General features: G+C 56.6%; 120 protein-coding genes and 1 tRNA gene (1 of these 121 only partly in view). 81 read left to right on the top strand and 40 right to left on the bottom strand.

The genetic code is table 11. The annotated features are described in order from the left end of the window. From AC2FLA_RS00005 to AC2FLA_RS00025, 5 genes are all read left to right on the top strand, one after another. Positions 1-225, top strand: a 225-nt coding sequence (locus tag AC2FLA_RS00005) for an NAD(P)(+) transhydrogenase (Re/Si-specific) subunit beta (RefSeq protein ID WP_496719540.1), incomplete at its 5' end; no start/stop codon positions are given. Positions 226-311: 86 nt separating this feature from the next. Continuing rightward, on the top strand, positions 312-668 hold the full coding sequence (locus AC2FLA_RS00010; protein WP_496719542.1) for a VOC family protein: 357 nt from the start codon (positions 312-314) through the stop codon (positions 666-668). A 107-nt stretch (positions 669-775) separates the two neighbouring features. Further along, positions 776-2053: a DUF3422 family protein gene (locus AC2FLA_RS00015; RefSeq protein ID WP_496719544.1), complete on the top strand. Its 1278-nt coding sequence runs from the start codon at positions 776-778 to the stop codon at positions 2051-2053. Between the two features lie 70 nt (positions 2054-2123). Further along, on the top strand, positions 2124-3266 hold the full coding sequence (locus AC2FLA_RS00020; RefSeq protein ID WP_282153989.1) for an MFS transporter: 1143 nt from the start codon (positions 2124-2126) through the stop codon (positions 3264-3266). Positions 3267-3325: 59 nt separating this feature from the next. After that, positions 3326-4489 carry a M20 aminoacylase family protein gene (locus AC2FLA_RS00025; RefSeq protein ID WP_496719546.1) on the top strand — a complete coding sequence of 388 codons (1164 nt, stop codon included), beginning with the start codon at positions 3326-3328 and terminating at the stop codon, positions 4487-4489. A gap of 81 nt (positions 4490-4570) precedes the next feature. Here the strand turns inward: AC2FLA_RS00025 and AC2FLA_RS00030 are convergent, their stop codons facing one another. Together AC2FLA_RS00030 and moaA are read right to left on the bottom strand one after the other, a co-directional pair. Then, on the bottom strand, positions 4571-5869 hold the full coding sequence (locus tag AC2FLA_RS00030; protein ID WP_496719548.1) for a 3-deoxy-D-manno-octulosonic acid transferase: 1299 nt from the start codon (positions 5867-5869) through the stop codon (positions 4571-4573). A 1-nt stretch (position 5870) separates the two neighbouring features. Beyond that, entirely contained in the window at positions 5871-6878 is a 1008-nt protein-coding gene (gene moaA / locus AC2FLA_RS00035) for a GTP 3',8-cyclase MoaA (protein WP_058274374.1), read from the bottom strand. Between the two features lie 90 nt (positions 6879-6968). Between moaA and AC2FLA_RS00040 the strand changes: the two genes are divergently transcribed. Beyond that, positions 6969-7385 (top strand): hypothetical protein, encoded by a 417-nt coding sequence (locus AC2FLA_RS00040; RefSeq protein ID WP_496719549.1) that lies wholly within the window; start codon positions 6969-6971, stop codon positions 7383-7385. Here the strand turns inward: AC2FLA_RS00040 and AC2FLA_RS00045 are convergent. Genes AC2FLA_RS00045 through glmU form a run of 4 tightly spaced genes read right to left on the bottom strand, consistent with a single transcriptional unit; the run spans position 7373 to position 11796 of the window. Continuing rightward, the gene (locus AC2FLA_RS00045) at positions 7373-8059 is read right to left on the bottom strand and encodes a DNA alkylation repair protein (protein ID WP_496719550.1); all 687 of its coding nucleotides are present in this window, start codon (positions 8057-8059) and stop codon (positions 7373-7375) included. The genes AC2FLA_RS00040 and AC2FLA_RS00045 overlap by 13 nt on opposite strands. Before the next feature lie 8 nt (positions 8060-8067). Then, positions 8068-8610, bottom strand: a complete 543-nt coding sequence (locus tag AC2FLA_RS00050) for a pyridoxamine 5'-phosphate oxidase family protein (RefSeq protein ID WP_496719552.1) — start codon at positions 8608-8610, stop codon at positions 8068-8070. A 3-nt stretch (positions 8611-8613) separates the two neighbouring features. Beyond that, positions 8614-10437, bottom strand: a complete 1824-nt coding sequence (gene glmS / locus AC2FLA_RS00055) for a glutamine--fructose-6-phosphate transaminase (isomerizing) (RefSeq protein ID WP_496719553.1) — start codon at positions 10435-10437, stop codon at positions 8614-8616. A gap of 12 nt (positions 10438-10449) precedes the next feature. Continuing rightward, positions 10450-11796: a bifunctional UDP-N-acetylglucosamine diphosphorylase/glucosamine-1-phosphate N-acetyltransferase GlmU gene (gene glmU, locus AC2FLA_RS00060; protein WP_496719555.1), complete on the bottom strand. Its 1347-nt coding sequence runs from the start codon at positions 11794-11796 to the stop codon at positions 10450-10452. Positions 11797-11929: 133 nt separating this feature from the next. On the opposite strand from glmU, the gene AC2FLA_RS00065 reads away from it, so the two are divergent. The 3 genes from AC2FLA_RS00065 to AC2FLA_RS00075 all read left to right on the top strand — a co-directional run bounded on the left by AC2FLA_RS00065 (position 11930) and on the right by AC2FLA_RS00075 (position 15151). Continuing rightward, positions 11930-12601 (top strand): HAD-IA family hydrolase, encoded by a 672-nt coding sequence (locus AC2FLA_RS00065; RefSeq protein WP_496719556.1) that lies wholly within the window; start codon positions 11930-11932, stop codon positions 12599-12601. Between the two features lie 39 nt (positions 12602-12640). Beyond that, a complete protein-coding gene (locus tag AC2FLA_RS00070; protein WP_496719558.1) occupies positions 12641-13831 on the top strand; it encodes a DegT/DnrJ/EryC1/StrS family aminotransferase in 1191 nt (396 codons plus the stop codon). Between the two features lie 156 nt (positions 13832-13987). After that, positions 13988-15151 (top strand): isovaleryl-CoA dehydrogenase, encoded by a 1164-nt coding sequence (locus tag AC2FLA_RS00075; RefSeq protein ID WP_282153997.1) that lies wholly within the window; start codon positions 13988-13990, stop codon positions 15149-15151. A gap of 54 nt (positions 15152-15205) precedes the next feature. Here AC2FLA_RS00075 and AC2FLA_RS00080 read toward each other — a convergent pair whose 3' ends face one another. Further along, positions 15206-15811 carry an OmpW/AlkL family protein gene (locus tag AC2FLA_RS00080; protein WP_109310444.1) on the bottom strand — a complete coding sequence of 202 codons (606 nt, stop codon included), beginning with the start codon at positions 15809-15811 and terminating at the stop codon, positions 15206-15208. 205 nt (positions 15812-16016) lie between these two features. Between AC2FLA_RS00080 and AC2FLA_RS00085 the strand changes: the two genes are divergently transcribed. From AC2FLA_RS00085 to AC2FLA_RS00245, 33 genes are all read left to right on the top strand, one after another. Then, a complete protein-coding gene (locus AC2FLA_RS00085) occupies positions 16017-17480 on the top strand; it encodes an AMP-binding protein (RefSeq protein ID WP_496720450.1) in 1464 nt (487 codons plus the stop codon). Next, complete coding sequence (locus AC2FLA_RS00090; protein ID WP_496719560.1) at positions 17470-18270, top strand: hypothetical protein; 801 nt, start codon at positions 17470-17472, stop codon at positions 18268-18270. The genes AC2FLA_RS00085 and AC2FLA_RS00090 overlap by 11 nt, the downstream gene beginning before the upstream one ends. Beyond that, positions 18267-19871, top strand: coding sequence for a carboxyl transferase domain-containing protein (locus AC2FLA_RS00095; protein ID WP_496719562.1), 1605 nt, complete (start codon positions 18267-18269; stop codon positions 19869-19871). Before AC2FLA_RS00090 ends, AC2FLA_RS00095 begins: the two co-directional genes overlap by 4 nt. 1 nt (position 19872) lies before the next feature. Continuing rightward, positions 19873-20298, top strand: a complete 426-nt coding sequence (locus tag AC2FLA_RS00100) for an ASCH domain-containing protein (RefSeq protein ID WP_496719564.1) — start codon at positions 19873-19875, stop codon at positions 20296-20298. Between the two features lie 3 nt (positions 20299-20301). Then, positions 20302-22230, top strand: a complete 1929-nt coding sequence (locus tag AC2FLA_RS00105) for an acetyl/propionyl/methylcrotonyl-CoA carboxylase subunit alpha (RefSeq protein WP_496719566.1) — start codon at positions 20302-20304, stop codon at positions 22228-22230. Between the two features lie 66 nt (positions 22231-22296). Further along, the gene (locus tag AC2FLA_RS00110; protein ID WP_496720452.1) at positions 22297-23151 is read left to right on the top strand and encodes a hydroxymethylglutaryl-CoA lyase; all 855 of its coding nucleotides are present in this window, start codon (positions 22297-22299) and stop codon (positions 23149-23151) included. A gap of 9 nt (positions 23152-23160) precedes the next feature. Further along, positions 23161-23949: a crotonase/enoyl-CoA hydratase family protein gene (locus tag AC2FLA_RS00115; RefSeq protein ID WP_496719568.1), complete on the top strand. Its 789-nt coding sequence runs from the start codon at positions 23161-23163 to the stop codon at positions 23947-23949. A gap of 188 nt (positions 23950-24137) precedes the next feature. Next, a complete protein-coding gene (locus AC2FLA_RS00120) occupies positions 24138-24503 on the top strand; it encodes an NADH-quinone oxidoreductase subunit A (protein ID WP_037307878.1) in 366 nt (121 codons plus the stop codon). After that, on the top strand, positions 24494-25027 hold the full coding sequence (locus tag AC2FLA_RS00125) for a NuoB/complex I 20 kDa subunit family protein (protein ID WP_037307875.1): 534 nt from the start codon (positions 24494-24496) through the stop codon (positions 25025-25027). Before AC2FLA_RS00120 ends, AC2FLA_RS00125 begins: the two co-directional genes overlap by 10 nt. Before the next feature lie 11 nt (positions 25028-25038). Next, the gene (locus AC2FLA_RS00130; RefSeq protein WP_496719571.1) at positions 25039-25644 is read left to right on the top strand and encodes an NADH-quinone oxidoreductase subunit C; all 606 of its coding nucleotides are present in this window, start codon (positions 25039-25041) and stop codon (positions 25642-25644) included. Beyond that, positions 25644-25817: a hypothetical protein gene (locus tag AC2FLA_RS00135; RefSeq protein ID WP_496719573.1), complete on the top strand. Its 174-nt coding sequence runs from the start codon at positions 25644-25646 to the stop codon at positions 25815-25817. The genes AC2FLA_RS00130 and AC2FLA_RS00135 overlap by 1 nt, the downstream gene beginning before the upstream one ends. A gap of 1 nt (position 25818) precedes the next feature. Continuing rightward, positions 25819-25950, top strand: coding sequence for a hypothetical protein (locus AC2FLA_RS00140; protein WP_255415356.1), 132 nt, complete (start codon positions 25819-25821; stop codon positions 25948-25950). Then, a complete protein-coding gene (locus AC2FLA_RS00145; protein WP_199520034.1) occupies positions 25950-27173 on the top strand; it encodes an NADH-quinone oxidoreductase subunit D in 1224 nt (407 codons plus the stop codon). Before AC2FLA_RS00140 ends, AC2FLA_RS00145 begins: the two co-directional genes overlap by 1 nt. Further along, complete coding sequence (locus AC2FLA_RS00150; RefSeq protein ID WP_496719575.1) at positions 27170-27646, top strand: hypothetical protein; 477 nt, start codon at positions 27170-27172, stop codon at positions 27644-27646. The genes AC2FLA_RS00145 and AC2FLA_RS00150 overlap by 4 nt, the downstream gene beginning before the upstream one ends. Further along, positions 27646-28752 carry an NADH-quinone oxidoreductase subunit NuoE gene (gene nuoE / locus AC2FLA_RS00155; RefSeq protein WP_496719576.1) on the top strand — a complete coding sequence of 369 codons (1107 nt, stop codon included), beginning with the start codon at positions 27646-27648 and terminating at the stop codon, positions 28750-28752. Before AC2FLA_RS00150 ends, nuoE begins: the two co-directional genes overlap by 1 nt. Before the next feature lie 34 nt (positions 28753-28786). Further along, positions 28787-29008, top strand: a complete 222-nt coding sequence (locus AC2FLA_RS00160) for a DUF5337 domain-containing protein (RefSeq protein ID WP_496719578.1) — start codon at positions 28787-28789, stop codon at positions 29006-29008. Between the two features lie 12 nt (positions 29009-29020). Beyond that, positions 29021-30319, top strand: a complete 1299-nt coding sequence (gene nuoF, locus AC2FLA_RS00165) for an NADH-quinone oxidoreductase subunit NuoF (RefSeq protein WP_496720454.1) — start codon at positions 29021-29023, stop codon at positions 30317-30319. A gap of 58 nt (positions 30320-30377) precedes the next feature. Further along, positions 30378-30794, top strand: coding sequence for an MAPEG family protein (locus AC2FLA_RS00170; RefSeq protein ID WP_496719580.1), 417 nt, complete (start codon positions 30378-30380; stop codon positions 30792-30794). 44 nt (positions 30795-30838) lie between these two features. Beyond that, complete coding sequence (locus AC2FLA_RS00175) at positions 30839-31183, top strand: hypothetical protein (protein ID WP_472724657.1); 345 nt, start codon at positions 30839-30841, stop codon at positions 31181-31183. Continuing rightward, complete coding sequence (locus AC2FLA_RS00180) at positions 31180-31686, top strand: DUF5333 domain-containing protein (protein ID WP_496719582.1); 507 nt, start codon at positions 31180-31182, stop codon at positions 31684-31686. Before AC2FLA_RS00175 ends, AC2FLA_RS00180 begins: the two co-directional genes overlap by 4 nt. A gap of 3 nt (positions 31687-31689) precedes the next feature. Continuing rightward, the gene (gene nuoG / locus AC2FLA_RS00185; protein ID WP_496719584.1) at positions 31690-33711 is read left to right on the top strand and encodes an NADH-quinone oxidoreductase subunit NuoG; all 2022 of its coding nucleotides are present in this window, start codon (positions 31690-31692) and stop codon (positions 33709-33711) included. Further along, on the top strand, positions 33708-33923 hold the full coding sequence (locus AC2FLA_RS00190; RefSeq protein ID WP_496719586.1) for a hypothetical protein: 216 nt from the start codon (positions 33708-33710) through the stop codon (positions 33921-33923). Before nuoG ends, AC2FLA_RS00190 begins: the two co-directional genes overlap by 4 nt. After that, positions 33916-34953, top strand: coding sequence for an NADH-quinone oxidoreductase subunit NuoH (nuoH, locus tag AC2FLA_RS00195; protein ID WP_496719588.1), 1038 nt, complete (start codon positions 33916-33918; stop codon positions 34951-34953). The genes AC2FLA_RS00190 and nuoH overlap by 8 nt, the downstream gene beginning before the upstream one ends. Position 34954: 1 nt before the next feature. Further along, on the top strand, positions 34955-35449 hold the full coding sequence (gene nuoI, locus AC2FLA_RS00200; protein ID WP_050602762.1) for an NADH-quinone oxidoreductase subunit NuoI: 495 nt from the start codon (positions 34955-34957) through the stop codon (positions 35447-35449). Between the two features lie 244 nt (positions 35450-35693). Next, positions 35694-36104, top strand: a complete 411-nt coding sequence (locus AC2FLA_RS00205; protein ID WP_496695810.1) for a carboxymuconolactone decarboxylase family protein — start codon at positions 35694-35696, stop codon at positions 36102-36104. Further along, complete coding sequence (locus AC2FLA_RS00210; protein ID WP_281994868.1) at positions 36101-36703, top strand: NADH-quinone oxidoreductase subunit J; 603 nt, start codon at positions 36101-36103, stop codon at positions 36701-36703. The genes AC2FLA_RS00205 and AC2FLA_RS00210 overlap by 4 nt, the downstream gene beginning before the upstream one ends. 4 nt (positions 36704-36707) lie before the next feature. Continuing rightward, a complete protein-coding gene (nuoK, locus tag AC2FLA_RS00215) occupies positions 36708-37013 on the top strand; it encodes an NADH-quinone oxidoreductase subunit NuoK (RefSeq protein ID WP_005984024.1) in 306 nt (101 codons plus the stop codon). A gap of 6 nt (positions 37014-37019) precedes the next feature. Further along, positions 37020-39173 (top strand): NADH-quinone oxidoreductase subunit L, encoded by a 2154-nt coding sequence (nuoL, locus tag AC2FLA_RS00220; RefSeq protein ID WP_282119190.1) that lies wholly within the window; start codon positions 37020-37022, stop codon positions 39171-39173. Then, positions 39173-40717 (top strand): NADH-quinone oxidoreductase subunit M, encoded by a 1545-nt coding sequence (locus tag AC2FLA_RS00225; RefSeq protein WP_282119191.1) that lies wholly within the window; start codon positions 39173-39175, stop codon positions 40715-40717. Before nuoL ends, AC2FLA_RS00225 begins: the two co-directional genes overlap by 1 nt. Before the next feature lie 15 nt (positions 40718-40732). Then, positions 40733-42175 (top strand): NADH-quinone oxidoreductase subunit NuoN, encoded by a 1443-nt coding sequence (gene nuoN, locus AC2FLA_RS00230; protein ID WP_058274407.1) that lies wholly within the window; start codon positions 40733-40735, stop codon positions 42173-42175. A gap of 54 nt (positions 42176-42229) precedes the next feature. Next, positions 42230-42979, top strand: a complete 750-nt coding sequence (locus tag AC2FLA_RS00235) for a biotin--[acetyl-CoA-carboxylase] ligase (RefSeq protein WP_496719592.1) — start codon at positions 42230-42232, stop codon at positions 42977-42979. A gap of 11 nt (positions 42980-42990) precedes the next feature. Continuing rightward, on the top strand, positions 42991-43770 hold the full coding sequence (locus tag AC2FLA_RS00240; RefSeq protein ID WP_058274409.1) for a type III pantothenate kinase: 780 nt from the start codon (positions 42991-42993) through the stop codon (positions 43768-43770). Next, positions 43767-45434, top strand: a complete 1668-nt coding sequence (locus AC2FLA_RS00245; protein ID WP_496719594.1) for a ribonuclease J — start codon at positions 43767-43769, stop codon at positions 45432-45434. Before AC2FLA_RS00240 ends, AC2FLA_RS00245 begins: the two co-directional genes overlap by 4 nt. Before the next feature lie 22 nt (positions 45435-45456). On the opposite strand, the gene AC2FLA_RS00250 is transcribed toward AC2FLA_RS00245, so the two are convergent. Next, complete coding sequence (locus AC2FLA_RS00250) at positions 45457-46158, bottom strand: NUDIX hydrolase (RefSeq protein WP_496719596.1); 702 nt, start codon at positions 46156-46158, stop codon at positions 45457-45459. Positions 46159-46183: 25 nt separating this feature from the next. Continuing rightward, positions 46184-46582, bottom strand: a complete 399-nt coding sequence (locus tag AC2FLA_RS00255) for a DUF983 domain-containing protein (protein ID WP_496719597.1) — start codon at positions 46580-46582, stop codon at positions 46184-46186. Between the two features lie 190 nt (positions 46583-46772). Between AC2FLA_RS00255 and AC2FLA_RS00260 the strand changes: the two genes are divergently transcribed. Genes AC2FLA_RS00260 through AC2FLA_RS00275 form a run of 4 tightly spaced genes read left to right on the top strand, consistent with a single transcriptional unit; the run spans position 46773 to position 48677 of the window. Beyond that, positions 46773-47240, top strand: coding sequence for an EF-hand domain-containing protein (locus tag AC2FLA_RS00260; protein WP_058279674.1), 468 nt, complete (start codon positions 46773-46775; stop codon positions 47238-47240). Between the two features lie 6 nt (positions 47241-47246). Further along, entirely contained in the window at positions 47247-47861 is a 615-nt protein-coding gene (locus AC2FLA_RS00265; RefSeq protein ID WP_496719598.1) for an RNA polymerase sigma factor, read from the top strand. Then, positions 47854-48207 carry a hypothetical protein gene (locus AC2FLA_RS00270; protein WP_109310457.1) on the top strand — a complete coding sequence of 118 codons (354 nt, stop codon included), beginning with the start codon at positions 47854-47856 and terminating at the stop codon, positions 48205-48207. Before AC2FLA_RS00265 ends, AC2FLA_RS00270 begins: the two co-directional genes overlap by 8 nt. Continuing rightward, positions 48204-48677: a periplasmic heavy metal sensor gene (locus AC2FLA_RS00275; protein WP_496719600.1), complete on the top strand. Its 474-nt coding sequence runs from the start codon at positions 48204-48206 to the stop codon at positions 48675-48677. The genes AC2FLA_RS00270 and AC2FLA_RS00275 overlap by 4 nt, the downstream gene beginning before the upstream one ends. Before the next feature lie 5 nt (positions 48678-48682). Here the strand turns inward: AC2FLA_RS00275 and AC2FLA_RS00280 are convergent, their stop codons facing one another. Then, entirely contained in the window at positions 48683-50071 is a 1389-nt protein-coding gene (locus AC2FLA_RS00280; RefSeq protein ID WP_496719602.1) for a diguanylate cyclase, read from the bottom strand. 87 nt (positions 50072-50158) lie between these two features. Here AC2FLA_RS00280 and AC2FLA_RS00285 point away from each other — a divergent pair, with 87 nt between their 5' ends. The 5 genes from AC2FLA_RS00285 (at position 50159) to AC2FLA_RS00305 (ending at position 54553) form a co-directional block, all read left to right on the top strand. Further along, on the top strand, positions 50159-50440 hold the full coding sequence (locus tag AC2FLA_RS00285; protein ID WP_496719604.1) for a DUF3572 domain-containing protein: 282 nt from the start codon (positions 50159-50161) through the stop codon (positions 50438-50440). A 25-nt stretch (positions 50441-50465) separates the two neighbouring features. Beyond that, positions 50466-51158, top strand: a complete 693-nt coding sequence (locus AC2FLA_RS00290; RefSeq protein ID WP_496719606.1) for an HAD family hydrolase — start codon at positions 50466-50468, stop codon at positions 51156-51158. A gap of 120 nt (positions 51159-51278) precedes the next feature. Further along, positions 51279-52838, top strand: a complete 1560-nt coding sequence (locus AC2FLA_RS00295; RefSeq protein WP_282119200.1) for a trimethylamine methyltransferase family protein — start codon at positions 51279-51281, stop codon at positions 52836-52838. Positions 52839-52958: 120 nt separating this feature from the next. After that, positions 52959-53546, top strand: a complete 588-nt coding sequence (locus tag AC2FLA_RS00300; protein ID WP_496719608.1) for a heme NO-binding domain-containing protein — start codon at positions 52959-52961, stop codon at positions 53544-53546. Beyond that, positions 53543-54553: a diguanylate cyclase domain-containing protein gene (locus AC2FLA_RS00305; protein WP_496719610.1), complete on the top strand. Its 1011-nt coding sequence runs from the start codon at positions 53543-53545 to the stop codon at positions 54551-54553. Before AC2FLA_RS00300 ends, AC2FLA_RS00305 begins: the two co-directional genes overlap by 4 nt. Before the next feature lie 31 nt (positions 54554-54584). Here AC2FLA_RS00305 and AC2FLA_RS00310 read toward each other — a convergent pair whose 3' ends face one another. From AC2FLA_RS00310 to AC2FLA_RS00345, 8 genes are all read right to left on the bottom strand, one after another. Further along, positions 54585-55283 carry a CbiX/SirB N-terminal domain-containing protein gene (locus AC2FLA_RS00310; RefSeq protein ID WP_496719612.1) on the bottom strand — a complete coding sequence of 233 codons (699 nt, stop codon included), beginning with the start codon at positions 55281-55283 and terminating at the stop codon, positions 54585-54587. Positions 55284-55353: 70 nt separating this feature from the next. Beyond that, positions 55354-56286 (bottom strand): AEC family transporter, encoded by a 933-nt coding sequence (locus AC2FLA_RS00315; protein ID WP_496719614.1) that lies wholly within the window; start codon positions 56284-56286, stop codon positions 55354-55356. A gap of 63 nt (positions 56287-56349) precedes the next feature. After that, a complete protein-coding gene (locus AC2FLA_RS00320) occupies positions 56350-57147 on the bottom strand; it encodes an MBL fold metallo-hydrolase (RefSeq protein ID WP_496719616.1) in 798 nt (265 codons plus the stop codon). Further along, positions 57144-57950: a TatD family hydrolase gene (locus tag AC2FLA_RS00325; RefSeq protein WP_496719618.1), complete on the bottom strand. Its 807-nt coding sequence runs from the start codon at positions 57948-57950 to the stop codon at positions 57144-57146. Before AC2FLA_RS00325 ends, AC2FLA_RS00320 begins: the two co-directional genes overlap by 4 nt. Continuing rightward, complete coding sequence (locus tag AC2FLA_RS00330) at positions 57947-59068, bottom strand: DNA polymerase III subunit delta' (RefSeq protein ID WP_496719620.1); 1122 nt, start codon at positions 59066-59068, stop codon at positions 57947-57949. Before AC2FLA_RS00330 ends, AC2FLA_RS00325 begins: the two co-directional genes overlap by 4 nt. A gap of 7 nt (positions 59069-59075) precedes the next feature. After that, positions 59076-59702: a dTMP kinase gene (gene tmk, locus AC2FLA_RS00335; protein WP_496719621.1), complete on the bottom strand. Its 627-nt coding sequence runs from the start codon at positions 59700-59702 to the stop codon at positions 59076-59078. Then, entirely contained in the window at positions 59699-60865 is a 1167-nt protein-coding gene (locus AC2FLA_RS00340; RefSeq protein ID WP_108861555.1) for a D-alanyl-D-alanine carboxypeptidase family protein, read from the bottom strand. Before AC2FLA_RS00340 ends, tmk begins: the two co-directional genes overlap by 4 nt. Before the next feature lie 17 nt (positions 60866-60882). Next, positions 60883-62220 (bottom strand): SPOR domain-containing protein, encoded by a 1338-nt coding sequence (locus tag AC2FLA_RS00345; protein WP_496719623.1) that lies wholly within the window; start codon positions 62218-62220, stop codon positions 60883-60885. A 202-nt stretch (positions 62221-62422) separates the two neighbouring features. Here AC2FLA_RS00345 and AC2FLA_RS00350 point away from each other — a divergent pair. After that, positions 62423-62512: transfer RNA gene (locus AC2FLA_RS00350), tRNA-Ser, on the top strand. A 375-nt stretch (positions 62513-62887) separates the two neighbouring features. On the opposite strand, the gene AC2FLA_RS00355 is transcribed toward AC2FLA_RS00350, so the two are convergent. The 5 genes from AC2FLA_RS00355 to AC2FLA_RS00375 form a co-directional block, all read right to left on the bottom strand. Next, complete coding sequence (locus tag AC2FLA_RS00355) at positions 62888-63490, bottom strand: hypothetical protein (RefSeq protein WP_496719625.1); 603 nt, start codon at positions 63488-63490, stop codon at positions 62888-62890. A 66-nt stretch (positions 63491-63556) separates the two neighbouring features. Continuing rightward, the gene (locus tag AC2FLA_RS00360) at positions 63557-64081 is read right to left on the bottom strand and encodes a recombinase family protein (RefSeq protein WP_496719627.1); all 525 of its coding nucleotides are present in this window, start codon (positions 64079-64081) and stop codon (positions 63557-63559) included. Next, positions 64021-64566 carry a recombinase family protein gene (locus tag AC2FLA_RS00365; protein WP_496719629.1) on the bottom strand — a complete coding sequence of 182 codons (546 nt, stop codon included), beginning with the start codon at positions 64564-64566 and terminating at the stop codon, positions 64021-64023. The genes AC2FLA_RS00360 and AC2FLA_RS00365 overlap by 61 nt, the downstream gene beginning before the upstream one ends. Beyond that, positions 64563-64979 (bottom strand): DUF2924 domain-containing protein, encoded by a 417-nt coding sequence (locus AC2FLA_RS00370; RefSeq protein ID WP_496719631.1) that lies wholly within the window; start codon positions 64977-64979, stop codon positions 64563-64565. Before AC2FLA_RS00370 ends, AC2FLA_RS00365 begins: the two co-directional genes overlap by 4 nt. Continuing rightward, positions 64976-65206, bottom strand: coding sequence for a DUF3489 domain-containing protein (locus tag AC2FLA_RS00375; RefSeq protein WP_496719633.1), 231 nt, complete (start codon positions 65204-65206; stop codon positions 64976-64978). The genes AC2FLA_RS00370 and AC2FLA_RS00375 overlap by 4 nt, the downstream gene beginning before the upstream one ends. A gap of 447 nt (positions 65207-65653) precedes the next feature. Between AC2FLA_RS00375 and AC2FLA_RS00380 the strand changes: the two genes are divergently transcribed. Genes AC2FLA_RS00380 through terL form a run of 4 tightly spaced genes read left to right on the top strand, consistent with a single transcriptional unit; the run spans position 65654 to position 68834 of the window. Further along, complete coding sequence (locus AC2FLA_RS00380; protein ID WP_496719634.1) at positions 65654-67048, top strand: site-specific DNA-methyltransferase; 1395 nt, start codon at positions 65654-65656, stop codon at positions 67046-67048. Continuing rightward, the gene (locus tag AC2FLA_RS00385) at positions 67041-67475 is read left to right on the top strand and encodes a DUF5681 domain-containing protein (protein ID WP_271950126.1); all 435 of its coding nucleotides are present in this window, start codon (positions 67041-67043) and stop codon (positions 67473-67475) included. The genes AC2FLA_RS00380 and AC2FLA_RS00385 overlap by 8 nt, the downstream gene beginning before the upstream one ends. Next, positions 67462-68487 carry a hypothetical protein gene (locus tag AC2FLA_RS00390; protein WP_496719636.1) on the top strand — a complete coding sequence of 342 codons (1026 nt, stop codon included), beginning with the start codon at positions 67462-67464 and terminating at the stop codon, positions 68485-68487. The genes AC2FLA_RS00385 and AC2FLA_RS00390 overlap by 14 nt, the downstream gene beginning before the upstream one ends. Continuing rightward, positions 68484-68834, top strand: coding sequence for a phage terminase large subunit (terL, locus tag AC2FLA_RS00395; RefSeq protein WP_496719638.1), 351 nt, complete (start codon positions 68484-68486; stop codon positions 68832-68834). Before AC2FLA_RS00390 ends, terL begins: the two co-directional genes overlap by 4 nt. A gap of 510 nt (positions 68835-69344) precedes the next feature. On the opposite strand, the gene AC2FLA_RS00400 is transcribed toward terL, so the two are convergent. The 6 genes from AC2FLA_RS00400 to AC2FLA_RS00425 are packed head-to-tail and all read right to left on the bottom strand — an operon-like array spanning position 69345 to position 75186. Continuing rightward, positions 69345-69998: a DUF3299 domain-containing protein gene (locus tag AC2FLA_RS00400; RefSeq protein WP_496719640.1), complete on the bottom strand. Its 654-nt coding sequence runs from the start codon at positions 69996-69998 to the stop codon at positions 69345-69347. A gap of 18 nt (positions 69999-70016) precedes the next feature. Beyond that, the gene (locus AC2FLA_RS00405; RefSeq protein WP_496719642.1) at positions 70017-71510 is read right to left on the bottom strand and encodes an ABC transporter permease; all 1494 of its coding nucleotides are present in this window, start codon (positions 71508-71510) and stop codon (positions 70017-70019) included. After that, positions 71510-72196, bottom strand: a complete 687-nt coding sequence (locus AC2FLA_RS00410; protein ID WP_496719643.1) for an ABC transporter ATP-binding protein — start codon at positions 72194-72196, stop codon at positions 71510-71512. The genes AC2FLA_RS00405 and AC2FLA_RS00410 overlap by 1 nt, the downstream gene beginning before the upstream one ends. Positions 72197-72225: 29 nt before the next feature. Continuing rightward, entirely contained in the window at positions 72226-73380 is a 1155-nt protein-coding gene (locus AC2FLA_RS00415) for an HlyD family secretion protein (protein WP_496719644.1), read from the bottom strand. Between the two features lie 38 nt (positions 73381-73418). Further along, positions 73419-74873, bottom strand: coding sequence for a guanitoxin biosynthesis MBL fold metallo-hydrolase GntH (gene gntH / locus AC2FLA_RS00420; RefSeq protein WP_109312726.1), 1455 nt, complete (start codon positions 74871-74873; stop codon positions 73419-73421). Positions 74874-74877: 4 nt separating this feature from the next. Next, positions 74878-75186 (bottom strand): hypothetical protein, encoded by a 309-nt coding sequence (locus tag AC2FLA_RS00425; protein WP_271950336.1) that lies wholly within the window; start codon positions 75184-75186, stop codon positions 74878-74880. A 144-nt stretch (positions 75187-75330) separates the two neighbouring features. Here AC2FLA_RS00425 and AC2FLA_RS00430 point away from each other — a divergent pair, with 144 nt between their 5' ends. From AC2FLA_RS00430 to AC2FLA_RS00440, 3 genes are all read left to right on the top strand, one after another. Beyond that, positions 75331-76656, top strand: coding sequence for a tetratricopeptide repeat protein (locus tag AC2FLA_RS00430; RefSeq protein ID WP_496719646.1), 1326 nt, complete (start codon positions 75331-75333; stop codon positions 76654-76656). 296 nt (positions 76657-76952) lie between these two features. After that, positions 76953-78572, top strand: coding sequence for a hypothetical protein (locus tag AC2FLA_RS00435; protein ID WP_496719648.1), 1620 nt, complete (start codon positions 76953-76955; stop codon positions 78570-78572). A 143-nt stretch (positions 78573-78715) separates the two neighbouring features. Beyond that, a complete protein-coding gene (locus AC2FLA_RS00440; RefSeq protein WP_496719650.1) occupies positions 78716-79423 on the top strand; it encodes an IS6 family transposase in 708 nt (235 codons plus the stop codon). 169 nt (positions 79424-79592) lie between these two features. Here AC2FLA_RS00440 and AC2FLA_RS00445 read toward each other — a convergent pair whose 3' ends face one another. Next, positions 79593-80273: a GntR family transcriptional regulator gene (locus tag AC2FLA_RS00445; RefSeq protein WP_113788851.1), complete on the bottom strand. Its 681-nt coding sequence runs from the start codon at positions 80271-80273 to the stop codon at positions 79593-79595. A gap of 340 nt (positions 80274-80613) precedes the next feature. Between AC2FLA_RS00445 and AC2FLA_RS00450 the strand changes: the two genes are divergently transcribed. The 7 genes from AC2FLA_RS00450 to uxuA all read left to right on the top strand — a co-directional run bounded on the left by AC2FLA_RS00450 (position 80614) and on the right by uxuA (position 86813). After that, entirely contained in the window at positions 80614-81597 is a 984-nt protein-coding gene (locus AC2FLA_RS00450; protein WP_496719652.1) for a TRAP transporter substrate-binding protein, read from the top strand. Between the two features lie 93 nt (positions 81598-81690). After that, positions 81691-82185: a TRAP transporter small permease gene (locus AC2FLA_RS00455; RefSeq protein WP_496719653.1), complete on the top strand. Its 495-nt coding sequence runs from the start codon at positions 81691-81693 to the stop codon at positions 82183-82185. Continuing rightward, the gene (locus AC2FLA_RS00460) at positions 82182-83492 is read left to right on the top strand and encodes a TRAP transporter large permease (protein WP_496719655.1); all 1311 of its coding nucleotides are present in this window, start codon (positions 82182-82184) and stop codon (positions 83490-83492) included. Before AC2FLA_RS00455 ends, AC2FLA_RS00460 begins: the two co-directional genes overlap by 4 nt. 96 nt (positions 83493-83588) lie before the next feature. Then, complete coding sequence (locus AC2FLA_RS00465) at positions 83589-84332, top strand: 3-oxoacyl-ACP reductase family protein (protein ID WP_496719657.1); 744 nt, start codon at positions 83589-83591, stop codon at positions 84330-84332. An 18-nt stretch (positions 84333-84350) separates the two neighbouring features. After that, positions 84351-84662 carry a cupin domain-containing protein gene (locus AC2FLA_RS00470; RefSeq protein ID WP_496719659.1) on the top strand — a complete coding sequence of 104 codons (312 nt, stop codon included), beginning with the start codon at positions 84351-84353 and terminating at the stop codon, positions 84660-84662. A gap of 5 nt (positions 84663-84667) precedes the next feature. Then, entirely contained in the window at positions 84668-85585 is a 918-nt protein-coding gene (locus AC2FLA_RS00475) for a sugar kinase (RefSeq protein WP_496719660.1), read from the top strand. A 31-nt stretch (positions 85586-85616) separates the two neighbouring features. After that, positions 85617-86813, top strand: a complete 1197-nt coding sequence (gene uxuA, locus AC2FLA_RS00480; RefSeq protein ID WP_496719662.1) for a mannonate dehydratase — start codon at positions 85617-85619, stop codon at positions 86811-86813. Positions 86814-87126: 313 nt separating this feature from the next. Here uxuA and yghX read toward each other — a convergent pair whose 3' ends face one another. From yghX to AC2FLA_RS00505, 5 genes are all read right to left on the bottom strand, one after another. Further along, positions 87127-88014, bottom strand: coding sequence for a YghX family hydrolase (gene yghX, locus AC2FLA_RS00485; RefSeq protein WP_496719664.1), 888 nt, complete (start codon positions 88012-88014; stop codon positions 87127-87129). A gap of 86 nt (positions 88015-88100) precedes the next feature. Further along, complete coding sequence (locus AC2FLA_RS00490) at positions 88101-89624, bottom strand: malonate--CoA ligase (protein ID WP_496719666.1); 1524 nt, start codon at positions 89622-89624, stop codon at positions 88101-88103. Next, a complete protein-coding gene (locus AC2FLA_RS00495) occupies positions 89621-90919 on the bottom strand; it encodes a malonyl-CoA decarboxylase (protein ID WP_496719668.1) in 1299 nt (432 codons plus the stop codon). Before AC2FLA_RS00495 ends, AC2FLA_RS00490 begins: the two co-directional genes overlap by 4 nt. A 1-nt stretch (position 90920) precedes the next feature. Beyond that, the gene (locus AC2FLA_RS00500; RefSeq protein ID WP_496719670.1) at positions 90921-91577 is read right to left on the bottom strand and encodes a GntR family transcriptional regulator; all 657 of its coding nucleotides are present in this window, start codon (positions 91575-91577) and stop codon (positions 90921-90923) included. 51 nt (positions 91578-91628) lie between these two features. Beyond that, positions 91629-92015, bottom strand: coding sequence for a YciI family protein (locus AC2FLA_RS00505; RefSeq protein WP_108862230.1), 387 nt, complete (start codon positions 92013-92015; stop codon positions 91629-91631). Positions 92016-92098: 83 nt separating this feature from the next. Here AC2FLA_RS00505 and AC2FLA_RS00510 point away from each other — a divergent pair, with 83 nt between their 5' ends. The 10 genes from AC2FLA_RS00510 (at position 92099) to AC2FLA_RS00555 (ending at position 100308) form a co-directional block, all read left to right on the top strand. Next, positions 92099-92983 carry a fumarylacetoacetate hydrolase family protein gene (locus AC2FLA_RS00510; protein ID WP_496719673.1) on the top strand — a complete coding sequence of 295 codons (885 nt, stop codon included), beginning with the start codon at positions 92099-92101 and terminating at the stop codon, positions 92981-92983. Further along, positions 92980-93645 (top strand): malonic semialdehyde reductase, encoded by a 666-nt coding sequence (locus AC2FLA_RS00515; protein WP_496719675.1) that lies wholly within the window; start codon positions 92980-92982, stop codon positions 93643-93645. The genes AC2FLA_RS00510 and AC2FLA_RS00515 overlap by 4 nt, the downstream gene beginning before the upstream one ends. A gap of 18 nt (positions 93646-93663) precedes the next feature. Next, positions 93664-94119, top strand: a complete 456-nt coding sequence (locus AC2FLA_RS00520; RefSeq protein ID WP_496720456.1) for an OsmC family protein — start codon at positions 93664-93666, stop codon at positions 94117-94119. Positions 94120-94152: 33 nt separating this feature from the next. Beyond that, entirely contained in the window at positions 94153-95226 is a 1074-nt protein-coding gene (locus AC2FLA_RS00525; RefSeq protein ID WP_282154300.1) for a C4-dicarboxylate TRAP transporter substrate-binding protein, read from the top strand. Positions 95227-95256: 30 nt separating this feature from the next. After that, positions 95257-95808: a TRAP transporter small permease subunit gene (locus AC2FLA_RS00530; RefSeq protein ID WP_496719677.1), complete on the top strand. Its 552-nt coding sequence runs from the start codon at positions 95257-95259 to the stop codon at positions 95806-95808. After that, entirely contained in the window at positions 95805-97109 is a 1305-nt protein-coding gene (locus tag AC2FLA_RS00535; RefSeq protein ID WP_496719679.1) for a TRAP transporter large permease, read from the top strand. Before AC2FLA_RS00530 ends, AC2FLA_RS00535 begins: the two co-directional genes overlap by 4 nt. A 10-nt stretch (positions 97110-97119) precedes the next feature. Next, positions 97120-97986, top strand: a complete 867-nt coding sequence (locus AC2FLA_RS00540; protein WP_496719681.1) for a dioxygenase family protein — start codon at positions 97120-97122, stop codon at positions 97984-97986. A gap of 20 nt (positions 97987-98006) precedes the next feature. Next, a complete protein-coding gene (locus AC2FLA_RS00545; protein ID WP_496719683.1) occupies positions 98007-98813 on the top strand; it encodes an amidohydrolase family protein in 807 nt (268 codons plus the stop codon). A 68-nt stretch (positions 98814-98881) separates the two neighbouring features. Further along, entirely contained in the window at positions 98882-99187 is a 306-nt protein-coding gene (locus AC2FLA_RS00550) for a hypothetical protein (RefSeq protein WP_496719684.1), read from the top strand. Continuing rightward, positions 99184-100308 carry a cytochrome-c peroxidase gene (locus tag AC2FLA_RS00555; RefSeq protein WP_496719686.1) on the top strand — a complete coding sequence of 375 codons (1125 nt, stop codon included), beginning with the start codon at positions 99184-99186 and terminating at the stop codon, positions 100306-100308. Before AC2FLA_RS00550 ends, AC2FLA_RS00555 begins: the two co-directional genes overlap by 4 nt. Before the next feature lie 186 nt (positions 100309-100494). Here AC2FLA_RS00555 and AC2FLA_RS00560 read toward each other — a convergent pair whose 3' ends face one another. Then, positions 100495-100872 carry an IclR family transcriptional regulator domain-containing protein gene (locus tag AC2FLA_RS00560; protein WP_496719688.1) on the bottom strand — a complete coding sequence of 126 codons (378 nt, stop codon included), beginning with the start codon at positions 100870-100872 and terminating at the stop codon, positions 100495-100497. Here AC2FLA_RS00560 and AC2FLA_RS00565 point away from each other — a divergent pair. The 3 genes from AC2FLA_RS00565 (at position 100871) to AC2FLA_RS00575 (ending at position 104022) form a co-directional block, all read left to right on the top strand. Continuing rightward, entirely contained in the window at positions 100871-101578 is a 708-nt protein-coding gene (locus tag AC2FLA_RS00565; protein WP_496719690.1) for an IS6 family transposase, read from the top strand. The genes AC2FLA_RS00560 and AC2FLA_RS00565 overlap by 2 nt on opposite strands. Before the next feature lie 73 nt (positions 101579-101651). Next, positions 101652-102194, top strand: a complete 543-nt coding sequence (locus AC2FLA_RS00570; protein ID WP_496719691.1) for a hypothetical protein — start codon at positions 101652-101654, stop codon at positions 102192-102194. Positions 102195-102561: 367 nt separating this feature from the next. Continuing rightward, on the top strand, positions 102562-104022 hold the full coding sequence (locus AC2FLA_RS00575) for a sulfatase family protein (protein WP_496719693.1): 1461 nt from the start codon (positions 102562-102564) through the stop codon (positions 104020-104022). 9 nt (positions 104023-104031) lie between these two features. On the opposite strand, the gene AC2FLA_RS00580 is transcribed toward AC2FLA_RS00575, so the two are convergent. After that, complete coding sequence (locus AC2FLA_RS00580) at positions 104032-104961, bottom strand: LysR family transcriptional regulator (RefSeq protein ID WP_496719695.1); 930 nt, start codon at positions 104959-104961, stop codon at positions 104032-104034. A gap of 226 nt (positions 104962-105187) precedes the next feature. Here AC2FLA_RS00580 and AC2FLA_RS00585 point away from each other — a divergent pair, with 226 nt between their 5' ends. Both AC2FLA_RS00585 and AC2FLA_RS00590 read left to right on the top strand, forming a co-directional pair. Next, positions 105188-105574: a hypothetical protein gene (locus AC2FLA_RS00585; protein ID WP_496719697.1), complete on the top strand. Its 387-nt coding sequence runs from the start codon at positions 105188-105190 to the stop codon at positions 105572-105574. A 73-nt stretch (positions 105575-105647) separates the two neighbouring features. Then, on the top strand, positions 105648-106607 hold the full coding sequence (locus tag AC2FLA_RS00590; protein ID WP_496719698.1) for a LysR substrate-binding domain-containing protein: 960 nt from the start codon (positions 105648-105650) through the stop codon (positions 106605-106607). Here the strand turns inward: AC2FLA_RS00590 and AC2FLA_RS00595 are convergent. The 3 genes in view from AC2FLA_RS00595 to AC2FLA_RS00605 are tightly spaced (each overlapping or abutting the next) and all read right to left on the bottom strand, a layout consistent with a single transcriptional unit that may run on beyond the window. Then, the gene (locus tag AC2FLA_RS00595) at positions 106595-107476 is read right to left on the bottom strand and encodes an amidohydrolase family protein (RefSeq protein ID WP_496719700.1); all 882 of its coding nucleotides are present in this window, start codon (positions 107474-107476) and stop codon (positions 106595-106597) included. The two genes, AC2FLA_RS00590 and AC2FLA_RS00595, sit on opposite strands and share 13 nt — an antisense overlap. Next, positions 107473-108933 carry a sulfatase family protein gene (locus tag AC2FLA_RS00600; RefSeq protein WP_496719702.1) on the bottom strand — a complete coding sequence of 487 codons (1461 nt, stop codon included), beginning with the start codon at positions 108931-108933 and terminating at the stop codon, positions 107473-107475. The genes AC2FLA_RS00595 and AC2FLA_RS00600 overlap by 4 nt, the downstream gene beginning before the upstream one ends. Beyond that, positions 108920-111102, bottom strand: partial view of an FAD-binding and (Fe-S)-binding domain-containing protein gene (locus AC2FLA_RS00605; protein ID WP_496719704.1) — the 3' portion only. Its footprint extends 718 nt past the window's final position; the window shows 2183 of its 2901 coding nt (coding positions 719-2901); its start codon lies beyond the right edge, outside the window; the stop codon is at positions 108920-108922. Before AC2FLA_RS00605 ends, AC2FLA_RS00600 begins: the two co-directional genes overlap by 14 nt.

Here is a 111102-nt window from a genome sequence, read left to right on the forward strand (position 1 = left end):
TCGAACGACATCGTGAACCCTGCGGCGCAGGAAGACCCCAACAGCCCCATCGCCGGCATGCCGGTTCTGGAATGCTGGAAGGCCAAGCAGGTCTTCGTGTCCAAACGCGGCCAGGGCACCGGGTACTCGGGCATCGAAAACCCGCTGTTCTTCAAAGAAAACACCCGCATGTTCTACGGCGACGCAAAGGCAAGCCTCGACAAACTCCTGCCCATGATCGACTGAACCGGGTCAGGATAACTTTCGGAAAGGCGCCCCAGCGGGCGCCTTTTCTGTTTTTAGTGTACTCTAAATTGAAAAGGAGGTGCCCGATGGAAAAAGTGAACGGCATAGGCGGCGTGTTCTTTCGCGCCCGCGATCCAGAGGTCCTGAGCGCGTGGTATGAAAAGCATCTGGGCGTAAATCACTATATCCCGGAGCCATGGAAACAGCGCGAGGGTTACACAGTCTTCGCCCCCTTTGCGCAGGACACCGCGTACTTCGGAAGATCCGAGCAGCAGTGGATGATCAATTTTCGTGTCGATGACCTAGCCACCATGATTGCACAGCTTGAAGCCGCAGGGATCAAGGTTGAAACTAACGCAGAGTGGGACAGTGAGGTTGGCAAGTTCGCGCGCATCCATGATCCAGAGGGCAACCCGATCGAGCTGTGGCAGCCAAATCAATGAGATAGCGGGTTTGTATACCGTAGTATCCTTGTAAGTATATGAAATAAAAAGAGAATTGATGAATTTTTTAGGTGTCGTATAGTGCCTCGGACGAAACGGAGCCCAAGATGACGCCGATAGATGACCATCCGCTGCGCTATGCGCTGGCTAATGAATTGCACGCCCGTCCGTTTCCGGTGGCGGCAATGCCCTGTACAGTGGTCTTTCTTGCGATCAAGAAATCTGTTGCCGCCGTCGCACGGGATCGCCGCGAAGATCTGGATCACCTGATCGATCTTCTCGACCGCCACGGGGCGCAGCATCCGCAGCCGGACGCCACGCACTATGCCGGACAAATCGGCCGCCATTGGTTGAAGTGGGAGCAACATACCGAGTTCGTGACCTATACGGCCATCGCCCAGAACGTCAGCGAGCGTGCGTTCAACCCGGCTGATTTTGAGGTTTTTCCCCCCGACTGGTTGATGGCCAGCCCCGGTCAGAGGGTCACGTCGGCCATGGTGCGGGTTGTCGAACGCGAAGGCGACGAGGTGATCAAATCCAAGCTGCTGGAATGGTTCGAACCAGAAAGCCTGGCTGTTGCTCGGGTGCTGGATGACGCAGCTGTTTGTGCAAGTGATTTTCGTATCGATCCGGCAGGGCACATGCGGTTTGCGCTGTTTGTCGCGAATGGAACCGGTCGGCGCAGGACGGGACGGATCGTCCAGCGTTTGTGTGAGATCGAGACCTACAAGGCAATGTCCATGCTGGGTTTTGCGCGGGTCAAACAACTGATGCCTCGTATCGGAAAGCTTGATGAAAAGCTGACGCGCCTGATGGGGCAGATGACCGACAATTCTGCCCAGCCCGACGAGTTGCTTCAGGACTTGCTGTCAACCTCGATTGAACTGGAAACTCTTGCTGCGCAGTGTTCGTTCCGGTTCGGAGCCACGGGTGCCTATGAGGCCATCGTAAATCAGCGGATTGAGGTCCTGCGCGAAGAGCGTTTTGAAGGCGGTCAGAACTTTGCGGACTTTATGATGCGCCGATACGACCCGGCGATCCGAACGGTGAAATCCACGGAACGCCGCCTGCAAGCCCTGTCTGATCGAGCCATCCGTGCAGGGGAGTTGCTGCGAACCCGTGTCGATGTTGAGCGCAGCGCGCAAAACCAGGCCCTGTTAGAAAGCATGGATCGCCGCGCCGATTTGGCCCTGCGTCTGCAACACACGGTCGAGGGGCTTTCCGTGGTTGCGATCAGCTATTACGCCGTATCGCTGGTCAGCTATCTGCTCTACCCCCTGACGGGTACCGGGATCAGTAAAGGGATGTTAAGCGCAGCGGTGACGATTCCGGTTGTCCTGGCGGTATGGTTTGCCGTCCGCAGGATTCGAAAGCGGTTGGAGTAGATCCGTATTTGCCTTTGGACCTGCGAGTTGTACAACAAACGCGTTTGACACTTGGGTCGAGGAATTCTCTGTGATTGGAATCGTGTCGGCGTGGCGGGCCGTGGCCGCCATGTTCATATTGAATGGCGCATTGTTCGGCATCTGGGCATCGCGCATTCCAGCGGTCCGGGACAAACTGGACCTGACGCATGAGACACTGGGATATGGCCTGTTGTTCATGGCGGCGGGCGCAGTGTGTTCATTTCCGATCACAGGCCGGTTGACCGACAGGTTCGGCGCGGTGGTTCTGACGCGGTACATTGCCGTTCTCTATACGGTTTCGTTGATCCTTCTGGCTCTCGCGGGTAGTTTCTGGTCGCTTGCGGCTTTTTTGTTTGTATTCGGGGCTTTCCACGGCTCGATGGATGTGGCGATGAACGCCTGGGCGGCGGAGGTTGAGCAGGCGTACAAGAAGCCCGTGATGTCATCATTCCACGCGATGTGGAGCCTTGGGGCTGGGTTGGGCGCCCTCAGCGGATTTGCAGCGGTGCAGATGGGGCTGACAGTGATCCAACACTTTTTGCTGGCGGGCGGGATCGTCGTTGGGCTGGCATTGGCATTGTCATGGGTACGCTGGACATCGCGCCGCGCGGCCGTGTCCGGAGGCAAGGTTTTTGCTTTGCCTTCAGGCGCTTTGATCCTTGTGGGCTTCACCGCTCTGTGCGGAGCTTTGGGGGAAGGTGCAGTGGCGGATTGGAGTGCGATTTTCCTACGGGACGTGACCGACGCCGCCGAAAGCATTGCGGCATTGGGCTATGCGGTATTCTCGGTAGCCATGGTTGCCTTCCGCTTGGCAGGTGGATTTGTCATCGCGCGCTTTGGACCGGTCGCGACAGCGCGATTTGGCGGGGCTTGCGCCGCTTTGGGTGTGTTCTGTGTTGTGTCCGCTGCCGAGGCAGGGCTGGCATTGGCAGGTTTTGCGATGATGGGGGTCGGATACGCGGTGATCATGCCGTTGGCGTTCAGCCGGGCGGCAAGTGATCCCAATGTGCCACCGGGGCAGGCGATCGCCAGCGTCGCCACGCTGGGGTACGGAGGACTGTTGATTGGCCCGCCGCTTATTGGGTTTCTCGCAGAGATGCTTACATTGCGCGTAGCATTCACGGCGCTGTTGCCGCTGGCCGTATTCATTGTCCTGTTGGCGGGTTCGTTGCGACCTGCCGAAACAGATTGAAGTCATGGCGGGGTCGTAGCGGAGCAGCAGGCCGGAAAACCAACAGTTAGGAGACCAACATGCCGATCAAAAACCGGTTCGCCGAGTTGCAGGGTGAAATCACCGAGTGGCGACGCGATATTCATGAAAACCCGGAAATCCTGTTCGAAACCCACCGCACCAGTGCCCTGGTCGCCGACAGGTTGCGTGACTTTGGCTGTGATGAAGTGGTGACAGGTATCGGCCGAACCGGAGTTGTCGGCGTGATCAAGGGAAAGACGGACACAAGCGGCAAGGTGATCGGGCTGCGGGCGGATATGGATGCGCTGCCGATCCACGAGGCGACCGGGCTAGACTATGCCTCGAAAACTGACGGCGCCATGCATGCCTGTGGGCATGACGGGCATACGGCCATGCTGTTGGGGGCCGCGAAATACCTGTCCGAGACGCGCAATTTTGACGGCACCGTAGTCGTGATCTTCCAGCCAGCTGAAGAAGGCGGCGGCGGCGGGCGCGAGATGTGCGAAGACGGCATGATGGACCGCTGGGGCATTCAAGAGGTCTACGGCATGCACAATTGGCCCGGCCGCCCGGTGGGCAGTTTCGCCATTCGGCCTGGGGCCTTTTTTGCGGCAACAGATCAGTTCGATATCACTTTCGAAGGCAAAGGCGGGCACGCCGCCAAGCCGCATGAAACGGTCGACACCACGGTAATTGCTGCTCAGGCCGTTTTGGCGCTGCAGACCATTGCATCGCGCAATGCTGACCCGATTGATCGTCTTGTGGTTTCGGTCACGTCGTTTGAGACATCGTCAAACGCGTTCAATGTGATCCCCCAATCGGTGAAGATCAAAGGGACCGTGCGCACGATGAGCAAGGAAATGCGCGACTTGGCTGAAAAGCGCGTTCAGGAAATCTGCGCAGGTATCGCCACCACTTTTGGTGGTCAGGCCGATGTGACCTATTACCGGGGTTATCCGGTGATGGTAAACAGCGACGAGCAGACCGATTTTGCCGCAGATGTCGCGCGCTCGGTGTCTGGAAACTGTGACGAAGCGCCCTTGATCATGGGCGGTGAGGACTTTGCCTTTATGTTGGAAGAACGGCCCGGAGCGTACATCCTGGTTGGCAATGGCGACACAGCGGCTGTGCATCATCCCGAATATAATTTTAACGACGAGGCGATTCCGGCTGGATGCAGCTGGTGGGCCGGGATCGTGGAACAACGGATGCCCGCGGCCTGATGAAGGCATAGGGAGGCGAGGGGCCAGCCCCTCGCGCTCCCCGGGATATTTATGGCCAGATGAAGGTGGACCCTTGCTGCGTCAGGCGAGGTTGAGTGTATCGCACAAAGTATTGATCACATCGTCCAACGCGGATTTCTGGTTGTTTACGCAGGATTTCGCGCCAGCCCGCGCTTTGTCCAGCACGGCGTCGTCTGACACCCAATTCGCAACGGCATCCGCGAGTTGCGGAGCGGAATTGACCTCGGTCGCGCCACCGCTTTCGATCAGTGGCGCGAAGGTTTCCGCAAAATTGAAGTACCCCGGACCAGTGATCACAGCAGCACCGGCCTGTGCGGGCTCAAACGGGTTGTGACCGCCGATTTCCTTGAGCGAGCCGCCCAGGAACACGATAGGGCACAATGCGTACCATGTGCCGGTTTCGCCCAGTGTGTCAGCGACGTAAACTTGAGTCTGCGGCGCGATCTTGTCGCCCTTGGTGCGGAAGGCGGCAGACTGCCCGGCGGACTCGAGCAGATCTGCAACCTCTGACCGTCGTTCGGGATGGCGGGGGATCAGCAGGAGCAGCAGATCAGGCCAGCGTTGCAACAGCTTGGCATGCGCGGCCAGAACCGTTTCCTCCTCACCTGCATGGGTCGAACTGGCGATCCAGATCGGGCGGTCGGCGATCTGAGCACGGATATCGCTCAGCGTGGCCTGATCGACCGGCAGCGGGTCCGACATCGCCTTGAGGTTGGTGCCGGGCTGTACCCGATCGGGGCGTGCGCCCATGTCGATAAGATTTCCCGCCGTCTTGTCATTCTGGGTTAGGAACAGTGTGAAATGGTCCAGAATAAATCGCGCGGTTTGGGGCCGCTTCTTCCATCCCTCGACCGAGCGATCCGACAGGCGCGCGTTGAGCAGCGCCAGTGGAACGTCGCGCCCGGATGCTTCGACGATCAGGCGCGGCCAGATTTCACTTTCGACGAAGACACCGGCGTCAGGGCGCCAGTGATCCAAAAAACGCTTCACCGGTCCGGCTGTGTCCAGTGGTGGGTATTGATGGCGCGCGCGCGGTGGCATCCGTTTTTCGATCAGCGCGGCCGAAGTTGGGGTTCCGGAGGTAATCAGAAACTCAGCCTTGGGCAGGCGTTCGCCCAGACGTTTGATGAGACTGATGACCGACAGAGTTTCGCCAACGCTGGCGGCGTGGAACCAGATCAGCTGCCCATCGGGGCGGGTTTGCGTGGCGTGGCCAAGGCGTTCCTGCTGGCGCGTTTCGGGAACGCCCGCCGCCTGCAGCTTGTTGCGAACCGTGCGCCATGCCAGCGGGGCCGCAACGGAAGTCAGGCCGCAATACAGCTTGTACAGCAGCGTTGGCTGGTCGGGGTTGTTTGGCACTTTAGCCGCCCGTGTGGCTCATGTGGCGGCTCATCTGGCCGTCGACCGCCTGACGGGAATAGTCGAAATCATGCCCTTTGGGCTTGAGGGTGATCGCGGACCTGATTGCCTCTTCCAATGATTTATCACTGTCGGGATGATCGCGCAGCGGCGCGCGCAGGTCGGCCATATCCTCTTGCCCAAGGCACATGTACAGCTCACCGGTGCAGGTCAGGCGCACGCGGTTGCAGCTTTCGCAGAAGTTATGCGACAGCGGTGTGATAAAGCCGATTTTCTGGCCTGTATCCTCAAGCCGTACGTAACGCGCAGGTCCACCCGTCCGTTCGGCCAGATCCGTGACGGAATAGTGTTTTTCATATTCCTTGCGCACATCTTCGAGAGACCAGTACTGGTCCAGGCGGTCTTCGTTTCCGATATCACCCATGGGCATGACCTCAATCCAGGTCAGATCCATGTCACGCTCGGCACACCATTCAGTGATCTTTGGCAATTCGGGTTCATTGAACCCTTTCAAGGCGACCGCATTGATCTTGACCCGCAGGCCCGCTTTCTGCGCGGCGTCGATCCCGTTCAGCACCTGCTTGAGGCGCCCCCAACGGGTGACCTTGGCAAATTTGTCTTCGTCCAGCGTATCCAGCGATACGTTCACGCGACGAACCCCTGCAGCGTACAGATCATCGGCAAATCGGTGCAGTTGCGAACCATTGGTGGTTAGCGTCAGCTCTTTCAGTGCGCCGCTGTCCAGGTGTCGGGTCATCGAATTGAAAAACGTCATGATATTGCGGCGCACCAGTGGCTCGCCGCCGGTGATGCGCAACTTTTCAACACCCATGTTCACAAAGGTCGAGCACATGCGGTCAAGCTCTTCCAGCGTCAGTAGGTCTTTCTTGGGCAGAAAGGTCATGTCCTCGGACATGCAATAGACGCAGCGGAAATCGCAGCGATCCGTGACGGATACGCGGAGATAGGTGATGGCACGTGCGAACGGGTCGATAAGCGGAGCTGTCATGCGACATAGGTAAAGCTGCAACCGCCCTGCGACAAGGGCGAACTGCGCTTTGCGCTGGAACAGATGCGCGCAGGGCGATAGGTTTGCGTCATGAGATATGCGCTTTTGGCTTTTTGTGTTCTGGTGGCGGGATGTGACACCGTGCGGTCGACCACCGATCGTGTCTTTGGTGGTGACAAGCCCCCTGAAGAGGCAGAACCAGCCGTTGTAGAAGAGGTGGTCGAGCCGCAACCCGTTGCCGTTGCCGCCACTGGTTGGCTCGGTCCAAAAACCACGATTGCCGGTCTGGGAGATCCCACAACACCTGGTCGATGGCTGGAAACGTCTTTGGTGGAGACTGAATTCACCGGGCGCGTGGTTGTACCGCGGACGGGCGCGCAGGCCTATATCACTTTAATTCCAGCAACCGGGCCAGCCGGGGGCGGCAGCCGCCTTTCGCTGGATGCGATGCGGGCCCTGCTACTGCCATTTGATGAATTGGTTGAGCTGGAAGTTTATTCCAACTGACCTTTCAAATACTTGCCGGCCTCTTTTCGCGCAAATGGTTTCATCGCGTCGCCATGTGTTTGCAAAAAGGCGATAACGCGGTCCGGGTCGTGCTTGGACAGCTCCCGCAGCCACCACGCAACAGACTTTTGAATGAACCAGTCGCGATCGGGCACATAGCCTGCAGCCCAACCCAGAATGCGGTCTCGGCGTTGCAGGTCTTCTGGTTTGGGGTGGTTCTGTTTGGTCCAGGGCAGGGTCGCCACCAGCGCCGCGCGCCTGGTCCACATGTGGTCCGATTTTGTCCAGCTTTCCACCTGATCCAGCCGCGAAGGGTCGGCTGACAGGCGCTTTTGCATCGCCATGCAGGCGTGATCCGCCACAGCCCAGGCATCAAAATCCGGCAACCAGCTTTGCAGCAGGTCCCAAACGGCATCATCAGGTCGGATGCGTGCCTGTGTCAGCAGTTTTGCAGCGGCAAGGCGTCCTTCGTGGATATTGGTCTGCCACAACGCATCTGCCAATTCGACGCGCGCTGCGATATCCAACTCCTTTCGCCAGGTTTTGGTCAGATCATTCAGGATCGGGTTTGCCACGCCCAGATGGGTGCGGTCGGCCTTGTGATAGGCCGCCATTTGTTCGGCGCGCTCGGGATCGGAATGGGCTTTGATCTGGTCCAGATAGGCTTCAAGCATCAATAAACTCAGGGTCGGGTGCGCGTGGGTTTGCCATCAATGGTCTGATGGTTCTTTTCAACCCAATAGGATTGGATCTGCTCGTCGGACTTGCCATCGACCCATTTCTGCATCGTGTCGCGTTCGGACTGATATTCCATGAACGGCACGGCATAGCCGCACGAAGTCTGGACCACATCGATATCCAGATCATAGATCTGACGCGCACTACGGTGATCGGGAAACAGGCCAGCCAATTCATCCCAGCCCTCATCCCCCATATGCAGCGTGCGCGCGGTGCCATAGGTTCTCAAGATCATAGGGCGGGTCGTGAACGAACACCACATCAGCGTCATGCGGTTGGCTTCCAGCAGATGACCGGCGGTTTCGTTGCCGCTGCCGGTCAGGTTCATCCAGGCAATCCGGTTCGGGCCAAGAACGCGCAGCGAATCCATGCCCTTGGGCGAGATGTTGACCCGTCCGTCGGGTGCCGCAGTGCCGACGAAGAACATGTGCTGTTCTTCGATGAATTTACGCTGCCCGTCATCCAGTTCCGGAAATTGCTTGGCCATGTCTCACTCCACTGTAACCGATTTTGCCAGGTTGCGCGGCTGGTCTACATCCGTGCCTTTGGCCACCGCCGTGTGATAGGCCAGCAGTTGTGCCGGGACCGAATAGAGGATCGGCGCCAGGCTGGGGTGAACATGCGGCATCCGGATGATGCTCCAGACGCCATCTTCAGCCTCGGCAATCCCGTCATCGTCCGAGATCAGAATGACCTTACCCTTGCGCGCCATCACCTCTTGCATGTTCGACACCGTCTTGTCGAACACGGTGTCGCGCGGCGCCATGACCACCACAGGCATGTTCTTGTCGATCAGGGCGATTGGTCCGTGCTTCAGCTCACCCGAAGCATAACCTTCGGCGTGGATATAGCTGATTTCCTTGAGCTTCAGCGCCCCCTCCATCGCCAGCGGATACATCAGGCCGCGACCCAGGAACAGAACGTCGCGGGCTTCGGACAGGCGCTGTGCGGACGTCTTGATGGCCGGATTCTGATCCAGCGCTGCATTCATCACCGTTGGCAGGCCGCGTAGCGCAGCATAGTGGTCGGCCAGCTCGTCGTCGGTCAGCGTACCGCGATCCGCAGCCGCCTTGAGCGCCATCATCAGCAGAACGCTCAGTTGACACGTGAACGCCTTGGTCGAAGCCACGCCGATCTCAACGCCTGCATGGATTGGCAGGGCAATATCGCTTTCGCGGGCGATCGAACTTTCGGGGACGTTGACGACCGAGACGATTTTGTCCGCCTTGCCTTCGCAATAGCGCAGCGCCGCCAGAGTATCGGCGGTTTCACCCGACTGGCTGACGAACAGCGCCATCGTGCGCCCCGTGATCGGAGGTTCGCGATAGCGGAACTCGCTGGCGATATCGACCTCGACTGGCAGTTGGGCCAATTGCTCGAACCAGTACTTCGCCGTCAGGCAGGCGTAAAATGCGGTACCGCAGGCCACCATGGTCAATCGATCCAGTTTGGTGAAATCCAGATCGGCGCCAGGCAGAACCACCTGATCGCCGTTGCCGGGCAAATAAGACCGGATCGCGTCGGCAATCACCACGGGCTGTTCGGCGATTTCCTTAGCCATGTAGTGCTTGTGGCCATTCTTACCGGTCCGCGTGTGATCCAGCTTGATCCGACGCGTTTCGCGGTTCGCCAATTCACCATCTTCGTTGCGAATCTCCAGAGAGGTCCGGGTCAGTATTGCTCGGTCACCCTCTTCAAGATAGGTGATACGGTCGGTCAGCGGGGCCAGTGCGATGGCGTCTGAACCTACATACATCTCGCCATCTCCGTGCCCGATGGCCAGTGGAGATCCTTTACGCGCGGCGATAATCAGGTCGTCCTCTCCATCGAAAAGGAACGCCAATGCAAATGCGCCCTCAAGTCGGTCGATCGTCTTAAACGCAGCTTGAATAGGTGAGAGGCCGGTCTTCAGATAATGCTCGGTCAACAGAGCGACGGTTTCGGTATCGGTTTCTGTTGTAAAATCGATCCCGTGTTCCGCCAGTTCTGCCCGCAGCTCACGATAGTTCTCGACGATTCCGTTATGCACCACCGCTACTGGGCCGGCCTTGTGCGGATGCGCGTTGGTCACCGATGGTGCGCCATGGGTGGCCCAGCGGGTGTGACCGATACCGGATTTTCCTGGCAGGGGGTCGTGCACCAGAAGATCGCTGAGGTTGACAAGTTTGCCCACCGCCCTGCGACGTTGAAGTTTGCCGTTATTGACAGTCGCGATCCCGGCGCTGTCGTATCCGCGATACTCCAGTCTTTTTAGGGCCTCGACCAGGGTGGGCGCGGCTTCGTGCTCGCCCAGTACACCAACAATACCACACATAAATCAGGCTCCTTAGTTGCGGCGCGCTTTCTTTGCCTTCAACAAATCAAACAATTTTTTTGCATAACCGGGCTTATTTTCCTGTTTGGCGCGGGCCATCGCCAGCGCTTCGGGCTCGACATCACGCGTGACAACCGTGCCGGCGGCGGTCATCGCGCCGTCACCCACCTTCACCGGTGCCACCAGCATAGTGTTCGAGCCGACAAAGACGTTTTCGCCAATCGTTGTACGGTGTTTGTTAAAGCCATCATAGTTGCAGGTGATCGTGCCCGCCCCAATATTGGATTTTGCCCCAACAGTTGAGTCGCCGATATAACTCAAATGGTTAACTTTAGCACCTTCAGCGATTTCCGTGTTTTTTAGTTCGACGAAATTGCCGATGCGCGTGTTTTCAGCCAATTCCGTACCCGGGCGTAAGCGGGCGTGCGGCCCAACGATTGAACCGCGGCTTATGTGGCAACCTTCAAGGTGTGAAAACGATCGGATTATTGCTCCACTTTCAACAGTGACGCCCGGTCCGAAAACAACATTGGGTTCGATAACAGCGTCTCGTCCAATAACCGTGTCGGCTGCCAAGTACACCGTTTCCGGTGCCATCAACGTTACACCCAGTGCCAGCAACTCGTTGCGCGCCCGGCTTTGGAATTGGGCGTCAGCCGCGGCCAGGTCAGCGCGAGAATCCACCCCCATAGTTTCAGCCTCGTCGCATTTGATCGCTGTTGCCGACAGCCCACGCGCATTTGCCAGCGCCGCGATTTCTGTCAGGTAATATTCGCCCGAGGCGTTGTCATTGCTGACCGCGTCAATCAATTCGAACAGCAGTTTTGCGTTGCAGGCCAATAGCCCGCTGTTGGTAAAGCGAATGGCGCGCTGTTCTTCGGTTGCGTCTTTGTATTCAACGATTTTGACCAGTTTTTCACCATCCATGATCAACCGGCCATAACGGGGCTGAACTTCGGCAATATCAAAACCCAGCACGACCAGATCAAAGGATGCGCGCGCCTCAATCATACGCTCCAGTGTTCTGCGATCGATAAAGGGCGTGTCGCCGTAAAGGACGATCACATCGCCATCGAATCCGTCCAGAGCATCCCGCGCCTGCGCAACGGCATGCGCTGTTCCAAGCTGTTCTTCCTGCACGACGATCTGCGCAGCTTCATCCTCGGCAGTGGCGGCTTTAGCAACCTCCTCAGAGCCGTGACCAGTGACAATAACCGTTCGTTCGGGTGACAGCACCGCACCGGCGCGCATCGCGTGTACCAACATCGGCGTTTGGGCAATCGGGTGCAAAACTTTTGGGGTATCCGAATTCATCCTGGTGCCTTTTCCGGCGGCAAGGATAACAAGGGCGATGGTCATAAAAACGATTTCTCTTTGTGTTTTGTTGCAGCCCGTTTTATCCGCTGAGTTCAAAGGCGCAAGCGGTTCGGGCATCAAACAAGATTGCCGTTTGCAACACTTATGGCGAAGACTCGCCGAATTAGGGGGCAATATGCGTACGGTTATCTTCGATCTGGACGGGACCTTGGCCGATACATCGGGCGATTTGCTGGCCGCCGCCAACCACTGTTTTCGGCATATGGGGCATGGGGATGTGTTGGTTCACGGCGAAGATGCGGGCGTTGCCCTGCGTGGTGGCCGAATGATGCTGACCCATGGGTTGAAACGGGTGGGCGCCTATGACGATGTAACGGTTCAAGACTACTACCCGATGCTGCTTGAGGCATATTCCGACGAAATCGACACGCATACCCATTTCTACCCTGGCGCGCTGGACGCGGTGGAAGCGTTGAAGTCCACAGGTTACGGGGTTGGCATCTGTACCAATAAGCCCGAGGCATTGGCACATCAGTTGCTCACGCAGATGGGAGTGCGTGACCTGTTTGCCTCCTTGGTTGGTGCAGACACGCTGTCGGTGCGAAAGCCTGATCCGGAGCCGTTGCGTGAAGCTGCACGCCGGGCGGGTGGTCATCCTGATTTATGTGTTCTGATTGGCGATTCCGACACTGACCGAAACACTGCCCGCGCCGCGGGTGTGCCGTCGGTATTGGTTACCTTCGGCCCGTCCGGCGATGATATGGCCGCGCTGGAACCCGAAGCTCTGCTGCACCATTTCCATGATTTACCAGAATTGGTTGCAGAGTTGATTGGCGCGGCCGCGTAATCCCTTGACCCGAACGTTTTGCAGGACCAGAACACTCTTATGACCGAGATATTCACTGGCAGCTTCACACAGCAGGAACCCATTCCAGAAGAGGCGGTTGAGGCCGCGCTGGCGGTACTGCGCCACGGGCGTCTGCATCGTTATAACGTCGTACCTGGCGAATTGGGCGAAACCGCCCTGCTGGAACAGGAATTTGCCGCCCAGACAGGTGCAAAATACTGTCTGGCCGTGTCCTCGGGCGGCTATGCGATGGCCACGGCACTGCGGGCCGTGGGGGTCAAACCGGGGGACCCGGTGTTGACGAACACGTTCACTCTGGCACCTGTGCCCGGATCTATTGCTTCGGTCAGCGCGCGCCCCGTTTTTGTGGGCGTGACCGAAGACCTTACGATTGATCTGGACGATCTCGAAACCAAGCTGGATCAGGCCCGCGTTTTGATGCTGAGCCATATGCGTGGTCATCTGTGTGACATGGATCGGCTGATGCAGATGTGCGATGCCGCAGGTGTCACGGTGATCGAGGATTGCGCCCACACAATGGGCGCTGCGTGGCATGGGCAGGTTTCGGGCCGACAAGGCGCGATTGGCTGCTATTCCTGCCAGACCTACAAACACGTCAATTCGGGCGAGGGCGGCTTGCTTATCACCGATGATGAGGAACTGGCGGCAAAGGCAACGATGCTGTCGGGGTCCTACATGCTGTACGAACGCCACCTTGCGGCACCGGGGCCAGAGGTGTTTGAGCGGATCAAGTATCATACCCCCAATGTCTCGGGGCGAATGGATAATCTGCGGGCCGCAATCCTGCGCCCGCAATTGCGCGATCTGGATCGGCAGATCGAACGCTGGAACGAACGCTATTTCGAAATCGAAAAAGGCCTGCGCGAGACGCCAGGTCTGAGCGTTGTCGACCGGCCAGAGGCCGAGACATTTGTCGGTTCCTCGATCCAGTTCCTGTTGCTCGATTGGTCGGCGGAGCGGGTAAACGAGGTTATCCAGCGCTGCGCGGCCCGGGGGGTCGAGCTTAAGTGGTTCGGCGGGGCCGAGCCGAACGGCTTTACATCGCGCTATGACAGCTGGCGATATGCCGACAGCGCGCCGATGCCAAAAAGTGATCGAATCCTCGCCGGGATCGTCGACATGCGCGTTCCCTTAACTTTTTCGCTTGATGATTGCGCGCTGATCGCACGGATCATTCGGGCAGAGGTGAGCGCAGTGTATCAGTCGTAATCCAATCGAGTGCGCGTGACGCGCACGCTTTATTTGTATGAAACTGCCGCCCCGATCAGGGCGGCGGTTTGTTTTTGGGATGCCGTCGTTGACCCAATTCAGATTCGCTGCTATTTATTGAACAACTGTTCATTAATGCGAAAGAGGAGATCGCTTATGTTCACGGCGGCCATGCAATTTGATCTGGGCGAGGATGTGAATGCCCTGCGTGAAATGGTACACCGGTGGGCGCAGGAGCGGGTCAAGCCGATGGCGGGTGAAATCGATGCCTCGAACGCATTTCCAAACGAGCTTTGGAAAGAGATGGGCGATCTGGGTTTGCTCGGCATCACTGTATCCGAGGAATACGGTGGGGCAGGGATGTCCTATTTGGCCCACACTGTAGCTGTGGAAGAGGTTGCGCGGGCATCGGCCTCGGTCTCTCTGTCTTATGGCGCGCATTCGAACCTGTGCGTCAATCAGATCAAGCTGAACGGTAATGACGAGCAAAAGGCGAAATACCTGCCGCGCCTGATCTCGGGCGAACATGTTGGTGCGTTGGCCATGTCCGAGGCTTCCGCCGGATCCGATGTTGTGTCGATGAAGTTGCGTGCGGAAAAACGCAATGATCACTACCGGCTGAACGGCAACAAATACTGGATCACCAACGGGCCGGACGCGGATACGCTGGTCGTATATGCCAAGACCAACCCGGAGGCCGGATCGAAGGGCATCACCGCGTTTCTGATTGAGAAAGAGATGAAGGGCTTCTCGACTTCGCCCCATTTCGACAAGTTGGGGATGCGCGGTTCGAACACGGCCGAGCTGATCTTTGAAGATGTCGAGGTGCCGTTCGAAAACGTTTTGGGCGAAGAAGGTAAGGGCGTTGCGGTTCTGATGTCCGGGCTGGACTACGAACGTGTGGTTCTGGCCGGAATTGGAACCGGCATCATGGCGGCCTGTCTGGATGAGATCATGCCCTATCTGGCTGAGCGTAAGCAGTTCGGCAAACCGATCGGCAGCTTTCAACTGATGCAGGGCAAGATCGCCGATATGTATACCGCGATGAATTCCGCGCGGGCCTATGTCTATGAGGTCGCCAAAGCCTGTGACCGGGGGGATGTAACCCGTCAGGATGCGGCGGCGTGCTGTCTTTATGCTTCAGAACAGGGCATGTCGCAGGCGCATCAGGCTGTTCAGGCGATGGGTGGGGCAGGGTTCTTGTCTGACTCGGCGGTCAGCCGGATTTTCCGCGATGCCAAGCTGATGGAGATTGGCGCGGGCACCAGCGAAATCCGCCGGATGCTGATCGGGCGGGAACTGATGAACGAGATGCGCTGAGAGAAGAAAACGCTTCGCAGACGAGGGAACTGCGAAGCGCTTTCCTTGTAAGGATCAGAACTTATGAACGTAGGATACGCCGACAAGGAAGGGATCGATATCGGCTTTGCCGATCTTGGTTCCGTTCAGCTTGACGTCCGTGTCAATGTCGAACCAGCGTACGTTCAGACGGACAGCACCATTGTCCGAGACCATGTAGTCCAGACCGGCCTGCAGCGAGACGCCGAAAGAGTCATCAACCTTCAGATCACCCAGTGCGGACTGCTCGTCGAAGAAGATAGTGTAGTTCAGACCGGCACCGACATAGGGCTTCCATGCGCTGTTGGTCGGGAAGTGATAGTTCAGCGACAGGGTGGGCGGCAGGTGCTTGACGGTGCCAGCCTCGGTGCTTCCGCCCAGGGTTACGGTGTGCTTGAACGGTGTAGCGGCCAGCAGTTCGATGCCAAGATTGTCACGGATGAAATACTCGGCAGTGAAGATCGGGCGGGTGTCCGAGTCGATCTCGGCCTTTTGTCCGGCCAGCGTGCCATTGTCGGACTTGGGGTTGAGGTAACCGACACCGACACCGACGGTCCAATCACCCTGCGATTGGGCAAAGGCGGGGGCAGCAAGCGCCACCAGCGCGGTGGAAAGTGTCAAAGCGGCGAGTTTGTTGGTCATGGTCTTGCCTTTGGTTCAGTTGATGAGATTGAATTGACAGCCGCGCGGTTCGCGCACTCTGATCTGCATCAAATCTGTGTGACAGGGTCATCGGAGGCTTCCCCGGTAAGGCCCTTGAAAATAAGGGGATTGCAGCGTGATAGATGCTAATCGCATACCGGGTTTGCGTTCAGCGGGGGGCTGGGACGTGCCATCTCGTCTGAATATGGCGCGTCAGTGTCTTGATCACGCGCCGGATCAGGTCGCCGTGATCGACTTGACAGGAAGCGACGAGCGGCGCGTCACCTACGGGCAGCTTGCTGAAATGACAGACGGCATCGCGCGCGCACTGTCGAAGAAAGTGCAGCCGGGGGATCGCGTGGGCGTGTTGCTCAGCCAGTCACCGTGGTGTGCAGCGGCGCATCTGGCGATCTGGAAAATCGGTGCCATCTCGGTTCCCTTGTTCAAACTGTTCAAGCAGGATGCCTTGCGATCCCGAGTGGGTGATGCCGGGGCGCGGGTTGTGCTGACCGACCCTGAAGGCGCAACGCTGTTAGGCGACTTGGCAGAACCGCTCATCGCGGACCAGATTGGTGAAGACGGGGCCGTAGTTCCTTTTGCCGACACCGGGCCAGAGGATCCGGCGGTGTTGATCTATACTTCTGGCACCACTGGCAGCCCGAAAGGCGCGTTGCATGGCCACCGGGTGCTGACCGGCCACCTGCCGGGGGTTTCGATCAGCCATAACAACCTGCGCGAAGGCGACTGCCTCTGGACACCGGCCGATTGGGCCTGGATCGGCGGGTTGTTCGATGTGTTAATGCCCGGTCTTGCGCTGGGCGTTCCGGTTGTGGCGGCCCGGCTGGACAAGTTCACCCCCGAAGCCTGTGCGGATGTAATCGCGCGCGGTGGTGTGCGGAACGTGTTCTTTCCCCCAACGGCCCTGCGGATGCTCAAAGCGTCGGATCAGGCGATTTTCGGGCTACGTTCAGTCGCTTCCGGGGGTGAGCCGCTGGGGGCCGAGATGTTAGCCTGGGGGCAGAAGGCGTTCGGCCTAACGATCAACGAATTCTATGGGCAGACTGAATGCAACATGGTTGTCTCTTCCTGTTCAGACGAATTCCCCGTGCGGCCTGGCTGTATCGGCAAGCCGGTCCCAGGGCACGATGTTGCGGTGATTGATGAAGACGCTCAGGCGACGAACGAAGAGGGAGACGTGGCCATCCGGCGCGGCTCAGCCTCGATGTTTTTGGAGTATTGGAACCGGCCCGAGGCGACGGCTGAGAAGTTCCGTGGCGACTGGCTGATCACCGGCGACCGTGGTGTGTGGGAGGGTGAATACCTGCGTTTCGTAGGGCGCGACGATGATGTCATCACCTCGTCCGGTTATCGTATCGGCCCGGCAGAGATCGAGGATTGTCTGCTGACCCACCCGGCGGTGGCAACGGTGGGCGTGGTTGGTAAGCCCGACAAGCTGCGGACAGAAATCGTCAAGGCATATGTAGTGTTGAAACCGGCGGCCGACGCCTCAGAATCCGAGTTGCAGGAGTGGGTTAAAACCCGCCTTGCGCATTATTCTTACCCTCGTGAAGTGGCTTTTGTGCAAGAGTTGCCTTTGACCGTGACCGGAAAAGTAATCAGAAAGGAATTGAAGCGTCGCGCGTCTGAGGAGGAATGCCATGCCGGATAAATCCAGCGTCAGAACGGGAATTGAATTTAGCGCCACCGCAATTGCGGTCATTGGCGCTGCATGGGCAGGCAAGGCGTATTTCGAAAACTGGATGCAGGACACAATCGATAAGGCGGTCGAAGACAAAATTGCAGTCATAGAGCAACTGCAACTGGCAGACCTTCTGGTTTATTATGATTATCCCGACGAGGCTATTTCTGAATTGCGCAAAGTAGCCGGTCGAGTGGCGAGCCTTGATGACGATGACAAACGAAAAATTGCGTTTTACGACAACTATTTAGATGCAATCTCTGCCTCTTACAGCACCCTGAAATATGAACCCGAAATCCGCATGCTGAGAAGTGTCTTCAGCACCGAGATGCAAACCGACGGATGGCATGATGAAAATCTGGCCTATGTCTCGATGTTTCTGCCGGAAGCGCAAGCGGACGAGAACTTTTACAATCGCGAGGTCGTCGGGCGTTTCAAACTGGCCGTAAGCCAGTACGAGGCGGATGGCGCCTATGACGATATGGGAAACGCCTATCGCAACCTATCCCTGGCCTATTTGTGCCGTGGGGATAACGAAGACGCCGTCGAGGCGATGGAGATGGCGGCCGAGATGCTGCCATTTGACTACTATTTTATGGTCCCGATGTCGGATCTGGAAGATTTTCTGGAAGAGCCAGAGATCAAAAAACTTGACGCAGTTTGTTCCAGCAACGTGGCGCAAGGTTACGCGCGTCTGATGCAGAGCTTTGCAGTCAGCGAAAACCCCGTTCGAGATTTTCTAAGAGAGTACACAAGATGAAGCTCCGATCCTCTGCTTTGCCCTCGTCCGAAGGGTTCCGGGAAAACCGCGCAGCGCATCTGGATGCGTTGGCGCAAATTGCCGACGCCGCCGAGGCCGCCCGCATGGGCGGAGGCGAGAAATCCCGCGCACGGCATGAATCGCGGGGCAAGATGCTGCCGCGTCGTAGGGTGGCGAACTTGCTGGACCCGGGGTCTCCGTTCCTTGAGATCGGCGCGACGGCGGCGCATGCGATGTATGGCGACGCCGCGCCCTGTGCCGGGGTCATTGCAGGGATTGGCCGGATGCAGGGGCAAGAGGTCATGGTGGTGTGCAACGATGCCACCGTGAAGGGCGGCACCTATTACCCGATGTCAGTCAAGAAGCACCTGCGCGCGCAGGAGATTGCCGAGGAAAACCAACTGCCCTGCATCTATCTGGTCGACAGTGGCGGCGCGAACCTGCCCAATCAGGATGAAGTCTTCCCCGACCGCGACCACTTTGGCCGCATCTTCTATAATCAGGCGCGGATGAGCGCGAAGGGCATCCCTCAGATCGCGGTGGTCATGGGATCATGTACGGCGGGTGGGGCTTATGTGCCCGCGATGTCGGATGTAACGATAATTGTCCGGGAACAGGGCACTATCTTTCTGGCCGGACCGCCTCTGGTCAAGGCCGCGACGGGTGAGGTGGTCAGCGCCGAAGACTTGGGTGGCGGAGATGTCCATACACGCCTATCCGGGGTGGCGGATTATCTGGCCGAGGATGACGCCCACGCGCTGGCTTTGGCGCGGCGGGCCGTAGGATCGCTGAACCGGCGCAAGCCACAGACGGTGGATTGGGCCAACCCCGAGGATCCGGCCTATGACCCCGAAGAAATTCTGGGCGTCGTCCCGGCCGATCTGCGCACGCCCTATGACATTCGCGAGGTGATCGCACGGCTGGTCGATGGCTCGCGCTTTGACGAATTCAAGCCGCGCTTTGGTGAGACGCTGGTGACCGGGTTCGCTCATGTCAAAGGCTGCCCGGTCGGGATCATCGCCAACAATGGCGTGCTGTTTTCCGAAGCGGCGCAAAAGGGTGCGCATTTTGTCGAGCTGTGTTCGCAGCGCAAAATCCCCTTGGTATTCCTGCAGAACATCACTGGCTTCATGGTTGGTCGCAAATACGAAAACGAAGGCATCGCGCGGCATGGGGCCAAGATGGTGACGGCGGTGGCCACCACCAATGTGCCCAAAATCACCATGCTGGTGGGGGGCTCGTTCGGAGCGGGGAATTACGGCATGTCAGGCCGGGCCTACCAACCGCGATTCCTGTGGACATGGCCGAACTCGCGCATTTCCGTGATGGGTGGAGAGCAGGCGGCGGGTGTTCTGGCTACCGTCAAGCGGGACGGGATTGAACGCCAAGGCGGAACTTGGTCGGCGGAAGAAGAGGCCGACTTCAAGCGCCCCACGCTGGAGATGTTCGAAGAACAATCCCATCCGCTCTATGCCTCAGCGCGGCTGTGGGACGACGGCATCATTGACCCGCGCAAAAGCCGGGACGTGCTGTCTTTGTCGTTGAAGGCGGCACTGAATGCGCCGATTGAGGAGACACGCTTTGGCGTGTTCAGGATGTAAGATGAGCACCGACCTGGAAAACATAAAAGCGCGTTATCCCGATGCACAGACGTTCAAATTCGGCGACAGTGCAATCATGAGTGCCGAGCTTTTAGCGCTGGTTCGGGCAGGGCAAAAAACGGCAACCTGCGGCGCACTGCGCGATTATCCCGAAGGCAGCCTTGATACTCCGGTTGTTGGGCGGCGCGATATTGCCCTTGAATGGGATGATCGTCCCGCATTGGTGATTGAGACGTTCGAAGTATCGATCTGCCGCTATTGTGACATGACCGAAGACTTCGCCTTGGCCGAGGGTGAAAACGAAACGTTAGACGGGTGGCGTGAGGATCACCGGCGTTACTTTGAGCGTAACGGCGGGTTTGATCCCGAGATGGAATTGCTTTGCGAACGGTTCCGCCTGATCGAAGACCTGGTGGATAAGGGCTAAACTATGTTCAATAAAATCCTGATTGCCAACCGGGGCGAGATTGCTTGCCGGGTGATGGAAACCGCTCAGAAAATGGGCGTAACTTGCGTGGCTGTGTATTCTGATGCCGATGCGTCGGCCAAGCATGTGCAGATGGCGGACGAGGCTGTTCATATCGGTGGTGCGGCACCGGCTGAGAGCTATCTCAAGGGCGACGTAATCATTCAAGCCGCGCTCGATACCGGGGCGCAGGCGATCCATCCGGGTTACGGATTTCTCTCGGAAAACCCCGGTTTCGTGGATGCGGTCGGGGCGGCTGGGCTGACATTCATTGGCCCATCGGCGGATGCGATCCGTAAGATGGGTCTCAAGGACGCGGCCAAGGTGTTGATGGAGCAGGCGGGCGTGCCTGTCGTTCCGGGGTATCACGGTGACAATCAGGACCCCGAGCATCTGGCGGGTGCGGCCGACACAATTGGCTATCCCGTCCTGATCAAGGCCGTGGCGGGCGGCGGCGGCAAAGGTATGCGGCTGGTCGAACAGCCCCAGGATTTTACCGAGGCACTGGACAGCGCCCGGGGTGAGGCCCGCACTGCCTTTGGCAATGATGCCGTGCTAGTCGAGAAGTTCGTCTCCAAGCCCCGCCATATCGAGGTTCAGGTGTTTGGCGACGGCACCCATGCGGTGCATCTGTTTGAACGCGACTGCTCACTGCAACGCCGACATCAGAAGGTGATCGAAGAAGCTCCGGCCCCGGGCATGACCGTTGAGATGCGCGACGCGATGGGGCAGGCGGGCGTACGTGCTGCCGAAGCCATTGGTTACAAAGGCGCGGGGACGGTTGAATTCATTGTGGATGCCTCGGACGGGCTGCGTCCGGACCGGTTCTGGTTCATGGAGATGAACACCCGCCTGCAGGTTGAACACCCGGTGACCGAGGCGATCACCGGCGTCGACCTTGTCGAATGGCAGTTGCGTGTCGCGGCGGGCGAGAGCCTGCCGAAGCAGCAGAGTGACCTGTCGATCTCAGGCCATTCCTTCGAAGCGCGGCTTTATGCAGAGGACGTGCCAAAGGGCTTTTTACCGGCGACCGGCACACTGACCCATCTGCGCTTCCCCGCGGCATGCCGCGCCGATAGCGGCGTGCGCGCGGGTGACACGATCAGCCCCTGGTATGATCCGATGATCGCCAAGGTGATCGTGCACGGCCCCACACGCGCTGTCGCATTAGAACAGTTGCACCGCGCCCTGAAAGGCACTGAGGTTGCGGGGACAGTCACGAACCTTGGCTTTCTGGGCGCACTGACGCGGCATCCGGGCTTTGCCGTCGGTGATGTTGATACTGGCCTGATTGGTCGCGATCTGGATGCGCTGGCCCGTGCAGAGCCGATCCCGGCGTCTTCGATCGTCGCGGCCGCGATGACGGCTTTGGATCTGGTGGATACAGTTGAGGAAACAGGGTTTTCGCTGTGGGCACCGCTGCATCGCGCGGTCCATTTGCGGGCAGGTGATGATATTGATCTGGACGTTCAAGTAGAAGGTCAGAACCGTCAGGTCTGGCAGGTCCGAGAGCAAACAATCCTTGCCCAGCGCGGTCCGGGCGGTTGGATGATCGACGGAGCCCCTATGCCGCGCGTGTCTGTGTCGGGTTCGCAGATCACAGTCTTTGAAAACTATGGTCAAGTCCTGGAAATTGTTGATCCGTTGGACCGCGATGCCGGTGCCGCTGGCGACACCAATGTGATTGAGGCCCCGATGCCGGGTCTGGTCAAAGCTGTCTTTGCGCAGGTGGGTCAAGCCGTGCAGGAAGGCGACCGGCTGGCAATCCTTGAGGCCATGAAAATGGAACATTCCCTGCTGGCCGCCCGTGACGGCATCGTTGCCGAAGTGCTGGCGGATGCCGGGGCGCAGGTTGAGGCTGGGGCCGCGTTGGTCCGGCTGGCGGAGGAATGAACTGTCCCCTTTTCGAACAACGTGGCACAGTCGGATCGAATGCGGCAATCAGAGAAGGACACAGCAATGGGTGAACGGGTCGAAATCTTCGAAGTGGGTCCGCGCGACGGTCTGCAAAACGAAAAGCGCGAAATTGCAGTGGCGGACAAGGTGGCGCTGGTCGATTGCCTGAGCAAGGCCGGTTTTAACCGCATCGAAGTGGCCAGTTTTGTCTCGCCCAAATGGGTGCCGCAAATGGCGGGCAGCGCGGACGTGTTGGCCGGGATCAAACGGGCCGACGGCGTCCGGTATGGAGCGCTGACACCGAACATGCACGGATACGAAGATGCTTTGGCCGCAAAGGCGGATGAGATCGCGGTATTCGCTTCGGCTTCGGAAGGGTTCTCAAAAGCCAATATCAACGCGACTATCGAAGAATCCATCGACCGCTTTGTCCCGATCCTTGAAGCTGCGCGCCACATCGACCTGCCTGTACGTGGATATGTGTCCTGCGTGACTGATTGCCCCTATGACGGACCAACACCACCCGAGAAAGTGGCTGAAGTTGCGGACCGGCTGTTCTCGTTGGGATGTTACGAAGTATCGCTGGGGGACACGGTCGGGCAGGGCACGCCCGACACTATCGCCCATATGTTGCTGGCCGTGCGCGAACGCGTTCCGATGACGCGGCTGGCGGGGCATTTCCACGACACCAACGGGCGGGCCATCGACAATATCGACGCTGCGCTGGCGCTGGGCGTTCGGGTGTTCGACAGCGCCGTTGGCGGTTTGGGTGGGTGTCCTTACGCGCCGGGCGCTGCCGGAAACGTCGCCACCGAAGCTGTTGTGGCTCATTTGGAGCGGCTTGGATATCAGACCGGCCTCGACCTTGCGGTCATTGAAGAGGCCGCGCAGATGGCACGCGCCATGCGATCCCATTAAGGAGCGGACATGTTTGAAACGATTGCGGTGACCACGGACGCGCGTGGTGTGGCCACTCTGACTCTGAACCGTGCCGACAAGCACAACGCCATGTCGGCGCAGATGATCACCGATCTTACGCAAGCCGCGCACCTGCTTGGAACCGACGACGCAGTGCGTGTTGTTGTACTGACCGGTGCGGGCAAAAGCTTTTGTGCTGGCGGTGATCTGGGTTGGATGCAATCTCAGATGGCGGCAGAATCCGAGACCCGGTTTGTCGAGGCGCGTAAACTGGCCGAAATGTTGCAGGCGCTGAACACGTTGCCCAAACCGCTAATTGGCGCGATCCACGGTAATGCCTTTGGCGGCGGTGTGGGATTGGCGTCGGTTTGTGACGCAGCGATCGGAGTGGAAACGGTCAAAATGGGGCTGACAGAGACCAAGCTGGGGCTGATCCCGGCCACGATTGGCCCCTATGTCATCGCCCGCATGGGCGAAGCCCGGGCGCGGCGCGTGTTCATGTCGGCCCGGGTCTTCGAAGCCGCAGAAGCGGTAGAGCTGGGCCTGCTGGCCAGAATTGTGCCCGCTGCCGACCTGAATGATGCGGTTGAGTCCGAAGTCCTGCCCTATCTTGCCTGTGCACCCGGCGCGGTGGCATCGGCCAAGCAATTGGTTCGCCAGCTGGGGCCGCGCATTGACGATGCCGTGATCGACCACACGATCCGCGAGCTGGTTGACAGGTGGGAAACCGAAGAGGCCAAGGAGGGAATCGGCGCATTCTTTGAAAAAAGAAAACCTGCATGGATTAGTAAGGTTTAGGCGCCACTTGTGATGTGGCCGCGATTGTGTGGGTGACCTTCTGGGACAGAGCTTCGATAAGTCGAATATTAACCCCCTGTGCGTTTGTGTTCGGTTGACCCTCTGACCCCGCAGGGATAGAGAATGTCCAGTCAACACGCCAATTGACGGCGCTCCCTTTCAGGGTATGCGCAGGAAAGGAGCTGTACGTGGAAGACCTATTGCGGGAGTATCTCCCGATTCTGGTGTTTCTGGCCGTAGCTGTGGGCCTTGGAATCGTTTTGATTCTGGCGGCAGTCATTCTGGCGGTCCGCAATCCCGACCCCGAGAAAGTCAGCGCATATGAATGTGGTTTCAACGCGTTCGATGATGCGCGGATGAAGTTTGATGTCCGGTTCTATCTGGTCGCGATTCTCTTCATCATATTCGACCTGGAAATCGCGTTTCTGTTCCCCTGGGCTGTCGGCTTCAAGGACATCAGCGATGTTGGCTTCTGGTCCATGATCGTGTTCCTGGGTGTTCTGACCATCGGCTTTGCCTATGAATGGAAGAAGGGGGCCCTGGAATGGGAGTGATGACGGGTGCAAACACCGCCGGCGTCGACAAAGAAGTCGCCACCCAGGCCCTGAATGCCGAGCTGCAGGACAAAGGGTTTTTGCTGACCTCGACCGAGGACATCATCAACTGGGCTCGCACCGGCTCGCTGCACTGGATGACTTTCGGTCTGGCCTGCTGCGCGGTTGAGATGATGCACACCTCGATGCCGCGTTACGATGCGGAACGGTTTGGCATCGCACCCCGTGCTTCCCCCCGACAGTCGGACGTGATGATCGTGGCTGGCACCCTGACCAACAAGATGGCCCCCGCTCTGCGCAAAGTTTATGACCAGATGCCTGAGCCGCGCTATGTGATCTCAATGGGCTCCTGCGCCAATGGTGGCGGCTACTACCACTACTCATATTCAGTTGTGCGTGGCTGCGACCGTATTGTTCCAGTGGACATCTACGTCCCCGGCTGCCCCCCGACCGCTGAGGCGCTGCTGTACGGTCTGATGCAGTTGCAACGCAAAATCCGCCGTACCGGCACCATCGTGCGCTGAGGAGAGAGTTGATGAGCGAAGCACTCAAAGAACTCGGCACCCAGCTGGAATTGAAGCGAACTGACTGTGTTCTGTCCTGGGATGTCACCCATGGTGAGTTGAACGTAGATGTGGCGCTGTCGAACGTTGTAGAATTCATTGAATTCCTGAAGTCCGACCGCAGCTGCCAGTTCTCCACGCTCGTCGATATCACCGGCGTCGACTACCCCGAACGCGCCAAGCGTTTTGACGTGGTCTATCACTTCCTGTCGATGTATCAGAACCAGCGCATCCGCCTGCGGGTCTCGATCCGCGAAGAGGACATGGTGCCTTCGATCGTGGATGTGCATCCCTCGGCCAATTGGTTTGAGCGCGAAGTGTTCGACATGTTCGGCATCCTGTTCTCGGGCCACCCGGATCTGCGGCGCATCCTGACCGACTATGGATTCCGTGGCTATCCGCTGCGCAAGGATTTCCCAACCACAGGATACACCGAAGTTCGCTATGACGAGGCCCAAAAGCGCGTTGTGTATGAGTCGGTATCGCTAGTCCAAGAATACCGTCAGTTCGATTTCATGTCCCCATGGGAGGGGGCGAATTACATACTGCCGGGTGATGAAAAGCAGGAGGCTGAGTAATGGGTGGCATTTGGTGGCTGATCCTGTCTGCGCTGGCCATCATCCCGATGGTGAAGATATTGCCGTTTTTCGGGATCAATAAATTCTGGTGCCTTCTTTGTCTGGTTCCATTTGGCACGATCGCGTTGCTGTGGTGGGTCGGGCTGAAACTACAAGAGTTGGAGCGCCGATAAGATGCTAATGCTGCTGGGGGAACTGATCGCTTTGGGTGCGCTGGGGGTCCTGCTGGCAGGGGCTGCGGCCAAGGCTGTCGAGGCGGAAAAGGTCCGGGTTCGGGCTGATGCGAAAAAGAAACGGGGGCGTTGATGGACGGCTCAAGATACGATGACGGCAGCACTGACGCGCTGAGCGGAGAACAGAAGATCCGCAATTTCAACATCAACTTCGGCCCGCAACACCCTGCGGCGCACGGGGTTTTGCGTCTTGTGCTTGAGCTGGACGGCGAGATCGTTGAACGCTGTGACCCGCATATCGGCCTGCTGCACCGTGGCACCGAAAAGCTGATGGAAAGCCGGACCTATCTGCAGAACCTACCGTATTTCGACCGCCTGGATTATGTGGCGCCGATGAATCAGGAACACGCCTGGTGCCTGGCCATCGAAAAGCTGACCGGCGTCGAGGTGCCGCGCCGAGGCTCGCTGATCCGGGTTTTGTATTCCGAGATCGGGCGTATTCTGAACCACCTTCTGAACGTGACCACGCAAGCGATGGATGTAGGCGCGTTGACCCCGCCTTTGTGGGGCTTCGAAGAGCGCGAAAAGCTGATGGTGTTCTACGAACGTGCCTGCGGTGCCCGTCTGCACGCGGCCTATTTCCGACCCGGCGGTGTCCATCAGGACCTGCCGCCGGAACTGCTGGACGATATCGAGACGTGGAGCCACGAGTTCCCCTCTGTTCTGAACGATATCGATGGTCTGTTGACCGAAAACCGCATTTTCAAGCAGCGCAACGCCGATATCGGTGTCGTGACCGAGGAAGATATTCAGAAATATGGTTTCTCGGGCGTGATGGTGCGCGGATCGGGGCTGGCATGGGACCTGCGACGCGCGCAGCCCTATGAATGCTATGACGAGTTCGAGTTTCAGATCCCCGTCGGCAAAAACGGCGACTGCTATGATCGCTATCTGGTGCGTATGGAAGAGATGCGCCAGTCGTTGTCGATCATCCAGCAGGCCATTGTCAAAATCCGTGACTGCCCCGGTGACGTTCTGGCACGCGGCAAGATCACTCCGCCGAAACGTTCGGACATGAAAACCTCGATGGAAAGCCTGATCCATCACTTCAAGCTTTACACCGAAGGCTTCCACGTCCCTGCAGGTGAGGTTTATGCCGCCGTCGAGGCCCCCAAGGGAGAATTCGGAGTCTATCTGGTCGCCGACGGGACCAACAAACCCTACCGCGCCAAGCTGCGCGCGCCGGGTTTCCTGCACCTGCAAGCCATGGACCATATCGCCGGGGGCCACCAACTGGCCGACGTCGCCGCGATCATCGGGACAATGGATGTCGTGTTCGGAGAGATTGACCGGTGAGACGCCTTGCTTTGATCCTGGCGCTTGCAGCCGCCACACCGTTGCAGGCCGCCTCGACCCATCCAACGGCAAAAGTGCTTGAGGTGATGCGCGAGAACGGCTGCCGGTTGGATGTATCGCGCGCCGAGGAGGCCTTTTCTGCCCATGACTTGCGACCCGAAGATGTCAGCGCTGTGATTAATTCCTGGGCTGAACAGGGGGTGGCCGGGCTGGACGGTGCGGCATTCGAAATTGCTCCGGCGATCTGCGGTGCGCATGGGCTGGCACCCGAGGATACGGCGGGCCGTGCCGATGCGCTTTATGATTTTGTGCGTCTGAACGGGTGTCGCATGGTCGAAGAAGAAGCTCAGATCAAATTGCGCCCCGCCGGTTTTACACAGGCTGAAACGCCCGATCTGATTGCCCGCCTTGTCGATCAAGGTCGTGCGCATCTGGAAGACCCCTATGTTATCGTGATCGGAGATGCCTGCTAATGCTGCGCCGTCTGCACCCCGAACAACCTGAAAGCTTTGCCTTCACTGCTGCCAACCAGCAGTGGGCCACAGCACAGATCACCAAATACCCTGACGGCCGTCAGGCCAGCGCGGTTATCCCGCTGCTATGGCGCGCGCAGGAACAAGAAGGCTGGCTGAGCCGTCCCGCGATTGAATCCGTCGCCGACATGTTGGGCATGGCCTATATCCGCGTGCTCGAGGTTGCGTCGTTCTACTTCATGTTCCAACTGCAACCGGTTGGAACTGTCGCGCATATTCAGGTCTGCGGAACGACCTCCTGCATGATCTGTGGGGCCGAAGACCTGATCGCGGTTTGCAAGGAGAAGATCGCTGCCAAACCGCATGAGCTTTCAGTTGATGGCAAATTGAGTTGGGAAGAGGTGGAATGCCTCGGGTCCTGCACCAATGCGCCGATGGCGCAGATCGGCAAGGACTATTACGAAGATCTGACTGCTGACAGTTTTGGCAAGATCATTGACGATCTGGCCGCCGGCAAGGTGCCGACACCGGGTCCGCAGAATGGCAGATACGCGGCAGAACCGCTGAGCGGTCTGACCAGCCTCACGGACTACGATGCCGGAAAACCGCAGTACAATGCCAGTGTTGAACTGGCCGAAGAACTTGGTGATACGGTCAAGCGCATCGACGGGACCGAGGTTCCGATCCTGACGCCATGGCTGGGCAAAGACGGCAAGGCTGCGGCGACCAAGGCCGCTCCAAAGCCACCAAAGGCGCCGGCACCCGCCAAACCCGCCGTGAAGCAGGCGGAAGAGGCAAAGAAGGCGCTGATCAAAGAGGATCAGCCCGAAACTTTGACCGCCGCGCGGGAGGGGAAAGCGGATGACCTCAAGATGCTGAAAGGTGTTGGCCCCAAGCTTGAACAGAGGCTGAACGAACTTGGCTTTTTCCACTTTGACCAGATCGCAGCATGGACGCCGGAACAGGTGGCCTGGGTAGATGCGCGGCTGAAATTCAAGGGCCGGATCGAGCGGGACGGTTGGATCGAACAAGCAGCCCAACTGGCGACAGGCGAAGAAACAGAGTTTGCAAAACGTGCTAAAGAAGACGGCACCTACGAAGACTGAATAGGACGGTGCCCGTTCGGGGCATCAAGGTGAGATGGACAAAGAAAAAGAACAGGCCATGGCCCGCAAGGGCCGACATATCGGGGTGGTCATCGCGGTGACCATGCTGTTGTGGCTTGCCATAACGTTGTTCATCGGCCCGGCACTGGGATTACCGGGGCGCTATGCGCTGCTGTTTGATTTCGCCGCTTTGGCGGGGTTCATCTATGCGGGCGTGAACATTTTTCAACTCTGGCGCATGCGTCAGGACAGCTGAAGGTAAGACATGATGCTGAAGGATCAGGACAGGATCTTTACCAATATCTACGGGATGCATGAGCGTACGCTGAAAGGCGCGCAGACCCGCGGGCATTGGGACGGCACAGCTGGCCTGATCGGGAACGGGCGTGACTGGATCATCCAGACGATGAAGGACTCAGGGCTTCGCGGTCGCGGCGGTGCTGGTTTTCCCACCGGCTTGAAATGGTCGTTCATGCCCAAGGAAAGCGACGGTCGTCCGGCCTATCTGGTGGTGAACGCGGACGAATCCGAGCCCGGCACCTGCAAAGACCGTGAGATTATGCGCCACGATCCGCACACCTTGATCGAAGGTTGTCTGATCGCGTCTTTCGCGATGAATGCGCATACCTGCTATATCTACCTGCGTGGTGAGTACATCCGCGAGCGCGAGGCGCTGCAGGCCGCAATTGATGAGGCCTATGATGCTGGCTTGTTGGGCGAAAACGCCGCCGGGTCGGGTTGGGATTTCGACCTGTTTCTGCATCACGGGGCCGGCGCCTATATCTGCGGCGAAGAGACCGCGCTGATCGAAAGCCTTGAAGGTAAAAAGGGCATGCCGCGCATGAAACCACCGTTCCCGGCGGGGGCGGGCCTCTATGGCTGCCCGACCACGGTGAACAACGTGGAATCCATCGCCGTTGTGCCGACCATTCTGCGCCGTGGTGCGGATTGGTTTGCTGGATTTGGCCGTCAGAACAATGCAGGCACCAAACTGTTTGCGATCTCGGGCCATGTGAACAACCCCTGTGTTGTCGAAGAGGCGATGTCGATCCCGTTTGAACAGCTGATCGAGACCCATTGCGGCGGCATTCGTGGCGGCTGGGACAACCTGCTGGCCGTTATCCCTGGCGGTTCATCAGTTCCTTGTGTCCGCGGTGAAGACATGCGCGATGCGATCATGGATTTCGACCATTTGCGCAATGATCTGGGGTCCGGTCTGGGGACGGCGGCTGTAATCGTGATGGACAAGTCTACGGACATTATCAAAGCGATCTGGCGTTTGTCGAAGTTCTACAAACATGAAAGCTGTGGTCAGTGTACTCCTTGCCGCGAAGGTACCGGCTGGATGATGCGCGTGATGGACCGTCTGGTGCGGGGTGAGGCCGAACTGGAAGAGATCGACATGTTGTTTGACGTGACCAAACAGGTCGAAGGCCACACGATCTGTGCTTTGGGCGATGCTGCCGCCTGGCCAATCCAGGGCCTGATCCGCAATTTCCGTGAGGAAATCGAGGATCGCATCAAGGCCCAGAAATCGGGCCGTATGGGCGCGATGGCGGCGGAGTGATCAAGTTGCATGATATCGGATCAAACCCAAACCACGTTGAGATCAAGGAGTTGAACTAATGGAAACTTTTGCTGAGTATTCACATGCAATCGCATCCCTCGTGGTCTTTACGTTGATCATTCTGGCGCTTGCGCCGTTTTCCGCGCTGGCCAAACAGGGCAAGGGATTGGCCCCCGGGGCAACGCCGGAACAGGACTATTCCGACAAGGCGTATCGCCTGAACCGGGCTTATCTGAACGGGACCGAGACGCTGCCGGCCTATGTCGCTGTCACGGTCGCGGCCATGTTGCTTGGGGTTAGCCCGTTCTGGGTGAACCTATTGGCATCGGTCGCTCTGATTGCGCGCATCGTCATGTTGGTTATTCACATGCGTGGTATTGGACAACCGCACAGCGGCGTTCGATCGGTATCCTACGTTGTCGGATGGGCCTGCATGGTTGTGATGGGCTTCATGGCATTGGTGGCGGCGTTCTAATGGAAAAGAAAGGTACTTATCCGTTGACTGGATCAAAATTCAGGATGGGACGTGTGGTACTGACCGCCGCCTTGGGTGCCGCAGTTTTTGTCTCGGCCTGCGGCACGTCGTCCAGTGACCGAATCCTCTTTGATGGCAAGGCCTTCCGGGCCAAAGCGAAGGCCGTCGACAAAAGGAACGCCCCGACGGATTTTACGGTTGTGGTGAACGGCGTGTCCGCGTCTTTGGATGGCGCGCGCGAAGCGGGGCGGCACGAAGGAACCAAATTCTGTATCGACGCTTTTGGGACTTCTAAAATCAACTGGAAAGTCGGACCCGACACCGAACCGCAGAATTTGCGCATCACCGACAATAAATTGACCTTTGCAGGAACCTGCCAGCGACCATGAACCGGTTTTTCGCATATCAGGGCGTGACGCAAGACGTGTTATTGAATAGCGCGCCAACCCCGGATCGTTTTGGCCTGTCCAAGACGAAAGGATTTGTCATGTCTGGTGTGAAACTGCTTATTGTGTTGTCTGTTCTGGCTATTCCGGCTGCGGTCGCCGCCAAACCGCCCTTGCGCGAAGTCAAAGAGATTGACGACGAACTCTATTACATCGCTATCGCAAACGAGATTTCGGATTACTGCCCGTCGATCAGCGGGCGCAGGCTGAAGGCAATTGGCGTGATGTGGGGGCTCAAGTCGAAAGCGAACAGCCTGGGGTATTCGGACGGCGAAATCCGCGCTTACGTGGAATCGGATGCCGAAAAGGACCGGATGCGTGCCAAAGGCGAGACGTATCTGGCCGCGAACGGTGTGTCTTATGACAATCCCAAATCTTTCTGCACGCTAGGGCACGCAGAGATTGAAAGAAACAGCGCCATTGGCGTGTATTTGAGGGCGAACTAGACCATGTCTGACCTCCGCAAAGTGAATATCGACGGGCAGGAAATCGAAGTCGATGGTGCGATGACGCTGATCCAGGCCTGTGAGCAGGCCGGGGTCGAGGTGCCGCGCTTTTGCTATCACGAGCGTCTGTCGATCGCCGGGAATTGCCGGATGTGTCTGGTCGAAGTTGTCGGCGGCCCGCCCAAACCTGCGGCGTCGTGTGCGATGCAGGTGCGCGACCTGCGCCCGGGACCGGAAGGACAGCCGCCAGAGGTCAAGACGAACTCGCCCATGGTCAAGAAAGCGCGCGAAGGGGTGATGGAGTTCCTGCTTATCAACCACCCGCTGGACTGCCCGATCTGCGATCAGGGTGGCGAGTGTGACCTGCAGGATCAGGCGATGGCGTATGGCATGTCGGGCTCGCGCTTCAAGGAAGCCAAGCGCGCCGTGGACGATCTGGATCTGGGGCCGCTGGTCGGAACCGCGATGACCCGCTGCATCAGCTGCACCCGTTGCGTGCGCTTTACGACCGAGGTCGCCGGGATCACACAGATGGGTCAGACCGGTCGCGGCGAAGATGCCGAGATCACGTCTTATCTGAACCAAACGTTAAATTCGAACCTGCAGGGCAATATCATTGACCTGTGCCCGGTTGGGGCGCTGACGTCGAAGCCTTACGCCTTTACCGCGCGGCCTTGGGAGCTGACCAAGACTGAGAGCATCGACGTCATGGATGCCCTGGGCTCGAACGTTCGTGTCGATACCAAAGGGCGCGAAGTCATGCGCTTTCTTCCGCGCAACCATGACGGCGTGAACGAGGAATGGATCAGCGACAAGACCAGGTTTGTCTGGGATGGCTTGCGTCGCCAGCGTTTGGATAAGCCGTACTTGCGTGAAAACGGCAAGCTACGCCCGGCCTCGTGGCCTGAGGCATTGACCAGAGCGGCAGAGGCACTGAAAGAGGCCAAAAAGCCGGCGGGTATCGTTGGTGATCTCGCTCCGGTCGAGGCCGCGTTCGCGCTGAAGCAATTGATCGAAGGGCAGGGCGGTGTTGTTGAATGCCGAACCGATGGGGCCAAGCTGCCTGCGGGAAATCGCGGTGCCTATGCCGGGACGGCCGCTATCGAGGATATCGACACAGCCGAGCGTATTCTGCTGATCGGAACGAACCCGCGCGACGAAGCTCCGGTTTTGAACGCGCGTATCCGCAAGGCCTGGGCACATGGGACCGAGGTGGCCTTGGTTGGGCCAGCGGCCGATCTAACCTATGCGTATCACCATATGGGCGACGACCGCGCGGCGTTGCAAAAGGTTGTCGATATGGGCGGCGATGATGAGATCAAGGGCAAAGCCTCGCTGGTCATCGTCGGGCAGGGTGCGCTGCTTGAAGCTGACGGCGCAGCTGTGCTGGCCGCCGCGCAAACGATTGCAGCCAATACCGAAAGTGGATTGCTGATCCTGCACAGCGCTGCGTCTCGCGTGGGTGCGATGGATGTGGATGCCACCAACGAAAATGGCATGGATGCCGTAAGTGCGGCTGACGTGATCTACAATCTCGGCGCAGATGAGGTTGAAATCGGCGAAGGGGCCTTTGTGATCTATCAGGGCAGCCATGGTGATCGTGGCGCGCACCGTGCCGATGTGATCCTTCCTGGTGCCGCGTATACCGAGGAAAACGGGCTGTTCGTGAATACCGAAGGCCGACCACAACTGGCGATGCGTGCCGGGTTCGCCCCGGGTGAGGCGAAAGAGAATTGGGCCATCTTGCGGGCGCTGTCGGCAGAGCAGGGCGCTACGTTGCCTTTCGACTCGCTGGCGCAACTGCGCACAGCGTTGATCGAAGCTGTCCCGCATCTGGCCCAGATCGACCACGTGATCGAGAATGAGGTCCAGCCGTTGGATGCCGGTCCTTTGGGTCAGGCAACGTTCCGCAATGTGATCAAGGATTTCTATCTGACCAACCCGATTGCACGGGCGTCGCAGTTGATGGCCGAGCTTTCTGCTCAGGCGCAGTCTCGGAATACCGGGAAGATTGCGGCAGAATGAACCAGACCCGTTTCATATCGCTTTCAGAAGCCAACATCGCTTGCGGTGCGGGCACCAGGGAACTGCGCATGAAATGCAATGAAAAAGGTAGCGCGATGGCTGTGGATGCTGTTTACACCTATGCGCCGATCCAACCGCAAGATGCGCAGGCACTTGGCCTGATCATCACCCGCGAAAAATTGAATACCCACGGTGTGAGGACCAATGGCTGATTTCTTTAACACCCCAGGCGGAATAGCCATCATCATTCTGGCGCAAGTGCTTGCAGTTGTTGCCTTCGTGATGATTTCGCTGTTGTTCCTTGTTTACGGCGACCGCAAGATCTGGGCCGCCGTCCAAATGCGCCGCGGCCCCAACGTGGTTGGCGTCTATGGACTGCTGCAATCGGTGGCTGACGCCCTGAAGTACGTGGTAAAAGAGGTGGTCATACCCGCCGGGGCCGACCGCACTGTGTTCATCCTCGCTCCGCTGACCTCATTCGTATTGGCAATGATCGCCTGGGCCGTGATCCCGTTCAACGATGGCTGGGTGTTGTCGGATATCAATGTCGCAATCCTGTATGTCTTTGCCGTGTCCTCACTGGAAGTTTATGGCGTGATTATGGGCGGTTGGGCCTCGAACTCAAAATACCCTTTCCTTGGATCATTGCGCTCTGCGGCTCAGATGATTTCCTATGAAGTTTCCATTGGCCTGATTATCATCGGTGTTATCATCTCAACCGGCTCGATGAATTTCGGCCACATTGTCGAAGCGCAGGACGGCCGGTTCGGTTTCTTCAGCTGGTACTGGTTACCGCATTTCCCGATGGTCTTCCTGTTCTTCATCTCGGCGCTGGCGGAAACCAACCGGCCGCCGTTCGACTTGCCCGAGGCGGAGTCGGAATTGGTCGCCGGTTATCAGGTCGAATACTCGGCCACGCCCTTCCTGCTGTTCATGGCCGGCGAGTATATCGCGATCTTCCTGATGTGCGCGCTGACCACGCTGCTGTTCTTCGGCGGCTGGCTGTCACCGATCCCGGGCCTGCCGGATGGCGTGCTGTGGATGGTCGCCAAGATGGCGTTCTTCTTCTTCCTCTTTGCGATGGTCAAGGCGATCACCCCTCGCTACCGCTATGACCAGCTGATGCGTCTGGGCTGGAAAGTCTTCCTTCCCTTCTCGCTGGCCTGGGTGGTCTTTGTGGCCTTCGCGGCAAAATTCGACTGGTTCTGGGGCGCGTTCGCCCGTTGGAGCCTAGGAGGCTGATATGACTCAAATCGACTATACCCGCGCTGCGAAGTACTTTCTGCTGCAGGACTTTTGGGTCGGCATGAAGCTGGGGCTGAAGTATTTCTTCGCCCCCAAAGCCACCATCAACTACCCGCATGAAAAGGGCCCCCTGTCTCCGCGTTTTCGCGGTGAGCACGCGCTACGCCGTTATCCCAACGGCGAAGAACGCTGCATTGCCTGCAAGCTGTGCGAGGCGATCTGCCCGGCGCAGGCGATCACCATCGACGCCGAACCACGCGAAGACGGCAGCCGCCGCACCACGCGATATGACATCGACATGACCAAGTGTATCTATTGCGGCTTCTGTCAGGAGGCCTGCCCGGTCGATGCCATTGTCGAAGGTCCGAATTTCGAATTCGCCACCGAAACCCGCGAAGAGCTGTTTTACGACAAGGAAAAACTGCTGGATAACGGCGAACGCTGGGAAGCCGAGATCGCCCGCAATCTGGAAATGGACGCGCCGTACCGATGATGAATGTGCTCTTGTCCAGACGAAAATTCTATCTTGCAATAATTGCGGGATTTTCGCTGTTCTCTGGTCTTAATTGGTACATGGGTTTCGATAGGCCCTTCGATGCGTTCGTTGGTGGGATTCTCCTTTGCACTTTGTACTTTGCCGCTGATCTAGTGCTTTCGAAATTCAAAAAGCCGGGATTGGACGTCCTTTTATATATTCTCGTCTTTGCGACGTGGACAGCATACTGGTTGCGCCCCCAATGACTGATAATCCTACAAATCCGTTCGACCTAATGATGAAGCAGGCTCAGGACATGGCCAAGGCGATGAACCCGGCGATGGAGAATTTCTCGCCCAAAGGGTTCGAGGCGCTGTGGCCGACCATGCCGAAAGAGGTCATGGAGATGATGTTCGGCAACACTGTCAACAAGGACGGGCTGGATGCCAAGACACGCCTGCTGTTGACGCTGGCCGGGCTGACCTGTCAGGGCGCGCAGGCGGATGCGGCCGTAAGGCAGACCGTGCGCCATGCACTGGAGGCGGGCGCAAAGAAACAAGAGATCGTGGAAACGATCGGTCAGATGTCGGTCTTTGCCGGCATCCCGGCTATGACCCGCGCGTTGGAACTGGCGCAAGAGGTCATGGGCGACAACGAGGATGAGGATCAATGACCGTCTTTGCCTTCTACCTGTTTGCAATCAGCGCCATCACCGGCGGGCTGTTCACGGTGATCAGCCGTCAGCCGGTGCACTCGGTTCTGTGGCTGATCCTGTCCTTCCTGTCCTCGGCAGGGCTGTTCGTTCTGCTGGGGGCCGAGTTCGTGGCGATGCTGCTGATCATCGTCTATGTCGGCGCGGTCGCGGTGCTGTTCCTGTTTGTGGTGATGATGCTGGATGTTGACTTTGCCGAGCTCAAGGCCGAGATGGCGCGTTATATGCCGCTGGCCTTGCTGATCGGTTTGGTCATCCTGATGCAGTTCGTCATGGCCTTTGGCGCATGGGACAGCGCGCAGGGTGCAGCGGCCAATCTGGCGCAGCCGATCCCGGTGGACCGGCACAACACCGAGGCCCTAGGTGTTATCCTTTATGATCAATACTTCCTTCTGTTCCAACTGGCGGGCCTGATCCTGCTGGTGGCCATGATCGGCGCCATCGTTCTGACGCTGCGCCACCGCAAGGACATCAAGCGTCAGGACATCGTCGGCCAGATGATGCGCGACCCGGCCAAGGCGATGGAGTTGAAGGACGTAAAACCGGGGCAGGGGCTTTAAGACGATGATCGGACTTGAACACTATCTTACAGTCGCGGCGACGCTGTTCGTCATCGGCATCTTCGGTCTCTTCCTGAACCGCAAGAACGTCATCATCCTGCTGATGAGCATCGAACTGATGCTGCTGGCGGTGAATATCAACCTCGTGGCGTTCTCAAGCTTCCTCGGCGATCTGGTCGGGCAGGTGTTTACGCTGTTCGTGCTGACCGTGGCGGCGGCCGAGGCGGCGATCGGGCTGGCCATTCTGGTCTGCTTCTTCCGCAACCGTGGCACCATCGCGGTTGAAGACGTCAATATGATGAAGGGGTAAGAGAACATGGAAACCACCATCCTCTTTGCCCCGTTGGTGGGCGCGCTGATCTGCGGGTTCGGCTGGAAGTTCATTGGCGAGAAAGCCGCCATGTGGACCGCCACTGGCCTGCTGTTTCTGGCCTGTCTGCTGTCCTGGATCGTGTTCTTCTCGTTCGACGGTGTGACCCAGCAGATCGAGATCATGCGCTGGATCGAAAGCGGATCACTGTCGACAAGCTGGGCCGTCCGACTGGACCGGCTGACCGCGATCATGCTGATCGTGGTGACGACGGTTTCGGCGCTCGTACACCTCTATTCCTTCGGCTACATGGATCACGATCCGCAGTGGCGCGAGGGCGAAAGCTATAAGCCGCGCTTCTTTGCCTATCTGTCGTTCTTCACCTTCGCCATGCTGATGCTGGTGACAGCGGACAATCTGGTTCAGATGTTCTTTGGTTGGGAAGGTGTGGGTGTAGCCTCGTACCTGCTGATTGGGTTCTATTATCGCAAGCCCACGGCCAATGCGGCGGCGATGAAAGCGTTCATCGTAAACCGGGTTGGCGACTTTGGCTTTGCTCTGGGCATCTTCGCGTTGTTCTTCCTGACGGACAGCATCAATTTCTCGGATATTTTTGCATCAGCCCCTGCGCTGGCCGAAGAAAAGCTACACTTCCTGTGGGGTGAGTGGACCGCCATCGAGGTGATCTGCGTCCTGCTGTTCATCGGTGCGATGGGGAAATCGGCTCAGCTGATCCTGCACACTTGGTTGCCGGACGCGATGGAAGGCCCGACGCCCGTTTCGGCGCTGATCCACGCCGCGACCATGGTGACCGCTGGTGTGTTCCTGATCTGCCGGATGTCGCCATTGATGGAATTTGCGCCGGGTGCTACCGGGTTCATTACTTTCCTTGGGGCCTCGACCGCGTTTTTTGCCGCAACCGTTGGCCTGGTTCAGACGGACATCAAGCGCGTCATTGCCTATTCGACTTGCTCTCAGTTGGGCTACATGTTCGTGGCCGCGGGTGTTGGCATGTATTCGGCAGCGATGTTCCACTTGCTGACCCACGCCTTCTTCAAGGCGCTGTTGTTCCTTGGCGCAGGTTCGGTGATCCACGCGATGCATCACGAGCAGGAGATGACCGAATACGGCGGCCTGCGGAAGAAGATCCCCTATACATTCTGGGCGATGATGATCGGCACCCTGGCGATTACAGGCGTCGGCATCCCGCTGACCCAAATCGGGTTCGCCGGGTTCCTGTCCAAGGATGCCATCATCGAAAGCGCTTTTGCCGGCGGTACAGGATATGCCTTCTGGATGCTGGTGATCGCGGCGGCGTTCACGTCATTCTACAGCTGGCGTCTGATTTTCCTGACCTTTTATGGCGAAGAGCGTGGCGACAAGCATACGCATGAGCACGCGCATGAAAGTCCGATGACCATGTTGGTGCCGCTTGGTGTTCTGTCCTTGGGCGCGGTGTTTGCCGGGATGATCTGGTATGGCAACTTCTTTGGTCACACAGACAAAGTCGGCAAGTTCTACGGTATACCGGTGGCTGAGGCGTCCGAGCATGCTGAGACCGGTGATCACGGTACAGCCGATACGACCCATGGTGACGATACGCATGCGGATGAGGCGCACGCGGATGAAAGCCATGGTGATGACGCCGGACACGAAGAAAAAGCGGCTTACGGCGACGACCACCATTACGTCTTTGCGGGTGAGCCGGGCGAGGGCGCGATTTACATTGCGCCGGACAACCATGTTCTGGACGATGCACATGCTGCCCCCAAGTGGGTCAAGGTTTCGCCTTTTGTCGCCATGGCTTTGGGCTTTATCGTGGCCTTCTGGTTCTACATCGTGAACACATCGCTGCCGGCGCGTTTGGCGCAGAACCAGCGTCCTCTTTACCTGTTCCTGCTGAACAAGTGGTACTTTGACGAGATCTATGACGCGGTCTTCGTCAAACCCACCATCGCGCTCGGCCGGTTCCTGTGGAAACGGGGTGACGGCAACACCATTGACGGTTTCCTCAACGGGGTGGCCATGGGTGTTGTACCCTTCTTTACCCGCCTCGCTGGCAAGGCGCAGACGGGCTACATCTTTACTTACGCCTTCTGGATGGTTCTGGGTATCGCTGCCCTTGTCACCTGGATTTCGATCGGCGGAGGCGCACACTAATGGATAATATCCTCTCCATCGTCACCTTCATCCCCGCCGTGGCAGCAGGCATTCTGGCCCTGTTCTTGCATGGCGAGGACGTGGCGGCACAGCGAAATGCCAAATGGGTTGCACTTGTGGCTACCACGGTGACGTTCCTAGTCTCGATCGGCATCTATACGGGGTTTGATCCGTCCAACACCGGCTTCCAGATGGTGGAAGAAGGCGAATGGCTGCTGGGTTTGAAATACAAGATGGGCGTGGACGGTATCAGCGTTCTGTTTGTCTTGTTGACGACCTTCATCATGCCTCTGACCATTCTGGCCAGTTGGCACGTCACGGACCGCGTCAAAGAATACATGATCGCCTTCCTGCTGCTGGAAACGCTGATGCTGGGCGTGTTCATGGCGCTGGATCTGGTTCTGTTCTACCTGTTTTTTGAGGCAGGTCTGATCCCAATGTTCCTGATCATCGGCATCTGGGGCGGTGCGAACCGGGTTTATGCCAGCTTCAAGTTCTTCCTCTATACCTTCCTTGGATCAGTGCTGATGCTGGTGGCGATGGTCGCGATGTATGCGGACGCGGGCACTACCGATATCGAAGCACTGATGAGCCACCACTTCTCGTCCGAAGGGTTCAGCGTGCTTGGCATCTATATTGTCGGCGGCATGCAGACACTGATGTTCCTGGCATTCTTCGCCTCATTTGCCGTGAAGATGCCGATGTGGCCAGTACACACCTGGCTGCCGGATGCGCACGTTCAGGCGCCGACCGCCGGGTCGGTCGTTCTTGCGGCGATCCTGTTGAAGATGGGCGGCTATGGCTTCTTGCGGTTCAGCCTGCCGATGTTCCCGGTGGGTTCGGCAGTGATGACTGATCTGGTGTTGTGGATGTCGGCGATTGCTGTTGTCTACACCTCGCTGGTGGCGCTGGTGCAAGAAGATATGAAAAAGCTGATCGCGTATTCTTCGGTCGCGCATATGGGCTTTGTGACCATGGGCATCTTTGCTGCGAACCAGCAGGGCATTGACGGCGCGATCTTCCAGATGCTTAGCCACGGGTTCATCTCGGCTGCGCTCTTCCTGTGTGTTGGCGTGATCTATGACCGGATGCATACTCGCGACATCGAGGCTTACGGCGGTCTGGTCATTCGCATGCCAGCCTATGCATTGGTCTTCATGTTGTTCACCATGGCCAATGTAGGTCTGCCGGGCACCAGTGGATTCATCGGAGAATTCCTGACGCTAATGGGCACTTTCCAGGTGAATACCTGGGTGACAGCTGTTGCGGCTTCTGGTGTGATCTTCTCGGCTGCTTATGCGCTATGGCTGTATCGCCGAGTGGTCTTTGGCGATTTGATCAAGGAAAGCCTCAAGGCGATGACGGATATGAGCTCGCGCGAGCGGCTGATCTTTGCTCCGCTGATCGTGATGACCATCCTACTGGGCGTCTACCCGTCGCTGGTGACCGATGTAATCGGCAACTCGACCGCCGCGCTGATTTCGAACTATGACATGGCTCTGGCCGCGGCTGAGGCCGCGACCCAGTCAGCCGCTTCGCATTAAGGGGGCTTTGGAGACATGATCCAGGCTGATCTGACGATAATCCTGCCAGAGATTGTTCTGGCCGTATATGCGATGGCGGCGCTGTTGGCGGCTGTCTACACGACGAAAGACGGGCTGGCACCTTTGCTGGTTTGGACAACCGCTGGGTTGATGGCGCTGCTGGCGATTTGGATCGCGACCAACGGCGATGGTACCAATGTCGCGTTTAATGGCATGTTTGTTGATGACGGGTTCGCAAGGTTCTCGAAGGTGGCGATCCTGCTATCAGCGGCTGCCATTCTGGTGATGAGCCAGGAATACATGGCGCGTCGGGATCTGCTGCGGTTCGAATTCCCTCTGTTGGTTGCGCTGGCCGCTGTCGGCATGATGATGATGGTCAGCGCTGGCGATCTGATGTCGCTGTACATGGGGCTGGAACTGCAATCACTGTCGCTATACGTCGTGGCCGCGCTGCGCCGGGATAGTGCCAAATCGACCGAGGCCGGTTTGAAGTACTTCGTGCTTGGTGCGCTCAGCTCGGGCCTGCTGCTGTACGGTGCCTCGCTGGTTTATGGGTTTACAGGCACGACGCTGTTCTCGGGTATCATTCAAACGGTTCAGGATGGTGAGATTTCGGTTGGCCTGCTGTTTGGTCTGGTGTTCCTGATCTCGGGTCTAGCGTTCAAAGTGTCCGCTGTGCCGTTCCATATGTGGACACCGGATGTGTACGAAGGCTCGCCCACGCCTATCACCGCTTTCTTTGCCACAGCGCCGAAAGTGGCTGCCATGGCCCTGTTCGCACGCGTAATGCACGACGCTTTTGGTGGTGTGATCAAGGACTGGCAACAGGTGATCGTCTTGCTCTCGGTCCTGTCGATGCTGTTGGGTGCGGTCGCAGCGATTGGCCAGCGTGACATCAAGCGGCTGATGGCGTTTTCGTCGATTGCCCATATGGGCTATGCGCTGATCGGACTGGCTGCGGGAACCGAGTTGGGCATCAAGGCTATGCTGATGTATCTGGCTATCTATGTGACGATGAATATCGGCACTTTCGCTTTCATTCTGATGATGGAGCGGGACGGTAAACCGGTCACGGACATCGACGCCCTGCGCCAATATTCCAAACGCGAACCGGGCAAGGCGCTGGCGGTGCTGATCCTGATGTTCAGCCTGGCGGGCGTCCCACCAATGCTGGGCTTTTTCGCCAAATTCGGTGTCTGGCAGGCCGGCGTAAGCGCGGGCCTGACCGGGCTGGTGATCGCCTCAGCCATCGCGTCTGTTATTGGTGCCTTTTACTATCTGCGGATCGTGTTCTACATGTATTTCGGGGCCGAAAACGAGGACCCGATCGAAACGCATTCTTCGCCAGTTCTGTGGGTTGCTTTGATGGGCTCGGCCGCGTTGATGCTGGTGGGCGTGTTTTATCAGTTCGGTATTGAAGGCGCGGCGGCAGCTGCGGCGGCTACTCTTGTCAATTGATCAGCGTAACACATCAAAATTGGGGGCTCGGTCAGCGGACCGGGCCTTTTTGACATGACAGACTGGCCACAGGGATACGGCCTGCACGTGCTGCAAGAGGTCGACAGCACCTTGAACGAGGCCGCCCGCATGGCCCCGACTACAACAGGGCCGGTTTGGATCATGGCGCATCACCAGACGGCGGCGCGTGGGCGGCGGGGTCGGGCGTGGGCCAATCCCAAGGGAAATCTGGCCGCGACCCTATTGATGCGGCCACAGGGAAATCCGGAACAGGCCGCACTGCGCAGCTTTGTGGCTGCGCTGTCGCTGTTTGACGCCTGCGTTGCAGTGACGGGTCGGGCGACAGGCTTGTCTCTCAAATGGCCCAACGATGTTTTGCTGAACGGCGGCAAACTGGCGGGTATTCTGTTGGAAAGTACAGGGCAGGGGCGCGGCGTCTCGCACTTGTCCATAGGCATAGGCGTGAACCTGTCTGAGTCACCCGGAACAGATCAGGTAGAACCCGGCGCTGTTCGACCGGTTTCCCTATTATCGGAAGCCGGAGCCAACGTAACGCCCGAGGATTTCCTGACCGAACTGGCTGTCGCCTATGCCGGATACGAGAACCAATTCGTGACTTACGGGTTTGAACCGATCCGGACCGCGTGGTTGGCCCGGGCTGCCAAGTTGGGTGAGGTCATCACTGCCCGTACCGCAGCGTCGGAAACGGTTGGAACCTTTGAAACGGTGGACGCAGGGGGCAACCTTGTCCTAAACACCGCCAAAGGCCGCGTCAGTATTCCGGCGGCGGATGTGTTTTTCTGAAGGAGGCTCAGATGCTTCTGGCTATTGATTGCGGCAACACGAACACTGTGTTCTCGATCTGGGACGGTGAAAGGTTTCTGTGCACCTTGCGCACCTCGACCCACCATGCGCGCACGGCGGATGCGTATTTCACGTGGTATTCGACACTGGTGAAACATTATGGGATCGAGGCTGAAATCACTGATGTGATCATCGCCTCGACCGTACCGCGGGTTGTGTTCAACCTGCGGGTCTTTGCTGATCGGTTCTTTGGGTGTCGGCCGCTTGTCGTGGGCAAGCCCGATTGCCTGCTGCCGATGAATCCGCGTGTTGACGAGGGCACAGTGCCCGGCCCGGATCGTCTGGCCAACGCAGTGGCTGCGTTTGACCGGCATGGCGGCAACGTGGTTGTTGTAGATTTTGGCACGGCGACGAACTTTGATGTGGTTGCAGCGGATGGGGCTTACGTCGGCGGCATCATTGCGCCGGGCGTAAATCTCAGCCTCGAGGCATTGCATCAGGGCGCGGCTGCCTTGCCACATATTGATATCACCCGCCCTGAAAATGTGATTGGCACGAATACGGTTGGCTGTATCCAATCCGGCGTGTATTGGGGCTATTCCGGATTGATCGAGGGGCTGATTTCCCGGATCAAGGCGGAATACGGAATGCCGATGAAAGTCGTTGGAACCGGTGGGCTCGCGCCGCTGTTCGATCAGGCGGACGTGGGGTTTGACGCAATCGAAGATGATCTGACGATGCACGGCCTGACCGTGATACATCGCTATAACAAGGACAATGGCTCGACATGAGCAGCGAAAGATTGATCTACCTACCGCTGGGTGGTGCCGGCGAAATTGGCATGAATGCCTATGTCTACGGCTATGGCAAACCCGGGCAGGAACGGCTGATCCTTGTGGATCTGGGCGTGACATTTCCCGACATGGACACCACCCCGGGCGTTGACCTGATCCATGCCGACATCTCGTGGCTGCGCGAACGTGCCGACCGGTTGGAGGCCGTGTTCGTAACCCACGCACACGAGGACCACGTGGGCGCTGTGGCGCATTGCTATGAGGCGCTGGGTGCGCCTGTCTATGCACGGGCCTTCACCGCCAACATCGCGCGCCGCAAGATGGAAGAGCATGGACACCCCGAGGATGCCGTACATACTGCATCGGCCTGGCCCGAACAGATTTCCGTTGGTCCGTTCAAGGTAGGTTTCCTACCGGTCTCGCATTCGATCCCCGAAAGCGCTGCCCTGGTGATCGACACGCCAGAGGGGCGGATCGTACATACCGGCGACTTCAAGTTGGATGAAAATCCGATCGTGGGTGAACCTTTTGACCCCAATCTCTGGGCCGAGGTTGCCAAGTCTGGCGTCAAAGCGCTGGTGTGTGACAGTACGAACGTGTTTTCCCCCCATGCGGGTCGTTCGGAATCCGAGGTCGGTCCGGAGATCACCAAGCTGGTTGAGGAAGCCAGCGGCATGGTTGTTGCCACCACATTTGCGTCGAATGTCGCACGTGTGAAAACACTGGCCGAGGCGGGCGAACGGGCGGGGCGCTCGGTCGTTCTGCTGGGTCGCGCGATGCGCCGGATGATCGAAGCCGCGACCGAAACGGGCATTCTGACCAGCTTTCCACGCGTCGTCAGCGCTGAAGAGGCTGTGGACATGCCGCGCCAGAACCTGATGCTGATCGTCACCGGCAGCCAGGGAGAACGCCGCGCGGCCAGCGCACAACTTGCGCGGGGCAAATACCGCGGCTTGGAACTGAAAGAGGGCGATCTGTTTCTCTTCTCGTCCAAAACCATCCCAGGCAACGAGCGTGGCGTGATTTTCATCATGAACCAGCTCAGTGAAAAGGGCGTGGATGTGGTCGATGACAGTGCGGGCCTGTACCATGTGTCTGGTCACGCCAACCGTCCGGATCTTGAGAAAGTACACGGGCTTGTCGATCCGCAGATGATCATTCCGATGCACGGTGAACATCGTCACCTGCGCGAGCATGCCAAACTGGCCGAAGCTGGTGGGCGTACCGGTATTCTGGCCGTAAACGGCACCATGCTGGATCTGACAGGGAATGCGCCGAGGGTTGTTGACTATGTCGAAACCGGACGGACCTATCTGGATGGCACGGTCAAAGTTGGCGCCCTGGATGGGGTGGTGCGTGACCGGATTCGTATGGCGCTGAACGGGCACGTCACTGTTACGGTCATTCTGGACGAAGAGGACGAACCACTGGGCGAGCCGTGGTGCGATACGATGGGTCTGTCCGAGATTGGATCGTCCCGCGCTGCATTGGTTGAAGTTCTGGAAGAAGACCTGAATCAGTTCCTGATGCGGGCCGATGCCAAAACCCTGCGCGACGATGACAAACTGGAAGAGGCAATACGCCGGATCGTTCGCCAAACAGCAAAGATCGAGATTGGCAAAAAGCCCGAAGTCACCGTAGTAATCAGCCGAATGAAATAACGTATCTGGGGGCCTCTGGCCCTCAGTCTGCTTCTGGCATGGGATAGCCGCGAAGCTTGAGGAAAAGGCTTTCCTCCTCACTGTTCAGAAAGAACGGAACGGTTTCAGGTGGCGTTGGGTCTGTCACCCGAGCGGCGATTTCGGCCAGCACCACTTCGGTAATGAACGGCAAGTCGAATTCGCGTGCCCGGTCCAGCGCCACCCATTGCAGATGCGACAGCTCGTCCGAGGCGTGGCTGAAATCATCCAGATCGCCCTGTATTGCAGTGGCGTCTACCAGGAAAAAGCGTGCATCGAACCGGCGTGGTCGCCCAGGGGGGGTGACGGCACGAAAGACGAACTGAAGTGCTTGTGCCGATGGGCGGTATCCCATCTGCGCAAAAGTTGCCCAATCTTCGGTCAGCGGGCCTGCCCAATCGCCGGGTTGGCCCAAAATCAGTCCGGTTTCTTCCCAAAGCTCTCGGATCGCCGCCGCCGCCAAGGCATTCTGCAGCCCAGCTTGTGACCGTTCCGCTAGGCGGTCACAGCACACAGCAGGCAGATCCGTTGACAGGGCAACATCCGCATCAGACGCATCGACAGCGCCGCCTGGGAAGACAAACTTGTTGGGCATGAACGCGGCTTTTGCGCCGCGTTGCCCCATCAGGATGGATGGATTAGTCAGACGATCCCGCAAAACAATGACTGTCGCCGCGTCGCGTATGGCTGTTTTATCCACCGTCATCCGTTGTCCAACATGCGGTCCAAGATCACGCGGACTGGCCAAAGCCGTGCATGCGACGTGCCCATTGATAGGCGACAACTGCGCCTTTCAATCGTGGCAGCAGGAATAATGACAGGGCGGTACAACCAAATGCCAAGACCAGGAACAACGTCAGGGGATCAGGGCGCCAATGGACATAAGATAAGTGCAGCGCCGGTGCCAGCAGGTGACCCACCAGGAGAATCGTAAGATAGGCCGGCCCGTCATCGGCGCGATGGTGAAACAGCTCTTGTCCGCAATTCGAACATTCGTTGTTAACCTTGAGGTAGCTGTGCAGCAGTTTTCCTTCGCCGCAATTTGGGCAACGGCAACGGAACCCTTTGACCAGTGCTGGCTTTGTCGGGCGGTCTTCTACATCGTGGGTTTCGATCGTCTGATCTGTCATGTTGATACTCGCGCGTTCCAATGATGAGGATATAACGCTTGTTTGTGGCTTCGGGAAAGGGGGTGCGTCGCTTTGCATCGCCATGACGTTTTTAAAAAAGTTTCACTTCCTGCGACGGAATGGGATGCCTGCCCCGTTTGAACCTATGTAAGCAGCGGCAATGGCGCCGCGAAAACAAGGGAAAAACGTTATGAAAAGCGCCAAATTCATTCCGGCAATCATTGTGTCAGCACTGGCAATCACTGGCACATCCGTTTTCGCCGCAGGCGGTAAAGATCGCGAACCTGTGACCTTTCAACAGCTCGATGCGAACGGTGACGGGCAAGTGACCAAGGAAGAAATGCAGGCTCATCGGAATCAGCGTTTCACCAATGCCGACACCGACGGCGACGGCCAGCTGAGCGTCGAAGAGATGCAGGCAGCAGGTCAAAAGAAGGCCAACGACCGTGTAACGAAGATGTTTGAACGCAACGATGCCAACAAGGACGGTTTTCTGAGCGAGGACGAGTTGCCCAAGCCGCGCCGTGCTGACAAGATGTTTGACCGGATCGACGCGAACGAGGACGGCGCCATCTCGGAAGAGGAATTTGCCGATGCAAAAGACAGAATGGGAAAGCGCCACAAGAAACATGGGAAAGCGGACTCTGACGACAGCTGATGCGGGATGGAGGACCTGACCTCTGCTCCACAAGACGTTCGCGGCGTGGATTACGCCGCGGACGAATTGGGCGACGATGTGTTGCTTAGGCAGTTTGCCGATGGCGATGCTGCAGCGGCTCGCGTGCTCACCGATCGGCTTGCGCCGCGCAGCTTGTCAGTGGCCCTTCGGTTTCTGGGCAACCGCGCCGAGGCTGAAGATGTGACACAAGATGCGATGATGCGCCTGTGGCAGATGGCACCCGATTGGGTACCCGGTCAGGCCAAAGTATCGACGTGGCTTTATCGCGTGACGCTAAATCTGTGCGTTGATCTGCGCCGCAAAAAGACGCCGGACCGGCTGGCGGATGTGCCGGAGCCCGAAGATGAAAAGGCCAGCCCGGCAGATCAGCTGCAGGACGCAGCCCGCAAGGACGCGCTGCAAACGGCGCTGTCACAACTGCCGGAACGTCAGCGACAAGCTGTTGTTTTGCGGCATATTGAGGAATTGCCCAACCCTGAAATCGCTGGGATCATGGGCATTTCGGTGGAAGCGGTGGAAAGCCTTACGGCACGAGGAAAACGGTCGTTAGCGGCGATTCTGGCCGGGCGACGTGATGAATTGGGGTACGACGATGACTGACGACAAAGACAATCTGGATCTGTTGTTCGCCCAAGCCCGGCAGGATCGGCATGAGTTGCCGGATGATCTGGCTGTGCGCATTCTCACTGACGCGGAATCTGTTCGGTTGGGTCGCCTGAAGCCAGATGAGCCAAAGACAAACTCTTTGTGGGCGCGCCTGCTGGCCGGGTTTGGCGGCTGGCAGGGAATGGGCGGTTTGGTTGCTGCCAGTATGGCGGGCGTCTGGATCGGCTTTTCAGCACCGGCATTTCTGCCTGATCCCGCCAATTACATTTACGCGCAGGATGTTAGTTTCGTGGTCGCTGACCTAAGTCTGGATACGAGTTTTCTGGAGGACGCCGAATGAGCGATAGCCCCAAACCCAAAAACCGGTGGATGTCGGTTCTGTTGGTCATTTCACTGGCACTGAACCTGTTGATTGTTGGTGTCGCCCTGGGGACCGCGCTGCGGGTCAAAGGGGGGGATCACGCGAAGGCTCCGCCCGGGTTCGGCTCGGCACTTTACCGCGCTTTGCCAAAGGAAGAACGCAAAGCGATGCGCAGCGAGCTTTTTGACCGTCACAAAAAGGGTGCAAGCAACCGGTCCCAGGACTTTGCGCAGCTCAGCACTGCCTTGCGCGCAGACCCCTTTGACGCTGCGGTGGTTCAAGCCCTGCTAGACCAGCAAGCGCAGTCTATGGCGGACCTGCAGAATGCCCTGCAGCAAGAGTGGTTGGCTCGGGTAGAAGCCATGAGCGATGAAGAGCGTCTGGTTTATGCCGACCGGCTGGAAGAGGTAGTTAAACGCGGCCCGCGTGGCCACAAGAAAAAGGACTGAGGGTCTCAGGCAGCGCTCTGCCTGATCCTTACTTGATTGCGACCAGCCTTCTTGGCTGCATAAAGCGCAGTATCGGCGGATTTCAGCAACCGCTCCACCGGGTCACCAGGGGGCAGGGGCGGGATCGGCGCCGTAAGGCCGATGCTAATGGTGACAGGCACGGGGGCTGTGGTATCGGGCAGAGAAAATGGTGTCTTGCTGATACAGTCGCGCAGGGTTTTCGCCAGATCCATCGCCCCCGCCTGAGAGCTGTCAGGCAGGCCGATCATAAACTCCTCCCCCCCGATGCGCGCGACAAAACCCGCCGCGCCAACCGTGCGCTTCATGCGCTTTGCGGCCTCGGTCAAAACCTGGTCGCCGCTGACATGCCCAAAACGGTCGTTGATGGTTTTGAAATGATCCAGGTCTGCCAGCATGACAACAAAACCGTGACCGGTTTGCGATGGTTGTCGTGCCATCTGATCCATAGCTTGCATAGCATAACGGCGGTTGTGCAATCCGGTCAGCGGATCGACCCATGACTCGGCCAGCCCGCGCTTTAATGAGGCGCGCATCTGGTCCATTCGGGCCTTTCGCGCGATCTGGTTATCCAGATGCAGTTGAACTTCTTCGACGTAGAACCCCCCCATACAAACGGCGTCAGCGCCACGATCCAGCGCCTCGCTCGCCATTGTCGCATTTTCATCGGCCAAGACAGCGATCAATACGGTATGCCGAGTTGCCCCCCGTGACTTCAGATCCGCCAGCGTATTCAGGCCCGCGGCAGTCGTTCCTATTTCGACCAGAATCGCATCCGGCACCGGACCCGACAACAAGACGCGCATGTTCGAAGCTGCATGTGTGCTTATGCTGTGATGTGATCGCTCGGACAATGCGGTTTTCCACAATGTCCCGATCCGGGCGCTCTGGGTCAGTATGGCCACATGGGCCGATTTCGGCGGCATAATCAGCACAGTCGAGGGTTCTGCAAATCCGATTGGATGTGATCCGTCGCCCAGCTGAAGCTCTTGCGTATCGGCGCGCGCGCGCAGAAGGCTGCGAATTCGCGCCAGAAGCAGGGTGTCCTTGAACGGGGCCGCCAGCACGTCGTCCAACCCATCCGCCAATGCCTGCAATCTTGCCGCCTTGTCGTTCTGCGGGGCGATTGCAACGACCGGTACATCGGCCAATTCCGGGTTGGCCATCACCAGTCTTTTGACGTCCGCAGCCGAGCCATCGGGTAGCGTTTGTGCCACCAGCACCAGATCGGGGCGTGTGCGACTTAGCAGCCCGGCCAGCCCCTGCAGCTTTTCAGCCTGAACCACGTGATACCACGCGGCTGTCAGCTGAACTTTTAGCATAATGCGATTGGTCGAAGTCCCGTCGAGGACAAGAATGGTTCCCTGCACGGACATATCTGTCACCGTTGATTGCATGCGTTGCCAAAGTGTCTATGAGTCTAGTTAACAAACCCTTTCCAAGTGCATTTCCGAGGCCTCTTTATGCCGATCACCGCCCAATCCGCCGAAACGCTTGCCCTGAACGTCCTTGGCTGGCTGGTCGGGAATGACGAGTTGCTGCCGATTTTTCTGGGCTCGACGGGCGCATCCACCGAGGATCTGCGGGTTCGCGCATCAGAGTCGGAATTCCTGAGTTCGGTTCTTGAATTCTTGATGCTTGACGATTCGTGGGTGATCGCCTTTTGTGACGACAATTCCGTGCCCTATGACCTGCCGGGTCAGGCACGGGCTGTTTTGTCTGGTGGCGACGTTCACTGGACCTGATTCAATTCACTGACAGGAGCATGTAATGCCCATCGATGCGATCTTGTTCGACAAGGACGGAACACTGTTTGACTTTGCGGACACATGGGGTGGTTTCGGACGCAGCGTGTTGGAAAAGCTGTCAGATGGCGACCTAAAGCGGGCCGCCGAACTGGGCCAGGCCATCGGGTTTGATCCGGTTTCGGAAGAATATGCCGACGACAGCATCGTGATCGCGGGGACCGTCGAGGAGATCGCCGAAGTCCTTGCACCCTTTTTCCCGGATATGCCCAGCGATGAGCTGATTGACACTCTGAACACGGAATCGGCGATGGCGACACAGGCCCCGGCTGTTCCTCTGGTTCCCTTCCTGGATGCTTTGCGGCAGGCGGGCCTAAAACTGGGCGTGGCCACGAACGACGGGGAAATGCCTGCGCTGCAACATCTCGCCTCGGTCGGGATTCGCGACCACTTCGATTTTGTTGCTGGCTACGACAGCGGCCATGGGTTCAAACCCGGACCCGGGCAATTGATTGCCTTTGCGACCCATGTTGGTGTCGACCCGTCGCGTGTGGCGATGGTGGGGGACAGCCTTCATGATCTTCAGGCCGGGCGTGCGGCGGGAATGACCACAATTGGGGTGCTAACCGGGCTGGCCCCGGCGGAGGCGCTTGCGCCGATGGCAGATGTCGTGCTGCCGGACATCGGTCACATTCCCGCCTGGTTGGCAGAAAACTGATCCAGCTTCGGCTGAATTCGACTGTCCAAGTAATAAAACCGACAAACCTTGTCGCAGACAGAGCGGCCACTGGGTCGACTTCAGGGCTTGCTTGAAGAAAGCAAGTTCCGGAGGGATCCAATGGCTGACACACAGACTCGCAAACGGCGCGGAGGGGGACGGGCAGGTGCGGCAGCGCGCAGGGGCAGCGCGGTGATCGACCAAATGCCGTGGAACCCGCCGATCAATACCGACAAACCCACCGAACCGCTGGACCAAGCTGGAATCGAAGCGATCCACGAGGGGGCCATGCGCATCCTCGAAGAAATCGGGATCGAGTTCTACAACGAAGAAGCCCTTGGCATCCTGAAAGAGGCAGGCTGTACGATCAATGGCGACAACGTTCGCATGGGTCGTGACTTTGTGATGGAAATGGTGGCCAAAGCGCCATCAAAGTTCACGATCACGCCGCGAAATCCTGACAAGACGATTGAAGTTGGTGGCAAAACCCTGTTGTTCGGGAACGTGTCTTCTCCTCCGAACTACTGGGATCTTGAGATTGGTACCAAGGTGGCCGGAAATCGCGAGATGTGCCGGAATTTGCTGAAGCTGACGCAGTACTTCAACTGCATCCACTTTGCGGGGGGCTATCCGGTCGAGCCGGTCGATATCCACGCCAGCGTCCGACATCTGGACGTGCTCTATGACAAGCTGACGCTGACCGACAAGGCGATGCATGCCTATTCGCTGGGTAAGGAACGCGTTGAGGACGTGATGGAGATGGTGCGGATCGCTGGAGGTCACAGCCATGAAGAGTTCGAAGCGACCCCGCGGATGTATACCAACATCAACTCGACCTCACCGTTGAAACACGACCATCCGATGATTGACGGCTGCCTGCGTCTTGCGCGGCGCGGGCAAGCAATTGTCGTGACGCCGTTCACATTGGCCGGTGCGATGGCGCCGGTTACGATGGCCGGCGCGGTTGCGCAATCCCTGGCTGAGGCGCTGTGCGCAATTGCGCTGTTCCAATATGTCCGGCCGGGAATTCCCTGTGTTATCGGGACGTTCACCTCCAACGTTGACATGAAATCCGGCGCACCTGCATTTGGAACGCCCGAATATATGCGCTCAACCCAGATGACCGGCCAAATGGCAAGATACTATGGTTTGCCGATGCGGTCTTCGGGCGTGTGTGCGGCGAACGTACCCGATGGGCAAGCTGTTTGGGAGACGTCGAACTCACTTTGGGCTGCTGTGCAGTCGGGTACCAACATGGTGTATCATGCGGCTGGATGGCTTGAGGGCGGGCTGATTGCGAGCCCCGAAAAATTTATCATGGATTGCGAAATTCTGCAGCAAATCCAAAGGTATATGCAACCAGAAATTACAGCGACAGGCCCAGACGAAATCGCGCTGGATGCTATCAAGTCTGTCGGGAACGATGGCCATTTCTTTGGTATTCAACACACCCAGGACCGCTACACGACCGCATTCTACCAACCCTTCCTGAGCGATTGGAAAAACTATGAAGGTTGGGACGTGGCTGGCGGTATCTGGACCGCTGAGCGCGCCCACCACATGTTCAAGGAAATCGTAACCAGCTTTGAGCCCCCGCCGATAGATGACGGGATTCGCGAGGAGTTGGAGGACTTTGTTGCCCGCCGAAAGGCCGAGGGTGGCGCGCCGACGGATTTCTAATGTAACAACAGTGACTTCCAGATTGAGACTCTGTCGGATTGCCGTCAATACAACGTGTTTTTTGGCTATTTGTTAAGGATTATCTGTCCAGATTGGGGCGTAACCAATTTGGGGCATCTCATGCATGGTCTGATCAATCGGGCAATACAATCATTTGTTTGCGCGACATATGGACAACCCTGCTGGCTGCGGGTGACCGAGGCTGCGGGCCTGGGTTTTGCCGAGTTTGAGGCAATGCTGCTTTATGACGATGCCATGACCGCGCAGGTTTTGGACGCGCTATGTGCTGACCTGAATCGCCCACGGGCCGAGATACTGGAGGATCTTGGAACCTATCTGGTGTCGCACCCCAATATGGAAGATTTGCGCCGACTGCTTCGGTTCGGTGGTGTGACGTATGCCGAGTTTCTGCACTCACTGGATGACTTGTCAGATCGCGCCCGACTTGCGGTTTCCGATCTGCGCCTGCCGATGCTGGAACTGCGCGAGGTGTCACCAGCAGAATATCATCTGCACTGCTATCCTGGCCTGCCGGGATATTCCAGCGTGATGGTGGGCGTATTGCGGGCAATTGCGGATGACTATGGTGCATTGGCCATGCTGTCGCATGAAGGGTCGCAGGGCGACGCCGAGGTCATCACGATTGTCCTTGTGGAAAGTGCCTTTGCCGAAGGGCGTCAGTTCGATCTTGGGGCGCGCAAGTCATGATGCAAGCTTCTGAACTCTCAGCCCTTTTGGACACATTGTGCCCCATGTTCGTGATGGTGGACGACAATGGAAGGATCGTAAACGCGGGACCAACGCTGCAAAAGCTTCGCCCGGACCATCCGATGCGGGGTCGCGGCTTTCTGGACGTTTTTGAACTGGTAAGACCACGAGCAGTGACAACGATTTCCGCGCTGCTTTCTCTGACCGGTTGCAAGGTGCATCTGAAGTTTCACGACGAACCCCGGACCGCGCTGACGGGGCTGATCGCGCCTTTGCCAAAAGGGAACGGAGCGATCATCAACCTGTCCTTCGGGATTTCGATACTGGACGCCGTTCGTGACTATGCCCTGACTAGCGCGGATTTCTCTGGCACGGATCTGGCGATCGAACTGCTGTATCTTGTTGAGGCGAAAACAGCTGCGATGGAGGCATCGCGCTCACTGAACCTGCGATTGCAGGGAGCTATGCTGGCCGCTGAAGAACAGGCGGTGACAGACATGTTGACGGGGTTAAAAAACCGCCGCGCGATGGATGTGGTTCTTGGCCACCTGATCTCGGGTAATTCCGTCTTCGCGCTTATGCATTTGGACCTGGATTTCTTCAAAAGTGTCAACGACCACCTTGGCCATGCGGCGGGGGACTTTGTGTTGCAACAGGCCGCGCGCATTATGGAGGAAGAGACACGAAATGAAGACACGGTCGCCCGGATCGGTGGTGATGAGTTTGTCATAATTTTCAAAGGTCTGGTCGACGAAAGTGTCCTGTCTGACATAGCAGGGCGCCTGATCAGCAGGCTATGCCAGCCCATGATGTTTCAGGGTGCTCCGTGCAAGATTTCAGCAAGCATCGGAACGGCACTGTCCACGCAGTTCGGCACGCCGGATGCGGCAGAGCTGCTGAATGCAGCGGATCAGGCGCTGTACGAGGCAAAGCGGCAGGGGCGGTCGCGGCATTGTCTGTACTCGGCACTTGCGGCTACTGGGCTGAAGCCGGCCAGTTCGCAATGACTTCTGATTCCGCGCGGGGCGGGTATTTAAGTTAACCCAGCGCAAAAGCCCGTGTCAGAGCCCCCGCAATATGGCGCTTGATCGGGGGAAGCTCTCCGACAACCGGCATCAAGTGGCCTTTGAACCGCGCTCGCTCCAGTTCCTGCGGCACGTCTTCCAAAACATGCCCGCCGGTGCAGGCAAAGAAGGGCAAGCACAGAGATTGATCGCCAGCCCCGGTCGCGGCTTCTGTAATGGACGGGGCCTCTTCCACAAAACCGACGCGGATGGATTGGAAGGTCATGCACCGGGCCAGTTCTCTGGAAAACTCAATGGCGACAGCTGATGGATTGCGGCTGCGGCCCGATCCATGTGCCGCCAGAACCAGATCCGTTTTGTCCGCGTCCCACCCCTTGCCCAACAGCGTATCCTGCAACGCGCCCGCAGCCAAAGCGGGGAGTTTAGGGTCAACGCCCAGCGGGTCCAGAATTTGGATGTCTCTATCACCCAGACGCTTGGGCAGTGCGCTCGTCACAAACCACCCCTTGGCCATGAAAAGGGGATAGATGACAGTGCCGTCGGGCAATTCATCCAAACGAGCCTCCAGCATTCCAGGCGCAGCAAGCGTAGCTGAATGAACGCTGACGCCATCGCAATACGCATCGACCTCTGCCGCATAGGAAGCTAGCGCCGCTTCGGCAGGGGTCGGGTCTGAGGGTTGGCCGTGGGCGACGATAAGGGCGTGCGGCATTTAGGGGTATCCTGTGGCTTTTCAGTTAGGTGTGTCCGGCTGGTGCAAAGTCAATCCGTGGGACGTCACGCTATCCCAATAATGTCAGCCAAAGCCAGACTGTCAGGATCGAGACGCCGGTTCCGACCAGAACGGACGAGGCCGCGACCCGTTTTGCCCGTCCGTACATATTGGCAAAGATGTAAGCATTAAAACCGGGCGCCATCGCTGCCGTCAGCACGCCCGAGCGGAACAGGTCCTGCGGCAGACCAACTGTTGAGCCGAATAACCAGATAAGACTGGGATGCAGCATCAGTGATATTGCGCAGACAAAGGCGATGGCGCGCAGGTCACCTTCAGGCTTGTATTTTACCAGCACTCCGCCAAGCGCGAACAGCGCCCCGGGCAGGGCGGCGCGGGTCACAAGGCCCAGCGCTTCGTCCACGACCGCAGGTATGCCGATACCTGACAGGTTCACGGCAAAACCCAGCGCGATGCCAAGGATCAGTGCGTTGCGGAACATGGCCGACAAGATGGATTTGACCATGCGGGGGCCACCTTGGCCGCGATTTCGAATAACCTCCATCACCGTGATGCCAACGCCGTAGCAAAAGGGTGAATGGAAGGCGATGATCGCATAGTTGCCGGTCAGGTTTTCGGGGCCATATGCGCGTTCGGTAATTGGCAGTCCCAAAAGGACAGAGTTCGAGAACAGACAGCAAAACCCGATGGCAACGCAATCTTCCCAATCCCGGCCAAAGATCAACCGTGCTCCGAACAGACCAGCAGTGAAACACAGGCCAGCTGCTGAATAGAAGCTGACCAGAAGCCGGGGATCAAAACTAGCACTTAGATCCAGATGCGAGATTGCAAGGAACAGAAGGCATGGGATTGCAAAGCCCTGGGTGAACTTCATCAACCCATCGATGTGAATTTCCTTGAAGTACCCCAACCGTGTCGAGGCATAACCTGCTCCGATCACAAGGAAAACCGGTAGAATGACGTCGATCAGACTTTGAAGCATGGCACCGCTTTGCAGGCTGGGCCGACGCAAAATTTCTGCGTCCCAGGTCGGTTGCGTGGGATCTTAAAGCGCCTGATGGATCACCATTCCGTCATAGGCTGGGGTGATGTTGTCGGCGGTTTCCGCATCAACCGTGGCATAGTCCAGATCGATATGCATGTTGGTCAGAACCGCGCGCTTGGGGTTCAGTTGTTCGATCCAGCCCAGGGTCCTTTCCAGATGCGCATGGGTCGGGTGAGGTTTCCGACGTAGCGCGTCGATGACCAGGCAATCCAACCCTTCCATCATCGGCCAGGCCTCTTCGTAGATTTCCGCCACATCCGGCAGGTACGCTAGGTTGCCCATCCGGAAACCAAGCGAGTCGATCGAGCCGTGGTTGACCTTGAATGGCTGGAACGGGATCGGGCCGCCGGGGCCGTCCACCTCGAACGGGCCGTCGATGGACTTCAGGTCAAGGATCGGCGGGTAGGGTGAACCTTCGGGCTGGACAAAGGCGTAACCGAACCGTCCCAGCAAGGCGTTCTGCGTGTCGCCATCAGCCCACACGGGCACGCGCTCGCGCATATTGAACACGATCATACGCAGGTCATCAATGCCGTGGACGTGATCGGCGTGCGAATGGGTGTAGATCACCCCATCCAGACGTCCGGTTCCGCTATCGAGCAATTGGCTGCGCATGTCGGGGGAGGTGTCGATCAGCACCGAGGTTGTACCGTCCGTGCCGTCCCGTTCCACCAGCATCGAACAGCGGCGACGGATGTTTTTGGGGTTCTGGGGATCGCAGTCGCCCCAATGCCCGCCCAGCCGGGGGACGCCGCCGGATGATCCGCAGCCAAGGATGGTGCATCGCAATTCGGTCATGCAGCCGCCTTGTAGGTCGCTGCTTTGGTGAACAACCGGTCAAAATTTGCCTGCGTATGGGCAGCAAAATCGACGTAATCCATCCCAAACACCTCGGCCCCTTTGCGCGCTGTGTGGGCGGTATAGGCGGGCTCGTTCCGCTTGCCGCGATACGGGGGTGGGGCCAGGTATGGCGCGTCGGTTTCAACAAGGATGCGGTCAACCGGGGCCCTGGCAAAGATATCGCGCAGCTCCTGGCTTTTGGGGAAGGCCGCGATGCCGGACATCGACAAATAGAACCCCAACTCAAGGGCGGCTTTGGCCAGTTCGGCAGAAGATGAAAAGCAGTGCATCACGCAGGAATAGGGCGCGTTGCGGTGTTCCTCGGCCAGAATGCGTGCCATGTCGTCATCGGCGGCACGGGCGTGAATGATCAAAGGCAGGCCAGTGCGTTGAGCGGCCTCAATATGCACCCGCAAGGATTGCTTCTGCACTGCTGCGCTGTCGGCGGTATAGTGATAATCCAGCCCGGTTTCGCCGATACCTACAAATTTGGGGTGCCGGGACAAGGCGACGAGTTCATCGACCGATGCCATCGGTTCATCAGCGGCACTCATCGGGTGGGTGCCGGCAGCGTAGAAGACAGGCGCGTGGGCCTCGGCGATGGCGCGGACGGTTGGTTCGTTCCGCAAGCGCGTGCAGATGGTCACCATGCGGGTCACACCGGCTTCGGTTGCGTTTGTGATGATTTGATCCAGCTGACCTTCGAAATCGGGGAAGTCCAGATGGCAATGGCTGTCGGTGATTTCGGGCGTATTGCTCATCTGCTCTGACCGGCGGTTTCCTGTATCTTGAACACCGTATCTAGGACCAGAGCGGCAGGGTCAAGGTTCACCGCCTGCCCATGACGCGCACGTGCGGTGATCACCGCGGCGACCTCCGCCCATTTGCGGGCCTGCTGCGGTGAGGCCGACAGGCGGGCAAGTGTCTCTGCCTCGTTCGGAGCGGCTTCGGGCATCGGGGCCACGCCGGTTGCACCGGTCAGCGCAAGCCGGGACAGGGCGACGTCGATCAACGTCAGTAACAGTTCAAACCGCTCGGACGCGCCACGTTGGGCAGCAGCCTCGGCCAAGGCCAGCGCGCGCTGGCGGTCCATGCGGGGCAGGGTGCCCAGAATGGCGATCAGCTCGGCGTAAATCTCAAGCCCGCCCAGGTTTATCAGGCGCACCGCATCACCCACGGACCCGGCAGCCAGTGCAGCCAAATGATCCGCCTGTCCCGGCATTTCTGTGCCGGTCTGCATCAGCGCGGCTTCCATATTCTCAGATCCCAGCGGAGACAGGCGCAGTGTCCGGCACCGCGACCGGATTGTCGGCAACAGACGCGACGGCTGGTGCGAGATCAGCAGCAGGGTGGTGCGGGCCGGGGGCTCCTCGAGCATTTTCAACAGCGCGTTGGCGGCGCTGACATTCATCTCATCCGCGGCATCCACAATCACAACGCGGCGACCACCGTCAGTCGAGGAAAGGCCGAAGAACTTGCCAAGCTTGCGGATATCATCAACCACAATCTCATTACGCAACCGCCCCTGATCGTTCAGAGATCTGGTAATTGCGGCCAAGCCGGGCTCGGCCCCGGCCTGAATACGGTGCGCGACGGGGTGTTCAGGATCGATCTCAAGGCTACCGGGCGGTGGCGGTCCACCAAATAGCCCGTCATCCTCGGTAGGAGGTGTTGCCAGTAGAAACCGCGCGATCCGCCAGGCCAGCGTCGCCTTGCCAACGCCATGTGGACCAGTAATCAACCAGCCATGGTGCAGACGCTCAGAGGTATAGGCACTCAGAAAAGCCTGTTCCGCCGCGTCCTGACCAAACAGGCGCAGTGTCTCGCGCGGGTGTGGGGCACCGGGTGCCTGATCCGGGGTTGGGGTGTCGTCGCTCATCTACCGTCTATCGCAAAGCCTGCAGAACGATATCTGTCACATCCTGTGCAACACTGTCCATGTCCCGGTTGCCATCAACCACGCGGAAACGGTCGGAATACTCATCCGCAAGGGCCAGAAACCCTGCACGCATCTGTTGTTGCAGATCCAGCCCGAAATCTTCGAACCGTTCTTCTGTTCCCTGACGCCCCTTGGCGCGGGACAGCCCGGTTTCGGGATCCATGTCAATCAAAACGGTCATGTCGGGTTCGCGCCCGATCATCAGGTCGTGCAATTGATCGACCAATCCCCGCAGATCGCCGCGCGACAGGCCCTGATACATGCGGGTGCTGTCGGCGAAGCGGTCGCAGATCACGACTTTGCCTTCGGCCAGCGCTGGCCTGATCGTGCGTTCCAAATGATCCCGGCGGGCGGCCGTAAACAGCAGGATTTCCGTCTCTGCAGACCAGCGATCCGGGTCACCTTCCAGAACAAGGCTTCGGATCTCTTCAGCGCCTGCAGATCCTCCGGGCTCGCGGGTCAGAACTACATCGTAACCGAGGCCACGCAAATGTTCGACAAGCATGCGTGCTTGCGATGACTTTCCAGACCCGTCAATGCCTTCGAAGGTCAGAAACAACCCTGCCTTCGTCACATCGCCTCCAGCGGATTGCCGATAACGTCTTCCAGAACAATACCACCAACGGTTTTCATGCGCACGACAAAGCCGCCCACAGGCACGTCTTTGGCCGCGAACAGTGGGCGACGGATTTCGGGCAATCCTTCGGGTGTGATCACCAGCTCAGCCAGTTTCTGCCCCTTTTCCACAGGCGCGTTGATCGGGCCTTCATAGACGACCTCAGCTTTGACATCCTTGTCATTGAGAACTGGGAACAACAAGGTCAGATCCCCTTCGGGCACCAGCCCAACAGTCTTTTCTGCGCCCATCCAGATCTGGGCTTCGGCTATCGGCGTTTCGGCGTCGGCAATGGTCCTCTCGACAAAATTGCGAAACGACCAGTTAACCACGGCCTCAGCCTCCTCTGCGCGACGGGCGGTGCTATCGAGGCCAGTCAGGACAAAGACAACCCGACGGTCGCCTTGCTTGGCCGAGCCGACAAGGCCGTAACCCGCCTCTTGCGTATGCCCAGTTTTCAGGCCGTCGGCCCCGATCCCCAGTTTCAGCAGCGGATTGCGGTTACGTTTGTTCGACGGCGCACGGCCATCAAACTCAAACTCTTCTTCTGCGAACAGTGGGTAGTATTCCGGAAAGTCGCTGATCAGCCGGTTGGCCAATACGGCAAGGTCATGGACCGACATCATGTGGCCCGCCGCCGGCCATCCGTTCGAGTTGGCGAAGTTCGAGTTGTCCATGCCCATCTGCTTGGCGCGCTGTGTCATGTAGCGGGCAAACCCGGCCTCGGTCCCATCGGGGCTTAGCGCCTCGGCAATCACCACACATGCGTCGTTACCAGACAAAACGATGATGCCACGCAGCAGATCTTCGACGCTGACACGATCCTGCGTGTTCAGGAACATGGTCGACCCACCATAGCTCATGGCGTGTTCCGACACGGGCAGGGTTTCCCCCAGGGTCAGGCGGCCATCGCGCAGCGCCTCAAACGCGACGTAGAGCGTCATCAGTTTGGACATCGACGCAGGCGGCAGCGGCTGGTCTGCTTCTTTCGACAGCAGAACCGTTCCGGTCGTCTGATCGATCACATAGGCCGCGCGGGCGGTTGTGTCGAAAGCGTGGGCGGGCAGGGCAAACAGCGCCAGCCCGAGGGTCAAAACAGATGATCGCAGTGAGGACAGCACGGGGGGCCTCCTTTGTTTCAGTTTTTGACGGTGAACGCGTCGTTAAAGCCCAGGTCTTTGACATCGCGCTGCATGGCATTGCGTTCCGAGCGCGACGTGGCTGGGCCGACCAGGACCCTCCAGACCGTTTTGCCGTCCGAGGTTAGTTCTCGCACCTCGGCAGGCATTCCGTTGCGGCGGATCTTGTTGGCAGCGCTATTGGCGTTGGTTTCAACCCCGAAAGTGCCAACCTGGACGAACGGTTTTGACAAGGACGATACCGAAGCCGCCGTGGCTGCCGATGCGTCCGCGGTTGTGGCAGAGAGGGTTCCGGCCGGTGTGGGTTCTGCCGCGTCAATCGCCGCAGCCGCGCCCGCGATCGGGTCCAGCGGCGTTTCGGTGATTTCATCGGGCTTTTTCTTTTGCCACCATTTACGTTTGGCCGGTTGCTCAGTCGGGGGGGTAACCTCTGGGTCCACCAGTGAAGCCGATGATGTTGCTTCTGCCGTCGTTTCGACCACCTCAGTCGCTGTGTCGGTCGCCGTATCGGTCGCGGCATCAGCGGCCACGGCCGCCGTGGCTGGTTTCTTGCGCTGCCACCATTTGGGCTTGGCCGGTACTTCAGTCTCTGTGACGGTTTCGACCGCCTCGGCGGTTGTTTCGGCTGCTGTGTCGGTTGCCGTGTCGGTCGCGGCATCTGCGGCTACAGCAGCCGCAGTCGCGGCACCGGCCGCAGCAGGTTTTTTGCGTTGCCACCACTTGAGCTTGGCTGGCTGTTCAGCTTCTGCAGCCTCATTTTCGGCGATGTCGGTCTTGGGTTCATCCGCTGCCGCGGTTTGCGTTTCTTCGACAGGGGTCTCTTCAGCTGTGGGCTTTTCTTCGACCGGCTCAGGTTTCGGCTCGGGCGCTTTGCGACGCAGGGCGACGACATCAACCTGTGTAGGCGCGCCAGCCAGAATGCCCAGTTTTTCGGCCGCAGCAGAGGAAAGTTGCAGTTCGGGGCCCGGCAGGTTTCTTTCGCGACGGAACAACGCGGCGGTGATCGTTTTGTTGTTCTTGGGGTTTTTGACGCGTACACGCTCGGGCTGTGTCACGTCCGGATGAGCAACCCATATGCCGCCCAATGACGGACGGCCGTCCCATAGTCCGGGCTCAGACAACTGAAACACCTCGGGTGCTTCGACATCATCTTTCGGGCTACCGGCGGGTACAGGGAAAAGGTCGGTCCGACCGTCTGATGCGGTTTCAGAGCTTTGGGTATCTGCCGAGACATTTTCGGGGGAAAGCGCCTCATCGCAACCAGCTAAAACCACGGACATAACGGCCAAAGCCGCTAACGCTCGCGGATGTGCGCGTGTCTCTGTCGCTCGCTTCATCTTGTCATCCCTTGCCTGATTGGGCCTCGTTTCCCGAGACCCGCCGCCGATTGCTGGTTCTGTATTGCCAGCCTGCTTCGGTCTTTCCTGCGGATCATAACGCGGCCAAAGTGTCATGGAAAGACCGCAGCAGGCGCTTCGGCAAGAATTCCCTATTTGGTCTTGCCACCGGTTCGCGATGGCCTTAGACCCTGCCCCACGCGGGGAGGTGGCAGAGTGGTCGAATGCGGCGGTCTTGAAAACCGTTGAACGTGAGAGCGTTCCCAGGGTTCGAATCCCTGTCTCCCCGCCACTCATACCTGTCTCACTTCAGTTGTATTTTCTGACCCGGAATTGTGCCGCAATTCCCGCGCGTTGGCGCGTGCGCTTTCAATCAGAGACGGAGCAGACCGTACACTCGGAGCACGATTCAAGCCTCAGTCTCAGTGCCACATTTTGGCGGGGTCGCTTTGGGCCAGATTTCCCTGATACCCGGCAGTTTACAGGGAATTTTCGTTAGATGGGTCGAGAACCCAGAGCTTCACATGCCAGAACTGTCTGTTTTTCAGAGGCTTATGATGCAAATTCCCTAAGAGGTGGAACGGGGAGTTTTCTCGCGGGAACAGGGAATTGTGCCGACGGATCAGGGAGGGCGAACCCTGTATCAGGGACGCAGGATCTGGAGCTATCAAAAGCCGAACTGGCGTTGCTGTTCGGTCCAGTCAAGTGGGTGGGTAACGCTGACCAGACTCCTGAGTGTGAGTTCGGGCGGCTGGGTGCCGTCGAGAATCGCGGCCTGAATCTTCGGTGAGAGAAAGGCGAGCTGAGCACGGGTACGGATGAAGGCGCCAGGGACGCTTTCGCTGCGTGCAATCTCCATCAGTTGAACTCCGGCTTTCAGATCACGGGCCCAGCCATGGGCGCGGATCAGCATGGACCGGAGATGGGGATCGGGTTGGGGTGCCATGTCTCCGGCGATGACCTTGGCCTCGACACCGCGGCGGCGCAGATCGAAGGGTGCGGTGACGTGGGTGAGATCCGAGTGCAGATGGTCTGCAGCAATGCCAAGTGCGCATGTCAGAGTTTTGGGGTTCAATTCGAGGTCGATCTGTCCTCGTGCAATTCTGCCGTTGGCCAGAATATCAGCGCCAACCTGACCGGTTTGGCATTGAAGCCGGGTTACTAAATCCGCAACTGAAGTCTGAACTGCCTCCGCTGATCCGGCCTCCGGCTGCGCCAGTACCTGGTGCGCGGCGGCGGCGTCTTGCAGATGTCTGACGATGACATCCATGACTGCGTTTTCCAGCGCAGGGCCAGGCAGTCGCCAGCCGGAGATATCCTTGCCACCCGAGATCAGTCAGTTGGAAGCATAGTAGCGCAACCGTCGGCCTTTGCGTGAGGTGTGGGTTGGCGTCAACCGATTACCTGTTTCATTCTGCAGCAGACCGGTGAGCCAGGCGCCGGGGTCATTGGAACGTTGGCACGTATCGGGTGTAGGGTCTGCACAGGATCGCTGCGACGCTTGGCGCATTTTTTCCTGCACCCGGTCCCAGATGTCCTGGTCGATGATCGCAGGGTGTTGTGCGTCCCAGATCTTATCCTTGTGCCGGATTTTCCCGAGGTAAACCGGGTTGCGCAACAGGTAATAGATCTGACCGCGTGACAGCGGACAATTCCCTTTCACTCTTCCATCCGCCCGAACAACCCGTTTTGACCGCAGCCCTTCTGCCGTTGCCCGTTCTTCTACTTTGCGCAGGCAACCCAGCTCGTCATAAAGATCAAAGAGATGTCGAACCGTTCGGGCCTCATCTTCCTTCACCACTAGCGTTCTTGCTTTGGCATCGGGGTGGCGATCATAGCCGAGAGGCAGGTTGCCGCCCATCCAAAGCCCCTTTTCTTGGACGCCGCGATTTTATCGCGAATACGTTCGGCGGTGACTTCCCGCTCAAACTGAGCAAAGGACAACAGTACGTTCAGGGTCAACCGGCCCATGGAAGATGAGGTATTGAAGGCCTGTGTGACGGACACAAAAGAACAGTTCGCCTGTTCCAGCCGTTCGACCAGCTTGGAGAAATCGGCAAGCGACCGGGTCAGTCGGTCGATCTTGTAGACCACAACCATGTCGATGCGCCCGGCATCGATCTCTTCAAGAAGGCGCTGAAGGGCAGGGCGCTCTAGGGTGCCGCCCGACAGGCCACCGTCATCGTAACGCTCGGCCAATAGGATCCAGCCTTCATGTCGCTGGCTGGTGACATAGGCTGCGCAGGCTTCGTATTGCGCGTCCAGCGAATTAAAGTCCTGATCCAGACCATCTTCTGAGGACTTGCGCGTGTAGATGGCGCATCGGATTTTACGGCGCGGGCTCATTTGGCCCCCTTGCCGGTGAGCCCAAAGAAACGCGGACCTGACCAATGCGCACCGGTAATTTCTCGGGCGATGGCCGAGAGAGAGCGATAGGACCGACTGTTCCAGACAAAGCAATCCTCTGTAACGTCGACTACATGGGTCACGCCATTCCACTCGCGCAGCAGGCGCCCGCCGGGTTTAAGGGCAGGGCAGGCAGGCCGGGGTTTCTTCTCAGAGCCCTTTTCCAGCGTGGCTTTGACCTGCCGGGATAGCCCGCCATGACGGCGGGACTGCATCTCAAAGGCGATAAAACGGCGCAGGAAGGGTTGGCTGAGCATGGCGGGTGCGGGTTGATCAAACAGTTGTTGCCAAAGCGTGACCAGATCCGATCGCCCCATGGCGGCCAGATCGGCAATTTCGCCAGTCTTCGTCATGACTCTTCTCCTGTTCCCACCGTCAGGTGATAGGTGGAAGAACCATCTGGTTTGTCGGATGCCCGCCTTTCAATTGTGACGCCTTTTTTCCGCAGACCGCTTAGAGCCGCTCGGACCGAATGAGGCTGCCACCCCGTTGCTTTGCAGAGCGCCTCAAGGCTGGCGCCGCTCGGGCGACGCAACAAAGCTTGCACCTTGTCAATTTTAGTTTGCTTCCGCTTGGGCATGAACTGTCTCCTCTAATCTTGGGTCGGCGAGATACGGAACCCCTGTACCGAGGAGCGCCCGAATGGCTCGGGCGTGGGTTCAGTGATGCGTGGTTCATAGCAACAGTCCAGCTCTTTCTGGAGCAGCCTCAGGAGGGGTGTGTTTTGCAGGGCGCTGCTGCCGTACCCCCGATTATTAGTCAACAATCTTAATTGGTTACTTTTGTTTTGGGGGTTGCATCCTGTATTGATGAAACCTACATTTTGTTCAATCGCCCGGACTATCAGGGCGAGAAACTGCTCCCGCAGGCAGCACTCATTGGAAACACAGGTTTCCGCAGAGAGCATTCAAAGGAGCAACGTCTCGGATCGATTGGTCCGGGGAGTTGCGATTTGTGCTCTCTCCGATTTTCCAACGCGATCCCTCCATCTCGGCGTCCACATGGCGCCAAGCAAAAGGAGGCGAACATGCCTGCCAAGAAACCACAGAGCGACGCCAAGGCGTCCAACACGCCGATCTGGATGGCGGACAAAGTCGTCCAATCTCAGATCAGCCAGATCAAGCCCTACGCCAACAACAACCGCGTACATGCGGCCAAGAACATCGACAAACTGAAGGCTTCGGTGGCCCAGTTTGGCTTTGTCACTCCGATCCTTTTGGATGGTTCGGGCACAATCATTGCGGGTCATGGCCGCTATGAAGCCGCCAAGGCTCTGGGGTTGAAGTCTGTGCCGACAGTTGTCGCGGATCACTTGTCTGAAGCGGAAGTGCGCGCTCTGCGCATTGCGGATAACAAGTTGGCGGAATTGTCAGACTGGAACGAAGCGGCGCTGCAGATCGAGTTTGCCGAGCTGATGGATCTCAGCCTTGATGGCGAGCTGGACTTTGATCTGGGCATCACCGGGTTCGAAACACCTGAGATCGACATTATCATCGACGGCACGGGCGAGGTCACGGAGACTGAAGCGGAATCTGTTGAGACGCCGAACCCTGCGGCACCCGTAATCACGCAGCCGGGCGACCTCTGGGTTCTCGGAGATCATCGCATCTTCTGCGGGAATGCCTTGCAATCCCAGAGCTACGAACTCTTGCTGGAAGGCGAGACCCCGCAGACGGTCTTCACCGACCCTCCTTACAATGTGCCGGTGAATGGGCATGTCCGCTGTGGCACCGGTGGCGATCATCGCGAGTTTGCCATGGCGTCAGGAGAAATGTCTGACGGCGAGTTCCGTGGCTTTCTCTCGGACGTGAACAACCGGCTGTTTGACTGCTTGCCGGGCGGGGGCATCGCGATGATCTGCATGGACTGGCGTCACATTGAAGAGTTGATTGCGGCCGGCAAGGCAGGTGGATTGGACCTCATCAATCTCTGCGTCTGGAACAAGACGAACGGAGGCATGGGCAGCCTTTACCGCTCCAAGCACGAGCTGGTTGCGATCTTCAAGAAGCCAGGTGCGTCGCATATCAACAATGTCGAACTGGGCAAACATGGGCGCAACCGGACCAATGTCTGGGATTATGCGGGTGTGAACAGCTTTGGGGCAGGACGCGAAGCGGATCTCGCTGATCATCCCACGGTGAAGCCGACAGCTTTGGTGGCAGATGCCATGATGGATGTAAGTCATCGCGGCGATGTCGTGCTGGACGTTTTTGGCGGGTCCGGCGCGACCTTGCTGGCAGCTGAGAAAACCGGGCGCCGGGCGCGGCTCATTGAGCTTGACCCTGTTTACGTCGATGTCGCCATCCACCGTTGGCAGGAGATGACCGGTGAAAGCGCGGTGCATGCTGTCACGGGGCAAACGTTCGATACGCGTTCTGCAGCCAACGACGCCACTTCAGAGCAGGAGGTGGATCATGTCTGACGATACGAAAGAGTATGAGGTGGGCTACGGCAAGCCGCCCAAAGCGACCCAATTCAAGAAAGGCCGCTCCGGCAATCCGAAGGGACGACCAAAAGGTGCCAAAGGGGTGAATGCTAGCTTGAAACGCGAACTGGAAGCCAAGATCACCGTCCGCGAAGGCAACAACGAAGCTCGGATTTCCAAGGCGGAGGCAATTGCAAAGCGGCTCACGGCCGGTGCGTTGAAGGGCGACACGAAATTGCTAATGGCGCTTCTCAAGGTCGACGCTGATCTGTTCGGCGGTCCAGATGATGGGAGCGAACAGGCTGGCTCTGAAGTGAATGGGCCGGAGGCAGTTGACTATGACATCCTCCGGGATTTCTTTTCCAGCCAACTGGACGGTGACGGTGGTCCGGAAAACGAGGAGGCGGAAGATGACGACTCCTGATCCAAAAATGGTCCTGCAAGCCGCTCGCGAGGTTTGCCGGGACAATTTCTTTCCTTTCGTGTGGCGTGTGTTTGACACGCTGCACCAAGGGACTGACCGCAGCTTTGATCCGGCTTGGCATGTGCGTGCCATGTGCCATGAGTTGGACAATGTCCGCCAAGGCGAAAACAAGCGGCTGATCATCAACATCCCGCCACGTTGCCTGAAATCGGTCACCGTGGCCGTTGCATATGTCGCTTATCTTCTGGGGCACTCACCCAGCGCCAAGATTATTGTTGCCAGCTACGGGCTGGATTTGGCGCGCAAGCATTCTGAAGATTGTCGTCGGATCATGTCCGCGCGCTGGTACCGGGAAATGTTCCCTGAAACGGTTTTGGCCCAAAAGGGCAACTCCTCAGAAGAAATCCGCACCACAAAGGGAGGCAGTCGCAAGGCTGTCTCCATCGGCAGTTCTGTTACTGGCCATGGCGCTGATTACATCATCATCGATGACCTGCTGAAAGCTGGTGATGCGGGTTCCGAAGCCGAGCTGGTCAAGGCACAGGAGTTCATTGAGGGGACCTTGCTGTCGCGCTTTGACAACCCGGCCGAAGGGCGTGTGGTTATGGTTGCACAACGGTTGCACGAGATGGATCCGCCAAGCTACCTGCTTGAACGCGGTACCTATCGGCACCTGAATCTGTCTGCCATCGCCGAAGAATATGAGACGGTGCCTCTTGGGCGTGGAATGGCCATGCACCGCAAACCGGGTGATCTCCTTTGCCCGTCGCGCCTGGATCAGCCAACGCTGGATACCAAGCGCCGTGAAATGGGCGCAGCCGTGTTCAATTGCCAGTATCAGCAGAACCCGATTGCACCAGACGGATCGCCCCTTCGCTGGGAGTGGTTCAGTATTTATGAGACCATCGAAAATCGTCGCTGGTTCCAACTGGTGGTTCAAAGCTGGGATACGGGCATGTCAGCGGATCCCCGGTCCGACTTCTCGGCCTTTGGGATCCGAATCGTGTTTTGATCGAAGATGCGGCCTCCGGTAAACCGCTTCTGGACGAGCTGTTTCGTGATGACCGTCGGCGCTACGAACGCATTAAACCCGACAAGGACAAGGAAACCCGGTTCCAGTCCGCTTGCGGTCCTGTCGAAGAGGGCAAGGTGTATCTGCCTGCAGACGCACCCTGGCTGCCGGTATTCAAACGAGAGCTTCAGTCCTTTCCACGCGGGCGTAACGACGATCAGGTGGATAGCTTTGCGCATTTTCTGAACTGGTCCAAGGGACTGGGGTTCTACCGGGCATTGGGTCGCGACCACCGGATCAACATCGAACGTCGGGAGCGTAATCGAGAGAGGGTCAGGCGACGGTAGAACCTCAGCGTCAAGCTTGAAAACTCGTTGAATAGTGCTGGGAGGGCCGATGTCGGACCAATCCTGAGAGCGGCCCCAATGACCGCTCGCAACCACAAACCAGTCTCATCGCTAATGCTGTCGGATGACGGCTTCGAGCCCAAACTAACGGATGCTGCGACACGCACGAAAGGCGGCTTACAAGTGCGGTATGCGATTCGATTAAGAACTCTGATCAATAAGTCAAAGAGACAACATGATCGATCAAGAGCAATGAAAAAGAGTTCTCGCCACTTATGATAAGCTGATTAACCAGCGAGGGTTGCCGGGTGTACTTGTTAAACCCATGCGCGCGGATTGGTGTGGACACAAAATGGCGGATCGTGACAAAAAAAATCGCCGAATTGATCATCAAGGAGCTTCAGAAGAGATTTGCAGCGTCACATCTGCACGAACCAAAGATTCTGATACAGGGTTCGGTGCAAAGATGTATCCCGGTGAAGCCAAAGAACGGACCTCTAGTCTGACTGATCAGTCATAGATTTCTACCGACAGCGCATCCATCGCATATGAGGTTTCGATATTGGCCTGGCCGTCCACGTAATTGAGTGACTGGGACCTGCTCTGTGCCCGCATTTCCCCGCTTATCCAAACTGGCTTATATAACTCGTCAATTTCGAAGCCTTGTTCGTATCGCACATAGACCATCTGATTGGCGGGAGGTGGTGGTGTGTGGATGCAGGCTCCAACTGTCGGAACCAGAAGGAATTCGACCGCCTTCTGGTCGACAATATCCAGGGGAAGGAGATAGCCGGGAAGACGCACGTTCTCCCCCAAAAGGTCAAGGTTCGGTTCGCGCGCGGCAATCAACCGTTGGTTCATCACAATTTCGCGTTGTTCAAACAACCAATCTGGGTCAAGGCCTTGAGATACGAGGTCTTCGCGGATCTGAACCGCTTCGGCGCGCTTCTCGTCATCCGCAGTGTCCGCATGCAGAACCTCAATCCGATAAAGCATGGCCAACGAATTGATCTGAGAATATTCTAAGGTGGCAAATGGATCGTGGTAAGGCCGCTCTTCAGGAAGGAGATCCTGCCAACGTATGTTGCGCGGATCCGCTGCTAGAAGAGGCCCCGCAATCGCAAGGGCGAATAAGATATTCAGAAAATGCGTAATGGTCTTCATTTCAGCGGGTCCTCTTTTTCAAAGCCGCACCGACAATCCGTCTGATAGCGTCATACGGTACACCCTTAACGCAGGTATAATACTGGCAAGAAGACCAGAGCAGAAAACGATGGCTATGAGAAGAACCTCGCGAAAACTCGGCAGGCCAACACCGATGCGAAGCCCAAAATTTGCGGCAAGAACCGGATCTATCACGAGCGTGAGAGCGCTGAGTGCGATTACTCCAAGCACGATGCCGGCCGACAACAATAAAACGGCTTCAAGCAAGATCAGGGAAAAGACGCCGGCTGGAGTTGCGCCCACGGATCGAAGGATCGCAAATTCACGCCGCCGGTTGTCGAGCGAAGCAGACAACATGACCACCATGCCGATCATTCCAGCCACTGCCACAGCGCCTGCCATCAGACGCAGCGCGGTCTCGGCCGTACTGGTAATCGACCAAAGCTGCAACAGCGCAACATTAGGAAGAACAGCAGTCAGTGCCTCGTCGCGATGGTCTGCCAGTTGCCGTTGAACTGAAAGCACCGCCGTCTTCTCCTCAAGCCCGGCAAAAATCGCGTTGATGGTCCTCGGTTCATGATCATGGCCACCGTGATCGTGCTCGCCAGAGGTCCTGACAGCTTCCGCCTCGTCTTCATGGTCGCTTTCGTGGGCATGACTGTCGTCATGTTCCTGATGCCCTTCTTCGTGCTCGTCAGGCTCGCCGTGCTCCGCATAGTCATCGTTTTGTCCATGGCCGTCGCCGTGATCCACATGCCCGTCCGCAAATTCGCTGTCTGCGTGATCTTCGCTATGGGAATGCGCGGTGTGATGGTCTTCGTGTTCTTCGGCGACCTCAGGTGCATCGATCAAACCGAATGGGTCCGCAACCTCTGACGCAGGTTCTTCGTGCAAGGCGTCAAACCCCTCGAGCGAGACAAAAACCATTCTGTCGACGGCCGTCCCGGTATACCCCAGCACGCCGGTCACTGTGAAAGGCGCTTCGTCGTGAACATCAAAGGCGACTTCCCCTGAGCCATGGGCATTCACGATTTCAGTGCCTGACGTGTACCCGAAAGCCTGAGCAACTTTTGCTCCAATCACTGCGCCATCTGGAGACTTAAAGGGAACACCTTCAGCAAATATCAGTTGCTGGCCGCCACTATGACGAAAGTGGTCAAAATATTGCTCGGACGTACCAATCACTGGATATCCACGGTGGTTGTCACCCATCATAATCGGCACTGTCCAGCTTACTTGAGGCAAATCTTCGATCATCTCGTAGCTGTCCCAGCTGATACCAGCGCCTGTTGTGCCGACACCAAAAACCGTTGCCATCAGGATCTGCACATCGTTTCCGCGTGCCGCAATGATCAGATCGATCCCTGATGCAGAATTGGCAAAACCCGCTCGTGCCTCTGTTCGCAGTCGTTCAACCCCAACAATCAAAGCCACGCTCAAGGCAATGCTAAGAACAGTCAACGCAGCGATAAAGCGGCGATTGAGAAGGCTTTTCAAACAAAGGTTGAACATCACGTTTTGCCCGCGTTCAGCTTCGGCAAGTCAACGCTCCGATCGAAGTGTTTTTCCAGGCTGCGATCATGGCTCACAAATAGCAAACTCGCCCCTGATGCTTTGCATTCCTTCAACAACAACTGGACAAACGAGCCTTTTGCGTCCTCATCCAAAGCCGAGGTGGGTTCATCCGCCAACACAACTTCGGGCGCTCCAATCAACGCCCGCGCCGCCGCAACGCGTTGTTGCTGCCCAACACTCAGTGCGCTGGCAGGTCGATTGATCAGCTCAGCATCCTCGAGACCCAGCTCACTTAGCAACCATGTTGCGGTAGCTTTGGGGTCTGGCCCCGACCGATTGCGCCGTTGCGCTGAAAACCGGCAGGGCAGCAACGTGTTTTCAAGCGCACTGAGCCAAGGCAAGAGATTAAAGACCTGGAAAACAATCCCCAAATGATCCACGCGAAAACGGTCACGATCACCTCCGGCCAAAGCCCCGACATCCGTGCCTGCAACGCGAACCGCGCTTTGCGGTACATCGATCACGCCAGCAATTGCCGAGAGCAACGTGGTCTTTCCGCTGCCACTGGGCCCTCTCATAAACACGCTTTCCCCGGCCTCAAGATCGAAGCTATCGACTGAGAGAACCGGGTCAGGTTGTCCGGGCCACCGAAACACCAAGGATTTGAGTTCGACAGTTTTCATTGATGACACAGATGCTTTGGCTTGGTTTTTCAAAGATAATTGAGCTTTTTAGTGATCCAGAAAAGGATCTCTGCCAAAACACCAATGGCTCCGGCTTTGTCTGTCTTGACCAAAGCTGTTCCTGACGTTCCAAATTGCAAGGAATTACTGTCTACATCTGCAGGTAGTTCAACCAATACGATGTAGCTGGATATCCCGGTTAGTTCCCGCAATGAGGGAAGGCCTGATCTTAGATCAACAGTACCTTCGACAGTTCCGACCGGAAAATCGGAAATACGGCCGGTACTTTCTCCACCGGGTTCCGTTCTAAATGCCAGCCGGATTTCGTCACCGACCGAAACATTGGCACGACTGGATTGGGGAAGAGTAGCAATTACTGCAAAGTCTCCGGGTTCGACAAAAGTTATTGCCCCTTGTAGCGGAGTGGCGCGGTTACCTGGCCGTAGTGATACAGCCGTGACAACGCCGTTTCCCGGCGCTTTTACAACTGTTTGCTCTAAATCCCAAAGAGCTTGCGCAAGTGTCTGCTCGGCCTCCACAACACCTGCGTCACGCCCGTCGATCTTCGCGGCGATACGCCGCTCAAGGCTTGTCTTCCGGGCTTCTGCTGCGCGGATATTCGCGGTCAACTGGTCGATGGTTGAGACAGCTTCTTGCAGTTGGAACGTGGTTGATGCCCCGCGTTCTTCCAAACGGATGATGTCATCACGACGCTGAATTCCGAAAGTCAGCTGAGCAGTCAAGGATTCAATCTCGGCCTCGGCAGCTGATAAATCTGATACCAGTTGGTCGGCAGATGACTTTGCAGTTTCCAAGACAGCTTCGAGCCGGGAAACCTCGGCTTTGAAAACCTCATTATCTATCCGAAATAGGGTCTCGCCCTTTGCGACTTCCTGGTTTGGCTCCACAACGACTTCTGTAACCGTGCCCGCCACGTTCGGAGCAATATTCGTTGAAACACCCTGAATGGATACCGGGCCAGTCGGAGTTGTGTGGTTCAGCGCACCGATGACCACCAGAGCGATAACAGCGGCTACACCGTAAACCAGAGTTTTCCAGAATCCATTCCAGGGGAGAAGGTGAAACTTGGAAAAGACCAGCCAGACTATTCCAAAGTAGAGGCCAAGTACGATTAACAAGACTTCATTCCTTCGTGATGTTTCCAGAAAAGCTCGAACGACCACCCGAACTTACGAGTGATCGCCCTGTTTGTCATGATGACTTAGTTGTCACCTTGCTCTTCCAACACTTTGCGGTTGGCTTCACGATGGCGCCACGCCGCGCCCATACTCTCTTTTAGGTTTTCGGGAAGCGCTTCCAGAGGAACAACAAGATCGTCATCAACTGGCCACTCGGTCAGCAGCTCAGGATGATATCCCTCGGGATAGTACAGCTTAGGATCGATCTCCATATCGCGCACGTAGGGTTCTTGAATGTCTTCGCGCCGATGGGGTGGCTTCGGCACGATCAACTGACCATTGCTAAAGTCAAACTGCGGCGCACGTGAGTTTGGAAACTCGGGCAATATGCCTTCGCGAACCCATATCTGATCTTTGGTGACGTTCACAACGATCCCGTCAGGCGCTCCAAAGTGATAGGGGCCTTTCCAGTGCTCTCGGATTTCCGCCACGGTTTCCTCGATCTGATAGGGGTCATAGCTCATGTGAGTGTTCATCAAAAGCCTGGGTTGCACCAGGTTGGCAATGTAGCCGGCCGCATAGCTGGGCGTGTGATGGGTATCGACGGTATAACGCCCCAGGAAAGGCGGCACGCCTTGAACTCCGGAGGAGATTTCGATGATTTCCTGCTGCTGTTCTGTGACGAAGACGTCACAGCCTTTGGCAAAAGGAATATCGATCATGTTGGGTCGACCGTCACCTGTCCAGATAAAGCACATGCCATTCCAGTCCATCCGGTATCCGGACGCACCGTCCTTGGCATGGCTTCTTTGCCAGTGTGTGACTTTGACCCCGTCTTCATCATAGATCACGCCACCATTGTCACGGAAATCAAATTCGTTGACTTCGATGTCCCAACCTTTGCCAACGGGAAAGACGCTGAACGCATCCCGGTGCCAGCCGGTCATCATTTTCATGCCTTCTACCATCGTTGCAGTGCCGTACTCCTTGGTGCGGCCGGATGGGCCATGGACCGTCAGCTGCTCGTGCCATCCACCTGCCCAGGTTCCGAACATCCACAGGTACGGCAACCCACCAAAGTGGTCTACGTGCAGGTGCGTGATGAATACATCGGTAATTTCATTCAGTGCATATCCACTGGCAATGATGTTCGCTGGTGAGCCCTCACCAATGTCAAACATGAATATCTTACCGTTACCCAGCTCAACAAGAATCGCCGTGTTCATTTGCCCAGGGCGAATGAACGGAGCAGATCCCATGAAGATAATTCTCATCTCGTTGGGCTGTACATCTTCGGTGCGTGGGAACCAGTTTGCCGCACTTTTCAACCACGGTTGAGGAGAGATGCCCTCAAAGGTCAGACCCTCTTTCCAACGCCCCATTGGGACGCCGCCAGTCAGTGCAGCCTCAATATCTTCTTGGGATGAGGGCTCCTGTACCGGAGGAGCCTGTCCGAACGCATTTGTGGCGAACAATGTCGCTGCGACGGCGAGTGCGCTGAGTGACTTAATTGACTTCCTCTGTCTGTCTTGCAGCATGTTTTCAGTCCTTTGTTCGAGCCTGGGTGAATATGGGAACCACTTCTGAAATGGCTTTCGGGACAATCTCTGAATTGGTGAATCGAGAGAGATGCTCGGCGATTTCCTCGGCCAGCCCGTCTAGGCTTTCGGTGACAGGATCGATCAGACATGGTGACGTCTGCTCATTGACCTTCCGGACCCTCTCCAACTCGGTTGAGAGCAACTCGAAGTCACCGCAAAGTGCCTCGAACCCACGATGGTTCTTTCGCATGACTCGGATGCGGCTGATTTGGTCCGGAAAAGCGAGCTCTAGTAAGTTGATGTCCGTCATTGCCCTGGCGCCTAGTCCATCTCTGGGCACCAGGCTGAGGGCACATCGCGCAGCGCGGAAGGGTTACACCGTGAAATTAGGGTGACATTCAAATATTCATTTGACAGTATGGAGTTGAAAATACAGAGAAACTTGAAGTTTCAGATGCCCGACAGAGAATTGACCCTTGATCCGGAACGTCACGCGACCCGTGTGAAGTACGCGCTGGACCAGGTATTGGCGAGTGACATATTTGGCAAGGCGGAACGCCTTCGGAATTTTCTGAGCTACGTTGTCGAAGAGGCCATTGCGGGTAGATCCGAGGCTATTCTTGGCAAAACAATCGCTCAGGATGTTTACTTCAAGAGTTTTGCCAGTGATGACGGCCACATCAACGTTGTTCGTGTGGATGCGGGGCGGTTACGGCGGAAACTGCAGCAGTACTATGAAACGGCAGGTGCTGGAGACGATCTGCGCATTCACATTGATAGCGGCGGCTACGCGCCTTGGTTCGAGGACCGCTCTGGCAAAATTCAGAGCAATGTTGATCGTACGCCATTCAGCCCAGGATTGCCCTGGCTGATTGGCATCCCTGCTATCACCATAGCGATCATTGCTCTTGCCTACATCCTGGGCGGGCGCATGGAACAGGTTGTTGACCTCAACCAAAAGACCCCCACGCGCTCACTTGAGCGACGTGCTCTTTCCGCTAAATCACCCGCTGCAGTACAGGCGTCAAACTACTGCGATCAAGCTCGGGGCCTGCTGTTTCCAATCGCATCTATCGATAACCAGATCCTGGCTGGCGACATATTCAGTATGGCTATTAAAGAAGCCCCCGATTTCTACTGTGGATATGCTGGGTTGGCCCACAGCCTGGGAACCCAGGCCCTCCTATCGCGAGGCGGGGAAGAGCGTGACGCACTGATACTGTATTCAATAGAAATGGCACAGAAAGCGGTGGACATTGCGCCATCAAACGGCTGGAGCCAATCCGCGCTGGCATGGGTGTCTTATGTCTCTGGCGACTATGACAATGCACTGGAATATTCAGCACTCGCGCAGTCGCTACGTCCCAAAGATGGAAATGTTCTGGACTTTCGCGGCCTGATATTGCTGGTTCTGGGTCGTTTTGAAGAAGCGTATGAAGTCAGTGACCCAAGCCATCCGCGAGAAATTGGGAGCCATCGGTTTGCACACAGGAACATTCACGCAGTTGCCAGCTTTCACATTGGAGAGTTCAGGGAGGCAATCTCGTCTCTGAAATTTGCGAGTGACAACGGTGACCCTGTCAGTGCGTTGTCATTGGTTTATCTGGCGGCTGCCCATCAGAGGTTGGGTGAAACCAACAAAGCGAAGGCAATACTGAACCAACTGAAACAGTCCTGGCCAGAGTTCAGGCCAGAATTGGTTCTGGCAGCGTTTTACTCCAGCCCAGATTTGTCGGAAGGGGTGATTTCAGCCTTAACAGATGCGGGATGGCGGTTTTAAGATTTTCCTTTTCGAGCCATGGTTGGAGACAGGCACATGTGCGTAAAGTGTGTTTTACCGCCAACACAAGTGAACATACCTTGGTAGTGTTAATACACCGAAAGCGGTCATCGGAATTTGTTGTAGCTAACGGCAGCTTCGTCCGCATGGCAGACATTCATCGCAGATACAGCGAAGGTCCACTTTGAGCCCAAATTGACCGATGCCGCATAACGCACAAATGACTGCTTTGCTGACCTTAAATTGGCCACATATATTGACTAGTAACTTCCTAGATAGTTTAGGACTGAGCCTCATTGTCAAAGAACACTCTCCGATACTTGCTGGTAGCAGTGTTAGCGGCGGCAATTGTTTTGCTGACTTTGACCATCTCTCCGGCTATCCGCACTAAGGATGCCAACTTCGCGGCATGCAAAAAAGAAATGTCCGCTCAATGCCTCACAGATCTGGGTGTGGAACTCGCTATTGGTGCTCGTTCGCTTCCGCCGTACATGCGTGAAGTCGAAATGTTGGCTCAGATGGGCCGGATAGAGGATGCTTCTGCATTGGAGCTGCGCATCCTAAGTGGAAAAGATCGCCCGCCCAAGAACGTTGAAGCGGCTGTGAATATTAGGTTGGCCAGTCATCGGATAACCGAAGCAATCCGTCGTGGTGAGAGTTTACAAACGGCAATGGATGCGACGCCAGCCGTGGAGCCTGGAGCTTTGTGGATCAGCGCTCTCGACTTGCTTGGCCGCAGTCCATACGGCGCATCGGCCAGACCAAAGGTCAAACCCAATGAGCGAACGCTTAGTATCGTTTCAAACATTGCTGATGCCATCGCAATATTGGCGGAAAACGAGACGGAGAATTCCCGCACAAGCCACCTTATCTACGCAGCTGAATTGCAAGTGGCCTTGGGGAACCGTGATGGCGCTATACAACTCCTCGAAGCGCTACCGCGTACAGAAGACCCTTTCATATTTCCAACTGAAGACCTTGTGCAGCTAGTAGGTTCACAGACTGTATTGCGACTTTATCGCGAGGCTGGAGGGGCTCGTCCCAACATACTTCTGACCGCAGCTTCGGCGGAATCAGAATTGACCCTTGCGACAGGATATTTGGAAAGGGCATTTTCAGAGTTTTCCTCAAGAGATCCATGGCCTGACTTCAGTTGGATGGAACGCACCGTTCACCGGGCCGTGAGTCTCGGGCTGGATGAATTTTCACTCCGATTGGCGCGGGAGTTGGCACTTCAAGCCCAAACGGAACATTCAGCATTCCCAGTATTTCCCCACCTCGATGCAGCACGCGCGCTTATGGCCGCTAGAGCTAGCGAGATCGAGATTCGGGAAAGCCTTGTGCTTGCCGAGAGTTTTTTTCCTCGCGACGAGAGAGAGGTCGTGGGGTTAGGCGTTGTAAGCGGAGCCATCGTTTGGGGGAGCTCGGGGTTGGACGCTCAAGCCAGACGTGAAATCGCAAATCTGAGGGCGAGACTTGGAGACGTCGGCGCAGCAATTCAAATGATGGACGGGATAGACTACCCAGTGTTCGCGTGGAACGACATGCTGACCTCTGATATTCCGCTTGAGCACTTGGAGGCTCTCTTGGATGCTGCAAGCGACATTCTTTCAAAAGAAGAATATGCTTATGTCAGAGCGCAGCATGCACAGGAATTGCTTTTCTTCGGCGGCACGGAAAGTCAACGCTCCTGGGCGCTAGTAACTGCAACAAACCTCTTGCAAGGTCAGCAATTAAACGGGGATCGAGCCGCAAACGTCTATAGCTCTCTGGGGAGAGTTGGGAGAAAATTGAACGATCCAAGTATCGAAAGATTGGCGCTGATCAACATGGCTCAAGTTGCCCTCAATTCTCGAAGCTTTCGTGACCTGATTAGCGCAGGTTTTCAGTGGCACCAATCGGATCTCTCACCTTAGAGCGAACATTGGTCTTCGGCTGTTGAACGGCAGCTTTGTCCGCACAGCGGTTGTTCGTACCAACTGCAGCGAATGACCGCTTCGAGGGTCTTGTCAGAAGAACATTGCTTGAGCGGGGTTGGGGTGTTGCGTAGCTTTTGCCCATGACCAGACCTGCCTTTTTCAAGTACTTTAAAACCAGTCCCGAGATCATCCGCCTTGCGGTGATGCTGTACATCCGTTTCCCGCTCTCGCTTCGGAATGTCGAAGATCTGCTGCACGAGCGAGGCATCGACGTGAGCCACAAAACTGTCCGATACTGGTGGAACAGGTTCGGCCCGATGTTTGCATCAGAGATCCGAAGAAAACGGGTTCAGCGACTCCGAGCTTTTTCAAAATGGAAGTGGCACGTAGACGAAGTATTCGTGAAAGTGAACGGCAAACGCCACTACCTCTGGCGTGCCGTCGATCACGAAGGTGAGGTGCTTGAGGCCGTCGTCACGAAGCGTCGTAACAAAGCTGCAGCACTAAAATTCCTCCAGAAATTGATGAAGCGACATGGTTGCACCGAAGAGATCGTCACAGATCGCTTCGCTTCCTACAAGGCTGCGCTCAGAGAAATGGGTGCACTCGAAAAACAGAAAACGGGCAGGTGGCTCAACAACCGCGTCGAGAATTCGCACCTGCCGTTTCGACGACGCGAACGCGCCATGCAGCGCTTCAGGCGCATGCGAAGTTTGCAGAAATTCGCCTCCGTCCATTCCTCTGTCTACAACCACTTCAACCAGGAAAGATCGCTAGCCAGTCGAGACACCTTCAAGCTGACCCGCGCCGCCGCTCTTAGCGAGTGGCGTCAACTCTGTTCCGGATAGGTTCGCGGTTTCCGCGGCAAACTGAGACTGGTTCGAATTCGTCTGACAGCACCGCCACTCATACACAGCAGGTCGGGAACTCAACCAGAGATCGCTTCACATGCCTCCCGTTGTACGTTGAACAGCGGAGTAGTAAGGCACAAAAAAGTGCGGCTCGAAACGAAGCTACCTATTCATCAAAGTAGGCGTTGTGCGTCGTGTAAATTGCCTGGATCGTTGGAGTCAAACGCTCAAGATGCGTACGAAGGACTTGATCAGCCGCCTTTGCATCACCGTCAAAAAGATTCTTTAAGAGAGATTGGTGATCCACATACAACTCATCCATTGCTTTTTTGCTAGTTAGTGCCAGCATACAAAGGCGATCAACTTGCGCCTTGTTCTCGGCAATAATTTCGAACGCAAACTCTTGTTTGGCCGAAGCGCAAAGCAGTTTGTGAAACTGATAGTCCAGATCATGAAACAAGCTGACATCTTCCGCTGAAATTGCTTCCGCCTGTTTGCGAAGGTTAGCTTTCAATGCCGCGTCAACCGATTTGTCGCGATCTAACGCGGCAGCGCGGATAACTTCCAATTCGACCGCAGCACGCACGAAGCGAGCGTTCGCGATGAGCTGCCGTGAAAACGGCCGAACAACTGTTGCGCGCTGGGGCCGCACCAAAAGGAGATTGAGGTTGGCTAGCCGTGTGAAAGCCTCTCGCACAGGTTGACGTGAGAACCCGAATGACTTTGCTACGTCCGTTTCGGATATCTTTGTGCCAGGGAGCAGTTCCAGCCGGGTGATTTGTCCAAACAGTTCGTCAAAGACGACATCGCTACTCGTCGTGCGCTCAAGAGTTCCCAATGCTACCATTTTTTGTATTCCAACCTCTGTTTGACAGCATTGTGGCAGATCAACGAGGTAAATAATAGATCAAAATAGGATACTAGACGACAATAATTTCCATGTTTTTAAATGAAAAATACAGAATACGCAAAGTAGGTATCAATTTTTATGTTGACTAGTATCCAAGTTGTCGTGTTGTGTATGCCCATAACGAGGGCGGAGCAATCGGGCTGGCTGGGAGGGCATCAGATCATCCAGATTTGGGTGAAGACTGGTCTGGCATGGTCGCTTGAAAGGCTTCGAACACGATCACCAGTCAAAGGCGACTGGAAGAAAACAAGACCTGAACTTGATCTGGGAGGATAGAATGTTCAATTTTTCACTAAAGACTATGGCTGCGACGGCTGTTTTGCTAAGCGGGGTTTCAATTGCGCAGGCTGATGTAACACTGCGCGGCGCGAGCATGTTTGATGAAGAGCACGCCTTCACTAAGACACTGCGAGAGTTCGAGCGCCTGGTTGCCGAGAACTACGATGGTGAGGTGGAATTTGATCTGCGCCTGAATGGTGAGCTTGGGGTGGAATCTGATTACGTCACCTACCTCAATCAGGGTGTTGCTGTAGACTATACGATCCTGGCTCCGTCCAATATGGCCGTGTTTTCAGAGTCCATTCCATTGATGGATATGCCGTTCCTGTTCCGTGACCTTGAACACTGGGATGCGGTGCTTTCGTCGGATGCACTGAAACCTCTTGAGGATGATCTGCGCGAAGCCGCGGGCATTGTGATTGTGGGTTATCACGGCGGCGGTGTGCGGAATCTGGCCTCTGCCGAGCCTATCACAAACATGGATGAACTTGCAGGACACCGCATGCGGGTCATGGGGGCGCCGATTCAGGCGCAGACATTCTCGGCCGTTGGTGCGGCACCATCTGCCATCGCCTACAACGAAGTCTATAACGCAATCCAAACAGGCGTAATCGCCGGGTTCGAAAATGAAGCTGCCTCAATCCAGAACCTGAAGTTCTACGAAGTCGCGCCGCATGTTTCATTGACCCAGCACACGATCACCGTGCGCCCAATTGTGATGTCAGCAAAAATCTTCGATGAACTGCCTGAGAACCTGCAAGCCGCCATCATGGAAGCTGGCGCTGAGGCCGGTGCATTTGGTCGCGCGCTAGAGAGCGGCCAGGACGGTGAAAAACTTCAGGCGATGATCGACGCAGGTCAGATCGAAGTGCATGAGTTCGAGGGCCGCGAGAAAATGCTGGAATTGGTTCAGCCGGTCCAGGACGCCTATGCGGAAGAGCTGGGCGCGACAGAGCTGCTGAATAACGTTCGCGGAATGTAATCTCCCGGCTGACGGGCGGGTGAGTCTTCAAGCTCGCCTGTCGGCACAATTTCCGATGCGCTTGGCGCGTCACATCGCGGAGTAGGGCGGAACATGCTTGGAAAATATCTGGATAAGTTCTGCGCTGGGCTTCGCATATTGCTTGGTGTGATGATGGGGGCATTGGCGATACCGGTCGCCATGCAAGTTGTTTCTCGCTACACTGGTTTGATCCCAACTTACCTTTGGACCGAAGAGCTGGCGACGTTCCTGTTCGTCTGGATTGTGATGATCGGGTCGATTGTTGCTGTCTGGGACGGCACGCATTTCGACGTTCGGATCACCCGGAATGCGATGAGACCGCTGCCACGTTTGCTTCAGGACGGCATTGTACACGTTGCCATCATGATTTTTGGGGCGTTCTTCCTGTTTTACGGCATCGAATACACCGAATTTGGGGGCAACCAGCGGTCCGTAATGATGCGCGCCAATCTTGCGATTACGCACATCTCGGTCCCGATTGCCGGAGGATTTTGGTTTCTCTTGTCAGGCTACCGGTTGTCCGAAGCCGTCGCGAAATATCTTAACCGAGAGAGCAACCGGGCATGATCCTCGATACTGCAACTGCCGCCACGATGCTTATTGCGGGCTTTCTGGTGCTGATTTTCATCCGTATCCCAGTGGCATTCGCATTGGGTTTGGCGACTCTTCCGGTTGTGTTGCTTGAGCTGCGGCTGACGCCATTCATCGTGCTGGATCGGATGTTCCAATCCTATAATTCGTTTATCCTGTTGGCCGTTCCATTCTTTCTATTGGCAGCCAACCTGATGAATTCCGGCAAGGTAACCGACCGGTTGATCGAACTGGCACGGGTGTTGACCGGCTGGATGCCTGGCGGATTGGGCCATGTGAATGTCGCTGTGTCGATGCTGTTTGCAGGTATCTCCGGATCTTCCACAGCAGATGCGGCGGGTATCGGAAAAATCCTGATCCCTGCCATGCAGAAAGAAGGATACGATACACGGTTTGCCATTGCCATTACCGCGTGCTCTTCGGTGATGGGGGTCATCATCCCGCCGTCGATCCTGATGATTGTCTGGGGCGGTGTCATGCAGGTCTCTGTTGGCGCTTTGTTTCTGGGCGGTGCGATTCCAGGCCTGATGATTGGCCTCGCCTTGATGGCCACGGTATATGGCTTCGCAAAAGCTCGCAATTACCCGGTGACAGCGACGCCTAATTGGGGTGAGTTCTGGGCCGCTTGGAAAGGTGCCGCACTGGCTCTTTTGACGCCGGTCTTTGTGATTGGCGGTATCGTGGGCGGCCTCGTCACGCCAACTGAAAGTGCAATCATCGCAGCGGGTTATGCGCTGATCCTGGGCATGTTTGTCTATCGGACGGTCACACCAAAAGACTTGGGCTTCATCCTCTACGATACGGCACGATTTGCAGCCATTTCACTTTTTGCGATCGGCACAGCGTCGGCATTCGGCTGGCTACTGTCCTTCTACGATGCGCCGCGCCTGATCGTGAGTGTTTTGACCGCATGGGAGTTCGGAGCTTTTGGAACAGCTATACTGATTGCCCTGCTGTTTCTGCTCTTTGGTCTGTTTATCGATGCAATCCCGACAATCATCATTCTTGGCACGGTTCTGATGCCTGTGGCCCAGGCGGGCGGGGTTGATCCAATCGCTTTCGCCATCATTGGTATCGTCTCGCTTGCCTTTGGGCTTGTGACGCCACCTTACGGCTTGTGTTTGCTTATCTCTGCAGCGATTGGCGGCCTAAATGTTGTGCAAGTCCTGCGAGAGGTTGTGCTCATCCTTGCCCCAATGCTGGTCATCCTCATTCTGTTGGCAGCATTTCCCGAAATCATTCTGTGGCTCCCAAAGACAGTTATGCCGGGGGCATTCCGTTAGTGGCGTCTTCGGTTGCGCTCTGAGCGTATTCCGAAGGCGGCCAAACTAGACCCATGACAAAAGCGAAGCTCGCGCTTTGCAATAGGAAGGATCGACATGAAACTTGTAGGTAAGACCGCCATCGTGACCGGAGGAGGCCGCGATATTGGCCGCGCCGTTGCGATCAAACTCGCCTCTGAAGGCGCGAATGTTGCAATCAACTATTTTTCCAGCTCGAACGGCGCGGAGGAAACCGTTGCAGCAATCGAAGCCAATGGCGGTAAAGCGATTGCCTTGCAAGGCAACCTGAACAAGAAGGCGGATGTTGACGCGCTGGTATTCCGCACTGTCGAAGCTTTTGGCGGCGTGGACATTCTGGTCAACAACGCTGGCGGTCTGATCGCCCGTAAAACCATTGCGGAAATGTCAGTTGAGCATTGGGACGCCGTGATGACCCTGAACCTGACCAGTACATTCCTGATGACGCAGGCCTGCCTGTCCAGGATGACGTCAGGGACTATTGTGAATCTCGCCAGCCAAGCCGGGCGTGATGGCGGTGGGCCAGGTGCCGTGGCTTACGCTACGGCCAAGGGCGCGGTCATGACCATGACACGGGGCTTGGCAAAGGAAGTTGGCCCCGACATTCGAGTAAATGCGCTTTGCCCCGGCATGATCGACACCGATTTTCACAACGTTCACACACCTGATGCAGGTCGTCGCGGCTTTGAAGCCAACGCGCCGCTTAAGCGTCAAGGTCATGTGGATGACGCAGCGAATCTCGTTCTATTCCTGGCCTGCGAGGACAGTGCATTCATCACGGGCGCAAATATTGATCTCAACGGTGGTATGCTGTTTTCATAGTAGAAAAGGAGAGACCCGGTGTCCCAATTCCCGATCGTCTCGACCGGCGAAAACGTCACGCGGCAGGTCCTATCTGATCATTCGGACCTCATGGTTGTCGCCTTCCGGTTTCAGGCGACCGGGGCGATTGGTGCCCTGCACAGCCATCCGCATGTTCAGGCAACCTATGTCGAGAGCGGACGATTTCGTTTCACACTTGGTGAACGCGAACAAGAATTTGGCCCCGGTGACAGCTTTGTCATCCCGTCTGGCCAAACCCATGGCTGCATATGTCTGGAGCCCGGTACATTGGTCGACAGTTTCACACCCCGTCGCGACGATTTTCTGTAACTGACATGCGTTTCTTGGCAATCGGGGAGTGCATGGCAGAACTTGCCCCATCAGATCAGATCGGTGAGTTCAAGCTTGGTTTTGCAGGCGATACCTTCAACACAGCATGGTATCTTGCACAAGTCGCATCAGATATAGACGTCAGCTATCTGACCGCTGTCGGAGACGATGCGATCTCGCAGGACATGCGAACGTTCATGAAAGACAGCAGGATATCCGACAGGCACGTCCAAGTCATCGCAGGCAAGACGGTTGGGCTATATCTCATCCATCTCAACAATGGTGAGCGCAGTTTTTCCTATTGGCGCAACGACTCCGCAGCCAGACAACTCGCGGTCGATGAAATTGCACTTGGGCGGGCAGTTGGCGACGCAGACTTAATCTACTTGTCTGGAATAACCCTCGCCATTCTCGATCCACAATCACGCGAAAAGCTGCTTGATGCATTGCGTCGTGCCAGAGCGTACGGAATGACCGTTGCTTTCGACACGAACCTGAGACCGCGGCTTTGGTCTACGCCGCAAGAAATGACAGACACGGTTATGATGGCTGCGGCACAATCTGATATCGTTCTACCATCTTACGATGATGAAGCCGAGTGGTTCGGGGATAGCGATTCAATTGCAACGCTGAACCGATATGCAGAGATTGGTGTTGATCAGATTGTCGTCAAAAACAGTGCTCAGCCAGTGGTCTTTCAGAAAGATGGTCAACGCGGTGAGGTTGACGTTGATCCAGTGACAGGTGTTGTCGATACCACCGCGGCAGGGGACAGTTTTAATGCTGGTGTATTGGCAAGCGTTTTAAGGGCCGATGAATTAACTGACGGAATACGGCAAGGATGTCGCCTTGCAAGCCATGTCGTCCGCCACAAAGGCGCGCTCATTCCTGTCGATGTGAATCTCGGGAGAGATGAGGGGTGATGGTGGCCCTCTACGATCTAGGAGCAAGACCATGAAACAGACCTGGCGGTGGTTTGGCCCTTCCGATGCTATTTCGATTGGCGAAATCAGGCAAACCGGCGCAACCGGCATCGTCTCAGCCTTGCATCATATTCCAACAGGAGAGGTTTGGTCCGTCGATCACATCAAAGAGCGGCAGCAACAGATTGAACAGCCCGAAGGCGTTCCGTCTGGGCTGACTTGGGATGTCGTTGAAAGTGTTCCGGTGTCTGAAGCAATCAAATCGCAAACTGGCCCGATGAGGCAACACATTGAGGCCTACAAGACAAGTCTGCGAAATTTGGCAGAATGCGGTATTCACACGGTCTGCTACAACTTCATGCCAGTGCTAGATTGGACGCGAACTGACCTGAACTATCCGTTGCCGCATGGCGGGAATGCGATGCGGTTTGACCTTGTTGATTTTGCTGTTTTCGATTGTTTTATCCTATGCAGGAAGGGCGCAGAGCGAGACTATTCAGCCGAGATCATAGAAGCTGCTCAAGCTAGGTTTGCAGACCTCGGCGATGGAGATCGCCGGAGCCTGTCGAACAATATTGTCGCTGGTTTGCCGGGCGCAAACGACAATTGGTCTCTTAAGGACGTGAGACGACACCTAGGCACATATGTTGGCGTGACAACGGAAATGCTCCGGTCCAATCTGGTTGATTTCCTGTCCGAAGTCGTTCCAACGGCTGAAGGCCTTGGCCTCCGGTTATGCTGCCATCCCGATGATCCACCTTTTCCCTTGCTTGGGCTGCCAAGAGTCATGTCGTCGCAAAGTGATTACGCCGCCGTTCTGGATGCTGTCGACAGCCCGGCCAATGGGGCGACACTATGTACTGGCTCACTGGGAGTCGCTAAAGACTTCGACCCCGTATCATTCATTGCTCAGCTTGGTCATCGAATCCACTTTGTACATCTTCGAAATACAGTGCGTGAGGGTCCAAGCGACAGCAATCGCCACAGTTTTTCCGAGTCCGAACATCTGGCAGGAGACACCGATATGGTTGCAACGATCCGCGCTTTGTTAGCCGAGGAACAACGGCGCCGAAATCAGGGTCGATCAGATTGTGAAATTCCCATGCGACCGGACCATGGCCATGCCTTGCTGAGCGATCTCACATGTCCGTCGCAGCCTGGCTACCCATTAATTGGCAGGATGAGAGGTCTCGCTGAACTGCGCGGTGTTATGCGCGGCTGCAATTAGATGCATATCTGGGTTCAACGCCGTTATTCGCTGGTTACTTTTTGTCATCTTCCCACACGGAAAGAAATGGCCGTTTGACTGATTTGATGGAGAGCCTTTGAGTCGCAGATGACAGGACCTGTGCGCTAATGAAGGACCCTATGGATCAAAAACAAATTCTGAGCTGTCGCCGAGCGGCAAAACTATTCGCCGCTCGACTGCCCCTTTGATCACGGAATTCATAAAGCTCGGGCTTCTCGCTAATTGTTCTCGGAGAACTGTGGGCGTCCGCATAGCGATACCAACGCAAGGTTGTCTTCGCAGCTCACCGCAGTTACTTCAGATAGGTATTAAACCAATCAATGGTTCGGTCCCAAGCCAGGTTTGCCATCTCCTCATCATATCGTGGCGTGCTGTCATTGTGAAAGCCGTGGTTGGCATTTTCGTAGAAATAGGCTTCGTAAACCTTATCGTTGGCTTTTAGAGCAGTCTCAAAATCTGGCCAGCCCGCGTTGATGCGTTCGTCAAGCTCTCCCATCTGAATAAGCAACGGCGCCTGAATTTTGGCCACATCTTCGGCCGCTGGTTGGCGCCCGTAGAACGGGACACCTGCGGCCAGTTCGGGATAGGCCACGGCAATTGCGCTGACTACGCCACCGCCGTAGCAGAAACCGACGGCACCGACCTTTCCAGTGCAGTCTTCTCGGTTCAACAGGTATTCGAACCCATTGAAGAAGTCGTTCATCAACTCGACCCGGTCGACGTTCTTTTGCAGTTCGCGCCCATCCGCGTCGTTGCCTGGGTATCCGCCCACCGACGTCAGGCCGTCTGGGGCCAGTGCCATAAATCCGGCTTTCGCCAATCTGCGCGCCACGTCCTCAATGTAAGGGTTTAGGCCACGGTTTTCGTGGATCACCAGCACCGCGGGCAGGGGCTCATCCACACCGGCCGGTCTGACAAGGTACCCCCTGACATCGCCAGTTCCATTTGGTGAGGGATAGGTGATGTAGTCTGCATGGATATCGGGATCGTTGAATGAAACCTGCTCCGCCAGCGCGTAGTTCGGGCTGAGCATGTTCAGCAGCGCGACCGCCGACAAACCACCAACCGCGAACTTACCGGCGCGGTCCAGGAACTGGCGCTTGGTGATTTTGCCGTGTGCATAAAAGTCGTACAGGTCCAGAAGTTCCTGGTCGAAGTCCTTTGCCGTCATGCGAGTCATTGTAAGTCTCCTGATGAGTTGGCAGTTCGAAGTGAGAGGTTGTCAGATCAAAGGGTCGTGGTTGGTTTGAGTTTTTCAGCGGGCTGCTAGGACACACCCATTGGCAGTTCTTTTTGCGCGTACTGTTCGCGCAGAACGTTCTTTTGGACCTTTCCCATTGTATTGCGCGGCAGGTCCGGGACAAGTTCGTAGCGGCGGGGGTGTTTGAAGCGCGACAGCTTGTCTCTGATGGTCACCGCGATCTGTTCCATGTCAAGTTGCGCGCTGGGCTCGGCAACCAGAGTGGCAATGATAGCTTCGCCAAATTCGATGTCGGGAATGCCAAAAACTGCCGATTCCAGGATGCCGTCGATGTCGTTCAAGACGTCTTCAATTTCTTTGGGATAGACGTTGTAACCACCAGTGATGATCAGGTCTTTTGACCGACCAACGATCGACAGATAACCATCCTCGCTGCATTGACCCAGATCTCCGGTGATGAAGAACCCGTTTTCCCGTAGCTCTTCGGCGGTTTTCTCGGGCATTTGCCAATAGCCTTGGAACACATTGGGCCCTCGTACTTCGATCATTCCAACCTCGCCCCGGGGCAGCGGTTCTCCAGTTTCGGGTTTGGTAACGATCACCTCGGTGCTGGGAAGCGCCAAGCCGACAGTTCCTGCGCGACGCTCACCGTCATAGGGGTTCGAGGTGTTCATGTTCGTCTCGGTCATTCCATAGCGCTCAAGGATGCGGTGGCCGGTGCGCGTTTCGAACGCTAGGTGGGTCTCGGCTAGCAATGGGGCCGAACCAGAAATGAACAAACGCATGCTCTCTGTGACCTCTTTGGTGAAACCGTCATCCGCAAGCAATCTGGTGTAGAAAGTGGGGACACCCATCAGAAGGGTCGAGTGGGGCAACTCTTCCAAGATCATGCCAATGTCGAATTTTTCCATAAGCCGAACTTTGGCACCTGCGAGCAATGACGTATTCATCGCCACGAAAAGCCCATGTGTGTGAAAGACTGGCAGCGCATGAAGCAGGCGATCGGCGCTGGTGATGGCCCACAATTCCACAAGAGCTTGGGCATTGGACAGCAGGTTTCGCTGACTTAGCATTGCACCCTTCGAACGGCCCGTAGTGCCTGATGTATATAGCAAAGCCGCAAGGTCGTCCGGTGCGCGATCCACGGTTTCGAATACGCAGGGTTGTACGTCAGCCTCTAGGCTTAGGCTTGGACTATCGCCGCCGAGGGTCAGCAGCTTTGCGCCCGATTGGGCTGCCAATTTTTTGATTTCAGCTTCATCGTCGCTGTCGCAAATGATCATCGCCGGTTGAGCATCAGAGATGAAGTAGTCCAACTCTGCCATGGTGTAGGCAGTGTTAAGTGGCAGGTAGACAGCACCTGCCTGAACTGAAGCAGCATAGAGCGCAATCGTATCAGCCAGCTTGGGGGCCTGCACGACGATGCGATCCCCAGGAGAAACTCCGCTGTTCTGCAAAACATGCGCGATCTGTGCGGCGCGCTTCAGAAACGCGTCATAGGAAACCACCTTGCCATCATCAAGTTGCAGGAATGGAGCTTTGTTGCCCTCGTGGAGGGCAAACAAGCTGTCGTAGAGGGTATTGGTCACGCTGTATTTTCCCTTGGTTTGATCGCAAGCGCCGCAGTTGAAGCCGCACGAACTGAACGCGAGGCTTGGATCGTGGCACGTGTCGCGAATTCTTCGTGGTGACGTTCGGTTTTGTTCAAATCGTAAAGGTAGTTGACCATCGCGCCTCCGGACTGGGCGCGCCCATTTGGCGACTGATCTGCGTCAGCGTGCAGCTCATGAAGTTCAGCACCATTGCCCAGATGAAAGCGGGCCACGGGATCTAACGGCATCCCATCTTCGCGCTTTGCAAGCAACAAATACCGGGCGGCCATAGCGCGCACGTCCTGTGGCGCGGCTGTTTCTGCTAATACGGCCTCGGCGGCATGTCCGTGTACGGGTTGTTCTGTTTCACCAGCCAACCACCGGTTCAGCCCCGGTATCGGCGACAGTGTCACAAAGGTATCAAGCCCTCGAAGCTCTCGCGAAAGCTCGGTCACAACCTGTTTGATCAACAGGTTCCCAAAACTGATTCCTGCTAAACCCTTTTGGCAGTTTGAAATGGAGTAGAACGCCGCGACTTTTGCCTGCTCGGCTTCAATCGGTTCTCGAGCTTCAGACAAAAGCGTATCGATCGCGCCCGGGATTTCAGTTGTAAGGGCCACCTCGACAAATATCAGCGGCTCATCGGGCATTGAAGGGTGGAAGAACGCAAAACAACGACGGTCAGGTGGGTAGAGTCTGCGCCTCAAGTCGTCCAGATCGTGGATCTGGTGAACCGCCTCATATGCGACGATCTTGTCCAGAACGCGGGCAGGCGTATCCCAGCTGATTTGCTTGAGAACAAGAAAGCCCCGATTGAACCAGCTTCGCAACAAATGGACAAAATCAATATCGGTTCGCTTGAGTTCGGCATTGGATTTGAGAAAGCGCAACAGATCAACGCGCATTGCCACAAGTTCTTGCGTCGCACCAGACGGCTGGTTCAACCGACGCAATAACTCTTGCCGCCTGGGTTCTGCGGATTCACTAAGCTTTTGATATAGATCGACACTTTTATCATTGGCATAGAGGCGCGCCGTGTCAGCGAGTTTGTCAGCGTCTAACTCAAGCTGGTCATTCAAGTAGACAAAAAAGTCCAGCTTTCCCGCGTCATCCAGGGTCTGGTAGCGATCAAGAATGGTGGACGCGAGCGTGAAGCCTGATACCTCACCTTCTGTGGACAAAAGCGCCTCGCAAAGTTCAGCAATGGATCGTTTGTCATCCTTGCCACGCCTTTTGTCAGGACGGTCCAGCAATTGGTTTAACAGATCGCCCAGAAACCAATTCCGTTGCATTTCAGGAATCCATCTGGCTGCTCAGGTATTCACCAGTTCGACGGTAGTGATCGATCAAGTGCTTGGTCGCGCTGTCTGCGTCATGATCTAGTGCGGCGTCCAGAATGTGATGATGTTCAGCGGCGATGTCCCGCTTTTTGTAGCTCGACCCGCCGGCTGCCAGATAGCGGTAGCGAATGTTCAGGTCGTAGAGCTGCGAGCAATACCGCAGCAGCAGTGGTAATTTCGAATTGTCCAACAACGCCATGTGAAACGCTTTGTGCGCGTCTTCAAAGTCGTGTGCCCCATTTTGGCCGGCCTTTTTCATATGGTGGTGACGCAAAACAAGCCGATCCTCCCATGCGGCATCCGCGTTGGCGATGGAGGCGCGCAACGCAGTTTCCTCGAGGTTGCAGCGCAACAGAAGGATTTCCTCGAAGTTACTCTTGCTCACGGGCGCAGCCCTAAACCCGCGCTGGTCAATCCGTTCAACCAACATGTCCGAGGTCAAGAGGCTAAGAGCCTCGCGAACTGGACTTGCGCCAGTGCTTAGAAGGCCGCGGAGCTGCTCGATCTTAAGTTTTTGTCCGGGCGGCAATTCGCCGGTCAGGATCATTTCGCGCAGCCTTCGATACGCACCATGAGTGGCTGATGTCTCTTTGCCCTCGGTATCAAGCATGGCGTCCATATCCGACTGTTCCTTTTTGGCGGCAAAAACTCTTGAGTGCTCTTAACTGAGGGCGCTCGTGCCAGTCGATAGACCAACTGAAAGGTTCAGCGATCCTTCGTTTATCATCCAGCGCCGAAGTACAAAGCTGCGCGCCCCGCTTTTGTGCATGGGGTCGCCCTCGGCCAACTTCCGCGCGGCTTCAAGACTGTCAGCGCGATAGATGATCAGGCCAACCCCTTGCATATGCTCACCGGTCTCATCCGACATCGGCCCAGCAAAAGCCAACTTTCCCGCGCGTTCAAGATCCGCCTGATACGCCAAGTGATCCGGAAGGGATGCTTTTACGTCTTCTGGCGCTTTGGTCGGTGTGCTGAGTGCAACATAAAGCTCCAGTGCCAGTGCGCCTCGGCTTTTCGCTTCTGATTTGTAATCTGCCCAAGCAACCATCGCGGATCTCCAAAATATCGATATTATTTGACATATTGCAAAATAGTCGGCAAAAATCAAGCGAACTGACATGGATGGTGAAAATGAAATACCTGGTGGGAGAAACCTCGGAAGGCACTGCGGTCTTTGCTGTGAACGGTGAAAAAGCAGTGAATTTAACGGCTTTGGACCCTGCCGTCGGTTCGGATTTGATGGGTTTGATAGCCAAGCCTGAGCTGGCCGACTCACTGTCTGACCAAATCTCCGCCGCAGACAGTGTGCCTGTGTCGTCTATCAAGCCAGCATTGCCGGTGGTCGCGCCCGGCACGATCATTTGCATGGGTTTGAACTACACGGACCACATCAAGGAAGGCGGATATGATATTCCGGAGTATCCGACGCTTTTCATGCGCGGGAAAAACTCGATCATGGCGGCGGGGCAGCCCATGGTGCGGCCTACCTGTTCTGAGAAGCTAGACTACGAAGCCGAGCTTATGCTGATCGTTGGAAAAAGAGGTCGGCATATCTCGGAAGAGGACGCACTGGATTATGTCTTTGGCTACACTGTATTCAACGATGGTTCGCTGCGGGACTATCAGCGCAAAACCGTTCAGTGGACGCCCGGCAAAAACTTTGATGATACGGGCGCGATCGGTCCTTTCACCGTAACGCCGGACGAACTGCCCGAAGGGGCGTCTGGTCTGAAGATCGAAAGCCGCGTGGGCGATGAAATCCTACAAAGCTCGAACACCGCCAACATGATCTGGGGCGTTCGTCAGGTCATTGCGACGATTTCTGAGTATACCACTCTGGAGCCCGGAGACCTGATTGCGTTGGGTACACCACCGGGTGTCGGGCACGCCAAAAAACCCAATCCCCGTTGGTTGAAGCCGGGTGAAACCGTCGAGGTGGAAATTGAGGGCATTGGAATCTGCGCCAGCCCGATCATCGACGAAAAGGACGCCAAATCAAGGGTGGCCGCAGCATGAGTGCACCGACCGGGGCAGAGCTGGAGGCACTTCGCGCCAAGGCCCAGCAGGATCATCGCGATCTGCGCGAACGAATTCCACGTTTGTCGGATGACGCGATTGCCTTGATCCTGCGCGAATCCAGATCGCACTACGCGTGGACCGACAAGCCTGTTTCTGACGACCTACTTAAAGAGATCTATGACATCACGATCAACGGCGCGACCAGCATGAACACGCTGCCTGCGCGCTTTATTTTCGTGAAAAGCGCAGAGGGAAAAGAGCGGCTTGCCAAGTCGTTGAAGCCAAAGAACGTGCCAAAGATGATGGATGCACCAGTCACGGCGATCATTGCCTACGACTTGGACTTTTGGAAGGAACTGCCGTTTCTTTTCCCGCACGAAGATCGTCGGCCTTTGTTTGAAAACAAACCCGAATTCGTCGCGGACACGGCCTACCGAAACGGCACTCTGCAGGGCGCGTACTTCATGATTGCGGCCCGGGCTGTCGGGTTGGACGTCGGCGCCATGTCAGGTTTTTCGAACAAGATCGTCGACGAGGAGTTCTTCGCGGGCACAACTCTCAAGTCCAATTTTCTTTGCAATCTAGGCTACGCGGATGAAACCGGCTTGTTCCAGAAGCTTCCGCGTTTCCCATTCGAAAAGGTTTGCTCATATGCATGAGGAGGTAACCCCGTGGCCATGAAAGTGAAACCTGTCGTGACTTACCGAACGACAGCTCAATGCCCGACACATGCGCGTACCGAGATCCCAATTCGCGATCTTGATGTGGTTGTCGACGAACCCGTCGAACGCGGCGGAACAAATCTTGGCCCGTCTCCGACCGAAACCGCAATGGCAGCCTTGATCGCCTGTACGAATGTCATCGGGCACAAGAATGCGCACCGGTTGGGAACTGATCTTGGCACGGTGACAATCGACGCGAAATGCAGGTTGGATCGGCGCGGTGTTCTGATGGAGGAGGAGATCGATGTTCCGTTTCCAGAAATCGAACTCACCGTGAAATGTGACACGCCCGCCAGTCAGGAGGAGCTGACACGGGTGGGCGAAGAAACAGCCAAGTATTGCGCCATCGCAAAACTATTTGAAGCGGCAGGCACGGACCTGACCGTCAACTGGGTCAAAACAAACAAATAACGACAAGAGGCCCGACTTTCTGGGAGGAGAGAAATGAAAATCTGGACCAAACGCAGCCTTATCGGAGCTGCTCTGGCAAGCGTCATGGCGCTGCCCGCCGCAGCAGAGGAAACTATTTCTGCCGTTGTCATCGATGGCTACCCAGACCGGGCATTGTGGGTGAAAGAATTCACCAACTTCTTCATTCCGGAAGTGGACAAACGACTGGCTGACGCCGGCAACTACAAGATGAACTGGCAAGAGAATTATGGCGGTTCAATCGTAAAGCCGAAAGGCGTTCTTGAAGGGATCCAGTTGGGCCTTGGAGACATCGGCATCGTCACAACCATCTTCCATTCCTCGAAGCTGCCCAGCCAGGGTATTTCGGGATCGACACCCTTTGTGGCATCGGATTCCCGTGCCGTGGCCAAGGCTGTAGATGAAATCGCGCGCGAATACCCGGCGATGCAGAACGAGTTTGCCGCACAGAACCAGGTCTATCTGGCCACGGGTGTTGTTCTGGACACGTATCAGATTTTCTGTACGGAACCTGTTGCCTCGGTTACGGACCTTGAGGGTCGCAAGATTGCCGGTGCTGGCCTCAACTTGCGGTATCTCGAAGGCATCAAGGATGCGGCAGGTGTACGCGGTGGTCTGACCGATTTCTACAACATGCTTCAGACGGGTCTGGTTGACTGTGGAATGCTGTGGCCCGAAGCCGCGAAGACGTTCAAGATCGCTGAAGTTGCCCCGTATATGCTCAAGGCCGATCTGGGTGCTGTGAACTCAAAAACCATCACGGTTAATGCAGACTATTGGGCAAGCCTGCCGGACGAAGTCAAAGACGTGTTGACGGCGGTTGCCATCGATTACCGTGACCATGTCGCCGGTATCGCGATGGACAGGGCTGCTGCTTCGCGGGATGCTTACGTTGAGGCTGGTGGAACGATCGTTGAGGTTTCAGACGAAGACCGCGCTGCCTGGGCAAACGCCATGCCGAATGTCGCGCAAGAGTGGGCCGCGACGCTGAATGACAACGGCGAACAAGGCACAGAGATGCTGGCCGCCTACCTTGGCAAGCTTCAAGACGCCGGTTTCACCGGAGTGCGTGACTGGACGGCCGAATAACCGTCCGGCGATCCACGAAAGGGGCCTTTCATGCTGAAGACCGCAGTTGCTGGCCTGTCGCGGGTCGCCAATTCTCTAGCAATCGCCGCCAACGCTTTGGGTACTCTCGTCGTCCTGGCGTTGGTGGTTGTTCTGAATGTCGACGTTATTGCACGTGGCATGTTTTCAGCCCCATTGCGTGGCACTTATGAGATGGTGCAGTTTTCGGTCGTGATGATCGTCTTTCTGCAGTTGGCAGACGTGGTCAGAGTAGATCGGCTAACACGCTCGGACGGGTTCCTGAACCTGCTGCACCATCGTCGCCCGGGCCTGACAGCCAACCTGAGGCGCATCATCAATGCCATCTCGGCGATCTTCATGGCATTGATTGCCTATGTGACATTCCCTGAATTTCTACACATGTGGCAGACACAGGACTACTTCGGAGTGCCCGGTCTTTTCACATTGCCATGGTGGCCGGTCAAACTGGTCATCGCGTGCGGTACTGCGCTTGCCTGCGTGATCTTCCTGCTCAAGGTCGTCACGGCGCAGGACCGTCCGCAACTTATTCGCACCCCTGAACATGACGAGGCCGCAGAATGACGCCGATTGAGATTGGCCTGATCTCGGTCGTTGCCATTGTTTTCCTGATTTATGCGGGCGTCTACATTCCCATCGCCTTGGGCGTCGTCTCGTTCGTGTCGATCTGGTTGATGCGGGACAACTTCACGCTAGCGCTTAACCTGCTGAAAGTGGCGGTCGGCGACAGCGCGATGGAATATAGCTTCGCGACTATCCCGCTGTTTACCTTTATGGGGCTCATCGTTTCAAAGGCTGGGTTAGGCAGGGACATTTACGAAGTCATGACCATGCGGTTTCGCAAGGTCAAAGGCGGGATTGGAATGGCCACGGTCGGAGCCAACGCCGTCTTTGCCGCCGTGACCGGGTCGTCCATAGCATCCGCATCCGTATTCACCAAAGTTTCGGTGCCGCAGATGATGGCGCAGGAGTACAACCCACGCTTTGCTGTTGGCGTGGTGGCTGGGTCTTCGGTTTTGGGTATGATCATCCCGCCATCGGCCATGCTGATCATCTACTCCTTTGTTGCTGAACAATCCGTGGGGGACATGTTCCTGGCCGGGGTCATTCCCGGGATCATGTTGGCGATCGCCTATGTTGGCGCGATCTGGGCCATGGGCCGATTCACACCGGCGTTCGTCGGTGGCCGCATCGTGGCAGATACCGAATGGATGTCCGGGCGCGAGATTGCGTCCAAAACGCTACCAACTCTGTGCATCATCACTATCGTTCTTGGCGGGATCTACACCGGCTGGCTTACTGCGGTCGAGGCAGGAGCAGCCGGTGCCTTCGTGGCTTTGATCATCGCTGTCCTACGCAGGTCCATGTCCCCAAAAGCGTTCTGGGACGCGCTGCTGGAAACCGGTCATATCACAGCGGCGATCCTGTTCCTGATCACCGCGGCTTCGATCTACAGCCGCATGCTGGGCCTGGCGGGGCTGCCCAACCAGTTGCAGGACCTGCTTGCGGGGAATTCCGCGTCCTTCTGGTCGATCATGCTGCTTTACGTGCTTCTGATGCTGTTTTTGGGAACATTACTCGATACAGCATCCATCATCCTGATCGTTGTCCCGTTGTTCCTGCCTATGGCCGAAGCGCTGGATATGTCGCTGATCTGGTTTGGTATCATCACCGTGGTCGGCGCCGAAATCGGACTTTTGACCCCGCCACTAGGCATATCCTGCTTCGTCATCAAATCGACGATCAATGACGACCGCATCTCGCTGAAGGACGTGTTTATGGGCGCGCTGCCCTTCGCCTTTGTAATGCTAATCGTTCTGTTCATTCTGATCGAGTTCCCGATCCTCAGCCTTGCCCTGATTTAAGGAGGCCAAGATGCGCTCTGTCACCAAAGACAATATCACCGATGTGTTCATGGGATACCTGTCCAAGGACACTGATCCGCGGATGCGTGAAATCATGGGGTCTCTGGTCAAGCACCTCCACGATTTCGCCTGTGAAACCAACCTGACGCATGACGAATGGCGCACGGGAATTGCATTTCTGGAGGGGTGCGCCGCTGTGGAAACCGAAGATAGGCATGAGTTTGTCTTGGCCTCGGACGTGTTGGGACTGTCATCGCTGGTGGATATGCTCCATTCAACTCCAGACGCCACAAGCTCCTCTGTTCTTGGGCCTTTTCACGTTTCTGGCGCACCGCCACTGCCATTCGGTGGTGATATGAAGCGTCACTACGATGGGCCGGTTCTGCTGGCCGAGGGCGTTATCAGGGATGCCGAGGGTAATCCGATTGGCGGTGCAGAGCTCGACATCTGGCAAACGGCGCCAAATGGAATGTATGCAAGCCAGGATGAAGAACAGGACACCTATTCTTTTCATGGCCTGATGACCACGGGTGAGGATGGCAAGTATGCATTCACGACCGTCAAGCCAGTCGAATACACCGTGCCGTCAGACGGGCCTGTCGGGGACATCCTGCGCGCCTGCGGTCGCCATCCTTGGCGACCGTCGCACCTGCACTATATCGTTAAGGCACCCGGGCACCGATCTTTAGTTACCGAGATTTTCCCCGACGACGATCCCTACCTGGATCAGGATACAGTGTTTGGTGTTCGGGATGACCTGGTAATGACTTATGTTGAAAGGCCGGCTTCAGAATTTCCCGAAGGCATGGAACTTTCTGGCAAGATCACTGAACCTTTCTTGCACGTAAAGTTCGATGTGAAGCTTGCCAGAGTTTGAATGCTATTGAGGGTGGTGCGGTGCTGAAACATACCTTAATTTTAGGTGCAACGCTTCTTTGTGGTATTGCCATCGCAGAAGAGCGACCGATCTTCGATGCGCATATTCATTACAGCCATGATGCCGTCAAACTGGTTCCTCCCGAACAAGTTGCCAAAATCCTTCGGGACGCAGGCGTGCGCAAAGCACTGGTTTCCAGCTCGGATGACAACGGTACCCAATTGCTGTTGGCCGCAGCGCCGGACATCGTTGTTCCGGCCCTTCGCCCTTACCGTCGCCGCGGTGAGATCAACACCTGGATGCACGATGAAACTGTAATCGACTATCTGGAAGCAAATCTGGCAAAGAACGAATACAAAGCCATCGGCGAATTTCACGCTTATGGTGATGATATCAAAACGCCGGTCATCCAGCACATGATTGCACTGGCAAAAGAACGGAATCTAATTCTGCACCACCACGGGGATCGAGAGGCCGTTGACCTGATTTTTGAGGCCTGGCCCGAGGCTCGGGTATTGTGGGCCCACTCTGGCTTTGACGACCCGGCCAGTGTGACTGATGCCTTGGACACCTATCCAAGGCTTTGGGCCGATCTTGCGTTTCGCTCTGATATGGTCTCGCGGGGCCGTGTTGACCCAGATTGGAAGGCTGCGTTCGAAGCGCACCCGGATCGGTTTATGGTTGGTACGGATACGTTCGCTCCGGAGCGTTGGTACTACGTAGGCCCTCATGCTGATTTTTCACGGGAGTGGTTGGATTTGCTTCCGGTCCAGATCGCAGACAACATCGCATACGCAAACGCAGAACGCTTACTGGCATCAGAATGATCCGCTGGGTTGTCTGGTTTCTAGTATCATCTGGCGCGGCCGTCGCTTGTGAAACGGCAGGGCAACGCATGAGTTCGGAAATTCAAAACGCACCCAAGGTGCATGTGGCTGTCGACGAAATTCCATTGGCCCAACCGTTTTCTATTCTTCTGACTGTCTGTGATGATGTTGCCGTGAGTGAGGTGCGCGTCGATGCAATAATGCCTGCTCACCAACACGGGCTAAACTACGCCCCCAAAATCACCGCATTAGGCGATGGGGTGTTTCGTGCAGATAACATGCTGTTGCACATGCCGGGGCTGTGGGAACTGCGAGTTGACGCCAATTTTGGTGGGCGATCGATATCCTACACTTTCGATGTCGTGCTAAAATGAAGGTGCTGGTGACAGCGGCGATTGTAGTCCTAGCAGGGGCCGTTCGTTCTGAAGTCCTGTTGTCTGATGACGAAATTCAGCAAACGCTGTCCTTCGGACCATGGCCAATTTCGTTTCAGTCGGATCCAAGCAACAGGGTTTCAAAAGATACAAGAGCGATTGCGCTAGGAGCGGCCTTATTCAACGATCCGGTGTTGTCAACCGACGGCGCATTTACTTGTGCAAGTTGTCATGACCCTGAACAGGCATTTACCACGTCCGACGCGCGAGCATTTGGTCGCGTCCTGGTAGATCGAAACACTCCATCCCTGCGGAACCTTGCTGGTCTCCGCTGGTACGGTTGGGGCGGTAAGAGCGATAGCCTGTGGGCAGCTAGCTTGCATCCGATCATCGAAGAGCAAGAGATGGCGCACAGTAAAGAAAGCCTAAAGGCAGCTATCTCGGAAAGTATCTACATTGATGATTTTGAAGCCATATTTGGCGACATCCAGATTCAAGATCCAGAACTGGTGCTGGTGAACACTGCCAAAACGCTATCCGCTTACTTGGAAACATTGGCAACCGGCCGGACGCAATTTGACGATTTTCGCGATGCATTGGAGGACCAAGATTTAGCAGCCGCTGCGAACTACCCCGAAGCTGCCCAGCGAGGTTTTCAGCTGTTCATAGGGCGTGGAAAATGTGTGTTGTGCCACAATGGTCCGAGATTTTCCAACAATGAGTTCCATGACGCAGGCGTTCCCTATTTTCTGAGCGAAACCGAGGTCGACGACGGGCGGTTCGGTGGATTGAACTTTTTGCTTTCAAACGCTTACACATTGGACGGCAACTGGAGCGACGATCCGGAAAAGCAAGGTGCATGGGTGGTTCGCAGTGTCCGCAGGAGCCACTCAGATTTTGGGACCTTTCGTACGCCAAGCCTACGGGGCGTGGCCGAAACCGCGCCTTACATGCATGACGGCAGCCTGATCGACTTGGATGCGGTGATCAGGCACTATAGCGAAATTGATACGGAAAGGTTGCACGCCGACGGTGAAGCCATTCTTTCGGAGTTGAATTTGTCTGAGCAGGAGATTGCAGACTTAACTGCATTTTTGGAGTCACTGTCCAAAGTGCCTTAATACAGCGCTTGTGTTAACGGCTTGGAAATGGGCTATCTGGCTTGCGGCCTAGGCGAACGTTGCAGACCTTGGTGTCTGAGCATTTTCTCTTCAAGAAAGTGCTCTCCCGAGTCTTTTCCAATCATAGTGTACGATTGTGTCAGTCGGGGTACACGGTTCAACCGAACCCAAACTTCGCTTGTCAGGTCATTGAAAAGTTTGATGGACATTGGCGGCTGTCTCAAGAAGCGCTTGTTCAGTAGTTTCTTTTTGTCGTGAAAACCGTGTCGTTGGCACCGGGATGGAGATTGCGTGCAAATTTCCAACCCAATCGACGAAGGAAAATCCTATTGCCGACACACCGGCAGAATGCTCGTCCATGTCATAGGCAAGGCCTTGTTCTCGGATCAAGGCCAGTTCGGACAAAAACTTATCTAAGTTCCTCTGGATTCCGTTCCGGTCCCATTCATTTCGAATTAGCTTGATCGCATCTTCTTTACTGAGTTGGGCAAGACATGCTTTGCCAGGTCTCGTCAGAAGAATTTTGCTGGAGCGGGAGGGGGTGGTTGCGTAGCTTTTGCCCATGGCCCGACCTGCCTCCTTCAAGTACTTCAAAACAAGTCCTGAGATCATCCGTTTGGCAGTGATGCTGTACATCCGATTTCCGCTTTCATTGCGAAATGTCGAAGATCTGCTGCATGAGCGCGGGATCGATATCAGTCACGAAACCGTCCGCTGCTGGTGGAACAGGTTCTGTCCGATGTTTGCCTCTGAGATCCGAAGAAAGCGGGCGCAACAACAGCGCGCATTCTCGAAATGGAAGTGGCATGTGGATGAGGTTTTTGTGAAGGTAAATGGCAAGAGACATTACCTCTGGCGGGCCGTAGATCATGAGGGCGATGTGCTGGAAGCAGTTGTCACCAAACGCCGAAACAAGCAGGCCGCATTGAAATTCCTCAGGAACTTGATGAAGCGCCATGGCAGTGCGGAAGAGATTGTGACGGATCGCTTCGCATCGTATCGGGCCGCTCTCAGAGAGCTTGGTGCTACCGAAAAACAGCAGACGGGAAGGTGGCGCAACAATCGCGTGGAGAATTCGCATTTTCCGTTTCGACGACGCGAACGCGCCATGCAACGTTTCAGGCGCATGCGAAGTTTACAGAAATTCGCTTCCGTCCACTCCTCCGTCTACAACCACTTCAACCAGGAAAGATCGCTCGCCAGCAAAGATACCTTCAAGCTGACACGCACCGCCGCTCTTGCCGAGTGGCGTCAACTTTGTTCGGGATAGGTTCACGGTTTCCGCGGCAAACTGAGACTGGTTCGAATTCGTCTGACAGCACCAGATCGAAATCTTCAACGGTTTGGATTTGCTCAAACGTGCCCGCCCGCATGGCAAAGCGGATCTGGGATCGCGTTATCAGATCACCTGTAAGGGTCAGGAAACGCGGGGCCGTCAGCGTTTTGTGAAGTGGACTGCGTCTGCCTTTGTGTCTGGTGGAACGACTTCACGCATCAAGGCGACCAATTTCTACAACCCCGACAATCAGCCCAAGCAGGTTTCGGGCACGCAGGTTGACTGGACCAGTGTCACGACAGACGGTGCACAATCCGTGGACCCGTGGGGTGAGAATGCGTCAGACGATGCCGGGCTGACGATCAAGACAAATCAGGGCGATCTGGAAGTTGCGCTGGCTGATATTGGCGTCGAAAGTACAGAAGTGGCCTGTGGCGTTATGGAAAAGGTCCGGATGGTACAACGGCTGCCCAAAAAGCGGACCGAGGCGCAATTGGCTATTAGCCAGGAAATTGAAATTCCGGTCCGCGGTGACAGCGCCATATTTGCTCGCGTTGTTCTGGAAGACGGACACGTCGCCCGGACCAGCCCGATCTACAGCTTCAAATAAGACCTGGCGGTGCCCAAATTCGGGGCACCGCCTTTTCCAACCGGACACCAACCAACATGACAGATCAAATTTAAACTGACCCTTTGGACGGTAGGCGCTCTACCTGCTCATTGGTCAGCATGTAGAGATGTTGCGTCGTTGCCTAGGCCCACGTGTACCCTCTGAACAAATGGGATGTGTCGTATATTTTTGGAACGGCCAGAGGCGGCGGTTTACTGGCACATCTATCGTTCTGTTGCGGATTTTTGAGCATGGCGAGCTGAATAAAGTTGGTCAATTTCGAACTAGATGTTTCCAATTTTGCACGAACCTGTGTGGGATTTGCCGTTATGACATTACGTAAATGGATTTGATCTGAGGAAACCTCATGGCAACGCCCGGCAACTTCATATTTTTTGTGACGGACAATCATGCGCGCAACTTTCTTGGCGTAGCGGGGCATTCAACTGTGCGAACCCCTAACCTGGACAAACTTGCCGGGCGTGGTGTCTGTTTTGAAAACGCTTACGCCGCCACGACCTTGTGCTGTCCGGCTCGCGCAGCGATCGCCACGGGCCAGTATCCTCACCAAACCGGGTTCTGGGATAACGCGACGATGTATGATGGATCAATTAAGACTTGGCACCATCGGCTGCGCGACGCAAACGTGCCGGTCACAGCAATCGGGAAATTGCATTACCGGTCAAAGCAGGATGACAACGGATTTGCCGAGGAAATTCACACGATGCACGTGGTCGATGGCATTGGATCCCCACTGACGTTGTTGCGAGCAACTGAAGATGGGGTTCCAAATCGCGCGGGTCACAAGGCAATCTATGGGAATTCTGGGCCAGGAGAGACAGACTACCAGATTTATGACCGCCAGATCACCGAACGCGCAATCGACTGGATGCGCGCCAATGCCGACAACGCTGAGCCATGGGCCCTTATCGTGTCTTATCCCAGCCCGCATCCCGCGTTCCGGGCGAAACAGGAGTTTTGGGACCTGTATCCTCCGGAAAACATGCCTTTGCCGTCCACATGGAATGCGCCTGATCGTTATGAGCATCCGGCCATGGCGTATCTTGCGTGGATGAATCAGTTGCCTCAGGGCATGGACGAAACATTCTTGCGAAATGCCTATGCAGGATACTGTGCCCTGATCACCCAGACCGACGCAGAAATCGGTAAAGTAATTGATACGGTTGAAGAACTAGGCCTGTGTGACACCACGCGGATAGCTTACACATCGGATCACGGAGAGGCAATCGGTGCTCATGGTATTCTGGGCAAGGCCAATCTGTATGAGCATTCCGCCGGCGTTCCACTAATTTTGGCTGGTCCGGGATTGCCGGAGGGCAGGACTGTTTCAGATTGTGTCGGTCATGTGGACCTGTTCCCGACTATTTTGGACCTGTTCGACGTGCCAAACCTGAAGGGCGGGGGCCTGCCGGGTTGTTCGCTTTTGCAGGTGATCAATGGCGAGCAGCCGCACAGACCCGGTTTTTCCGAATATCATGCGATGGGAAGTGTAAACTCCAGTTTCCTGATACGGCAGGGTGACTGGAAATTAATCTATCACGTCGATTTGCCCAACCAGCTTTTTGATCTGGCGACTGACCCTGATGAAGCAATCGATTTGCTGGCTGGCGGGAACACCCACCCAAAAGAGGCGGAGCTTGCCGCACTGCTGCGCGAGATGGTCAACCCAGAAGAGCTGAACGCGCTCAGCAAGGCTGATCAGTTGGCCCGGATCGAGGCGTTGGGCGGCTATGACGCGGTAAGAAACTCAGGCTCCATTGCGGCTTCGCCCATTCCCGGCAAGAAAGTCAATCTGGAGAAGATCTGAGCCTGCCGTTTAGTCAGCTTCCAGTTTCTTGTCCAATTCTTGCCTATACGCCAGAACCTCACGTCGGATCGCTTCTTTCATGAGGGAAGCGGCACCATCGACGTCGCGATCGACGGGGACCACGAAACCAACAGGTATAGAAAGCTGTGTCTTAATTCGGCGGAGCACATAGTTTTCCCCAAGCAGGGTCTTGGGGAAAATGCCATCTGTTATGGTCAAACTGCCGACCGCTAACCCGATATTGATCGCGACATCAACCGTCCCGCTTTCTTGCCGTACGTTTGGGATCAACCCCGCGTTGTCGAACATTCGAGCAATGCGTTGACGCATGATCGAGCCGCTCTCTATCAGCGACAGAGGTTCGTTGGCCAAAGCCTGAACGGGAATTGCACGTTGGTCAGACAACCCATGTGTCCGTGGTAAAGTTACGCATAGGGGAAAGTCGATGATTGGCTCTCCGCGAACGCCGGCATGAACAACAGGAACCGTAGTGAGGGCAATGTCGAACATGCGCGATGCAGCCCAACGTTTGATACTATGTCGGGCCTCAACGCTGATGCTGACGCGAGTGTTGGACTTGGTCTCATGGTAGTAGCGTCGAATGGCGTTTGGTAGAATTTGTTCGGCCATCCGCGGAAACCCGAGTATCCGGATTGTCTGTTCCTTGGTCGCGCCATCGCGAATGGCATCGGAAATTCGTGGTAGCTCATCAAAGACGCTGAGGGCACGAATTGCTTCGGGCAGAAAGGTCTCAGCTGCCTCCGTCGGGATCAGGCGCTGTCGTTCCCTGCGAAACAGTTTCAGTTCCAAATCACGCTCTAACGCCGATAGCATCCTGCTGGCCACAGATGGCGTCAAATGCATCTTCTCAGCGACGCTTGCAATTGTCCCTGCCTGCATGACTTCAACAAACAGCCTGAGTGATGGAATTTTGGGCATTCTCGCGGACATTTTTGTACCCTGATTTGGTGTCAATTTTTTGCATTTTTGGAACCAACTTGCCAGAGTAATACGATTTGCACACGAGAGAAATCATCAGCTTGTGATCCGAATTTCCTCTAACATTCATATCAAAAAGATATTTTTGAACAGAATCCCGCGTTGATACAGTTTTACCATACCAAGGATCGCTGAATGGAACTGCCGGGTCTGAAGTGGGGCACAAATGAACAATGACGCAATCGCAGCCGCTAAAGAAGTCATGCAACGACATGTGCAGGCACTGAATGCGGGTGATGCCGAGGGCATATCAAAGACGCTCCACTTTCCACATTTTCGCCTGTCTGGCGAGGTTGTAAGGATTTGGGAGACCCCAGACAGCTATTTCAGCGATTTTAAGACGAGGGCTGGGGACGATTGGGGCCATACCGAATGGGGGCATCTGAACGTGTTGCAATCTAGCGAAAGCAAAGTGCATTTGGACGTGATGGTGAACCGGTTCGACAAAGAAGGACAGCCGCTGGTGTCCTTTCTTTCGCTTTGGGTGGTTACACGGATTGATGGTATTTGGGCGGCGCAGATGCGGTCATCGTTTGCGCAGGATCTGCGTTGAACTGATATCAGATTTTCTTCTTTCTCTGCCGCGGCTATAGTGGTTCAGACTGCTTAATTTGCTAGAGTTTGATATGAACATTCGTCAGCTTCGCTATTTCATTTCAATCGTTGATCAGGGCAGTGTGTCCAGTGCCGCGAGGGTGCTGCATATTGCCCAGCCCGCGTTGAGCCAGCATATCGCAAATCTGGAAGAAGAACTTACCACTGAATTGCTGATACGCTCATCGCGCGGGGTCAAACCGACAAACGCTGGTAAAGTTCTATATCAACATGCCCGCAAGATCGTAGCGCAGATCAAGCAGGCCACCGATGACGTCCGGAAAGAAGCGGATACCCCCCGTGGTGAAGTTTCGATTGTCGTGCCACCGATGTTGGGTGTTCATGTCGCGCCGTTGTTGTTGGAGAGGGTGGCCGAGAAATATCCCGAGGTTGAGCTTCGAATCCTGGAAGAGCTGGCCCTGAACGTGAAAGAGATGATCGAAAACAGCCGCGTGGATCTCGGTATCCTGGCGACCCGTGAAAAAGCGTCCAAGGCTGAGTATCTGCATCTCTATACAGAACCTTTGTATTTAGTGACCCGACGCAAATCGGACGAAAAGCCTTGTTCCGGTGATGAAACTGTTGACGTCAAAGCACTGTTTTCTATGCCCTTGGTGCTGAGCCAGCAGTCTCATGCTGTGCGCGAAATTATCGAAGATGTTGCAGAAAAGATGGGTCGAGCATTGAACCTGCGTGTAACAACTGAATCCGCTCGGTTGCGGCTTAGCTACATCCGCAGCGGTGTAACGTCAGGTGTGCTGCCGTGGCCGTCACTTGATGCACTCTGGCGTCGCGGGGAAATCTCCGCAAAACGTCTGGTCAACCCGAACCTGATCCGCGAAGTGTACCTGACCTGGCCTCGCAATCAGCCGCTGAACGCCGGTTCACGGGCCGTGCGGCAGGAGTTGCTGGATATCTGCCACGAACTTTTTGATGGCGGCATAATCCGAGGCACATTTAGGCATGTGCAACCCGAAGATCAAAAATCGTAAAGGCGCGCCGGATTATCTGACAGGATAGCGTTCCGAGTTTCCGCGGATGGGGCCCAAGTCGCCAACTCATCCAATAAATCCCCGTCATTGGGCATAGTGACCGTAATATGTGGGTGCGGCCAGTCGGTGCCAAAGACAACCTGATCTGGGTTCGCCGCAACCAATGCCTGCGCGACGCGTGTGACATCTTCATAAGGCAGCGTAGCCCGACCTGTGATCCGGTATGCGCCTGAAAGTTTGCTCCAGGCTTTGCCTGTGCCCATCAGGTTCAACAAAGCCTGAAACCCTTCTGAATCGATGCCCTCTGCCATAGGAAAGTGCCCCATATGGTCAAAAACGGTCTGCAGCGGCAGGGTCGAGAAAAAGGCGTAAAGGTCGGGGAAAGCGCTGATGTCGAGCAACACCTGAAGATGCCAGCCCATCGGCGCGATCTTGTCGGCGATAGTGCGTACTTCGGTCATCGCCTTTTCACCGCTGAACAGCAGATTGGCCCGGACCCCACGCACGCCCTGACCATGCATGTGCTGTAACTCATCCTCGGTGATCGAAGCGTCAACCACGACTACAGCACGGTAACGTTCAGGGTCGGTAGCCGTGGCCTCAAGCGTCGCACGATTGTCGGTGCCGTAAATACTGGGCTGTACGATAACAGCGCGCTGAAACCCCAACGTTTTAAGCAAATCTTCATATGAGGCCAATGACGCTTCCGGAGGGGTATACAATCTGTCCAGCACCATCGGGTACCGTTCTGGCGGGCCGAACACGTGGGAATGGCAATCGCAGGCCAGCGGTGGCATTATAAATTGCGGCGCGCGCGGTGCACCATCCGGGGCCGCGCAGCTCGGGATTTCTGCGTTGGCCCCAGTCATGTCGAGGTTCCGTTTGACGCGACAAAGTCAGCGTTAACGCCCGGGGCAGGGGTTGCGCCAAACCCGCCACGTTCCAGTACCGCCTCAACACCGCCATGTTTCGCGATGATCGCCGCCTGATCAGCTTTGGCCTGACGGTCAACCGCATCCGGGTCGCAAACCTTGAGCAGTTCAGCATGCAGTTGGGCACGGGTCGCTTCGTACTCGGGCGCGGTCCCCAGATCGTTGACTTCACCCGGGTCGGTGTCAAGATTGAAGAGTTGTGGCTCGTAGCCGGTGTAATAAATGTATTTCCACGGGCCCTTGCGGATCATGAATGCTCCCGACATGGCGCCGGCAGCATGATACTCTGAGAATACGGCGCGGTTAACGCAATCTTCTTCGGCCGCAATCTGGAACAGCGAGCGGCCGGGCAGCTCAGGGTCATCGGCCTTCAGACCAGCGCAATCCAGGACGGTGGGAAAAACATCCGCCAGCGACACCGGTGTCTTGCTGATCTTGCCGCCGGGCACGTCTGGTCCGGCCATGATCATTGGAATGGCGGCGGCCTCTTCGTACATGTTGGATTTGCCCCACATGCCACGCTCGCCCATGTTGTCGCCGTGGTCGCTGACATAGATGACATTTGTGTTGTCATTCAGCCCAGCAGCTTCGATCGCATCCAGAATTCGGCCGACATTGTAGTCCATGAAGCTGACCAGTCCAAAATAACCGGTCAGCGCAGCCTGCGTGCGCTCCTCATTAAAATTGTCGTACACAAAGCAATGGCGCAGTGCCTTGAGCCAGGGGTGGTCATCCTCGCGCGCGGGTTTCGAAGGTTTGAGATCCATGTCCTTGTACAGGTCATAAAACTCCTGTGGTGCGGTCAGCGGGAAATGGGGCGCAACCATCGAGATGAAAACTGTCCATGGCTTGTCACCCGCTTGTTCATTGCCACGCTCGGCAATCCATTCGCATGCGGCATCGGTGATGTTGCGATCATAGGTGGTGTAGGATGTCTCACCTGCGCCTGCGCTGTCGGCCAGATCGCGGGCTTTCCAACGGCGTGGCATTGGCTCTCGTACACATCCCAGCACGTCGCCGACACCGTTGACCAGATGCATCGGGATCTGCTGGAAATCCAACCCGACCGGGTCAGATGCGTTGCGGTAGTGCAGTTTGCCGATCGAACCCACCGGGTTACCGTTTTGCTGCAGGTAATGGCCCCATGACTTCGGCTCGCCCGTGTAAGGTGTGGCATTGTCCCAATGGCCGGTCTGATGGCCATATTTACCAGTTGCAAAACTGGCGCGTGCAGGCACGCAGATGGGCGCGTTGGTATAGGCGTTTTCGAACAAGGTGCCCCGCGCGGCCAGCCGGTCAAGATTGGGTGTCTTGATAAATGGGTGTCCGGCGCATCCCATGATGTTGGATGCGTGTTCATCAGACATCAGGACAATCATGTTAGGGGTGGTCATTGCGGCCTCCATTTTGTACGTGCGCTTCAATCCGCGCCAAAAGTGCGGAGCTGGGATGTGCGGGTTTGACGTTGCCATACCGCCCCGCCTGGGACCGACAGGAAAACCCGGTCGCTAATGCGCCAGTTCCGGCAACGTTTAAGGGTTCGCGCCAAGACATTTCGAAAAGTTGGCTAGACATGTCGCGGTGTTCGGCTTCGTGGCCGAACAGCCCAGCCATGCCGCAACACCCGGTGTTGGCAATGTCGAGTGTCAAACCGAAATGTCTGAACACGGCTTGCCAACGCCGGGAAGCGGCCGGGTCGGCTGTTTTCTCGGTGCAGTGTGAGAACAAGGTGTAGTGCCCAGTGTCGTCGACGGGCAGTTGGGAAATTCTGTGCAGATTGTCGGACAGAAACCGATCCAACGACAGGGTTTTGAGGGTGCCCAGATCATAGTCCTTGTTCAGCAAATCCGTTACGGCGGGTTCAAGGCTGATCAGGGGCAGATCACCGGCCCCAAACTTCGACAAGAATGCGATGGTTTGATCGCGTTGCGTTTCAAAGGCGCCCATCATGCCACGCACCTGCCGTGCCTTGCCGTTGGCCACCGGTGGCATGGCCCAGACAGTGAACCCCAGCTTGTCCAGCAGAGCTGTCGATTGTGCAATCACGTCCGTGTCGAAGGCACCGGTGAAACTGTCCAGGACCAACAGAACCGGTTCTTTCCCCCAATTCGACGGAGTCGCGCCGGGATAAACCATGCGTCCCCCGGCGTTTTGAACTGCTTGTTCTGAAGTCAAAGGCGCATAGCGCGGTATATCGATCAGGCCAAACCCACGATTCAGCACCGCCCGTGTCAAACCGTTTCCCAACAGCAGATTGGCCAGACGCGGTAGCTTGCGCAGGGCCAGTGAAAGCCCCTCCATGTGGCGCAGCAGGTGATCGCGCGCAGGGCGCGCGCGGGTTTGGAAATGCTGATGCAAAAAGGCTGATTTCATCGCCGGGATGTCCACACGTACCGGACATTGACCCGTGCAGGATTTGCAGGACAAACAAGTGTCCAGACTGTCCTTGAGCGAGGCTTCCATCGAACCGAAATCCTTGCCAGTCGAACGCAGGCGTGCCCATTCCCGGAACAGGCTGGCGCGACCCTTTGGGGCCTGCGTCTTGTCACGTGTTGCCTTAAAGGACGGGCACATCGGATCGTCTGGGGCCCAGTTGTGACACGCCCCGTTGCCATTGCACGCAATCGCGCGTTCGAATGCGGCAAATGTCTCTTCATCGATTTCGGCGTCGCGGGAGCCGCGCATGGGTACGGCGTCGATCTTCATCACGGTCAGATCGCTTTCGGCGGCTGTCACCAGCTTGCCGGGGTTCAGGCGATTGTCGGGGTCAAACCAAGCCTTAACTTTGCGCATCACCGCATAAAGCTCGGGACCCACATAGCGTTCAACGTATTCGCCACGCACGCCCTTGCCATGCTCACCCCAAATCAGGCCGCCATGTTTCTGACAAAGCTCTGAGACTGCGTCCGACACCCTGCGGATCATTGCCCGGTCGTGCGCGTCGCGCATGTTTAGCATCGGGCGCACATGGACGCAGCCCACATCGGCATGACCGAACATGCCATAAGATAGATCAAAGCCATCCAGCAACGCGCCGAACTCAGCCACAAACTCGGACAGGTTTTCGGGCGGCACCGCCGCGTCTTCGACAAACGGCAGGCCGATCCGCTTGGTCTCAACTGCGGCCAGCAAACCCACCGAACGTTTGCGCATTTCCCACAGGGCTGACATATCGGCAGGCTCGGTCGTGATCACCTGCGCAGCGACGGGAACAAGGTTCCCGGCAATGATCGCCGCCAGCCGCTCTTGTCCGGCGGCGATCTCTTCCAAGGTCTCGCCGCTAAACTCGACAAACAGGAACCCGCCCGCACCGCCAATCTGCCCCAGCACGCCTTCCAGTTCGCTCCACATGGGAGAGGCAACGGTTAGGGCCAGAATCTTGTCATCCAGAAACTCGATGGCGCTTGGGTCTGCTTCGACCAGATGCGGCACATGGCAGAGCGCGCGGGCGCAGTCGTCATAAGCCAGCACTGTCAGTGAGCGTTGTTTCGGGATCGGGGTTAAACGCAGTGTCAGCTGCGTGGTCATAGCCAGTGTGCCCTCGGACCCCGCCAGCAGCTTGA

This window comes from Ruegeria sp. CDSA033, assembly GCF_059612305.1.

What these genes read in the sequence shown, in the direction of transcription:
- AC2FLA_RS00465 (WP_496719657.1), top strand. Translation starts at nt 83,589, where the DNA reads ATGAAACTTGTAGGTAAGACCGCCATCGTGACCGGAGGAGGCCGCGAT.
- AC2FLA_RS00245 (WP_496719594.1), top strand. Translation starts at nt 43,767, where the DNA reads ATGAGCAGCGAAAGATTGATCTACCTACCGCTGGGTGGTGCCGGCGAA.
- AC2FLA_RS00290 (WP_496719606.1), top strand. Translation starts at nt 50,466, where the DNA reads ATGCCCATCGATGCGATCTTGTTCGACAAGGACGGAACACTGTTTGAC.
- AC2FLA_RS00425 (WP_271950336.1), bottom strand. Translation starts at nt 75,186, where the DNA reads ATGACGGACATCAACTTACTAGAGCTCGCTTTTCCGGACCAAATCAGC.
- AC2FLA_RS00410 (WP_496719643.1), bottom strand. Translation starts at nt 72,196, where the DNA reads ATGAAAACTGTCGAACTCAAATCCTTGGTGTTTCGGTGGCCCGGACAA.
- AC2FLA_RS00580 (WP_496719695.1), bottom strand. Translation starts at nt 104,961, where the DNA reads ATGCCCAAAATTCCATCACTCAGGCTGTTTGTTGAAGTCATGCAGGCA.
- AC2FLA_RS00250 (WP_496719596.1), bottom strand. Translation starts at nt 46,158, where the DNA reads ATGACGGTGGATAAAACAGCCATACGCGACGCGGCGACAGTCATTGTT.
- AC2FLA_RS00235 (WP_496719592.1), top strand. Translation starts at nt 42,230, where the DNA reads ATGACAGACTGGCCACAGGGATACGGCCTGCACGTGCTGCAAGAGGTC.
- AC2FLA_RS00275 (WP_496719600.1), top strand. Translation starts at nt 48,204, where the DNA reads ATGAGCGATAGCCCCAAACCCAAAAACCGGTGGATGTCGGTTCTGTTG.
- AC2FLA_RS00295 (WP_282119200.1), top strand. Translation starts at nt 51,279, where the DNA reads ATGGCTGACACACAGACTCGCAAACGGCGCGGAGGGGGACGGGCAGGT.
- AC2FLA_RS00385 (WP_271950126.1), top strand. Translation starts at nt 67,041, where the DNA reads ATGTCTGACGATACGAAAGAGTATGAGGTGGGCTACGGCAAGCCGCCC.
- AC2FLA_RS00590 (WP_496719698.1), top strand. Translation starts at nt 105,648, where the DNA reads ATGAACATTCGTCAGCTTCGCTATTTCATTTCAATCGTTGATCAGGGC.
- AC2FLA_RS00270 (WP_109310457.1), top strand. Translation starts at nt 47,854, where the DNA reads ATGACTGACGACAAAGACAATCTGGATCTGTTGTTCGCCCAAGCCCGG.
- AC2FLA_RS00355 (WP_496719625.1), bottom strand. Translation starts at nt 63,490, where the DNA reads ATGGATGTCATCGTCAGACATCTGCAAGACGCCGCCGCCGCGCACCAG.
- AC2FLA_RS00180 (WP_496719582.1), top strand. Translation starts at nt 31,180, where the DNA reads ATGAACCGGTTTTTCGCATATCAGGGCGTGACGCAAGACGTGTTATTG.
- AC2FLA_RS00360 (WP_496719627.1), bottom strand. Translation starts at nt 64,081, where the DNA reads ATGGGCGGCAACCTGCCTCTCGGCTATGATCGCCACCCCGATGCCAAA.
- AC2FLA_RS00320 (WP_496719616.1), bottom strand. Translation starts at nt 57,147, where the DNA reads ATGACCGAATTGCGATGCACCATCCTTGGCTGCGGATCATCCGGCGGC.
- AC2FLA_RS00405 (WP_496719642.1), bottom strand. Translation starts at nt 71,510, where the DNA reads ATGTTCAACCTTTGTTTGAAAAGCCTTCTCAATCGCCGCTTTATCGCT.
- AC2FLA_RS00140 (WP_255415356.1), top strand. Translation starts at nt 25,819, where the DNA reads ATGCTAATGCTGCTGGGGGAACTGATCGCTTTGGGTGCGCTGGGGGTC.
- AC2FLA_RS00050 (WP_496719552.1), bottom strand. Translation starts at nt 8,610, where the DNA reads ATGGCCAAGCAATTTCCGGAACTGGATGACGGGCAGCGTAAATTCATC.
- AC2FLA_RS00330 (WP_496719620.1), bottom strand. Translation starts at nt 59,068, where the DNA reads ATGAGCGACGACACCCCAACCCCGGATCAGGCACCCGGTGCCCCACAC.
- AC2FLA_RS00065 (WP_496719556.1), top strand. Translation starts at nt 11,930, where the DNA reads ATGCGTACGGTTATCTTCGATCTGGACGGGACCTTGGCCGATACATCG.
- AC2FLA_RS00450 (WP_496719652.1), top strand. Translation starts at nt 80,614, where the DNA reads ATGTTCAATTTTTCACTAAAGACTATGGCTGCGACGGCTGTTTTGCTA.
- AC2FLA_RS00115 (WP_496719568.1), top strand. Translation starts at nt 23,161, where the DNA reads ATGTTTGAAACGATTGCGGTGACCACGGACGCGCGTGGTGTGGCCACT.
- nuoH (WP_496719588.1), top strand. Translation starts at nt 33,916, where the DNA reads ATGGCTGATTTCTTTAACACCCCAGGCGGAATAGCCATCATCATTCTG.
- AC2FLA_RS00145 (WP_199520034.1), top strand. Translation starts at nt 25,950, where the DNA reads ATGGACGGCTCAAGATACGATGACGGCAGCACTGACGCGCTGAGCGGA.
- AC2FLA_RS00170 (WP_496719580.1), top strand. Translation starts at nt 30,378, where the DNA reads ATGGAAACTTTTGCTGAGTATTCACATGCAATCGCATCCCTCGTGGTC.
- nuoK (WP_005984024.1), top strand. Translation starts at nt 36,708, where the DNA reads ATGATCGGACTTGAACACTATCTTACAGTCGCGGCGACGCTGTTCGTC.
- nuoL (WP_282119190.1), top strand. Translation starts at nt 37,020, where the DNA reads ATGGAAACCACCATCCTCTTTGCCCCGTTGGTGGGCGCGCTGATCTGC.
- AC2FLA_RS00555 (WP_496719686.1), top strand. Translation starts at nt 99,184, where the DNA reads ATGAAGGTGCTGGTGACAGCGGCGATTGTAGTCCTAGCAGGGGCCGTT.
- AC2FLA_RS00565 (WP_496719690.1), top strand. Translation starts at nt 100,871, where the DNA reads ATGGCCCGACCTGCCTCCTTCAAGTACTTCAAAACAAGTCCTGAGATC.
- AC2FLA_RS00225 (WP_282119191.1), top strand. Translation starts at nt 39,173, where the DNA reads ATGGATAATATCCTCTCCATCGTCACCTTCATCCCCGCCGTGGCAGCA.
- AC2FLA_RS00365 (WP_496719629.1), bottom strand. Translation starts at nt 64,566, where the DNA reads ATGAGCCCGCGCCGTAAAATCCGATGCGCCATCTACACGCGCAAGTCC.
- AC2FLA_RS00255 (WP_496719597.1), bottom strand. Translation starts at nt 46,582, where the DNA reads ATGACAGATCAGACGATCGAAACCCACGATGTAGAAGACCGCCCGACA.
- AC2FLA_RS00495 (WP_496719668.1), bottom strand. Translation starts at nt 90,919, where the DNA reads ATGCAACGGAATTGGTTTCTGGGCGATCTGTTAAACCAATTGCTGGAC.
- AC2FLA_RS00210 (WP_281994868.1), top strand. Translation starts at nt 36,101, where the DNA reads ATGACCGTCTTTGCCTTCTACCTGTTTGCAATCAGCGCCATCACCGGC.
- moaA (WP_058274374.1), bottom strand. Translation starts at nt 6,878, where the DNA reads ATGACAGCTCCGCTTATCGACCCGTTCGCACGTGCCATCACCTATCTC.
- nuoI (WP_050602762.1), top strand. Translation starts at nt 34,955, where the DNA reads ATGACTCAAATCGACTATACCCGCGCTGCGAAGTACTTTCTGCTGCAG.
- AC2FLA_RS00100 (WP_496719564.1), top strand. Translation starts at nt 19,873, where the DNA reads ATGAGCACCGACCTGGAAAACATAAAAGCGCGTTATCCCGATGCACAG.
- AC2FLA_RS00540 (WP_496719681.1), top strand. Translation starts at nt 97,120, where the DNA reads ATGCGCTCTGTCACCAAAGACAATATCACCGATGTGTTCATGGGATAC.
- AC2FLA_RS00070 (WP_496719558.1), top strand. Translation starts at nt 12,641, where the DNA reads ATGACCGAGATATTCACTGGCAGCTTCACACAGCAGGAACCCATTCCA.
- AC2FLA_RS00505 (WP_108862230.1), bottom strand. Translation starts at nt 92,015, where the DNA reads ATGGTTGCTTGGGCAGATTACAAATCAGAAGCGAAAAGCCGAGGCGCA.
- AC2FLA_RS00440 (WP_496719650.1), top strand. Translation starts at nt 78,716, where the DNA reads ATGACCAGACCTGCCTTTTTCAAGTACTTTAAAACCAGTCCCGAGATC.
- AC2FLA_RS00190 (WP_496719586.1), top strand. Translation starts at nt 33,708, where the DNA reads ATGAACCAGACCCGTTTCATATCGCTTTCAGAAGCCAACATCGCTTGC.
- AC2FLA_RS00310 (WP_496719612.1), bottom strand. Translation starts at nt 55,283, where the DNA reads ATGCCGCACGCCCTTATCGTCGCCCACGGCCAACCCTCAGACCCGACC.
- AC2FLA_RS00455 (WP_496719653.1), top strand. Translation starts at nt 81,691, where the DNA reads ATGCTTGGAAAATATCTGGATAAGTTCTGCGCTGGGCTTCGCATATTG.
- AC2FLA_RS00085 (WP_496720450.1), top strand. Translation starts at nt 16,017, where the DNA reads ATGGCGCGTCAGTGTCTTGATCACGCGCCGGATCAGGTCGCCGTGATC.
- glmS (WP_496719553.1), bottom strand. Translation starts at nt 10,437, where the DNA reads ATGTGTGGTATTGTTGGTGTACTGGGCGAGCACGAAGCCGCGCCCACC.
- AC2FLA_RS00375 (WP_496719633.1), bottom strand. Translation starts at nt 65,206, where the DNA reads ATGCCCAAGCGGAAGCAAACTAAAATTGACAAGGTGCAAGCTTTGTTG.
- nuoG (WP_496719584.1), top strand. Translation starts at nt 31,690, where the DNA reads ATGTCTGACCTCCGCAAAGTGAATATCGACGGGCAGGAAATCGAAGTC.
- yghX (WP_496719664.1), bottom strand. Translation starts at nt 88,014, where the DNA reads ATGACTCGCATGACGGCAAAGGACTTCGACCAGGAACTTCTGGACCTG.
- AC2FLA_RS00010 (WP_496719542.1), top strand. Translation starts at nt 312, where the DNA reads ATGGAAAAAGTGAACGGCATAGGCGGCGTGTTCTTTCGCGCCCGCGAT.
- AC2FLA_RS00040 (WP_496719549.1), top strand. Translation starts at nt 6,969, where the DNA reads ATGAGATATGCGCTTTTGGCTTTTTGTGTTCTGGTGGCGGGATGTGAC.
- AC2FLA_RS00080 (WP_109310444.1), bottom strand. Translation starts at nt 15,811, where the DNA reads ATGACCAACAAACTCGCCGCTTTGACACTTTCCACCGCGCTGGTGGCG.
- AC2FLA_RS00460 (WP_496719655.1), top strand. Translation starts at nt 82,182, where the DNA reads ATGATCCTCGATACTGCAACTGCCGCCACGATGCTTATTGCGGGCTTT.
- AC2FLA_RS00095 (WP_496719562.1), top strand. Translation starts at nt 18,267, where the DNA reads ATGAAGCTCCGATCCTCTGCTTTGCCCTCGTCCGAAGGGTTCCGGGAA.
- nuoE (WP_496719576.1), top strand. Translation starts at nt 27,646, where the DNA reads ATGCTGCGCCGTCTGCACCCCGAACAACCTGAAAGCTTTGCCTTCACT.
- AC2FLA_RS00530 (WP_496719677.1), top strand. Translation starts at nt 95,257, where the DNA reads ATGCTGAAGACCGCAGTTGCTGGCCTGTCGCGGGTCGCCAATTCTCTA.
- AC2FLA_RS00535 (WP_496719679.1), top strand. Translation starts at nt 95,805, where the DNA reads ATGACGCCGATTGAGATTGGCCTGATCTCGGTCGTTGCCATTGTTTTC.
- AC2FLA_RS00280 (WP_496719602.1), bottom strand. Translation starts at nt 50,071, where the DNA reads ATGTCCGTGCAGGGAACCATTCTTGTCCTCGACGGGACTTCGACCAAT.
- AC2FLA_RS00075 (WP_282153997.1), top strand. Translation starts at nt 13,988, where the DNA reads ATGTTCACGGCGGCCATGCAATTTGATCTGGGCGAGGATGTGAATGCC.
- AC2FLA_RS00130 (WP_496719571.1), top strand. Translation starts at nt 25,039, where the DNA reads ATGAGCGAAGCACTCAAAGAACTCGGCACCCAGCTGGAATTGAAGCGA.
- AC2FLA_RS00520 (WP_496720456.1), top strand. Translation starts at nt 93,664, where the DNA reads ATGAAAGTGAAACCTGTCGTGACTTACCGAACGACAGCTCAATGCCCG.
- AC2FLA_RS00560 (WP_496719688.1), bottom strand. Translation starts at nt 100,872, where the DNA reads ATGGGCAAAAGCTACGCAACCACCCCCTCCCGCTCCAGCAAAATTCTT.
- AC2FLA_RS00445 (WP_113788851.1), bottom strand. Translation starts at nt 80,273, where the DNA reads ATGGTAGCATTGGGAACTCTTGAGCGCACGACGAGTAGCGATGTCGTC.
- AC2FLA_RS00400 (WP_496719640.1), bottom strand. Translation starts at nt 69,998, where the DNA reads ATGAAGACCATTACGCATTTTCTGAATATCTTATTCGCCCTTGCGATT.
- uxuA (WP_496719662.1), top strand. Translation starts at nt 85,617, where the DNA reads ATGAAACAGACCTGGCGGTGGTTTGGCCCTTCCGATGCTATTTCGATT.
- AC2FLA_RS00525 (WP_282154300.1), top strand. Translation starts at nt 94,153, where the DNA reads ATGAAAATCTGGACCAAACGCAGCCTTATCGGAGCTGCTCTGGCAAGC.
- nuoN (WP_058274407.1), top strand. Translation starts at nt 40,733, where the DNA reads ATGATCCAGGCTGATCTGACGATAATCCTGCCAGAGATTGTTCTGGCC.
- AC2FLA_RS00265 (WP_496719598.1), top strand. Translation starts at nt 47,247, where the DNA reads ATGGAGGACCTGACCTCTGCTCCACAAGACGTTCGCGGCGTGGATTAC.
- AC2FLA_RS00575 (WP_496719693.1), top strand. Translation starts at nt 102,562, where the DNA reads ATGGCAACGCCCGGCAACTTCATATTTTTTGTGACGGACAATCATGCG.
- gntH (WP_109312726.1), bottom strand. Translation starts at nt 74,873, where the DNA reads ATGCTGCAAGACAGACAGAGGAAGTCAATTAAGTCACTCAGCGCACTC.
- AC2FLA_RS00325 (WP_496719618.1), bottom strand. Translation starts at nt 57,950, where the DNA reads ATGAGCAATACGCCCGAAATCACCGACAGCCATTGCCATCTGGACTTC.
- AC2FLA_RS00315 (WP_496719614.1), bottom strand. Translation starts at nt 56,286, where the DNA reads ATGCTTCAAAGTCTGATCGACGTCATTCTACCGGTTTTCCTTGTGATC.
- AC2FLA_RS00430 (WP_496719646.1), top strand. Translation starts at nt 75,331, where the DNA reads ATGCCCGACAGAGAATTGACCCTTGATCCGGAACGTCACGCGACCCGT.
- AC2FLA_RS00025 (WP_496719546.1), top strand. Translation starts at nt 3,326, where the DNA reads ATGCCGATCAAAAACCGGTTCGCCGAGTTGCAGGGTGAAATCACCGAG.
- AC2FLA_RS00300 (WP_496719608.1), top strand. Translation starts at nt 52,959, where the DNA reads ATGCATGGTCTGATCAATCGGGCAATACAATCATTTGTTTGCGCGACA.
- AC2FLA_RS00135 (WP_496719573.1), top strand. Translation starts at nt 25,644, where the DNA reads ATGGGTGGCATTTGGTGGCTGATCCTGTCTGCGCTGGCCATCATCCCG.
- AC2FLA_RS00045 (WP_496719550.1), bottom strand. Translation starts at nt 8,059, where the DNA reads ATGCTTGAAGCCTATCTGGACCAGATCAAAGCCCATTCCGATCCCGAG.
- AC2FLA_RS00110 (WP_496720452.1), top strand. Translation starts at nt 22,297, where the DNA reads ATGGGTGAACGGGTCGAAATCTTCGAAGTGGGTCCGCGCGACGGTCTG.
- AC2FLA_RS00160 (WP_496719578.1), top strand. Translation starts at nt 28,787, where the DNA reads ATGGACAAAGAAAAAGAACAGGCCATGGCCCGCAAGGGCCGACATATC.
- AC2FLA_RS00205 (WP_496695810.1), top strand. Translation starts at nt 35,694, where the DNA reads ATGACTGATAATCCTACAAATCCGTTCGACCTAATGATGAAGCAGGCT.
- AC2FLA_RS00475 (WP_496719660.1), top strand. Translation starts at nt 84,668, where the DNA reads ATGCGTTTCTTGGCAATCGGGGAGTGCATGGCAGAACTTGCCCCATCA.
- AC2FLA_RS00510 (WP_496719673.1), top strand. Translation starts at nt 92,099, where the DNA reads ATGAAATACCTGGTGGGAGAAACCTCGGAAGGCACTGCGGTCTTTGCT.
- AC2FLA_RS00550 (WP_496719684.1), top strand. Translation starts at nt 98,882, where the DNA reads ATGAGTTCGGAAATTCAAAACGCACCCAAGGTGCATGTGGCTGTCGAC.
- AC2FLA_RS00595 (WP_496719700.1), bottom strand. Translation starts at nt 107,476, where the DNA reads ATGACTGGGGCCAACGCAGAAATCCCGAGCTGCGCGGCCCCGGATGGT.
- AC2FLA_RS00380 (WP_496719634.1), top strand. Translation starts at nt 65,654, where the DNA reads ATGCCTGCCAAGAAACCACAGAGCGACGCCAAGGCGTCCAACACGCCG.
- AC2FLA_RS00600 (WP_496719702.1), bottom strand. Translation starts at nt 108,933, where the DNA reads ATGACCACCCCTAACATGATTGTCCTGATGTCTGATGAACACGCATCC.
- AC2FLA_RS00370 (WP_496719631.1), bottom strand. Translation starts at nt 64,979, where the DNA reads ATGACGAAGACTGGCGAAATTGCCGATCTGGCCGCCATGGGGCGATCG.
- AC2FLA_RS00260 (WP_058279674.1), top strand. Translation starts at nt 46,773, where the DNA reads ATGAAAAGCGCCAAATTCATTCCGGCAATCATTGTGTCAGCACTGGCA.
- AC2FLA_RS00175 (WP_472724657.1), top strand. Translation starts at nt 30,839, where the DNA reads ATGGGACGTGTGGTACTGACCGCCGCCTTGGGTGCCGCAGTTTTTGTC.
- AC2FLA_RS00585 (WP_496719697.1), top strand. Translation starts at nt 105,188, where the DNA reads ATGAACAATGACGCAATCGCAGCCGCTAAAGAAGTCATGCAACGACAT.
- AC2FLA_RS00090 (WP_496719560.1), top strand. Translation starts at nt 17,470, where the DNA reads ATGCCGGATAAATCCAGCGTCAGAACGGGAATTGAATTTAGCGCCACC.
- AC2FLA_RS00515 (WP_496719675.1), top strand. Translation starts at nt 92,980, where the DNA reads ATGAGTGCACCGACCGGGGCAGAGCTGGAGGCACTTCGCGCCAAGGCC.
- AC2FLA_RS00345 (WP_496719623.1), bottom strand. Translation starts at nt 62,220, where the DNA reads ATGAAGCGAGCGACAGAGACACGCGCACATCCGCGAGCGTTAGCGGCT.
- AC2FLA_RS00125 (WP_037307875.1), top strand. Translation starts at nt 24,494, where the DNA reads ATGGGAGTGATGACGGGTGCAAACACCGCCGGCGTCGACAAAGAAGTC.
- AC2FLA_RS00285 (WP_496719604.1), top strand. Translation starts at nt 50,159, where the DNA reads ATGCCGATCACCGCCCAATCCGCCGAAACGCTTGCCCTGAACGTCCTT.
- AC2FLA_RS00390 (WP_496719636.1), top strand. Translation starts at nt 67,462, where the DNA reads ATGACGACTCCTGATCCAAAAATGGTCCTGCAAGCCGCTCGCGAGGTT.
- AC2FLA_RS00240 (WP_058274409.1), top strand. Translation starts at nt 42,991, where the DNA reads ATGCTTCTGGCTATTGATTGCGGCAACACGAACACTGTGTTCTCGATC.
- glmU (WP_496719555.1), bottom strand. Translation starts at nt 11,796, where the DNA reads ATGACCATCGCCCTTGTTATCCTTGCCGCCGGAAAAGGCACCAGGATG.
- AC2FLA_RS00500 (WP_496719670.1), bottom strand. Translation starts at nt 91,577, where the DNA reads ATGCTTGATACCGAGGGCAAAGAGACATCAGCCACTCATGGTGCGTAT.
- AC2FLA_RS00305 (WP_496719610.1), top strand. Translation starts at nt 53,543, where the DNA reads ATGATGCAAGCTTCTGAACTCTCAGCCCTTTTGGACACATTGTGCCCC.
- AC2FLA_RS00015 (WP_496719544.1), top strand. Translation starts at nt 776, where the DNA reads ATGACGCCGATAGATGACCATCCGCTGCGCTATGCGCTGGCTAATGAA.
- AC2FLA_RS00105 (WP_496719566.1), top strand. Translation starts at nt 20,302, where the DNA reads ATGTTCAATAAAATCCTGATTGCCAACCGGGGCGAGATTGCTTGCCGG.
- nuoF (WP_496720454.1), top strand. Translation starts at nt 29,021, where the DNA reads ATGCTGAAGGATCAGGACAGGATCTTTACCAATATCTACGGGATGCAT.